Below are 115,343 nucleotides of genomic sequence, written 5' to 3' on the forward strand. Positions count from 1 at the left end.
GTCCGCGACCACGCCCACAGCCCCACGACCAGCGGCGTACGCGGTGGCCATGGCGCTCGCGGTCAGCCCCGCCCAGTCGTGGTCCTCGGCCGAGGGCAGTACCTCCACGACCGCGCGCGCCGGCTCACCACGCCCCACGGACGCCACGAACTCCAGGCCGCCCGTGTAGTGCTGCCAGCCGGGCGTCGCGGGCTCCACGGGAGACGAGGGCGCTCGGCCGGGCTCGGGGGCCGCGGTCGGGTCCGCATCGGCGGCGCCGTCGGAAGCGGGGCCCGCTGATAGGTCGGCCGGCACCGCGGCGTCGTCGTCCGCATTCACGACGCCCGTCTCGGAGGTCTCGGCGGCTTCGGGAGCCGCGAACTCCTTGTCCACCCGCGCGACCCGCGGGGCGATCGCGACCCGCAGGACGTCCGCGACCGTGCCCGCGCAGCGTTCGGCCACGGCCTGCGCGAGCTCGACGATCTCGGGGCGGGCCACCGGCAGAGGCGTGAGCACACGGCGGATGGGCAACAATCGGTCCTCGGGGACGTCCGTGTGGGCCACACGATCCACGACCCACCCGGACATCTTCCGGCCCGCGAAAACCACCGAGACCTTGGACCCCACGACCGCCTGGTCGTCGAGGGCAGCGGTCACGCGGTAGTCGAAGACCCGGTCCAGGTGCGGGACGTAGGCCTCGAGTAGGACCTTGGCCACGGGGTCGCGCGCCGCGCGACCCTCGGAGCCCAGGGCCTTTCGGGGCAAAGTACGCGGCTGGGCCGGGGGTGCGGCCTCCGGCAGACCCGCGAGCGCGAGCTGCTCACCGGACGTGTCCCGCTCGGGGGTGTCCCGGTCCGCGGGGACGGACCCCGCAGTCGCGGAGTCCGGGCGCGCGGTGCCCGCCGACTCCAGCCTGGGAGACTCCGGCATAGCGGGCTCCGTCCCGGCGGGGCCGGGGCTCACAGCCCCGCGGCGGAACGCAACTCCTGGACCCGGTCCGTGCGCTCCCACGTGAAGTCGGGGTCATGACGGCCGAAGTGACCGTGGGCGGCGGTCTTGGCGTAGATGGGGCGCTTGAGGTCCAGGTCCTCGATGATCGCCAACGGCCGCAGGTCGAACACCTCGGAGATCGCCTTCTCGATCCGCGCGGGGTCCACGGTCTCGGTGCCGAAGGTCTCCACATACAGGCCCACGGGACGGGCCTGACCGATCGCGTAGGCCACCTGGACCTCCGCACGGCGGGCCAGTCCGGCGGCCACGACGTTCTTGGCGACCCAGCGCATCGCGTACGCGGCGGAGCGGTCCACCTTGGAGGGGTCCTTGCCGGAGAACGCGCCGCCGCCGTGGCGGGCCATACCACCGTAGGTGTCCACGATGATCTTGCGTCCGGTCAACCCGGCGTCCCCCACGGGACCGCCGCGCACGAAGTTGCCCGCGGGGTTGACGATGATCTTGGTCGCGGACAGGTCCAGTCCGGAGTCCTCCAGGACGGGGCTGATCACGCTGGTCGTGAGATCGCGGGTGAGCTGGTCCAGGTCGTAGTTCTCCGCGTGCTGGGAGGAGACGACCACGGTGTCCACGGAGACGGGGGTGTGCCCGTCGTAACCCAGGGTCACCTGAGTCTTGCCGTCCGGGCGCAGACCGGGCAGCACCGCAGTCTTGCGCACCCGTGTGAGCTGCTCGGACAGCCGGTGCGCCAGCAGAATGGGGGCGGGCATGAGCGTGTCCGTCTCGTCCGAGGCGTACCCGAACATGATGCCCTGGTCCCCCGCGCCCTGGGCGTCCCGGGGGTCACGCGCGGCACCGGTGCGCTCCTCGAGGGACGTGAACACACCCTCGTAGATCTCGTTGGACTGCTCGCCCACGCTGATGGACACACCGCAGAACTCGCCGTCGAAACCGTGCACGGAGGAGTTGTACCCGATGTCCAGCAGGGTCTTGCGCACGATGTGGGGGATCTCCACATAAGCGTCCGTCTTGACCTCGCCCGCCACGTGCACGAGGCCCGTGGTGACCATGGTCTCCACGGCCACCGAGGAATTGGGATCCTCGGTTAGCAGAGCGTCCAGGATCGAGTCGGAGATCTGGTCACAGATCTTGTCCGGGTGCCCCTCGGTCACCGACTCGGACGTGAAGATTCTCAGGTGCTTGCTCGCTTCGTTCACGGGAGACCACATTACCCGTCGGTGCGGACGTCCTCGGCGATGCGCTGCACCACGAACCGCGCGACCTCGTCCTTGGTCCCGCGCGCCCCGCGGTCCTCGCTCGAGCGGGCCGAGAGCACGGTGACCTCGGTGTCGTCGCGACCGAAGACCTTGTCCGTGCCCACCTCGTTGAGCACGAGCAGGTCGCAGCCCTTGCGTTCGAGCTTGGCGCGGGCGAAGTCGAGCACCGAGTGCTCGGCGTCCCCGGTCTCGGCGGCGAAGCCCACGATCAGCTGCTCGAGAGAGCGCTCGGCACGCTGGGCCACGACGGCGCGCAGGATGTCCGGGTTGCGCACCAGCCGGATCACGGGGTCCGTGCCGTCCTCGGACTTCTTCATCTTGTGCTCGCCCACGGTGTCCGGGCGGTAGTCCGCCACGGCGGCGGCCATGATCACGACGTCGGCCTCGCGCGCGGCAGCCAGGGTCGCGTCCTGCAGCTCACGCGCCGAGGACACGCGCGTGATGTCGACGCCGCTCGGCAGCTCGGTCTCCACGTGCGCGGCGATCAGGTGCACGTGTGCGCCCGCGTCGCGCGCGGCACGGGCCAGGGCCACGCCCTGCTTGCCCGAGGACCGGTTGCCCAGGAAGCGCACGGGATCCAGGGCTTCGCGCGTCCCGCCCGCGGTGACCAGGACGCGGCGTCCGCGCAGAGCGTCGTCGCCGTCGGACGATGAGTGGGCGGAGCTGGAGGCGGGGTCCACGAGGGCGAGCGCGGCGTCGAAGATCTCCTGCGGCTCGGGTAACCGGCCCGGGCCGCTGTCCTTGCCCGTGAGCCGACCGCTGGCCGGGTCGAGGACCGTGTGGCCGTGCTCGCGCAACAGGGCCACGTTGCGCTGCGTGGCCGGGTTCTGCCACATCTCGGTGTGCATGGCCGGGGCCAGCAGCACGGGCGCGGCGGTCGCGAGCACCGTGGTGGTCAGCAGGTCGTCCGCGTGCCCGTGGGCCACCCGGGCCATGAGGTCCGCCGTGGCCGGGGCGATCACCACGAGGTCCGCGGCCTGGCCCTGGGCCACGTGGTTGACCGTGTCGATCCGGTCGAAGACCGACCCCGAGACGTGCTCGCCCGTGAGGGCCTCCCACGTGGGCGCACCCACGAACTGCAGGGCGGCCTCGGTGGGCATGGGCACCACGTGGTGGCCGGCCTCGGAGAACAACCGGGACAGCAGGGCGGCCTTGTATGCGGCGATGCCCCCGCCCACACCCAACACCACGCGCAACGGGGCGCGGGGCGGGGAGGGGACGGGGGCGTCGCGGCTGTGCGGGTCGGTCACTGCTCGGAGGACTCTGCGGAACCCTCGGCGGGGTCCTCGGTGTCCGCGGCCGGGATCTCCTCGGAGGTCTCCCCCAGCTGGACGCCGTCGGAGAAGACCGCGGTGCCGTCCTGCTCACCCTGGGCGAAGAAGTCGCCGGTGAACATGTCCGTGGCGGTGGACTCGTTGTTGACCATCTGGCCGTTGGGGGTGAACCCGGCGTGGTCCACGTGCACGGCCTCGATCAGGCCCTCGTCGACCTCGCGGAACGCGATGGACAAGGGCTTCTCGTTGAGCTGGGTGTCCACGAGCGGACCCACGTACTCGAACAGACCCTCGTGCAACTGCGAGTAGTAGGCGTTGATCTGGCGGGCTCGGCGGGCCCCGAAGATCACGAGTCCGTACTTGGAATCCGTCTTGTCGAGCAACCGATCGACGGGCGGGTTGACGATGCCTTCGTTGTTCGTGCTCACGTGTTTTATGACTCCTGTGGTGGACGGAAAAGGTGGTGCTACTGGCCGTGGGGGCTGCGCGGATCCGGGGCGGGTGACCGCCTCAACGGTGCGATGTGCTCGGCAACCCCATGAGGGCCACGAGTTCGGCGGCGGCGCGTTCCACCGTGTCGTTGACGACGGTGTGATCAAACTCTGATTGCGCCGCGAGTTCCAGTTTAGCCGTTTCCAGCCGACGCTGCTGTTGCTCGGGGGTCTCGGTGCCCCGGCCCACGAGCCGGTGCACCATTTCCTCCCAGCTCGGCGGGGCCAGGAACACGAACTGGGCGTCCGGCATGGCCTGGCGCACGCTGCGCGCTCCCTGCAGGTCGATCTCAAGCAGGACGCTGCGCCCGGCCGCGAGCGCTTCCTCCACTTTGTGGCGCGGTGTGCCGTACCGGTTGAGGTTGTGCACGACCGCCCATTCGAGCAGGTCGTGGCGATCGATCATGTCGTCGAACTCGGCGTCGCTGACGAAGAAGTAGTGCACGCCCTCCACCTCGCCGGGCCGCGGCGCACGCGTGGTGGCCGAGACGGACAACCACACCTGCGGGTAGTGGTCCCGGATATAGGTGGACACCGTTCCTTTGCCCACGGCCGTGGGGCCGGCCAGAACGGTCACGGTGGGTGTGGGACGCACGGATACCTCCGGGAGAAGACGGTGACGGGCGAGCGGTCAGCTCGCCCGTCACTGTATCAACCGCGGGTCCTAGTGGTTGCGCCCGGGATCGTGCGGATCGAGGACCAGGGTTCAGCGGTCCAGGTAGTCCACGAGCGCCTTGCGCTGGTGCTGACCCAGGCCACGCACCCGGCGGGTGGGTGCGATCCCGATCTGCTCCATGATCGCCGCCGAGCGCACCTTCCCGATCCCGGGGGTGGCCTCGAGCAGTTCGGTGACCTTGAGGCGGCTGACGGCTTCGTCCTCCTCGCCCCTGCGCAGCACTTGTGCCACGGTGATCGACCCGTCCCGCAGTCCCTTCTTAATCTCCGCCCGCGCGGTCCGCGCCGCCGTGGCTTTCTCGCGCGCGCGTGCGCGCTCTTCGTCCGTCAGTGGCCGCAATGCCATACCCAGCTCTCCTCCTCGTGTGACAGCGGCTCGGCCGAGCGCCTGATGGGGGGACGCACGCAAGCCGCCCCCCTGAAAGTACCGGACGCGTTTGCCCCCGTAAACACGATGAACGCCCCCTGACGTGGCCTTTCGAGCCGTCGCCGGGGGCGTTCTCGGAGGTCTCAGGAGAGGTGGAGGTGCGTGCGCAGCTCCTCGGTGCTGCGGTCGATGGCGTCCCGCAGCGCGGGGACGTCGGGACCGTGACGCAGCACACCTCGCGAGGAGTTCGCGAGCACTGTGGGCCTGACGTGCTCAAAGACCGTGGCCACGGCCGCGGCGTCCGCGCCCTGGGCACCGTAACCGGGGGCCAGGATCGGCCCGTTCAGAGTGCTCAGATCGATGTCCAGGGATGCCAGGGCCTCCCCCACGGTCGCCCCGATCACCGCTCCGCACGAGCCCAGGGTGGCCTCGGACGGTGACGTCACGATTTCATCACGATTGTTCCCGGCCCCCGTATTCGCTCCGGTGACACCGCGAACGGCCGCCGCGGTGGCGCCGTCCGACGGCGCCGTCGAACCTTTCGGGGACGACGACGCCGTGCCCGGCCGGGGCTGCGCCGTCGCGTTTTCCCGGGCGATCGCGGCCAGGACGGACCCGGCCACGGACCCGGTGCCGCCCACGTGCTGGACGGACGCGCCCTCCGGGTTGGAGGTCAGCGCGAGCACGAACGCCCCGCGCCCGGTCTCACGCGCGAGGTCCAGTGCCGGACGCAGGGACTCGAAGCCGAGGTAGGGACTCAGCGTCACGGCGTCGGCCGCGAGGGGCGAGTCGTCGGAGAGCCACGCGCTCGCGTAGGCCGCCATGGTGGAACCGATGTCCCCGCGCTTGGCGTCCGCGATGCTCAGCAGCCCGGCCTCGCGGGACTCCCGCAGGACGCGCTCAAGCACCGCGAAGCCCGCGGAACCGTACGCCTCGAACAGGGCAACCTGCGGTTTCACGGCCGCGCACCGCTCCGCTGCGGCTTCGAGGACGCCCAGCGCGAAGCGCTCGAGGCCCTGCGCCGTGGCGGGCAGATGCCACGCGTCCAGCAAGGAGGGGTGGGGGTCGATCCCCACGCACAGCGGACCCGCAACGGTCATCGCCCGTTCGAGGCGGGCCCCGAAGGGAACACGCTCGGACTCAGCCACGGGTGTTCCCCGCGGCGACCTGCTCCCGCAGCTTCTGCTCGTGCTCCTGCAGGGACGTCACGGACCACGAGTACTGCCGCTGCGCGGTGATCGCCTGCAGCGCGGCACCGAGCTCCGAGACCGTGGTCATGGTGGGCACACCCACGGACGTGGCCGCCGCACGGATCTGGTACCCGTCGCCGCGGGCCTGCTGACCGCCGGAGGGCGTGTTGAAGATCAGGTCGATCTTCCCGTCCGTGATCAGGTCCGCGACCGAGGGGGACCCGTCGTCGGCGTCGGCGATCTTGGCCACGACCGTGGACTCGATGCCGTTGCGCCGCAGCACCTGGGCCGTGCCGCCCGTGGAGACGATCTCGAAGCCCAGGTCCGCGAACATCTTCACGGGGATCACCGCGGAGCGCTTGTCCTTGTTGGCGACCGAGACGAACAACCGTCCGGACGTGGGCAGCGGCCCGCCCGCGGCGGCCTGCGCCTTGGCGAACGCAGTGTCGAAGTAACGGTCGATGCCCATGACCTCACCCGTGGAGCGCATCTCGGGGCCCAGCAGGGAGTCCACCACGGTGCCCTCCGGGGTGCGGAAGCGCGCGAACGGCAGCACGACCTCCTTGACCGCGGTGGGGGTCTGCTCGGGCAGGGTCGTGCCGTCGTAGTCCGCGGGGAGCATCCCCTGCTCGCGCAGCTCGGCCACGGTGCGCCCGGTGCCGATCAGCGCGGCGGCCTTGGCCATCTGCACGCCCGTGGCCTTGGACACGAACGGCACCGTGCGCGAGGCCCGCGGGTTGGCCTCGATCACGTAGAGCACATCCGAGGCGAGAGCGAACTGCAGGTTGATCAGACCCCTCACGCCCACGCCGCGCGCAATGGCTTCGGTGGCCTCGCGCACGCGGGAGATCACGTCCGGGCCCAGGGTGATGGGGGGCAGTACGCACGCGGAGTCACCGGAGTGGATCCCGGCCTCCTCGATGTGCTCCATGATCCCGCCCACGTAGCAGTCCTTGCCGTCGTAGAGCGCGTCCACGTCGATCTCGATCGCGTCCTCGAGGAACTTGTCGATCAGGGCCGGGCGGCTCGGGCTGACCTCGGTCGCGTTCTCGAGGTAGGACTTCAGGGACGCCTCGTCGTAGACGATCTCCATCCCGCGCCCACCGAGCACGTAGGACGGGCGCACCAGCACGGGGTAGCCGATCTCGTGGGCGATCCGGCTGGCCTGCTCGAAGGTGTGGGCCGTGCCGTTCTTGGGCTGGCGCAACCCCGCCTCAGTGAGCACGCGCGCGAACTCCCCGCGGTCCTCGGCCAGGTCGATCGCCTCGGGGGTCGTCCCGAGGATCGGCACGCCCGCGGCCTTGAGGTCCGCCGCGAGCTTGAGCGGGGTCTGACCGCCGAGCTGCACGAAGACACCGAGCAGCCCACCCGAGCGGCGCTCGGCCTCCACGACCTCCATGACGTCCTCGAACGTGAGCGGTTCGAAGTACAGCCTCGTGGAGATGTCGTAGTCGGTCGAAACGGTCTCCGGGTTGCAGTTGAGCATCACGGTCTCGTACCCGGCCTCGCGCAACACCATGGACGCGTGCACGCACGAGTAGTCGAATTCGATCCCCTGCCCGATCCGGTTGGGCCCGGAACCCAGGATCATGACCGAAGGCTTCTCGTGCGGGGCCACCTCCGTTTCGCGGTCGTAGCTCGAGTAGTGGTACGGGGTGAACGCCTCGAACTCGGCGGCGCACGTGTCCACGGTCTTGTAGACGGGGCGGATGTCCAGCGCGTGGCGCACCCCGCGCACCACCGATTCCTCGAGGTGGACCAGCTCACCGATCTGGGCGTCGGAGAAGCCGTGGCGCTTGGCCTCCCGCAGCGTGACCGGGCGCAGGTCCGGGTCCGCGCGCACCAGGTCCGCGGTCTCGTTGAGCAACTGGATCTGGTCCAGGAACCACGGGTCGATCGCCGTGGCCTCGAAGACCTGTTCCACGCTCGCACCCGCGAGAAGGGCCTGCTGCACGTTGCGCAACCGGTGGGTGGTGGTCTCGCGGCACGTCTCCACGAGCCGGGCCACCGTGTTGGGCCCGGGCTCCACGGCCGGGCGGGCGAAGCTGAAGGACGAACCCTTCTGCTCGAGCGAGCGCATGGCCTTCTGCAGCGCCTCGGTGAAGTTGCGCCCGATCGCCATGGCCTCGCCCACCGACTTCATGGTCGTAGTCAGCGTGGGGTCCGCGGCCGGGAACTTCTCGAACGCGAAGCGCGGGACCTTCACGACCACGTAGTCCAGGGTGGGCTCGAAGCTCGCGGGGGTCTTCTGCGTGATGTCGTTGGGGATCTCGTCGAGCGTGTACCCCAGGGACAGCTTGGTCGCGATCTTGGCGATCGGGAAGCCCGTGGCCTTGGACGCGAGCGCCGAGGAACGCGAGACGCGCGGGTTCATCTCGATGACCACGATCCGCCCGGTCGCGGGTTCCACCGCGAACTGGATGTTGCACCCGCCTGTGTCCACGCCCACTTCACGGATCACGGCGATCGCGATGTCACGCATGCGCTGGTACTCGCGGTCGGTCAGGGTCAGGGCCGGGGCCACGGTGATCGAATCGCCCGTGTGCACGCCTACCGGGTCCACGTTCTCGATCGAGCACACGACCACCACGTTGTCGTTGGCGTCGCGCATCATCTCGAGCTCGTACTCCTTCCACCCCAGGATGGACTCCTCGAGGAGCACCTCCGAGGTGGGTGAGTACTGGATCCCGGCGCCGGCGATGCGGTGCAGATCGGTCTCGTCGTACGCGAGACCCGAGCCCAGTCCGCCCATCGTGAAGGACGGGCGCACGACCATGGGGTAACCGAGCTTCTCGGCGGCGACGAGCGCCTCGTCCATGGAGTGCACGATGATGGAGCGCGCGGATTCCGCGCCGCAGCGTTCGACGACGCCCTTGAAGGCCTCGCGGTCCTCGCCCAGGTTGATCGCGTCCACGTCCGCGCCGATCAGCTCGACGTCGTACTTCTCGAGCACATCGTTGGCGTCCAGGGCCAGGGCCGTGTTCAGCGCGGTCTGCCCGCCCAGGGTGGGCAGCACGGCGTCGGGACGTTCCTTCGCGATGATCTTCTCGACCGTCTCCGGGGTGATGGGTTCCACGTAGGTGGCGTCCGCGAACTCGGGATCGGTCATGATCGTGGCCGGGTTGGAGTTGACCAGGATCACGCGCAGCCCCTCATCCTTGAGCACGCGCAGGGCCTGGGTCCCGGAGTAGTCGAACTCGGCGGCCTGCCCGATCACGATGGGACCGGAGCCGATCACCAGGACGCTGTTGAGGTCTTGCCTGCGGGGCATTACTTGTCTCCTGCTTCCGAATCGGGGCTCTGACCGGCCCGGTCCATCATGTCGATAAAGCGGTCGAAGAGGTAGGCGGAGTCGTGCGGACCCGCGGCGGCCTCGGGGTGGTACTGCACCGAGAACGCGGGGATGTCCTCGCAGCGCAGTCCTTCCACGACGTCGTCGTTGAGCCCCACGTGGGACACGCTGACCCGCCCGTAGCGTGACTCGGGCGCGGTCACGGGCTCCCCCACGGGCGCGTCCACCGCAAAGCCGTGGTTCTGGGAGGTGATCTCCACCGTGCCCGTGGCGAGGTCCATGACCGGCTGGTTGATCCCGCGGTGGCCGAACGTGAGCTTGTACGTCCCGAAGCCCAGCGCGCGGCCGAGCAGCTGGTTACCGAAGCAGATCCCGAAGAACGGGATGCCCTCGTCCAGCACGCGGCGCAGCAGGGCCACCTGCTCGTCCGCGGTGGCCGGGTCCCCCGGGCCGTTCGAGAAGAACACGCCGTCCGGGTGCAGCGCCTGCACCTGCTCAAAGCTCACGTCCGCGGGCACCACGTGCACACGTACCCCGCGTTCGGCCAGGCGCTGCGGGGTCATGGACTTGATCCCCAGGTCCACCGCGACCACCTCGTGGCGCACCGGGGCGTCCCAGCCGTGCTCGCGCGGCTCCACCACGTAGGTCTCGTCCGTGCTCACGTGCTCGGCGAGCGCGCGGCCCGCCATCCCCGGCTGCTCGGTGACCCGCTGCACGAGCTGGGCCACGGGCTCACCGGCCTGATCGCCGGAGAAGATCCCGGCGCGCATCGCACCCTTGTCGCGCAGGTGGCGGGTCAGCGCGCGGGTGTCCACGCCCTGGATCCCGGTGATGCCCTGTTCGGCGAGCTCGTCGTCCAGGCTGCGCTCGCTGCGCCAGTTGGAGGGCCGGCGGGCGGGGTCACGCACCACGAAGCCGTTGACCCAGATCTTGCGGGATTCCATGTCGTCCAGGTTCACGCCCGTGTTGCCGATGTGCGGGGCGGTCTGGATCACGATCTGCCCCGCGTACGAGGGGTCGGTCAGGGTCTCCTGGTAGCCGGTCATCCCGGTCGCGAAGACCGCTTCGCCGAAGGCCGTCCCGGGGGCACCCCAGGCGCGGCCCTCGAACACCGTGCCGTCCTCGAGGACCATGACGGCCGGTTCGATGCGTGGTGAGTTCATGGCGAACTCCTTTCGTTGAGCGTGCCGGGAGCGTGAGGGCTCCCGGGAATTCGGTTCTCAGGCGTCCAGCAGGGCCGACGCCGCGTCCTCCAGTTGCCGGGATCCCTCACCGGTGCGCGCGCGGAAGCCGGTGTCCACGCGGGTGTCCCCGAGGTCCCAGGTCAGCACCACGAGTCCGTCGCGTTCCACGAACTTGCCGACCATCCCGGACGCGGTGGACACCGCGCGCAGATCCGCCCGTGGAATGAACACGTCCGGGGCGCCCTGGCGGTTGAGGAACACACCGTCCGGGGCCACGATCGCCTCCGCGTTCGTGCGCACCCCCAGGTCATGCCCCGCGATACGTTCGAGCGGTTGGGCGGTGTAGGTGGTGACCACGTACATCCCGTCCACGCGCGCGGTGGCCCGCTGCAGCAGGTCCCGGGGCGCCTGGGCCGGCGCGGCCAAGCCCGCCTGGCGTCGCACCCGACCCCGCCAACCCCACCGGATCAGGGCGAAGAGCACCACGACGATCAGGATGGTCAACAGGGTGGGTACGAGCTTGTCCGACATGGGCGGCCTTTCGTGGGGGTGGTCAGCGGGTCAGCGGCGTGGCGGGTTCGCCGTTACGCACCACGGGGTGACCGCGGTAGAACGTGGCGCGCACACCGCCGGGCAGGGTCATCCCCCGGTACGGACTATTGCGGCCCTTGGACGCGTGGATCGTGGGATCCACGGGGGTCTGCCCGCTGGGGTCCCACAGCACGATGTTCGCGGTGGCCCCGGGGGCCAGTTCCTGGCCCTGGTCGGTCAGGCCCAGGATCCGGGCGGGGGTGCGGGACATGATCTGCGCCACGCGCTCCCACCCGATCAACCCGGTGTCCACGAGGGTCGACTGGACCACCGCGAGGGCGGTCTCCAGACCCGTCATACCGTGGGCCGCGCAGCTCCACTCGCATTCCTTGTCCTCCGCGGTGTGCGGGGCGTGGTCCGTGCCGATCACGTCGATCGTGCCCTCGGCCACGGCACGGCGCAGGGCCTGGACGTCGTCGTCCGTGCGCAGCGGCGGGTTGACCTTGTAGACGGGGTCGAAGGTGCGCACGAGTTCGTCGGTGAGCAACAGGTGGTGCGGGGTGACCTCCGCGGTCACGGCCACGCCGCGCTCCTTGGCCCAGCGCACGATGTCCACGGACCCCTTGGTGGAGAGGTGGCAGATGTGCAGGCGGGAGTCCACGTGCTGGGTCAGCAGCACGTCCCGGGCGATGATCGCCTCCTCGGCCACCGCGGGCCAGCCCGTGAGACCGAGGTCAGCGGAGACCGCGCCCTCGTTCATCTGGGCGCCCTCGGTCAGGCGCGGTTCCTGGGCGTGCTGGGCGATGATCCCCCCGAAGGACTTGACGTACTCGAGGGCCCGGCGCATCAGAACGGGGTCGTGGACGCACTTGCCGTCGTCGGAGAACATCCGTACACCCGCGCGGGACTCCGCCATCGCGCGGATCTCGGACAGCTGCGTGCCCCCGAGCCCCACCGTGACCGCGCCCACGGGGTGGACGTCGCACCACCCAGCGTCGCGGCCCAGCTGCCACACCTGCTCAACCACGCCGGCGGTGTCCGCCACGGGGTGGGAGTTGGCCATCGCGAACACCGCGGTGAACCCGCCGCGGGCCGCCGCACGCGTTCCGGTCTCCACGGTCTCCGCGTCCTCGTGACCCGGTTCGCGCAGGTGGGTGTGCATGTCCACGAGACCCGGAAGGGCCACGGCGCCGGCGGCGTCGATCACGTCCGTGCCCTCGGGCACGTCCAGGGTGCCCACGGGCCCCACGGCGGCGATCACCCCGTCCGTGAGCAACAGGTCCGCGGGCTCACCGCCCTCGGGGCGGGCGTTGCTGATCAGGTAGGAGCTCATGCGGGCCACCTCAGTTCTCGCTCGGGTACGGGGAGCTCTCGTCGCCGGAGAGCAATAGGAACAACACGGCCATCCGCACGGCCACACCGTTGGCCACCTGCTCCAACACGGTGGAGCGCGGGGAGTCGGCGGCCTCTGAGGAAATTTCCAGGCCGCGGTTCATGGGCCCGGGGTGCATGAACACCGTGGGCGCACCCATGTGCTCGAGGCGCTGCACGCGCTGGGATGTGAGCCCCCAGCCTCGCGTGTACTCGGCCTCGCTCGGGAAGAACGCGGCGTTCATGCGCTCACGCTGCAACCGCAGCATCATCACGGCGTCCGGCGCCTCGGCCAGCACGGCGTCCAGGTCGTAGCCGACCTCGCACGGCCAGTCGTCCATGGCCACGGGAACCAGGGTGGGCGGGGCCACGAGCGTGACGCGTGCGCCCAGGGTCGTGAGCAACCACACGTTGGAGCGGGCCACGCGGGAGTGCAGCACGTCCCCCACGATCACCACGTGCATTCCTTCGAGGTCCATCCCGGTGCTCGCCATGCCCGTGGCCCGCGAGCGCACGCGGCGCAGGGTCATGGCGTCGAGCAGGGCCTGGGTGGGGTGCGCGTGCTTGCCGTCCCCGGCGTTGATCACCGCGGCGTCGATCCACCCGGAGTCCGCGAGCTGCTGCGGGGCGCCGGAGGACGCGTGGCGGATCACCACGGCGTCCGCGCTCATGGCCATGAGCGTCTGTGCGGTGTCCTTGAGCGACTCGCCCTTGGACACCGAGGAGCCCTTGGCGGAGAAGTTGATCACGTCCGCGCTGAGCCGTTTGGCCGCGGTCTCGAAGGAGATCCGCGTGCGCGTGGAGTCCTCGAAGAACAGGTTGACCACGGTGCGCCCACGCAGGGCGGGCAGTTTCTTGACCGAGCGCGAGGACACGGCGGCCATCTGGTCCGCGGTGTCCAGGATCCGCACTGCCTCGGGGTAGCTCAGCTCGTTGGTCGTCAGCAGGTGCTTCATACGCGCGGCCCCTTCCCGGCGGTACCGGGGGCGCGGGCGACGTCATCGTCGGAGACCACCGGCGAGTCGATGATCACGCAGTCCTCGTGACCCCTCACGCGCGGCTGGGGATCGGACTCGCGCAGCAGCACGCGGACCTTCTCGTGGGAGGACGTGGGCAGGTTCTTGCCCACGTGATCCGCGCGGATGGGCAGCTCGCGGTGGCCACGGTCCACGAGCACGGCCAGGCGCACCGCGTTGGGGCGTCCCACGTCCACGAGGGCGTCCAGGGCCGCGCGGATCGTGCGCCCCGAGAACAGGACGTCGTCCACGAGCACCAGGGTGCGCCCGTCGATCCCGGAGTCCGGGATCACCGTGGGTTGCGGGGTGCGCGCGGGATGACGCCGCAGGTCGTCGCGGTACATCGTGATGTCGAGCTGACCCGTTCTCTGTTGCGCGTGGAAGTCGGGGTCGATCTGCTCGAGCTTGGCGGCCAACCGCTGGGCCAAGGGGTAGCCGCGACGGGCGATCCCCAGCAGCACGAGGCCCCGGGAGCCCTTGTTGGACTCGAGGATCTCGTGGGCGATCCGGGACAGGGCCCGGTCGATGTCGGGTGTCGAGAGAATTACGCGGGACGTCATGCTCCGCGGTGACTGCTCGGCGTGTTCGGGCACGCTCACGTGCCGCCTCCTTCCCCGCCTCACCGGACGGACTTAAAGGGTGCGATCCGTAGTCGAAGCTACCACACGAAAAACCCCGGCCCGTGGCGAGCACGGACCGGGGTGGGTTCAGTCGTCGAGCAGGGAGGGCTTGACCTTCTGCAGCCGCCCCAGCAGCCCGTTGACGAAGCGAGGCGAATCGTCCGTGGACAGCTGCCGGGCCACGGCCACCGCCTCCGCGACGGCCACGCCGTCCGGGATCTCCGAGTTGTACAGCAGCTCCCATGCCCCCACGCGCAGCACGTTGCGGTCCACCGCCGGCATCCGGTCCAGCTCCCAGCCCTGGGAGTAGGTCTCCAGGAACTCGTCGATGTCCTCGCGCCGGTCGTGGACGCCCTCGAGGATGTCCACCGTGTACGGGTTGATGGGCGAGGAGGAGTTCTCCCGCCGCCGCACCAAGGCGTCCCGGACGGATTCGTTACGTTGTTCGGCCTCGAACAGGATCTCGACGGCGCGGATCCGGGCCTTGCTCCGGGCGCCGCTCACTCGTTGACGCGTCCCAGGTAGTCACCGGTGCGAGTGTCGACCTTGACCTTGGTGCCCTGCTCGAGGAACAGCGGGACCTGGATCTGGTAGCCGGTCTCGACCGTGGCGGGCTTGGTGCCGCCCGTGGAGCGGTCACCCTGCAGACCCGGCTCGGTGTAGGTGATCTCGAGCACGACCGACGGCGGCATCTCGATGTACAGGGGCGCGCCCTCGTGCATGGCCACGGTCACGTTCTGGTTCTCGAGCATGAAGTTCGCGGCGTCCCCCACGACGGCGGCCGGCACCGTGATCTGGTCGTACGTGGAGTTGTCCATGAAGACGTAGTCCTCGCCGTCCTGGTACAGGTACTGGTACTCGCTGCGATCCACCGTGGCGGTCTCGATCTTGGCACCGGCATTGAACGTCTTGTCCACCACCTTGCCGCTGGTCACGTTGCGCAGCTTGGTGCGCACGAACGCGCCACCCTTCCCGGGCTTGACGTGCTGGAACTCGATGGTCTGCCAGAGGTTGCCGTCGAGCTTGAGGATGGTGCCGTTCTTGATGTCGTTGCTGGTTGCCACGGTGTCACTTTCTCGTCGGGAACGTCGCCGCACGGCGGCGGGGCGCGTGGAGCCGGACCAGTCTACCGCGTGCGCCCGCTCGCCGTGCCAGCCGAGCAGTGCTCAGGGGCGCGGACGACGGCGCTCGCCGTGCCGTCCGCGCGGGCTCACTCCGCGATCTCCTGGTAGCACGCGAAGAGGATCGCGGGGTCCGGGACCTCCATGATCCGCGGGGCGGCGATCCGGTCCAGCACCACGAAGCGCAACAGGTTGCCGCGGGTCTTCTTGTCCCGCTTCATGACCTCGAGCAACCGGGGCCACTGGTCCGCGCGATACGTCACGGGCAGCCCCAGGGACGTGAGGATCTCGCGGTGCTCGTTCACGACGTCGTCGGACAACGACCCGGCCGCGCGCCCGAGTTCCGCCGCGAAGACCATGCCCACCGACACCGCCGCGCCGTGGCGCCACTGGTAACGCTCGTTGTGCTCGATCGCGTGCCCCAGTGTGTGGCCGTAGTTAAGGTATTCGCGCCGCCCGGATTCCTTCAGGTCCGAGGAGACGACCTCGGCCTTGACCCGGATCCCGCGCTCGATCAGCTCGCGCACCACGGGCGACGCCGCGTCCCGCACCTCCTGCGGGTTCTCCCGGATCAGCTCGAGGATGCGCGGGTCCGCGATGAACCCGCACTTGACGACCTCAGCCATGCCCGTGAGCAGCTCGTTCTGCGGCAGGGTCTGCAGCGAGTCCAGATCGCACACGACCGCGGCCGGTGGGTGGAATGCTCCCACGAGGTTCTTGCCCTCCGCGGTGTTGATCCCGGTCTTCCCGCCCACGGCGGCGTCCACCATGCCCAGCAGCGTGGTGGGCAGGTGGATCACGCGCACCCCGCGCAACCACGTGGCGGCCACGAAACCGGCGAGGTCCGTCACGGCGCCGCCGCCCACGGAGACCACGGCGTCCGTGCGCGTGAAGTCCGACTGGCCCATGATCTGCCAGCAGAACGCCGCGACCTCCACGCGCTTGCCCTCCTCAGCGTCCGGGATCTCGGCCACGAAGCTCTGGATCCCGACGGCGGAGAGGTTCTGCTGCACCACGTCACCCGTGGCGCGCAGCGCGCGGGGGTGGATGATGAGCACCTTCTTGACGCGCTCGCCCAGCAGTTCGGGCACGCGGTCCAACAGGCCGTTGCCCACGAGGACGTCGTAGCGGTTGTCGGGACCGCCGTGGACGGGGATGCTGACGGGATCACTCATGCGGTGTGTTCCTTTCCGCGCGGCTGCGCGATCGGTTCGCCCAGCGCGAGGTAGAGCTCACGGGCGATCTGCGCCACGGTGCGCGGCGCGGCGCCGTCGAGCCGGATGGTCGCGAGGCGTTCGAAGGTCTCGCGGCGCTCGGCCATGATCTGGCTCCAGCGGGCCTCGGGATCCGGTTGGAGCATGGGGCGGGTCGTGTTGCCCTTGATCCGCGAACGGACGGTGTCCAGGTCCACCTCCAGGTATGCGACCGTGTGCCCGGCCAGCAGCGGCTGCACGAGCGGGGACATGGGTGCGCCCCCGCCCAGGGAAATCACGCACCCGGCAGTGTCGGGGTCGTCGAGCAACTCGGCGACGACCTGCGCCTCGATCCGGCGGAACTCGGCCTCCCCGCGGGCGCGGAACAACCGAGGGATGGGTCCGTAGCGGGACTCGATCACGCGATCGGTGTCCACGTGGGGCAACCCGTAGTGCTCCGCGAGGTGCTGTGCCACGTGGGACTTGCCCGCCGCCATGGGACCGATCAGCACCACGGGCAGGGCGGGGCGCGTCACGCCAGGTCCCCGCGCACCTCGTCCAGGGCGGCCAGCGCGGCGGGGTCCGCGAGCTCGGGGGACGTGCGCAGGTTGGCGGGGATCCTCGCGAGGTAGGCGTCCTTGTTGCGTACCGTCTCGGTGATCGAGTCGCCGCCGAACTTCTCGAGGGCGGCCTGGGCGAGCACGAGCGCGACCATGGCCTCGGCCACCACGCCGGCCGCGGGTACCGCACACACGTCCGAGCGTTGGTGGTGGGCGCGGGCGGGTTCACCCGTGGCTACGTCCACGGTGTGCAGCGAGCGCGGGACCGTGGCAATGGGCTTCATCGCGGCACGCACGCGCAACAGGTCACCGATCGACATGCCGCCCTCGATGCCGCCGGCGCGATTGGAGACCCGGTGCACGGTCCCGTCGGCAGCCAGCGTCTCGTCGTGGGCCGCGGAGCCCGGGCGCGCGGCGGTACGGAACCCGTCCCCGACCTCCACGCCCTTGATGGCCTGGATGCCCATCAGGGCCCCAGCCAGGCGCGCGTCCAGGCGTCGGTCCCAGTGCACGTACGAGCCGAGTCCCGGGGGCAGGCCCTCGGCGAGCACCTCGACGACGCCGCCCAGGGTTTCCCCCGCCTTGTGCGCCTCGTCCACCGCGGCCACCATGGCCTCGGAGGTCCCGGCGTCGAAGCAGCGCAGCGGGTCGGCATCCAGCGCGGCGACGTCGTCCGGGCCGGGCAGCGCGGCGCCCTCGGGCACCGACACTTCCGCGATCGCGGTCGTGTGGGACACGAGCCGCACCCCGAGGGCCGCGAGGACCTGGGAGGCCACGACACCGAGCGCCACGCGCGTGGCCGTCTCTCGGGCCGACGCCCGTTCGAGCACGGGGCGGGCCTCGGCGAAGTCGTACTTCTGCATGCCGGTGAGGTCCGCGTGACCGGGGCGCGGGCGGGTCAGGGGCGCGTTGCGGGCCCGGCCCTCGAGCACCGCGGGATCTACCGGGTCGGAGCTCATGACGTCCTGCCACTTGGGCCACTCCGTGTTGGCGATCTCGATCGCGACCGGCCCGCCCTGCGTGAGCCCGTGGCGGACCCCGCCCAGGATGCGCACACGGTCCTGTTCGAATTTCATGCGGGCGCCGCGGCCGTACCCGAGCCGGCGCCGGGCCAGCGCGTCCTGGATCATCCCGGTGGTCAGTTCCACACCGGCGGGGACACCTTCGATGATCCCCACGAGCGCCTCACCGTGTGATTCCCCGGCCGTGAGCCAACGCAACATCAAAACACTCCAGTTCTCGCCCGGGGTCCACGCCCCGCGGTCAATTCGTTTCGCTCGGTCGTGCGCCCCGGCCCGGGCGGCACGCGCGCCGGGTCACGGCGCGAGTCGTGTGGCCTGCGCGATGCGCACGCGCTGCGGGATGCCACGTTCGGGCCGTCCCACCGCGCGACACATGGCCGCGGTCACCCTGTCCTCGTGCGGTATCGCCGCGAGGGGATCGCCCTGCGTGAACCAGCGGACCTGATCCACGGCCTGGAAGATCAGCATATCGACACCGGGGGCGATCGCGCCCCCCGCGTCCTGCCATGCAGACGCCAGCCGTGAGGGCCACGGGTCGTACGCGGCGTCGAGCAGCACGCCGGACACCGACGGCGCCTGGGCGCGCCACTGCAACGCGAGCTCGTCCGCACCGCGCGGGGGCAGGGTCGCCACGACCACGTCCGCGGTGTGCAGTGCCTCGGCGGCGTACTCCCACGCCACGGTGCGCACCTCGGTGCCCACCGCCCGCGCCACGGCATCGAGGGTCCGAGCGCGCGAGGGTGTCCGCACGAAGACGTCCACCGTCTCGGCCCCGAGCCCGTGCAGGGCCGCGACGGCCGCGCTGGCGGTGGCCCCTCCGCCGAGCACGACGGCGCGCGGGGTCTCCGGGATCGCGCCGGCCGCGCTCACGGCGGACATGATGCCCATGACATCTGTGTTGTCCGCGACCACGCGTCCGTCGTCCTCGAACGTGAGTGTGTTGGCCACGCCGAGCGCCCGCACGAGCGGGGTGACCCGGTCGGCGTCTCGGGCGGCGAGGGGTTTCAGGGGCATGGTGACCGAGAACCCGCCCCAGTCCCCCGCAGCCCGGGCGTCCGCCCAGAAGGTGTCCCATTCGCCCACGGGCACGTCCCGGCGCGTGTAGTGCGCCGTGAGCCCCAGGGCCTCGTAGGCGGCCGCGTGCAGCACCGGGGACAGAGAGTGGCCCACGGGGTGCCCCAGCACTGCGGCCCGCACGGAGGATCGCGTCATCGCGCGCCCCTCAGGAGCACTTACCGGGGTTGTCCGAGCACCACTGCTGGTACTCCTGCACATAGCGCTGGTGCTCCTCGTACGTCTTGGAGAACTTGGTCTCACCGGTGTCGAGGTTCACCGTTACCCAGTAGTAGTAGTCGTTCTTCTCGGGGTTCGCCGCTGCGGCGATCGCGTCGTCGCTCGGGGACCCGATGGGACCCACGGGCAGGCCCGGGTTCGCGTACGTGTTGTACGGATTGGACTTGTCCCGCTTCTCCTCGTCAGTAAGGTGCACGGTGGTCTTGCCGAGCCCGTAGGTCACGGAGGCATCCGACTGGATGAAGCCGCTGGTCTCGCCGTTCGGGTTGTTGATCCGGTTCTCGATCGCCCCGGCGACGGAACGGTAGACCTGGGGCGTGCCCTCGAACTCCACGATGGAGCCGATCGTGAGCACCTCGAACCAGCGGTCCTCGGGGACGTTGTTCTTGGACAGCGTGTCCTTGGTGCGGTCCACCATTTCCTGCAGGATCTGCTCCGCGGTGGCGTCGAGCGGGAAGTGGTACTCCCCCGGGTGCAGCCAGCCCTCCAGGTCGGGGAAGCGGTCCGGGATGCCGAACTTGGCCTTGTCCGTGGCGAGCTTCTCGAACTCGGACTTGTCGATCCCGGTGGCCTGGCTCAGGGCCGCGAACGTGTCCCCCTTGCGCTGGGTCTTGGGGATGGCCGCATAGTGGGTGGCCTCCCCCCGTTCCATGAGAGCGTCGATGGCGGCGTCAGAGCTCATGCGGGTCTTGAGCTGGTACTCCCCGGGCTGGATGAACTGCTCTGGGTAGCGCTGCTGGAAGGTGGAGACGAAGTGGGAGGCGTTGGCCACGATGTCCTGCGTCTGCAGGTCCTGGGCGATCTGTCCCGTGGAACTGCCGTCCGCCACGGAGAACGTGACGTCCTGGTCCCCGGAACCGCGGTAGTCCTTGCGTTCGAACAGACCGAACGCGGACCCCAGGACGGCCACGACCACGACCAGAGCCGCGATGAACAGCGCGATCGCCGTGGCCAGGGACGCGCGCGAACGGACCTTGCGGCGCTGCCGCTGTTCCGGGGTCACGTCGTGGTGTTCGAAGGCCCCCGCCAGGCGGGATTCCCCCGCGTCGTTCGAAGAGGTCAGCACGTCACCGTCGGACCGGTGGCCCTGTCCGTCACCGGTGCCGGTCTCCCGCGGCTCTCTGCTCACGAATTCTCTCCGCTCACGAATTCTCTCCGTCCGCCGTTCATGGTGCACATGTGGGGTGCTGCGGGCCAGGATCACCGCCCGCACGGTCAACTCTAATCAGCAGCCCGGTCCGGGACGGGTTCGCCCGGTTCCGTACCGGTCCGCCGCCCCTGGTCCACCGCCGTCTGCAGGAACGTCACCGCGGCGGCCTGATCGACCCTGTCAATGTGATGACGTCGTGACACACCCGAGTCCGATAGCGACCGGTGCGCGCTCACCGTGGACAACCGCTCGTCCACCAGGCGCACCGCTGTGGTGCACCCCCGTGAGCCTAACCGACGAACCAGTGAGGCCGCGTAATCACGAGCCATCCGCGTCGAGGCATTCTCACCGCCGTCGAGGCTGCGCGGCAACCCCACGTAGACGGTCACCACGTCCCGTTCCTCGCACAACCGGGTGATGATCTTCACATCGAAGGCCTTACGGGGGTTGCTGTCCCGCCCGAGGGTGTCGTGCGGGGTCGCGAGCACGGCGTCGGGGTCGGTCAGGGCGATACCGACCCTGACCGTCCCCACGTCCACGCCCATGCGCACACCGCGTGCGAAGGGTTGCGGCATCAGCCCGCCGTGGCCAGGATCTGCTCGCGGATCCCGGCCAGCGCATCGGGGATGCGGGCCGGGTCGGAACCGCCGCCCTGGGCCACGTCCGGCTTTCCGCCCCCGCCACCACCGAGCGCGGTCGCTGCGGTGCGCACGAGCTGGCCCGCGGCCAGGCCGGCGTCGCGAGCGGCGTCGTTGACGGCGACGACGACGAGCGGGCGCCCGTTGGCGACACCGGTCACCGCGGCCACGGCGGCGTCGGATCCCAGACGGGCGCGCAGGTCGAGCGCGAGGGTGCGCAGGGCGTCCGCCGAGGCGATCTCACCGGCGTCGTGCAGGACGGCGCGCACGGAGCCCACGGTCTGCGCGTCGTGCGCGAGCTGGCCGGCCTGCGCCTGCAGCTGCTGCTGGCGCAGCCCCGCGAGCTGGCGCTCGGTCTCCTTGAGCTTCTCGAGCGTCGCGGCGAGGCGCTCGGGCAGTTCGGCGCTGGACTGGACCTTGAGCATGCCCGTGAGCTGGTTGACCAGGGTGCGCTCGGCGGCCAGGTGGTTGAACGAATTCAACCCCACGAGCGCCTCCACACGGCGGTTGCCCGAGCCCACGGACTGCTCCGAGACCAGGGACAGCGAGCCGAGCTGGGACGTGGAGCCCACGTGCGTGCCACCGCACAGTTCACGTGACCACGGGCCGTTCATCTCGACCACGCGCACCTCGTCCCCGTACTTCTCACCGAACAGGGACATCGCCCCGAGCTTTTTGGCCTCGGCGAGCGGCATCTCGCGGGTCACGACCTCGAAGTCGTCCCGGATCGCGGTGTTGGCGATCTGTTCGATCTCCTGCACCTGGGTCGGCGTGAGGGCCTCCCCGTGGGAGAAGTCGAAGCGCAGGTAACCCTCCTTGTTGAACGACCCGCGCTGGACGGCGTCGGGACCCAACACGTCGTGCAGCGCCGCGTGGATCACGTGCGTGCCCGAGTGGGCGGCCTCGCCGTCGTGACGGCGCCGCGAGTCCACGCGCGCGGTGACCTCGTCACCCGTGACGACCTGGCCCGCGGCCACGGTGACCCGGTGCACGGACAGTCCCTTGACGGGTTGCTGGACGTCCTCCACGATCAGGCGCAGCCCGTCCGCGGAGTCGATCACGCCGGTGTCGGCGGCCTGGCCACCGGACTCGGCGTAGAACGGCGTGGCCTCGAGTACGACCTCCACGCGCGCGCCCTCGCTCGCCGCGGGCACCGGGACGCCGTCGGCGAGGATCGCGCGCACGGTCGTGGGGGTCACGAGCTCGGTGTAGCCCGTGAACCGGCTGCCGTGGTCGTCCAACAGGCGGCGCAGTTCGGACAGGTCCGCCATGGCGCCCTTCTTGGCGCGCGCGTCCTGCTGGGCCCGCTCACGCTGCTCGGCCATGAGCTCACGGAAGGCCCGCTCGTCCACGGCCACGCCCGCCTCACCGGCCATCTCCAGGGTCAGGTCGATGGGGAAACCGAACGTGTCGTGCAGCGCGAACGCGTCCGCGCCGCTCAGGGCGCGCTTCTCGCCCTTGGCGAGCTCCACGGCGTGCTCGAGGCGGGTGGTGCCCGACTCGATGGTCTTGAGGAACGCGCGTTCCTCGGCATACGCGATCTTGGAGATCCGTTCGAAGTCATCCGCGACCACGGGGTAGACGCCCTTCATCGCGTCGCGAGAGCGCGGCAGCAGCACGGGCAGGCAAGGGTCCGTCACCCCGAGCAGGCGCATCGCGCGCACCGCGCGGCGCAACAAGCGGCGCAGGATGTACCCGCGGGCCTCGTTGCCCGGCGTGACACCGTCCGCGATCAGCATGAGCGAGGAGCGCACGTGGTCGGCGACGACGCGCATGCGGACGTCGTCCTCGTAGCCCTGCTCCCCCGGCTTCTCCGCGCCGCGATAGGCGCGACCGGACAGTTCGGCGGCGGCGTCGAGCACGGGGCGGACCTGGTCCGTCTCGTAGAAGTTCTCCACGCCCTGCAGCAGCATGGCCAGACGCTCCACGCCGAGACCGGTGTCGATGTTCTTCTGGGGCAGGTCCCCCAGGATCTCGTAGTCCTTGCCGTTGCCCTCGCCACGCTGGTACTGCATGAACACGAGGTTCCAGATCTCGATGAACCGCTCGTCGTCCACGGCCGGACCGCCGTCCTGGCCGTAGCGCGGGCCGCGGTCGTAGAAGATCTCGGAGTCGGGACCCGCGGGGCCCGGCTGGCCGGTGTCCCAGTAGTTCTCGTCCCGGCCCATGCGCTGGATCCGCTCGGCGGGCAACCCCACGGTGTCGTGCCACAGGTCGTAAGACTCCTGGTCCCCCTCGTACACGGTGACCCACAACCGCTCCGGGTCCAGCCCGAAGCCGCCGTCCTCGAGCGAGGAGGTCAGCAGCTCCCACGCCATGGGGATCGCGCCGGACTTGAAGTAGTCACCGAAGGAGAAGTTCCCGGCCATCTGGAAGAACGTGCCGTGCCGGGCGGTCTTGCCGACCTCGTCGATGTCGAGGGTGCGGATACACTTCTGCACCGAGGTGGCCCGCGAGTACGGGGGCGTCTCTTGGCCCAGGAAGTACGGGATGAACGGGACCATACCGGCAATGGTGAACATGGCTCCGGGCTGCTGCGACACCAGCGAGGCCGAGGGCACCACCTGGTGGCCCTTGCCCTCGAAGTAGCTTAGCCAGCGCTGTGTGATCTCATGGGAGAGCATTACCGGTCATTCCCTTCCGATGGGACGTGTGTGATGATCCGACCCCGGGGGTCGCCCGGTGCGGGGCCCGGTTCGTGGGCGGTGTCCGCCCGCCACGGGGCATCCGGCGGTGGTGCGGCGTGGTGCGGGGCGTCCGGGTGGTTCGCGGTGTGGTCCACGGGCGTGCGCACGCCGAACTTCTCGTGCAGCTCGGCCTCGCGTTCGTTCATCCCCGCGCGCACCCGGGCGGCGAAGTCCTGGAACCGCCGCGCGGCGGTGCGGAAGAGCTCCACGGCGCTCCCGCTCGCGCGGCGTTCGACGGCGCCCGCGGAGCCGTGGCGGGCCACCGCACCCTGGGTGCCGCTCTGCACCTGCCGCCCGATCGCCTCGCGTGCGGCGGGGTCGGAGGCCACGCGCGTGGCCGCTCCGCCCACCACGGCGCCCGCGGCGAGCAGTGCGAGTTTGGACCACAAACCCATGCTCAGCTCCTGGTGTCCGTGGGCCCGGTCGCACGGCCTGCGGCGTGCGGGTCCGTGGACCCGGTGGTCGTGCCGGTCGCCGCGCCACCGGGCGCGGCACCGGGCTCGGTATGGGGGCCGGGCCGGGTCTGGGCACCGGCCTGGGGGCTGAACGCGCGGCGCAGCCCGTGGGAGAAGGACGCGACCTTGATCAGCGGCTGCCCCACCGTGGAGGCCACGAGGGAGGACAGTGCGGAGACATTGGCGGAGGCGTCCGAGACGTTGGACGTGATCCCGTCCACCTTCTCGAGCTGGGTGTTGGTGGTGGCCACGGTACGCGTGACCTCGTCGATCAGCGGGGCGGTGCCGTCGTTGATGGAGCGGATGCTCAGGCGCAGCTCATCGAAGACACGACCTAGCTTGATGATGGGCACCGCGAGCAACCCCACGAGCACCGCGAAGACCAATGCCGCGAGCAATCCGGCGATATCCCCACCGTCCATGGGCGACCACAACTCCGTTCCTACTTCGAGATCAGGGTCGGACCCGCGCGCAAGACCGACCGAAGCGCAACTCTACCCAAGAACCCGGGTGCAACGGGGAATCCGGCGCCACCGGGCCCGGTGTGCCCGTGCGCCGTCGTCCCCGGGACGCGAACAGCCCGCAGCCGAGGGCCGCGGGCTGTTCGCCCGTCACCCGTGACACGGGCGACGGAGGGCACGGAGGATCAGACCATCCGTGCGTAGTACTCCACCACGAGCTGTTCCTCGCAGGTCACGGGGACCTCGGAACGCTGCGGCTTGCGCGTGAGCTTGGCCTGCAGACGGTCGATCGTGACGTCCAGGTAGGCCGGGGTGTCCGGGAGGACATCCTGGTTGGCGCCGGTCGCGGCGATCTGGAACGGGACCATCTTCTCGGAACGCGGGTGCACGTGGACCGTCTGGCCCGGGCGCACGCGGTACGAGGGGCGGTCCACGCGCTGACCGTCCACCATGATGTGGCGGTGCACCACGGCCTGGCGGGCGGCGGCCATCGTGCGGACGAAGCCGGCACGCAGGACAAGGGCGTCGAGACGGGTCTCGAGCAAGGCGATGAGGTTCTCACCGGTCTGACCCTCGACACGCTTGGCCTCGACGTACGCGCGGTGCATCTGCTTCTCGCGGATGTTGTACTGCGCGCGCAGCCGCTGCTTCTCCATCAGCCGGACCTTGTAGTCGGAATCCTGCTTGCGGCGGGCACGGCCGTGCTCACCGGGAGCGTACGGGCGGCGCTCGAAGTACTTCTCGGCCTTCGGCGTCAGCGGGATGCCGAGGGCACGGGACTTGCGCACCTGACGGCGCACACGAACACTGTTGGAGCTGTTGGACACAACTTGCCTTTCATGCGGTTCGACGGCGTACGGGATGGACCCGCGTTCCGTTCTGGGTGGTACTGGCCTCCGGCGCGGGAATCGGTTCCCACGGGAGAGGTGCGGATCAGCCGCAATCCGACGGACCTAGCGTCCGCCGGGCACGCGCGGGATCGTGAGGGTGCCACGGGTCCCGGGAGTGCGCCGACGAGACGTGCCAGCCAACCGTCCACTATAGCCGATTCAGTCCACGTCCTCGTTCACCCAGTCGAGCGACTTGGTCACGGCCTTGCCCCAGTTGCGGAACAGCTTCTCCTGCTGCTCACGGTCCCCCTGGGGGTCCCAGCGCTTCTCCTCGGCCCAGTTGCGGGAGATCTCCTCGAGGTCCGCCCAGAAGCCCACGGCGAGACCGGCCACGTACGCCGCACCCAGGGCCGTGGTCTCAGTGATCTTCGGCCGGATCACGGGCACACCCAGCTGATCCGCCTGGAACTGCATGAGCAGCTCGTTGGCCGTCATGCCACCGTCCACGCGCAGCTCCGTGAGGTCCTGCTTGGAGTCCTTGTTCATGGCCTCGACCACCTCACGGGACTGGTACGCGGTGGCCTCGAGCACGGCACGGGCGATGTGCTCCTTGCGCACGTAACGCGTGAGCCCCACCAGGGCGCCGCGGGCGTCCGGACGCCAGTGCGGTGCGAACAGACCCGAGAACGCGGGGACGAAGTACGCCCCGCCGTTGTCCTCGACCGCGCGCGCGAGCGGCTCGATCTCCTTGGCGTCCTGGATCAGCCCCAGGTTGTCCCGCACCCACTGCACGAGCGAACCCGTGACCGCGATGGAACCCTCCAGCGCGTAGACCGGCTTCTCGCCCTCGATCTGGTAGCACACGGTGGTGATCAATCCGTGCTCGGAACGCACCGGGGTCTCCCCCACGTTCATGAGCAGGAAACTGCCGGTGCCGTAGGTGTTCTTGCCCATGCCGGGTTCGAAACACGTCTGGCCGAACATGGCCGCCTGCTGGTCACCCAGGATGCCAGCGATCGGGACCTGCTTGAGGAACCCGCGGGCGCGGCCCTTGCCGTAGACCTCGCTGCTGCACCGGATCTCCGGGAGCATGGACATGGGCACGCCCACGGTCTCGCACAACTCCTCGTTCCATTCGAGGGTGTCGATGTTCATGAGCAGGGTCCGGGACGCGTTCGTTACGTCCGTGACGTGCACCCCGTCCTCGGAGCCGCCGGTCAAGTTCCACACGAGCCAGCTGTCGGTCGTACCGAAGAGCAGGTCCCCGGCCTCGGCGCGCTCACGGGCGCCCTCCACGTTGTCCAAGATCCACTTGACCTTGGGACCGGCGAAGTAGCTGGCCAGGGGCAGACCCGTGAGCTCGCGGAAGCGTTCCTCCCCGCCGTCCTTGGCGAGTTCGTCTACGATCTCCTGCGTGCGAGTGTCCTGCCACACGATCGCGTTATACACGGGTTTGCCTGTGTTTTTGTCCCACACCACAGTGGTCTCGCGCTGGTTGGTGATACCCACCGCGGCGAGATCGTCCTTGGTCAGCTCGGTCTCTGCGAGCGCATCCGCGACGCAACGGCGGGTGTTGCGCCAGATCTCCTGTGCGTCGTGTTCGACCCACCCGGCGCGAGGGAAGATCTGCTGGTGCTCGTACTGGCCCACACCCATGATGGTGCCGGAATGGTCGAAGACAATGGCGCGGGTGCTCGTGGTGCCCTGATCGATGGCCATCACGTACTGGGGATCACCAGAACCTGTGGTCCTGGTACCTCGGGCGGTCTTGGTGGTGTTTGATGTGCTCATGGTGCTCATTCCTTGGGTCGAGGGGCGGGAATCGATGGGGATGCGTTCAGAGGATCAGAAAGCCGCACCCGGGAACAACTGGAAGACACCGCCGGCGAGCAACGCGCCGAGGATGGGACCCACGATCGGGACCCACGCGTAGCCCCAGTCGCTACCACCCTTACCTCGGATCGGGAGGATCGCGTGGGCGACGCGAGGGCCCAGGTCACGCGCGGGGTTGATCGCGTAGCCGGTGGGGCCGCCGAGGCTCGCACCGATCCCGACCACGAGCAGCGCCACGGCCAGGGGGCCCAGGCCGGAGGGTGTCCCGCCGAACATGAGGATGACGAAGACCAGGACGAACGTGGCGATCACCTCGGTCAGCACGTTCCACCCCGCGGAGCGGATCTCCGGTCCGGTGGAAAACGTGCCCAGCTTGGCGGCCGGGTCCAGCGGCTCGTCGTAGTGCTGCTTGTACGCGATCCAGCAAACCACGGCACCCAGGAAGGCACCCAGGAACTCGGCGGCCAGGTAGACCACGGTCGACGCGGCGGTGATGGCCACCCCCGGCGCGTAGACATCGGCTCCGGAGGCCCAGATGCCGACCGTCACGGCGGGGTTCAGGTGGGCGCCCGATTGCCAGGCGACGTACACGCCGGCGAACACGGCGAGACCCCACCCGAAGCTGATGAGCAACCAGCCGCCGGCATTGCCCTTGGTCTTGCCCAGGAGGTGGTTGGCCACAACACCGACACCCAGAAGGGTCAGCAGTGCGGTGCCCAGGACTTCGGACCAGAACACCGTGCCCAGGGGCACCACTTCCGCCGCCTCCATGGGCAGCATCGCGTTCAAAGTGGTCATGGATTGACTCCTTGCAGTTCGTGTCGTTGGTGGCTGATTTGGATACACCGCCTCCCCATGGCGTGAGCCACCGGGAAGCGGTGTCGGCGGGAATGGGACGCCCGCCTACGTCACAGGGTGTTGAGCGAGGGGGCTGCGCTGCGCGCGGCCGCCGCGGAGGCGTCGTCCGTGGTCTGCGCGGCGGCGTCCTCGGCGGCGCACACGGCGCGGTAGGCCTGGATCTCCTGCTCCTTACGGGCGTCGTCCCAGCCCAGTTCGGCGGCGAGCAGATCGGCGACCTCCTCGACCGCGGCCAGACCGTGATCGGGCTGGTCGTAGGACATCCGGGTCCGGGTCTCGAAGACGTCCGAGACGTGCAGGACACCCTCGTGCCGCGCCGCCTGGACCACCTCGGCCCGCAGGTAGGCGGGCGCCGCCGCGAGCGGCCGGGCCAGATCCTCCTGCTCCGCCACGAGGTCCTCGATCTCCGTGATGGCCGATCCGTAGCGGTTCAACAGGTGGTCGACCATGTCGTCGCTCCAGCCGTGGCGTGCGCCGATCCGGTCCGCCTGCCGAGTCATGGGAACGTACCCGTTGGCACCGTGGAGCAGTGTCCGGTCGGTGACCGAGGGCAGGCTCTTGGCGCGCTCCTTGCCGAGCGCGAAGTCCACGGCGTCCTGGGCCATGACGCGGTAGGTGGTCAACTTGCCGCCGGCGATCGAGATCAGCCCCGGCGTCGCCTCCGCGACCGTGTGCTCGCGGGAGATCTTGGTGGACGCGGTTTCCGTGCCCTCCTTGACGCCCGGCTGCAGCAACGGCCGCAGACCCGCGTAGGTGCCCATGACGTCGTCCCGGGTCAGGGGCTCGTCCAGGACCACGTTCGCGTGTTCGAGTACGTAGTCGATGTCCGCGGCCGTGGCCACGGGGGCCGAGATGTCCTGCTCGTAGGGGGTGTCTGTGGTGCCGATGATCCAGTAGTGCTCCCACGGGATCACGAACAGCACCGATTTCTCGGTCTGCAGGATCAGGCCCACCTCACCGCGGATCCTGTCCCGGGGCACCACGATGTGGATGCCCTTGGATGCGAGCACCTTGAGGCCCCCGTCCGTGTGGGCCATGTCCTGGGTCTCCTCGGTCCACACGCCGGTGGCCGCGATGACCTTGCGGGCGCGGATCTCGTGCTGCGTGCCGGCCTCCAGGTCCGTGACGCGCGCGCCCACGACGGCGCCGTCGTCGTTCTTGAGGAGTTCCGTGACTCGCGTGCGGGTCGCGGCCAGGGCGCCGTAGCCCACGGCCGTGCGGATGAGCGTCAGCACCAGACGGGCATCGTCCACGCGACCGTCCCAGTACTTGACGGCGCCCACCATGACGCCCGGCTTGATGCTGGGGAACGCCTCCTTCACGCCGCGCTGCGAGAGCTGACGGTGGAAGGGCATGGACGCGACCTTGGAGCCCACGTGGGCCAGGGTGTCGTAGAGACCGACGCCCGCCGTCACGTACGGGCGCTCCCAGAACCGGTGCAGGATCGGGTAGAGGAAGGGGACGGGCTTCACCAGGTGGGGAGCCAGCGTGTAGAGCAGGCGCTCCCGTTCGTGCAGCGCCTCCGTGACGAGCTTGAAGTCGAACTGTTGCAGGTAGCGCAGGCCACCGTGGACCAGCTTGGACGACCAGCGGGACGTCCCTCCCGCCCAGTCCTGGGCCTCCACGATGCCGGTGCGCAGCCCTCGCGTGGCCGCGTCCAGCGCGATGCCGGCACCCGTGATGCCACCGCCGATCACCAGGACGTCCAACTCGGCCCCTTCGCTCATTTCACGGAGCGCGGCCTGACGGGTCTCGGAATTCAATTGGGTGGCAGTCACAGTATCTTCCTCACTCAATGTCGGTGTGGATGCGGTGTGGCCCGCAGTTCTTGCGGACCACGCTACGCACTGGGATGTGACGTACATCCCATTTCGTAGCCGTGCGCACTACCATGTCGCGCCGATGCACGTATGCTCAACCTATTTGCACATGTGTGCACGGGAGGTGAGGGGCGATGCACGACGATTCACTGCTCTACCAAGCCGCGGAACTGTACTTCGTGCAGGACATGACCATGGGTGCCGTGGCCGAGCGGCTGGGGGTCTCACGGTCCACGGTCTCGCGCATGCTGGCGGATGCGAAAGCCAGGGGCATCGTGACGATCACCCTGCGCCCACCCGACACACCCACGGACCGGCTGTCCCGTCGCATCCACGACACGTTCCGGGTCACGGCGCACATCGCGGGGACCCAGCGGGCGTCGCATAGCGGCCAACGACTCGACGCGGTCTCTCGCTACACCGCACAACTACTCGCGTCGTGGGTCCAGGACGGGACGTCCCTGGGGGTCGCGTGGGGCACCACGACCTCCGCGATCGCCTCTCACGTGCGCCACACCAACACCCAGGACGTCTCGGTGGTGCAGCTCAACGGGGCCGCCGGGCCGCGGACGGCCGGCACGGATACGTCCGCCCCACTGCTCTCGACGTTGGCGCAGGCCTTCAACGCCGAGCTGTACCCGTTCCCGACCCCCGCTTTCTTCGACTGGGAACAGACCCGGACGCTGCTCTGGCAGGAATCCTCGGTCCGCCGCATCCTCGCGGCCCGGGCCAGTGTTGACCTGGCGGTGTTCAGCGTGGGGGCCTTCCACGGCCCGGTGCTGTCCCAGGTCTACACGGAGGGTCACCTCAGCTCGTCCGAGCTGCGCAGTCTGAGCGCGCACCGCGTCGTCGGGGACATCTGCACCGTCTTCATCCGCGAGGACGGCAGTTACTCGGACATCGAGCTGAACCGGCGGGCCTCCGGACCCACCCCCGCGGATCTCGCCAGGATCCCCCGCCGTGTGTGCGTGGTGTCCGGGCGGCACAAGGTGCGCGGCATCGTGGGCGCGCTGCGGTCGGGGGCGGTGACGGACCTGGTGATCGACGACCTGACCGCCAAGGATGTGCTGGACCACGTGGACGGCGCGGGAGCACGGCCCTGACCACGCATCGTCGTAACCGCGCCCTACGGCCGGGTGTCGCCGCGCACGATGTCGCGCAACCGGATCACGCGCTGCGCCAGGTCCCGTTCGTGGCCGTACCCTGTGGGCCGGTAGTAGTCCTTCCCCACGAGCTCGTCCGGCGGGTACTGCTGGGTGGCCACCGCGTTGGGCGTGTCGTGGGCGTAGACATAACCCGCGCCGTGGCCGAGCTCGTTCGCGCCCGGGTAGTGCGAGTCCCGCAGGTGCGGGGGCACGGGCCCAGCACGTCCGGCGCGGACGTCCGCGATGGCCTCGTTGATGGCCAGGTACGCGGCGTTCGACTTGGGCGCGGTGGCCAGATGTGCGACGGCCTCGGCGAGCGGGATCCGCCCCTCGGGCATCCCGATTAACTGCACGGCCTGGGCGGCCGCGACCGCGGTCTGCAGCGCCGCGGGATCAGCGAGACCGATGTCCTCCGACGCGCTGATGATCAACCGGCGCGCGATGAACCGCGGGTCCTCCCCGGCCTCGATCATCCGGGCCAGGTAATGCATCGCGGCGTCCACGTCCGAGCCGCGGATCGATTTGATAAACGCGCTCACGACGTCGTAGTGCTGATCGCCCTGCTTGTCGTAGCGCACCGCCGCGCGGTTGACCGCCTCCTGCGCGTGCTCCAGCGTCACGGTCACGACCGATGCATCGGGGGTTTCGCCCGCTGCCCCGGGCTCGGCCGCGCCGTCGTCCGATACCTCGGCTCCCGAACCCTCCGTGCCCGGGCCCTCGGCCCCGGAACGCGCGGCGCCATCGGCGTCGTCGTCCAACGCCGCCGCGTGGGAGAGCGCGACCGCCGCAGCCGCCTCGAGAGACGTGAGCGCCTTGCGCGCGTCTCCCCCGGAGACGTCCAGCAGGTGCTCGCGCGCCTCCGGACTCAGGACGACGGCACCGTCCAGCCCGCGCGGGTCGGTCACCGCGCGGTCGAGCAACTCCCCGATGTCCGGGCGCTCGAGCGGTTGCAGGGTCAGCAGCAGGGAGCGCGAGAGCAGCGGTGCGATCACGGAGAACGAGGGGTTCTCGGTCGTGGCGGCCACGAGGACCACCCACCCGTTCTCGACCCCGGGCAACAGCGCGTCCTGCTGCGCCTTGGTGAACCGGTGGATCTCGTCGAGGAACAGCACCGTGGTGCGCCCGTGCAGGTCGCGCGCGGTCAGCGCCTCGTCCATGACGCGCCGCACGTCCTTGACCCCGGCTGTGACGGCGGACAGCTCCACGAAGGTGGTGTCGTGGCCGCGCGCGATCACGTGCGCGATCGTCGTCTTGCCCGTGCCCGGCGGGCCCCACAGGATGACCGACGACGCCGCGGTCGGTCCCGAGCGACCCGCGGTCAGTCCGCGCAGGGGCGAGCCGGTGCGCAACAGGTGCTTCTGGCCCACGACCTCGTCCAGGGTGCGGGGGCGCATGCGCACGGCGAGCGGTGCGCGGGAGCGCGCGCGGGACGGGGTCCGATCCCTCGCGTGGGCGGATGGGCCGGACCCGTCCTCGCTCAGGGGATCCGGGACGTCGAACAATGCATCGCTCACGTCCCGACCCTACTGCCAGCCTCGGACACGCACGGGCCGCCGCGGGTTCAGCCGCGACGCGGGCGCTGCAGCTCGTCGCTGTCCACCACGAGGGTCACGGGCCCGTCGTTGACGAGCGAGACCTCCATGTGCGCACCGAACTCCCCGGTTTCCACCGGCAGACCGCGCTCACGTAGCGCCGCCACGAAGGCGTCGAAGAGGGGTTCGCTCACGTCCCCGGGGGCGGCGCGGGACCACGACGGTCGGCGCCCCCTCCGCACGTCCCCGTACAGCGTGAACTGGCTGACCACGAGCACCGGGGCCGAGCGGTCCTCGCACGAGGTCTCTCCCGGCAGGATGCGCAGCCCGGCGATCTTGGCCGCGAGCTGCGCGGCGATCTCCGGGGTGTCCGAGTGGGTGACCCCCACGAGTGCGACGAGCCCGGGGCCGGTGATCTCGCCCGTGCCCCGTTCCCCCACGGTGACACTGGCCCGCGACGCCACCTGTAGCACGATTCTCATGACGCCAGTCCATCACACTCGCACCCCGGCACCGTCCCACGGATGACACGGCCCGTCCCATGGGGAAACGGGTTGCCCCGGGAGTGGAACCGGTCGTCCCGCGAGCGCGGCGGGTCACGCAACCGGACCGCGCACGAAGGCTGCGGGGCCACCGATTTCGGGGTGACATCCCGGGTCGGCGGCCCCGCAGCGCGTAGCGACGGTGTCACGTGTCGATGGCGTTACTTCGCGTCGCCGCCCTTGTCGGCGGAGGCTGCCTCGCGCGGCGCCTCGGCCTTCTTGGGCTCGGGCTTGGCGTCCACGCCGGCTTCCTTGCGCTGCTGCGCCGTGATGGGCGCAGGCGCGGCGGTCAGGGGGTCGTAGCCGTTGCCGGTCTTGGGGAACGCGATGACGTCCCGGATGGACTCGGTGCCCGCGAGCAGCGCGACCACGCGGTCCCAGCCGAAGGCGATGCCGCCGTGCGGGGGCGCGCCGAACTGGAAGGCGTCCAGCAGGAAGCCGAACTTCTCCCGGGCGTCTTCCTCGCTGAGCCCCATCACGCGGAACACGCGGTCCTGCACGTCCCGGCGGTGGATGCGGATGGAACCGCCGCCGATCTCGTTGCCGTTGCACACGATGTCGTACGCGTAGGCCAGCGCGGAGCCGGGGTCCGTGTCGAAGGTGTCCATGAACTCGGGCTTGGGGGACGTGAACGCGTGGTGCACGGCCGTCCACGCACCGGAGCCCACGGCAACGTCGCCGGACTCGACCGCCTCGGACGCGGGCTCGAACAGCGGCGCGTCCACGATCCACACGAAGGCCCAGTCATTCTCGTCGATCAGGCCCACGCGGTGGCCGATCTCCACGCGCGCGGCACCGAGCAGCGCGCGGGAGGTCTTGGCCCCGCCCGCGGCGAAGAACACGCAGTCGCCGGGCTTCGCGCCCACGGCCTCCGCGAGTCCGGCCTTCTCCTCCTCCGAGATGTTCTTGGCCACCGGCCCGGCGATCTCGCCGTCCTCCTTGAACAGCACGTAGGCGAGGCCCTTGGCGCCGCGCTGCTTGGCCCACTCCTGCCACGCGTCGAGCTGGCGGCGGGGCTGGGATGCACCGCCTGGCATGACCACGGCACCCACGTACGGGGCCTGGAACACGCGGAACGGGGTGTCCTTGAAGTACTCGGTGAGCTCCGTGAGCTTCAGGTCGAAGCGCAGGTCCGGCTTGTCGGAGCCGTAGTCGGCCATGGCCTGGGCGTAGGTCATGCGCGGGATGGGGGTCGAGACGTCCACGCCGATCAGAGCCCACAGGGACTTCACGATCTGCTCGCCCAGGGCGATGACATCGTCCTCCTCCACGAAGGAGGCCTCAACGTCCAGCTGGGTGAACTCGGGCTGGCGGTCCGCGCGGAAGTCCTCGTCCCGGTAGCAGCGGGCGATCTGGAAGTACTTCTCGATCCCGCCCACCTGCAGCAGCTGTTTGAACAGCTGCGGGGACTGCGGCAGCGCATACCAGGAGCCCGGGGACAGCCGTGCCGGCACCACGAAGTCACGCGCGCCCTCGGGAGTGGAACGGGTGAGGGTGGGGGTCTCCACCTCGGTGAAGCCCTGCTCGTGCAGCAGGGTGCGGGCCACCCGGTTGACCTCGGAACGCAGCCGCATGATGCGGGCGGGCTCCGGGCGGCGCAGGTCCAGGTAGCGGTACTTCAGGCGGGCTTCCTCGCCCACCTCCACGTGCTCGTCGATCTGGAACGGCAGGGGGGCCGCGGTGTTGAGCACGGTGAGCTCATCCACCATGACCTCGACCTCACCGGAGGGCAGGTTGGGGTTCTCGTTGCCCTCGGGGCGGCGCTCCACGGTGCCCGTGACCTGCAGGACGTACTCGTTGCGCAGCTGGTGGAACTGCTCCTCGTCACGCACCACGACCTGCGCCACGCCGGAGGCGTCACGCAGGTCCACGAACGCCACGCCGCCGTGGTCGCGGCGCCGGCCGACCCAGCCCGCCAGCGTGACGGTCTGTCCAATGTTCTCGACGGTCAACGTGCCGAGTTCATGCGTTCGCAACAAGTGCATTCACCTTTTCAATCAATGGGATGGTCGGGATCGCGGGCCGGCGGAGCGCGTCGCACCGAGTGCCCGCGGAGCCGCACCGGATCGGGCGCCCCGGAGCAGGGCGTGCTCCCGTCCCCGCGAGTCTACAAGCCGACGCCGCGAGCGCACGGCCGTCGCTCGCGGGCACGCCTCTCGGAGGACAGAGCCGGCGTCAGTCGTCCGTGGTGGCCGCGCGCAGCACCGTGGCGTGCAGGTCCTCGGCGGGCGGCTGCCACGATGCGGGGTCCGCGGCCACCTGCTCGCCCGAGCGGATGTCCTTGACCTCGTGGGTCGGGCTCCCGTCCTCGGCCACCGAGGAGAACCACACGAACGGGATGCCGCGGCGCTCGGCGTAGCGGATCTGCTTGCCGAACTTCTGAGCCGTGGCGGCCACCTCGGTCGCGATCCCGCGAGCGCGCAACTGCCCGGCGACGTCCTGCGCGGCGGACCACGATGCGTCGTCGTTCAGGGCCACGAGGACCGCGGAGGGCACCGAACGGGAGGCTTGGGCCATGGAGCGGGACAGAATCCGGGTGACCAACCGGGTCACACCGATCGACAGGCCCACACCGGGGTAAGTCTTCTTCCCGGAGGACGCGAGGGACTCGTAGCGACCACCCGAGCACACGGAACCGAGCTGTTCGTGACCCACGAGGACCGTTTCGTACACGGTGCCTGTGTAGTAGTCCAGACCGCGGGCGATGGACAGGTCCGCCACGACCTTGCCGGGGGCGCGGCGGGAGGCCTCCCCCACGACCTCGGCGAGTTCGTTCAGGCCTTCGTCCAGCAGGTTGTTGCTCACACCGAGTTCCCGCACGCGCTCCACGAAGGACGTGTCCTCGGTGCGGATCGCCGCGAGGGACAGCGCGGCCTCCGCCTGCTCGGGCGTGGCACCCACCGTGTCCTGGAGATTCCGGGAGACCTGCTCGGCGCCGATCTTTTCGAGTTTGTCGATCTCACGCAGCACCGCGGGGGCGTCAGTGAGACCCACACCGCGGTAGAAACCCTCGGCGAGCTTGCGGTTGTTGACCCGCAGCACGAACGGCGGGATGGGCAGCTCGGACAGCGCCTCGATCATCACGAGCGCGAGCTCCACGTCGTAGCGGAACGCGAGCGTGCCGTCCCCCACCACATCGATGTCCGCCTGGGTGAACTCGCGCGCCCGGCCCTCCTGGGGGCGCTCGCCGCGCCACACCTTCTGGATCTGGTAGCGGCGGAATGGGAACGTGAGGTAGCCACTGTTCTCCACGACGTAGCGGGCGAACGGCACGGTCAGGTCGAAGTGCAGCGCCAGCGCGTCCTCGCGCGAGGAGTCCTCGTCCTGTTGCAGCCGGGAGACCCCGTAGACCTCCTTGTCGATCTCACCCTTGCGCAGCAACTGCTCCACGGTCTCCACCGCGCGCGTCTCGATCGAGGAAAAGCCGTGGAGTTCGAAGGTCCTGCGCAGGGAGTCCAGCACGTGTTGCTCCACGATCCGTTCCTCCGGGAGCCATTCGGGGAAACCGGACAGAGACGTGGTGCGGGCCATGGGTGGGAACTCCTCGGTAGTGGGTCTCGGGCGGTCCGGGGCTCGGCCTGTGCGCCGTGGAAGCCCCGGGCGGCGAGGCGTCGTCGTACGAGCAACCCCCGGAACCGGGGCATGCGCGAACGCGGACGGTGTCAGCTGCCAGTCTAAGCCGCGCGGCTCGATAGGATGGCCGGTGTCCACCATGGGAAACCCCACCGCGACGCCCGCAGCTGCGGGCAGCGCCGGCGGGGTCGTGCAGAAAGAGTTGTAGCGGTGACAGAACGTCCTGAATCCGACGACCGCCGTCCCGTCCCGGGACCGGCCACCCACGCGGCGTCCGCGCCCAGGCCCGCGGCGCCGTCGACCCCCAAACCCACCCCGAACGCGGCGCCCGCGCCCGCACCGGCGGCGGCTCAGCCACGTCCCGCGGAGGGCACCCACGCCGCGCTCGCCCCGGCCGATTCCGTGGAACGCGCTCGGGCCTTCGGCCGCGCGGACGAGAACGGCACCGTGTATGTGAGCGTGCAGGGCACCGAGTACGCGTGCGGGCAGTTCCCGGACGCCACACCGGACGAGGCGCTCGCGTACTTCGCGCGCAAGTTCGACGACGCCGAGGCGCAGGTCGCACTGCTTGAACAGCGCATCGCCGCCAAGGCACCCGCCGGTGACATGCGCAAGACCGTGGACCACGTGCGCGAGCAGGTGGACGCGCACACCATGGTGGGCGATCTCACGGATCTCTCCACGCGCCTGGATACCCTCGAGGACGCGATCAAGGTGGCCCTGAACCGCGAACGCGAGGAGACCAAGGCCGCCAAGGCGCAGCAGCTCGCGCACCGCACCGCGATCGTGGAGGCCGCCGAGGAGGTCGCCGCGCAGGATCCCGCCAAGACGCAGTGGAAGCACTCGTCCGCGCGCATGGCGGAGCTGTTCTCGCAGTGGCAGGACCACCAGCGCTCTGGCGGACGCCTGTCCAAATCGGACGAGGACGCCCTGTGGAAGCGCTTCCGCAAGGCCCGCACCACGTTCGACCGGCACCGTAAGGCCTTCTTCTCGTCCCTGGACGAGACCAACGCCAAGGCCAAGCGCGTCAAGGAGGGTCTGATCAAGGAGGCCGAGGCGTTGTCCTCGTCCACCGAGTGGGGTGAGACCGCCGGGAAGTACCGAGAGCTCATGGACCGGTGGAAGGAGGCCCCGCGCGCGTCCCGCAAGGAGGACGACGCCTTGTGGGCCCGGTTCCGCGCCGCCCAGGACGCGTTCTTCTCCGCGCGCACCGCCGCGAACGAGCGGATCGACCAGGAATACGCGGGCAACCTCACGGTCAAGGAGCAGCTGCTCGCCGAGGCCAAGCAGATCCTGCCCGTCAAGGACCTCGACGCCGCCAAGAAGCAGCTCGCGTCCGTTCAGCAGCGCTGGGAGGAGGCCGGTAAGGTCCCACGCGCCCACATGCGCCGCGTGGAGAACGAACTGCGCGCCGTGGAGGACGCCGTGAAGAAGGCCGAGGACGACCGCTGGCGGCGCACCGACCCCGAGACCAAGGCGCGCTCCAACTCCATGCTGTCCCAGCTGGAGAACAAGATCGCCGATCAGCGCGCTGCCCTCGAGGCCGCCCGTGCGGGTGGCAACACCAAGAAGGCCGCGTCCCTCGAGAAGGACCTGGCCACGAGCGAGCAGTGGCTCGCCACGCTGCAGGCCTCGGCGTCCGAACTGCGCTGATTTTCTGCCGCTGACTGCAGGAACGCCCCCGTCCCCGGTGTGCCGGGACGGGGGCGTTCCACTGGTTCCTAAGGGTGGGGGCGTTCCTCGCCTCGGCGCGCGATGCGTACGGCACCGGCCCGCGCACCGTGGCGTGGGAGCGCGCCGCAGGTCTCGGTCCACGGGCGTTCTCCACAATCGGTGCGCTGCCCTGCCCTTCCGGTTCGCCGTGGGGTGGGATGGGTCCATGACCTCCGTGCTCACCGCTCGCGGCACCACCGCGCCCCTCGTCCTGCTCCCGGGCCACCCGTTCAGCCGCGCCGAACTGAGCGCGATGACCGAGGACGGTTTGTTGCGCCGCGAACTGCTCGACGCCTACGTACCTGCGACCACCGCCCCCACGCTCCAGTTAAGAGCCACGGTGGTGAGCAGGGTCGTGCCCGGGCACCTGCAACGGCGGGGTGTGCTGGGGCGGCTCGGAGCCGCGTGGTTCTACCGCTGCGCACCCGAGCCCTCGCCCGTGACGATCCTCGTGGACAAGTCCGCGCGCACAACCACCACGGTGCCGCCGGGCCTCGTGATCCACCAGACGGGGTTCGCGCCGCGGGACCTCGTGGTCCACCACGGCATCACACTGACCACTCCCCTGCGCACCGCCGTGGACCTCGCGATACACGTCACCGGCCCGGCCGGCGACGCCGCTCTGCTCGCCCTACTGAGCGCACCGCGCCTGCACTGCTCACCGCAGCATCTGCTCGCCGAACTCGAGGCCCTGGCAAAGCTGCCGGGGCGCCGGGTCGCGATCGCCCGCGTCCGCAAGCTCGCACGGGCGCTCGAGGCCGGACGCGCGGGCGGACCCGTCAAGAGTTGACCGGGCGGTGTCCCGAGGTGCGGTAGACGTCGTAGACGCCGTCGATCCGGCGCACCTGGTTGAGCACGTGGTCCAGGTAGCGGGTGTCCCCCATCTCGAACGAGAACCGGGAGATCGCCAACCGGGACCGCGAGGTGTGCACCTGGGCCGAGAGGATGTTCACGTGGTTCTCCGACAGCGCCTTGGTCACGTCGTAGAGCAGGGACTTGCGGTCGAGGGCCTCCACCTGGATCTCCACGAGGAACAGGGAGGACTGGGTGGGCGCCCACGAGACGTCCTTGATCCGGTCGTCGTCCTCCGGGATGACACGCATGTTGGCGCAGTCCTTGCGGTGCACTGAGATCCCGGACCCGCGCGTGACGAAACCCACGATCTCGTCCGGGGGCACCGGGGTGCAGCACCGGGCGATCTTGACGTAGACGTCCGAGGCCCCCTGCACGAGCACACCCGCGTCCAAGACGCCGGGGCGCACGGGGTGGGTCACCCGCGTGGTCTCGGCGAGGTCCTCCTCGGTGCCCTCGGCCCCGCCCAGGTGTTGCAACAACTTGTCGACGACCTGGTGGGCGCCCACGGCGTCCGAACCGATGGCTTCGTAGAGCGCCGCCACGTCGCCGCGGTTGAAGTCCTGGGCCACCGCGAGCAGCGCTTCGCTCGTGACCGTGCGCTGCAGCGGGAGGTGGTGTTTGCGCAGCGCCCGGGTGAGCTGGTCCTTGCCCCGCTCGATCGCTTCCTCGCGGCGTTCCTTGGAGAACCACTGCCGGATCTTGGTGCGCGCCCGCGGGGAGCCCACGAACTTGAGCCAGTCCTGGGACGGAGCGGCCTGTTCCGACTTGGACGTGAGGATCTCCACGCGGTCCCCGTGTTGCAGCCGGGAGGACAGCGGGGCGAGCTTGCCGTTGACGCGCGCGCCGATCGTGCGGTTGCCCACCTCGGTGTGCACCGCGTACGCGAAGTCCACCGGCGTGGACCCCGTGGGCAGGGCCATGACCTCGCCCTTGGGCGTGAACACGTACACCTCGGCGGTGTTGATCTGATAGCGCAGCGAGTCCAGGAAGTCCGAGGAGTCCTTGGCCTCCTCCTGCCACGACACCAGGGAGCTGAGCCAGTTCAGCTCACCCTCCTTGGCCTTGGGGGTCGCGGAATTCGCCTGGTTGACCTTGTCCTTGTACTTCCAGTGCGCGGCCACGCCGTACTCGGCGCGGCGGTGCATCTCGTGGGTGCGGATCTGGATCTCCACGGGACGCCCCGCGGGCCCGATCACCGTGGTGTGCAAGGACTGGTACATATTGAACTTCGGCATGGCGATGTAGTCCTTGAACCGCCCGGGCAGCGGCCGCCACTTGGCATGCAGCACGCCCAACGCCGCGTAGCATTCGCGCACGGAGTTCACGAGCACGCGCGCGGCCTGCAGATCGTGGATCTCGTCGAAGTCCTTACCCCGCACGATCATCTTCTGGTAGATCGAGTAGTAGTGCTTCGGCCGGCCCGTGATGGTGGCCTCGATGCCGGAGGCGTCCAGCGCCTCGGCGATCTGACCGCGGATCTCCGCGAGGTGACGCTCGCGCTCGGGGGTGCGTTCCCCCACCATGCGCACGATCTCCTCGTAGACCTTGGGGTGCAGGGCCGCGAAGGACAGGTCCTCGAGCTCCCACTTGATCGTGTTCATGCCCAGTCGGTGGGCCAGCGGCGCGAAGATCTCAAGGGTCTCGCGCGCCTTGCGCCCGGAGGACTCGGAGGACACGAAGCGCCACGTCCGGGCGTTGTGCAAACGGTCCGCGAGTTTGATGACCAACACGCGGATGTCCTTGGCCATGGCCACGATCATCTTGCGCACGGTCTCCGCCTGCGCGTTCTCCCCGTACTGGATCTTGTCCAGCTTGGTCACGCCGTCCACGAGCGCGGCGACCTCCTCGCCGAATTCCTCGCGCACCTGCTGGAGAGTGTAGGATGTGTCCTCCACGGTGTCGTGCAGTAGACCGGCCACGAGCGTGGCACCGGTCATCCCGAGTTCCGCGAGGATCGTGGTCACGGCCACCGGGTGGGTGATGTACGGGTCCCCGGACTTGCGCTTTTGTCCCTCGTGGTGGGTGTCCGCGACCGTGAAGGCCCGCTCCAGGACCGAGAGGTCCTCCTCGGGATGCGTGTTCTGCACCGTGCGCAGCAGGGGCACCAGGATGGGCGAGCTCGGGACCGATTCACCGCTGAGCACCGAGAGGGTCGAGCGGGTGCGTTCACTGCGCCCCGGGAAGACCGCCCGCCCGAACACGGGCCGAGAGGCGGGTAGGACGAAATGGGTGCCCCCGAAGTCACCGCGCGCGACACTCGGGCGAGCGGGCGGGGCGGCATTGGGACGGGACGCCTCTTGAGCGGAGGGCGCGTCGGAGGACGTGACCGCGGAGCCCACGGGTGCCTGGGCACCACCGTTCTCGGACTGGCTGGACATCATCCGGGGCCTCCTCATCGTCGCCGCGACCGCGGGAGGCCGGACATGAGCCCCCGCGGGCTGATGTCCCAGTCTAAGCCCGCGCCGACACGCCGCGGACAACGGTGCGGATGTGCCGCGGACACGGTACGGACGCGCCGCGGACGCAGTGCTCACGTGCTGCGGACGCGGTCCTGAGCGACGTCGCCGCCCGCACCGTTCGGTCACAGCGCTCGTGGCCGGTCACGCCATGCGCGACCGGCCACGAGTGCGAGGTGTCGCGTCAGACCTCGACGGGATCCGCGCTCACCGGAGGGGCCTCGCCCGTGCGGTGCTCGAGCACCCGGCGGGTCTGCTCCCGCACGCCGGCTTCGCGGTCGCGCAACCACGAGTACAGGGGCGCGGCCACGAACAGCGTGGCGAGAGTGCCCACGATGATGCCCACGAACAGCGACAGCGAGAGGTCCTTCAACGTTCCGGCCCCGAGCAGGTACGCACCGATGAACAGGATGGACCCCACGGGGAGGATGCCCACCACGGACGTGTTGATCGAGCGCACGAGGGTCTGGTTCACGGCCAGGTTGACCTGTTCCCCGAACGTGCGTTTCCTGCGTTCCTCCGGGGCGCTGCCGCCCACGAGCCCCGCGGTGTTCTCACGCACCTTGTCGAAGACCACCACGGAGTCGTAGAGCGAGTAGGACAGCACCGTGAGGAAGCCGATCACCGCGGAGGGGGTGATCTCGAAGCCCACCAGGGAGTACACACCCGCGGTGATGACGATCGTGAAGAGCATGGCCGCGATCGCGGCCACGGACATCTTCCACGTGCGGAAGTACAGCGCCATGAGTGCGAGCGCGAGCACCACGAAGATCACGAGCCCCCACAGGGCCTGTCGGGTGACACCCTGGCCCCACGTGGGTCCCACGAAGTTGGAGGTCACCTGGTCCTCGCCCACGCCGTAGGCGTCCTGCAACTTGTTCTTCAGGGTCAGGGTCTGGTCGTCGTCGAGCTGCTGGGTCTGCACCCGGACGGTGCCCGGGGCGATGTTCGTCACGGTCGCCTCGTGGGCACCGGGGGTCTCGGCGACCGCCCGCTCGCCCAGGGAGACGTCCGTGGTGGACACGTCCGAGACCGTGAACTCGGAGCCGCCCGTGAAGTCGATCCCCAGGTTGAACCCGCCCTTGATCACGGGGATCAGCACGGAGATCACTACGAGGGCCAGGCTCACGGCGAGCCACGGTCCCCGCTTCTGGACGAAGGGGTAGGACTTGCGCCCGCTGTGCAGGTCATTGCCGAAACGCGCGAGTCGGTTGCTCATCGCTGGGTCTCCTCGGAATCGGGACGGGCGGTGGCCGCGGTGGAGCCGACGGACGCGTTCCCGTGGGTTCCGGCGGTGGACGACGGCGCTGCGCTCGCCTGCTGTGCCGCGCGGCGTCGTCGTTCGGCGATCGTGAGACCGTCACCGTCCTCGGGGCTGCGCAGCCGGCCGGCGCCGCGGTAGAGCGGGACGGCGTCGAGCGCTTCGGGGTCCAGACCGGAGTGCCGCGCGCCGTTGCCGAAGTAGCGCGTGCGTGCGAGCAACACCATGATCGGGTGAGTGAACAGGAACACGACCAGCAGGTCCGCGATCGCGGTGAGACCGAGCGTGAACGCGAAGCCGCGCACATTGCCCACGGCCACGAAGTAGAGCACCACGGCGGCCAACAGGTTCACGGCCTTGGACGCGAGCACCGTCTGGCGCGCGCGTTGCCAGCCGTGGTCCACGGCGGCCGGGATCGTACGCCCGGCGCGGATCTCGTCACGGATGCGTTCGAAGTACACGATGAACGAGTCCGCGGTCTGACCGATCGCCACCACGAGACCCGCGACGCCGGCCAGGGACAGCCGGTAGTTCGCGCCCCACCCCAGTAGGGTGATGGCCAGGTAGGTCACGACACCGGCCACGACGAGTGAGGCGATGGTCACGAGACCCAACCAGCGGTACTGGAACAGCGAGTAGATGCACACGAGCGCCAGACCGATCAGCCCCGCGATGATGCCCATCCGCAACTGGTTACTGCCCAGGGTTGCGGAGATCTGCTGCTCGGAGTCGATCGAGAAGGACACCGGCAACGCACCGTATTTCAACTGCTCGGACAGGAACTTGGCCTCGTCCTCGGTGAAGTTGCCGGTGATCTGCGCACGACCGTCCGTGATCACGGCGTTCATGGTCGGCGCGGAGACCACGGAACCGTCCAGCACGATCGCGAACCGGTTGCGTGCACCGTTCTGTCCACCCTGGCCGAGTCCGTAGAGCCGTTCGGAAAGTTCCTTGAAGGTCTGCGTGCCCTCGTCATTGAACTGCAGGTTCACGGCGAACCCGCCCGTCGCGTGGCCCTGGGAGTTGGTCGCTTGTGCGTAGGACGCCGTGGCGATGTCCGTGCCGGGGATCTCGACGGGGCCCAGGATGAACTTGGCGTTGCTCAGCGGATCGCACGCCACGATCGCCTTGTCCTGCGGCTGGGAGGCGCGCTCCTCCTGGGGCCGCGGCGCGCTGCAGTCGAGCGCCTCGTACCTGGCGAAGAGATCCCGCGTGACCCACTTGGGGTCGGACGAGTTCTCGGGCTCACCCTCCGGTTGGGGGATCGACTTGGGGTCGGTGCGCTGGTTCTCCGGGGTGGCCGCGCCGGCGCCTGAGACGATCACGGGACGGAACGCCATCTGCGCGGAGGTCTGGATCAGCTCACGCGTTTCGGACGAGGGCACACCGGGCATCGACACCACGATGTTGCGCCCGGACTGCGTGGTGATCTCCGCCTCGGAGACACCCGCACCGTCCACGCGCTGGCGGATGATCTCGACCGCCTGGTCGAGCTGCTCCTGGGAGATGTCCTGACCGGAGTTTTCCCCCTGCAGCGTGGGCGAGAGCACCATCTGCGTGCCACCCTCGAGATCCAGCGCCAGTTTGGGCGCCCACCCGGTGCGGTCGGTCGTCACACCGTAGACGAGCACCCCGGCGAGGATCGCGATCACCGCTGCAAGGGCCACCAGCGCCTTGCGCGCCGCCGACGCCCCCGCCCCGGAGCGGGGGCGCCGCTTCGCGGTACCCGTCCCGTTCCGACCGGACGTGCCGTTCGCCGCTGCGGTCCCGTTCCCGGGGGTCCCCTCCGACGTGCTGGAGGCCTTGGTGCGCCGCCAACGGGACCCGCCACGCGATCCCGGGGTCTGCGCCTTCTTCTCTGCTGCCATTGGTGTCCTTCAACGTGTCCTCGACCGGGGCCGCGGCCCGGTCGACACATGAGAAACGGGCCGAGGTCCTCGGCCCGTGTCCCGGTGGGGGGGGGAATCAGGTAGTGGGGTTATCGCGATCGTCGCGGTCGCGGGCGTCGCGCCAGGTCCGGTGTGAGGCATCCGGGGCCGCCGCGCCCGGTGTGGTGCCGGGCTGGGTGGTGCCGCGCTGGGTAGTGCCCTGCTCGCCGGCGGCCGTGGAACCGTCCACGGGGTCGACCGGGTCCACGCTCTGCGCCGAACCGGCCGCCTCGGGGGTACCGGCCTGCACGGAGTCCGCCTCGACCACGCCGGGGGCGGCGGTGGCCGCGGACTCGGCGGGCAGCTCGTCCACCACGGTGGTCACGGTCTGGGAGTGCACCGTGACGAGCTGGCCCGGGGAGACCTCCAGGACTGCCTCGTTGTTCTCCCGGTCCATGTCCCGCAGGGTGCCGTAGAGACCGAAGCTCGTCATCACGCGCGTACCCGGCTCCATGGTGGCCTGCTTGGCCTTCATCTGGGCCTGGGCCTTCTTCTGTCGGCGCATGGGCAGCCACAGCAGCAGGACCATGACCACGAGCATCACGGGCAGGAACCATGCGGTTCCGGCGCCGCCACCGGCAGCGTCCTGGGTCTGAGCGAGGATGGTCACGAAGGATCCGTTCTGTCGAGGTGCACGTACAGCGCGACCGGGCACGACTGCGCAGGGGTGCGAAGGTCCCGGCCGATCCTCCCCAGCTTAGGGGATGGATCTGGTCACGTGCTGGACGGATCCTCCGAGTCCGGTTCGGTGGCGAGCGCGGTTTTCAGCGCCGGGTCCTTGAACGCAGCGTGCTCCGGGACGTCGAGTCCCAGGTGCTCCCACGCCGCGGCCATGGCGATCCGCCCGCGCGGGGTGCGACCGAGCAGGCCCTCGCGGACCAGGAATGGTTCCGCGACGGTCTCGACCGTCTCGGTCTCCTCCCCCACGGCGATCGCCAGGGTGGACAACCCCACAGGGCCGCCGTTGAACTTGTTCACCAGGGCCGAGAGCACGTTGCGGTCCAAGCGGTCCAGACCCCGGGCGTCCACCTCGTACATGTCGAGTGCGGATCCGGCGGCCCGCGCGTCGATGCGCTCCACGCCGTGCACGAGCGCCCAGTCCCGCACGCGCCGCAGCAGTCGGTTGGCGATACGAGGGGTGCCGCGTGAGCGCGATGCGACCTCCGTGAACGCCTCGCTCGTCATGGTGAGGTCGAGCAGCCCTGCCGAACGGCGCAGCACGAGCTCGAGTTCCTCGACGGAGTAGAACTCCAGGTGACCCGTGAAGCCGAACCGGTCGCGCAGTGGCCCGGGCAGCAGCCCCGCGCGGGTGGTGGCACCCACGAGCGTGAACGGGGGCAGGTCCAGTGGGATGGACGTGGCACCGGCGCCCTTGCCCACCACGATGTCCACGCGGAAGTCCTCCATGGCCATGTACAGCATTTCCTCCGCGGGCCGGGACATCCGGTGGATCTCGTCCAGGAACAGCACCTCCCCGTGGGTCAGGGAGGACAGGATGGCCGCGAGGTCACCGGCGTGCTGGATCGCGGGACCGGACGAGATCCGCAGGGGGACATCCAGCTCCTGCGCGATGATCATGGCCAGGGTCGTCTTGCCGAGGCCCGGGGGCCCGGACAGCAGCACGTGGTCCGCGGTGCGCCCGCGCAGCTTGGATGCCTCGAGCACGAGGGACAGCTGTGCCCGCACCCGTTTCTGCCCCACGAAGTCGTGCAGGGTCCCCGGACGCAGGGACGCCTCGAGCTGCTGGTCGTCGTAGTCGCCCTCGGCGCCCACGAGACGTTGTGGGCCCACCGATCCACGTTCCTCCACGGCCATGCTCACCGCCCCCTGGTCCGCGTGTGGGACGTAGCCTTGGCGGTGCCGAGCCAGGACAGCACGGCGCGCAGGATCTCGGCCACGTTGGCGGATTCCGCCAGTTCCGGCTGGGTCTCGAGGGCGTCGTCGATCCCGCGGGCCGCGTCCTTCTCGCTCCAGCCCAGACCCGTGAGAGCGTCCACGACCTGCTCACGCCACACCTGCATGCCGGGCTGTGCGCTCTGCTGCGGCGCGGGGTCCGGCAGGACGAGCTTGTCCGCAAGTTCCAGGACGATGCGCCGCGCGGACTTCGGTCCGATCCCGGGGACGGCCGTGAAGGCCTTGTCGTCGCCGGCGGCGATCGCGCGCCGGGCGTCGTCGGGCCCGAGGACAGAGACCGCGGCGAGCGCGGTGCGCGGGCCCACCCCGGAGACCCCGAGCATGACGGAGAAGATCTCCTTCTCGTCCGCCTGGGCGAAACCGAACAGCACCGGCGCCTCGTCCTTGCGGGCGATGTACGCGGTGTGCAGGTGCGCGGTGGCACCGACCCGCAGCCCGGCGAGCGTGCGGGGGCTCGCGTTGACCTCGATGCCGAAGCCCGAGACCTCCACCACGGCGAGCGTGGCCCCCACGAAGCGCACCTCACCGGTTATCGAGGCGATCACGGTGCCCCTCCCCTCCCACGGCCGCCGGCCGAGAACATCGGTGTGTCCGAACGCGCCGCGACCTAGGGGCAGGACGTGGTGCGCCGTTCGAACACGTGTACGACTTCCTGCTCGTCACTGTACCAAGCGCCGGGGACACCCAGAACGTGTGCTCCCGCTCGTGAGGCGGGCCCGCAGCGGGAGGCTCAGGACACCCGGCCGCGCCGCCCGCGGGTACCGGTCGCTGCGCCCGGCGCGCGGGACGCGGCCGTACCGGATGCGCGGGGCGCAGTGGCACCGGGGGCTCGCGACGCGGTCTCGGCGCGTCGCCACGCCTGCTGCGCCGGAGTCAGTGCGGCACCCCGGCGGGTCTGCATCGGGCGCGAACCCGAGTGGGTGGACGTGCGCTCGGCCGCGTTGACACCGGCCATCCCACCGCGCCACCCGTGGCACACGGCCAGGGCCAGGGCGTCGGCGGCGTCCGCGGGCCGCGGCGGGGCGTCCAGGCGCAGGATGCGCACGACCATGCGGTTCACCGATTCCTTGTCCGCGGAGCCGTCCCCGGTGACCGCGGCCTTGACCTCGGACGGGGTGTGCCACGCGACCGGGATGCCCCGCGCCGCGGCCGCGGCAATCACGACGCCCGTGGCCTGGGCCGTGCCCACGACCGTGGGAGCGTTGTTCTGCGCGAACACGCGTTCCACGGCCACGACGTCCGGGCGGAAGCGGTCCATGAGTTCCTCGGCGGCCCGCATGATCGACAGCACGCGGTGTTCGAGGGCCTCGTGCGCGCGCGTCCCGCTCACCTGGACGTGCACGAACGTCCCGGTGCGCTGCGCGGACATGTCCACCACGGCGAAACCGCACCTGGTGAGACCGGGGTCCACCGCGAGCACGCGCTGTTGGGACTGCCGGGCCACCACGGGACTCACGGAATTACTCGTCGTCCTCGAGCACGGCCATGACCTCGGCCGGGATGTTGGCGTTCGAGTAGACGTTCTGCACGTCGTCGAGCTCCTCGACCGCGTCCGCGAGCTTGAGGAACTTGCGGGCGCCCTCGGCGTCCAGGTCCACCTTCATGGTGGGGCGGAACTGGGGGTCGTCGTTGTTGTAATCGAGACCGGCCTCGTCCAGGGCGGTGCGGATCGCGGGCAGGTCGGTCGCCTCGCTGACCACCTCGAAGTCGTCGGACTCGTCGAGCACTTCCTCGGCGCCGGCGTCGAGCACGGCCATCAGGACGTCGTCCTCGGTGAGACCGTCCGTCTTGGCGACCTCCACCACGCCCTTGCGCTCGAACAGGTACGCCACGGAACCGGAGTCCGCCATGGTGCCGCCGTGGCGGGTCACGGCCACGCGCACCTCGGAGGCCGCGCGGTTCTTGTTGTCCGTGAGGCACTCGATGTACAGCGCGGTGCCTTGCGGGCCGCGGGCCTCATAGAGGATCTCGGTGTAGTCGATCGTCTCGCCCGTGAGCCCGGCGCCGCGCTTGATCGCGCGGTCGATGTTGTCGTTGGGCACCGAGTTCTTCTTGGCCTTGGAGACCGCGAGTTCGAGCGCGGGGTTACCCGAGGTGTCCGCGCCGCCCATGCGGGCCGCGACCTCGATCCCCTTGATGTACTTGGCGAACGCCTTGGCGCGCTTGGCGTCAATCGCCGCCTTCTTGTGCTTGGTCGTGGCCCACTTGGAGTGACCTGACATGAATGACCTCCTCGAAAGAATGCGTCCGGCCCCTGCGGACCGGACACGGATCGACCTCCATGATAACGAGCGCGGGGCGGGGCCCGTCAGCGCGGGCGCGACGCTGCGACGTCGCGGGCGCGCTGGGCGAGCGTGTCGTCGAGTTCCCCCTCCGGCAGGGTCTCGCCGCGCAGCTCGAGTGCCGCCGCGAGCAGGAAGTCCGCGACACGCGGGTTCTTGGGCAGCAGCGACCCATGCAGGTAGCTGCCCAGCACGTTCGCGGTGCGCGCACCCTCCGTGGCGTCCTGCCCGTTGTTGCCGGCCCCCGAGACGACACTCGCGAGAGGTTGTTGCCCGGCGCCCAGGTGGGTGAGCCCCGAGTGGTTCTCGTAGCCGACGATCGTGCCCAGGTCCGCGGACTCGGTCACGATGTTGCCGATCAGCCGTTCCGGACCGGCCACCGTCTCGAGGTCGAAGATCCCGATCCCGGACAGTGTCTCCCCGGCCCCCGTGCGGAAACTGTGCCCGAAGAGCTGGTAGAGCCCGCAGATCGCGAGCATGGGCACGCCTCGGGCCGCGGCCTCGTGCAGTCGCGGTGCCACCACGGCGAGGTCGTCGGCCACGCGGAACTGTCCCGAGTCCTGTCCTCCGCCGCCCACGAAGAGGTCGGCGTTCTCGGGCCACGGGTCGCCGGGGTTGTAGTCCACGATCTCGGTCTCGAGGCCGTGGCGTTCGGCGCGGCGCTTGAGCGTGAGTGTGTTGCCCCAGTCGCCGTAGATGTTCATGTCCCGGGGGTAGAGCTGCACGATGCGCAGCGCCCCGGCGGTGTCGTGTGCCACGGTGTCCTCCTAGATGGCCGCCACGTGCGTCATGTCGCCCAGGATCCTGCGCAGGGAGAGCATGGCCGTGTACGTGCAGAAGATTCTCATGGGGCGTTCCCCCGAGTCCGCAATGAACCGGCGTAACGCGTCCTCGAGGTCCGGTTCCACCGCGGCCACGCGCACGAGGTCGTAGTCCAGGCGCAGCGCCATGTCCCACGCGCGCACGCCCGAGACCATGTCCACGCCGCCGTCGCGCAGCGCGTCGAAGTCCACGTCCCACAGCCACGAGACGTCCCGGCCGTCCGCGTACTGGTCGTTGATCGCGATCATCGTGGCGTAGTCCTGCGCGGAGGCCGAGGCCAGGGAGAGCCGGAAGCCCGCGGGGTTCTTCACGAGCAGCAACTGCAGGGGCTTGTCCTGGACCGTGATGGTCTCCCCGCGACCGAACGCCGGGGTGACCTTCCCCAGTTCGGCCACGAGGGAGGGGACGTCCGCCGCGTCGCCAAGCACCTGCAGGCTCGTGGCGAGGGCGGCCGCGGCGTTGTACTGGTTGTAGACGCCGTACAGGTCCACCGTGGCGTCGTGCTTGCGCCCGCGCACGTCGAGTTCCACGCTGCGCGCGTTCACGGCCTCGAGCACGACGTGGGCGTCGGGCCGACGCGCGGACGGCACGTCCGAGTCCTGGGCGCCGGGGTCCACCTGTCGTAGCCCGTCACGCATGTCGTCGTCGGACGGGAACATGGGGCGCAGTGCGTCCGAGAGCCCGAACCAGCTCACGGCGGTGCCCTCGGTCACGTCCTGGGCGAGGCTCGCGATCCGAGGGTCCTCGCGGTTGAGCACGACCGTGCCCGTGGTGGCGCGCGCGACCTGGCTCAGCATCCGGCGCGTGGTGTCGATCTCCCCGAACCGGTCGAGCTGGTCCCGCATCACATTGAGCAACAGCGAGATCCGGGGCCGGACCTGCTTCACGAAGTGCACCGCGTGAGCCTCGTCCAGCTCGAGCACCGCGACGTCCGCCACGAGCCGACCGAACGCGTCCATCTCCGCGAGCAGGGACGCCGCGACACCGCGCACGAAGTTGGAGCCCGTGCGATTGGTGAACACGCGCAGTCCTTGTGAACGCAACAACTGGACGGTCATCTTGGTCGTGGTGGTCTTGCCGTTGGTGCCGCTGATCACCACCACGCCGAGTGGCAGCTTGGCGAGCTCCTCCGCGACGAACCCGGGGTGCAGTTTCTCCATGACCAGGCCGGGGAAGGCGGAGCCACCGCCGCGCAGGCTCGACGCCCAGCGCACCCCCTGGCCGAGGACACGTACGAGTGGTCTGGACATGGTCTCCATCCTAGTGAGCGAGCGGATTCGCCCGGCGGGGCGGTCCGGGGCCCGCGGGGGGTCAGTCCCGGGGCCACGCGCGGGCGATGTCCTCGCGCGTGGCCGCCAGGGTCTGGATGAGGGGTTTGGTGTGGGCGACGACGGGCATGAAGTTCGCGTCTCCCGTCCAGCGCGGGACCACGTGTTGGTGCAGGTGCTCGGACAGCGAACCGCCGGCAGCCTGGCCCAGGTTGAGTCCCACATTGAACGCCGCGGGGCTGGCGACGTCCCGGATCACGAGGACCACGGTGCGGGTCAGCGTGTTGAGCTCCCACAGTTCGTCGTCCGTGAGCTCCGTGAGCTCCGCCACGTGGCGGTACGGGCACACGAGCACGTGGCCCGGGTTGTACGGGAAGAGGTTGAGCACCGCGAAGCAGTGCTTCCCGCGGTGGACGATCAGCGCGTCCTCGTCCGAGCGGCCCGGCGCGGTGCAGAACGGGCAGCCCGGAGGCTGCTCCACGGACGTCTCCTCCCCGCGCACGTACGCCAACCGGTGCGGGGTCCACAGCCGTTGGAAACCGTCCGGGTCGCCGGGCAGTTCGAACTCGTCCCGGCTCACGCCCTCCCCGTCCGACGCCGCGGCGTCCGGGGCGCTCACGACTGTCCCGACGTCGCGTCACCCGCCGCGGTGTCGGCCGCGACGGCGCCGTTCCCGGCCGCCGGGGTGTCCTGCGCGGGCGCCGTGGGGTCCGCGTTCTGACGCCGATCGATGTGGCCCGTGATCAGTTCCACCGCGTCCTGCTGGGACACTCCGTTGTACTGCGAGCCATCGCGGAAGCGGAACGAGACGGTGCCGGCCTCGGCGTCGTCGCCCCCGGCGATCACGACGAACGGGATCTTGTCCTTGGAGGCCGTGCGGATCTTCTTGGGGAACCGGTCCGAGGACGTGTCCACCTCCACACGTACGCCGCGTTCGCGCAAGGCCTGAGCGAACTCGTCGAGGTAGTCGTCGAAGGCGTCCGCCACGGGGATCGCCCGGACCTGGGTGGGCGATAGCCACACCGGGAACGCCCCCGCGTAGTGCTCGGTGAGCACGCCCATGAACCGCTCCACGGACCCGAACAGGGCCCGGTGGATCATCACGGGCCGGCGCCGGGTGCCGTCCGACGCCTGGTACTCGAGGTCGAAGCGCTCGGGGAGGTTGAAGTCGAGCTGGATCGTGGACATCTGCCACGTGCGCCCGATCGCGTCCCGCGCCTGCACGGAGATCTTCGGACCGTAGAACGCCGCTCCCCCGGGATCCGGTACGAGCTGGAGCCCCGAGTCCTGGGCGACCTCCTGCAGGGTGCGGGTGGCCTCGTCCCAGATCTCGTCCGAACCCACGAATTTCTCCGGGTCCTTGGTGGACAGTTCCAGGTAGAAGTCGTCCAGACCGTAGTCCTTGAGCAGGGACAGCACGAAGTTCAGGGTGCTCGTGAGCTCGCCCTTCATCTGCTCACGCGTGCAGTAGATGTGGGCGTCGTCCTGCGTCATCCCACGCACACGCGTCAGACCGTGGATCACACCGGACTTCTCGTAGCGGTAGACCGCACCGAACTCGAACAACCGCAGCGGCAGTTCCCGGTAGGAACGGCCCCGGGAGCGGTAGATCAGGTTGTGCATGGGGCAGTTCATGGGCTTGAGGTAGTAGTCCTGGCCCGGTTTGGTCAGCTCACCCGTGGCCGGATCGCGCTCCTCGTCCACGTGCATGGGAGGGAACATCCCGTCCCGGTACCAGTCCAGGTGACCCGAGACCTCGTAGAGATGACCCTTGGTGATGTGGGGCGTGTAGACGAACTCGTACCCGGCCTGGGCATGGCGCTCGCGGGAGTAGTCCTCCATCTCCTTGCGGATGATCCCGCCCTTGGGGTGGAACACCGGCAGCCCGGAGCCCAGTTCGTCCGGGAAGGAGAACAGGTCCAGCTCCACACCCAGCTTGCGGTGGTCGCGGCGCTCGGCCTCTGCCAATCGTTCCTTGTACTCGCGCAGTTCGTCCTTGGTGGGCCATGCCGTGCCGTAGATCCGCTGCAGCTGCTTGTTCTTCTCGCTCCCGCGCCAGTACGCGGCGGCCGAACGCATCAGCGCGTAGCCGTTGCCGATGTGCTTGGTGTCCGGCAGGTGCGGGCCGCGGCACAGGTCCCGCCACACCACGTCCCCGCTCTTACGGTCCAGGTTGTCGTAGATCGTGAGGTCACCGGCGGCCACCTCCACCGAGGCACCCTCCGCGGACTCGTCCATGGCACCGGAGCCGGGACCGCCGGCCAGGTCGATGAGTTCGAGCTTGTACGGCTCGTCCGCCATCTCCGCCCGGGCATCGTCCTCGCTCACGCTGCGCCGGCGGAAGATCTGGTTCTTGTTCACGATCTTGAGCATCGACTTCTCGAGCTTCTTCAGATCGTCCGGGGTGAACGGCTCCTCGACGTCGAAGTCGAAGTAGAACCCGTCCGTGATGTAGGGCCCGATCCCCAGTTTCGCGTCCGGGCGCAGCTCCTGCACGGCCTGGGCCATCACGTGGGCCGTGGAGTGGCGCAGCACCTCGAGGCCCTCGGGGTCACCGATCAGCACGCGCTCCACGGTGTCCCCGTCCCGCAGCTCGATCGCGAGGTCCTTGAGCTCACCGTTGACGTGCGCCACCACGACGTCGCGCTGCTCGCTGTACAGCTCCGCGGCCGTGGTGCCCTGGTCCACGGTGCGTGACTCGCCGTCCACCGTCAACCGCAGGGAAGGGGCATCCGTCATGGTGTTTCTCCTCGTCAGATCTTGTGTGCGCCCGCCCGTACCGGGGGCGGGCCGTCGTGCAGGACTCGCGCGCTGGACGCGCCGACGACCTCATTGATGCTACCGCCCCGGCCCCGCCGCCACGAAGACGGGCACGACCCCGCTGCGGGGCCGCGTCCGTGCGGACCGCACCTCTCCTACCGAGCCGGCCGCCTCCACGACAGCGCGGTGCGCGGACGCGGGCGTGCCCCGGCGCGGTTGTACCCGGACATGGCTGTACCCCGGGCCGGAACCCGGGGTACAACCGTCAGTGCTCACACGGCGTCAGCCGCGCGCCGCGGATCAGCGGTGGGGAGCCTCGCCGTCACGGCCGAGGTCACCACGATCGACGTCGGTCTCGACATCGACCTGTTCCTTGCGGACGTCGGCCTCGACGCGCTGGGTCTCCTGGACGGTCTGCTTGTTCAGCCCGACCTCTTCCACGGCCACGGCTTCCTTCTGGACGACGGGACGCTCCTCGTGCAGGGTCACGTCCACCTCTTCCTCACCAATGGTGCCGTTGTCCACGCGAGCGTTCGTGTCGTTGATCGGCGTGCGCTCGACGGTGACCTCTTCGCGCTCGACGGGGACGTCCACGGTCTCGTGGTCGGTCACGACGTACTTGCGCAGGCGGGCGTGGCCGGCCTCGCGCTCCTGCGTGCCCACGTTGAGGCGCTCCTCGTGGCGGACCACGGAGGCCTCGTCACCGGCGGTCGCGGCGACATCGCGGCGGTCCTGGGCCACGGCGTCGCGGTCACGATCGGCAACATCGCGGTCGGTGACGCCGCGGTCGGCGGCGGCGGTGCCGGCGACACCCGCGGTACCAGCGGCAGCGGTGGTGCGATCACGATCGGTGCCCGCGGTACGGCCGTCATCGTAGTTCAGCTCGTAGTAGCGGTACAGCTCCTCTTCCTCGGCCGGGGAGAGGTGCTGGTCGGCGTCGACCTTCGGAGCGTCCTTGATGACGTCCTTGGTGTAGGGCAGGACCACACGGTCGCCGTCCTGACGAGCGCCCTTCACAGGAACGAAGTTCTCTTTGGCGCCGAACAGACCGGTGTTGACGGTCAGGAACGTCGGCTCGCCCGAGTTGTCGTCCAGGAAGACCTGCTCGACCTTGCCGATCTTGTCACCGTCGGAACCGTAGGCCGTGCTGGACAGAATTGCATTCACGTCGAACGTGGTCATCGCATAAACTCCTCAGTAAGTCTCTGCTGCCGGCGCACGGTTTGTGCGCCGTAGGCCGCCGCACCCGCAATGGGTGTGTGGTCTGGCTTCGTAACCCATATTACGACCCACATAGTGACGCGCCACTGATTTCCTGCACGTTTCTCTCACGGGGAAACCGGCGCGCCGTTGCCGCGGGAGCGTCGCGGCATGTGATTACCAGCGGCACTAGCGTGGGGCCTGCGGGATCACGTCGGTGTCGTAGGGCACAATGGGCTGGACCACGTGAGATGGATCCCCGGGCTCGCACCGGGGCATCCGAGAACCGATGACACCGGACGAGGACGGAGCCGTACCGTGTGGGACGCACTGGTCAACAATCCCTGGATCCTGTGGCTGATCGTGATGCTGGTGCTCGCAGCCATCGAGATGCTCACCCTGGACTTCCTCTTTCTCATGATGTCGCTCGCCGCCCTGGTCACCGCCGGCGTGAGCCTGGTCGTGGACAGTTTCACCGCGCAGGTGGTGATGTTCGCGCTGGTGTCGGTGCTGCTGATCTTCTTGATCCGCCCGATCGCCCTGCGACGTCTCAACAGGTCCACGCCCACGACCCGCTCCAACACCGATCGCCTCATCGGGCTGCGGTGCATGGCGCTGGAGCCCGTGAGCCAGCACAGCGGCCTGGTGCGCCTGGAGGGTGACATCTGGACCGCCCGCACCGCCACGGCCGCCGCCCTGCCCGAGGGTAGCACCGCCTACGTCCACCGCATCGAGGGGGCCACCGCGGTCGTCGCGGACGTGGCCCCGGTGCCCACGCACACCGACCCCGGGCGCGGCGTCCGACCCTGACCCCGGACGAGCGCCCCGGCGCACCGCCGAACCCCCACCGAAAGGACCCCATGTCCATCGTCATCGTCGTCCTGTTGGCCGTGGTGGTGCTCGCCGCGGTCATCACCCTTATCAAAGCGGTGCGGATCGTCCCGCAGTCGCGCGCGGGCATCGTGGAGCGACTGGGCAAGTACCAGTCCACCCTCAATCCCGGGCTGCACTTCCTCATCCCCTTCATCGACCGGTTGCTGCCCCTGATCGACCTGCGCGAACAGGTCGTGCCGTTCCCCGCCCAGTCCGTGATCACCGAGGACAACCTGGTCGTGGGCATCGACACCGTGGTCTACTTCCAGGTCACTGATCCCCGCGCCGCCACGTACGAGATCACCAATTACATCCAGGCCGTGGACGAGCTCACGAGCGCCACGCTGCGTAACGTGGTGGGTGGTTTGAACCTCGAGGAGACCTTGACCTCCCGCGACAAGATCAACGCGGAGCTGCGCGGCGTACTGGATTCCACGACCGGGCGCTGGGGCATCCGGATCTCCCGCGTGGACATCAAGGAGATCACTCCCCCGCCGTCCATCCAGGACTCCATGGAGAAGCAGATGCGCGCCGAGCGTGACCGCCGCGCCGCGATCCTCACCGCCGAGGGCGAGAAGCAGTCCCAGATCCTCACCGCCGAGGGTGAACGTCAGGCCGCCGTGCTCTCCGCGGAGGGTGACGCGAAGGCCGCGATCCTGCGCGCGGACGGTGAGGCGCAGGCCATCGCCAAGGTATTCGACTCGATCCACCGCGCCCGCCCCACCCAGAAGCTGTTGGCGTACCAGTACATCCAGACTCTGCCCAAGGTCGCCGAGGGCACGGCCAACAAGGTGTGGATGATCCCCGCCGAGCTGAGCACCGCGCTGCGCGGTGTGGGTTCCTACCTCAACCCCGGCGCGTCGGACGACCCCGAGGACGACGAGTACGAGGACGAGGCCCCCGCTGCACCGGACCTGCCGGAGAGCGCCCCCATCGTGGAGCACGAGACCGTCAAGGTCACCGAGAAGGACCTGGAACCGGACCTCACCTTGACGGACCCGAGCGAGTTCGAGATGCCGGATTCGCCCTACACGTCCCCGATCGCCCAGGAGGCCGCCGATCCCCACGTGGACGAGGTCAACCTGCCGGTCACGGACTCGGAACCCACGACCGCCGGCACCACCGGGACGGATGCCGAGTCCGGCTCGTTGCCCCGGCACGCCCGCCCGGAGGCCCCCGAGACCGATCCGGGGAATGAATCCCGCTGACTCCCCGTTACGCTGGGGAACGAAGAGTGGGCCCGCGAGGACGGGACGCCGGGTGTGAACGCACCGCAGCGTCGTCGTCGCGCGGCCCACGAGAACGTACGTCGGGAAGGATCGTCGCGTGAGTGATCGCAGCCTACGAGGGATGCGCCTGGGCTCCCAGTCCATGGAAACCGAGGCCGGGGTGGAGCCCGCGCCGCGTCAGCGCGTGGAATACCGCACCGCGGAGGGCGAGTCCGTGTCCGTGATGTTCGCGGCGGAGGCGGAGATCCCCCCGGTGTGGACCACCAAGACCGGCCAGGAAGCCATCCTGGTCAACGGTGAGAAGCCCGAGAACCCCAACGAGAAGCACCAGCGCTCCCACTGGGACATGCTCCTGGAGCGGCGCAGCATAGAGGAACTCGAGCAGACCCTCGAGCAGCGGCTGGCGTTCTACAAGGAGCAGCACGCTCTCTGATCCCTTCGCGCGGTCGATGATCGACCGCCGACACACCAACGGAACGACCCCCGCCCGATGGGCGGGGGTCGTTCCGTTGGACGAATAGTAGGTACGCGCGAGGCGATGCCGGCGCGGTGGCTCGAACCGACCCGCGAGCCGGCCGGGCACGGAGCAGCGGCCGGTCAGCGGCCCAGGCCCAGCTTCCCGGCGAGCGTGCGCGCACGGGCCGTGAGGCCCCACTTGGCCACGCTCGTGGCGGCCTCCACGGTGACGTCGTTGCTCATCTTGGACGCACCCTCCTCGCGTTCGACGAACGTGATGGGCACCTCCACGATCTTCAGCCCCAGGCGCTCGGCGCGCCACGCGAGGTCGATCTGGAAGCAGTAGCCGCGCGAGCGGACCGAGTCCAGGTCCAGGGCCCGTAGCGTGGTGTCCCGGTAGGCGCGGAAGCCACCCGTGATGTCGTGGATGGACGTGCCCAGCAGGACACGCGAGTAGATGTTGCCACCGCGCGAGATCAGCTGTCGCTGCAGCGGCCAGTTCTCGGTGCGCCCACCCGGGACGTAGCGCGAACCGATGGCCATGTCCGCGCCCTGCTCCACGGCGTCGAGCAGCAACGGCAACTGCTCGGGCTGGTGGGAGCAGTCCGCGTCCATCTCCACGAGGACGTCGTAGTCGCGCTCGAGACCCCACGCGAAACCGGCCAGGTACGCGGGCCCCAGGCCCTCCTTGGCGGGTCGGTGCAGGACGTGGATGTTGCCGTCCTGCTCGGCCATGGCATCGGCCATGTCACCGGTACCGTCCGGGCTGTTGTCGTCGGCGACCAGCACGTGGGCGTCCGGCACGGCGGCGCGCAGCCGCTTGATGACCGTGGGCAACGATTCACGTTCGTTGTACGTGGGGATGATGGTGAGAACTCGCACCGGGCGTCCTTTCATGCCGCTGGTAGCCGGGCACCCGAGCCCGGACAGACCACTGGGCGGGCCCATCCGCCTTCGGACCAGAGCGGCCCGAAGGGCGCGCGCTGTTTTCTAAGGACGGATGAACCCACCCGGCAGTAAGAACTCAGTCTAACGTCAGGGGCGATCAGGACCAAGATGAAAACGCGACGTCATGGGCGCGGTTCCGCGCCGCTCACGAGCGTCCCGGCCACCACGGTGGCCTCGCACCGCGGCAAGCGGGAATCGTCGAGCGCGGGCAGGACGGGCGTGCGCGCCCGCGGGTCCGTGCTCCACGACGCGCCCGTGCCCTGGGCCTGTTGCACCATGACGGATTCGGCGTCCCACACCGCGAGCGTGGCCTCCGCGCCCGGTGCGAGCTGCCCCGCGAGGGGTGTGCCCCCGCGGTGAGCGCGCCACACCCCGCGGGTCAGAGCCAGGAACGCAGCGCGCGCGGAGGTGCGCAGGTGCTCGTCGGGTGCCTCGAGGGCCGCCTTGACGGCGGTCCACGGATTGGGGTCGTCGGTCATGAGCGTCACGGGCACACCGGCACGGGACAGGTCCCGCAGCGGCGCCCGTCCGGGCACGCACGAGACGGTGATCGCCAGATCGGCCAGGCGTTCGCACTGGGCTTCGGACAACTGTTCGACGCCCACGATCCGGTGCCCCCGCGCATGGAACGCCCGGCCGCCGAGTTCCTCCGCGGCGGCGTCCGCGGCGTCCAGCAACGCGTCAACGCGGGGATCCCCCGACGACGACGATGCATCTTCCGTCGACGCCTCGTCCTCCCCCGCGGTCTTGTCCGGATCGTCCTCGGGGCGGTCGTTGCCGGAGGCGTCGCTCCCGGACAACTCGTTCCCGGACAGTCGGCTTCCGGACGGGTCGTCCCCGAACGAGCCACTCTTCGACGCGCCGTCCCCGGACGGGGGCAGAACGAGCACCGCTTGCAGCCCCACTCGCGTGCATACCACGAGGTGTTCCCGCGCGGCATCGGCCAGAGCAGCGGGATCACCGAACGCAGCGGCGTCGAGCCCCAGGGCGGGCGACGGCAGTGCCGAGGGGTCGAGCTCGTCGGTGTCCCGCGCGCGGCGCACCAGGATCGGCAGGGCATGCAGCCCGTCCGCGCGGACCTCCCGCGTCGCGGCGTCGAGCGCGTCGGGGTCCGAGCTCACCAGTTCCACGGCTCCGTAGCCGTGCTCGACGCGCGGAAGCTGCCCGGACCCGACCACTCGGTGGTGGGCGACGAACGCGGGGGTGACCACCGCGGCCCGCAGGTCTCCCGGGGTGACGTCCGCGCCGGCCATGGCCCGGGCGGCGTCGTCGGAACCGACCCACGCCACGGTCGCGCCGTCCAGGAGGATGGCGGTGGCGAACGGGTCAGCGGGCGAGTACACCGATCCGTTGATCCACACCCGCACGGCTTTTTGTTCTGACTTCACGTGATTCCCTCCGACCGGGCGTGCGGAACCCCCGCGCCCGGCATTGTCTTACTGGTCGAAGACGCTGTACTCGACGACGCCGCGGCGCACGGCTTCGATGGCCCGGTGCGCGGTCTCGCGCAGCTCGGGATCGAGCCCTTCCACGCCGCGCAACTGGTCCAGGACGTCCACGGTCTGTTTGGCCCAGCGCACGAAATCCCCCGCGGCCAGGTCGGTGCCGGTGAGCGTCCGGGTCAGAGTGGCGCCCCGGGCCCAGCGGTACATGGCGTCCGCGAGCCCCAGCTCGGGGGCGGCCGTGAGCGGCAATCGGTGCTCGGCCTCGCGCGCGGAGAGCACCGACCAGTTGTGGAGCAGGATCTGGACGGATTCCTCCATGTGGGCCGTGGGCATCTTGGGACGCGCGCCCTGGTCCTCGCGCCGGGGCTGGTAGACGAGTGCGGTCATGACACCGGCAAGTCCGGGGGCGTCCAGTCCGTCCAGGAAGCCGTCCCGCAAGCACAGTGCGAGGAGCAGGTCCCGCTCACCGTAGAGCCGGCGCAACTGTTCGCCCGCCGCGGTGGGCTGCAGGTGGCCGGATTCGTCCGGGCTGAGATACTCGAAGTGCGTGAGCACCGCGCACACGCGGTCGAAGGTCGCGGCGATGCTCCCGGTGCGCCCGGCGATCTGCTTACGCAGTGCCTGGGTGTCCTTCTCGAGCTTCCACGCGCGCTCCGCCCAGCGGGCGTGTTGTTCGCGGTCCGAACAACCATGACACGGGTGCGAACGCAACCGTCGGCGCAGGTCCTCGATCCGGTGATCGCGCGCGGAGGTCCCCCGGTCGAAGCGGATCGCGTGACCGCCCGAGCGGGTGCGCGCGGGACGGTGCTCGCGCAACGCGGCCCGCACGGTCGCGGCGAGGTCCTTGCGTTCCTGGGGGGACTTCCCCGAGAAGTGCTTGGGGATCCGGATCCGGGATTCGGGTTCCAGGGAACCGTCCAGGTCGTTGACACCCACCCGGCGCAGTTTGCCGTCCACCGTGAGAATGTGGGGGCGCGGGTCGAAGGGGTGCGCGTCCTCGCGCAGCACCACGGCCCACCCGGCGTTGCGGCCCTGAGGGATCTCGATCACGTCCCCGGGCAGCAGGTCCTGCAGGGCCACCGCGGCGTCGTTACGTTGACGCGCCGAGCGGGACTTGCTCGCGGACTTCTCCTCGGCCGTGAGCTCACGGCGGAGCGCAGCGTACTCGGTGAAGTCGCCCAGGTGGCACGTCATGGCGTCCCGGTAGCCCTCGAGGGTCTTCTCCTGGGAGCGCACCCGTTTGGCCAGGCCCACGACCGAGCGGTCCGCCTGGAACTGCGCGAACGAGGTCTCCAGGATGGACCGGGAGCGTTTGGCCCCGTAGCGCGCGATGAGGTTGGTGGACATGTTGTATGTGGGCCGGAAGCTCGAGTTCAGCGGGTACGTGCGCGTGGACGCGAGTCCCGCGACGGCCTGGGGGTTCATCCCGTCCCGCCACAGCACCACGGCGTGGCCCTCGACGTCGATCCCGCGCCGGCCCGCGCGCCCCGTGAGCTGGGTGTACTCCCCCGGGGTGATGTCCACGCGAGCCTCACCGTTGAACTTGTCGAGGCGTTCGAGCACCACGGAACGGGCCGGCATGTTGATCCCGAGCGCCAGGGTCTCCGTGGCGAACACGGCCTTGATGAGCCCCTCCGAGAACAGCTGCTCGACCACTTCCTTGAACACGGGCAGCATGCCCGCGTGGTGGGCGGAGATCCCCCGGATGAGGCCCTGGTACCAGTCCTCGTAGTTCAGCGCCGCGAGGTCCGCGGTGGACATGTGCGCGGTGGCCTCCGCCGCGAACGCGCGCAGGGTGCGCTGCTCCTGCGGCGTGGTGAGCCACAGGTCCGCGGCCACGCACTGTGCCACGGCGGCGTCGCACCCGGCGCGGGAGAAGATGAAGGTGATGGCGGGCAGCAGGGCCTCGGCGTCGAGCCGGCGCAACAGCTGGGGGCGGGAGATCCGCTCCTGCCGCCCGGTGCGGGGCTCCTGGTGGCGGCCGCCGTGACGACGGCGATTGCGGTGACCGGGTCCGCGCCCACCCGACCGACCCCCGCGGGGATGCTGGGCGCGGAACAACCGAAGCAGCTCGGGGTTGACCTCGGGTTCGTCCCGGTGTTTGTCCGAGTGGCGCTGCGCGGCCTCCTCGACCGTGGTGTCGTCCACGAACAGGTCCAGCAGCTGCGGCCCCACCTGGACGTGCTGCCACAGCGGGACCGGACGGTGTTCGGAGACCACCACGTCCGTGCTGCCGCGGACGTCATCGAGCCACGCACCGAATTCCTCGGCGTTGGAGACGGTCGCGGACAGGGACGCGAGCTGGACGTGCTCGGGCAGGTGGATGATGACCTCTTCCCACACCGCACCGCGGAAGCGGTCCGCGAGGTAGTGCACCTCGTCCATGATCACGAACCCCAGGTTCGCCAGGGTGGACGAGCCCGCGTAGAGCATGTTGCGCAGCACCTCGGTGGTCATCACGACCACGTCCGCTTCCGAGTTCACGGACGTATCACCCGTGAGCAGACCCACACGGTCCGAGCCCCAGCGGCGCGAGAACTCGTGGAACTTCTGATTGCTCAACGCCTTGATGGGCGTGGTGTAGAAGGCCTTCTTACCCCGGGTCAGTGCGAGGTGGATCGCGAACTCCCCCACCACGGTCTTTCCCGCGCCCGTGGGGGCGGCCACGAGCACTCCCCGGCCCTCCTCGAGAGCGCGGCACCCCTGCGTCTGGAACGGGTCCAGTTCGAAGTCCACGGTGTTCTCGAAGGCCGACAGCTCCGTGCTCACGTGGGCCGCGCGAGCCTTCGCGGCAATGTACCGTTCGGCGGGGGAAGACATGCTTCCACCCTACGCGGTGCCTCTGACACCCCGGGAATCGGGGCGGATCAGTCTTCGTGGGCGGTGCTGCCCATCGAGCGCAGCGCTTCCGCCGAGGTTCCCCGGTCCGCGTTCGCACCGGTCGCGGCGGCCTGCCGGGCCTGCTTCTTGGCACGACGCCGGTCCAGGTACAGACACAGCCCCACGGCCACGAAGAACAGCACCAGCAGCGGGATGGCCAGGTAGAGCATGGTCACGGGATCCGGACCCGGCGCGGCCATCGCGGCGATCACGAGCACGACCACCACCACAATCCGCCACGCCTTGAGCACGGTGCGCCCGGACAGCAGGCCCAGCACGTTGAGACCCACGAGCAGCACGGGGACCACGCACGAGATCCCGAAGGTCAGGATGAGCTGGAGGAAGAAGCGCAGGTAGATCCCGGCCTCCACGAAGTTCGCCCCGCCCTCGGGCGTGAACGCGGTGAGCGCGTAGACGGCCGCGGGCAGCGCGGTCACGGCCAGGGCGCACCCACCCAGGAACAAGGGGATCGCCGCCGCGAGGAAGGCCATGGCGTAGCGGCGTTCGTTCTTGTGCAGCGCCGGCGTGATGAACGCCCACAACTGGTACAGCCACACCGGCGACGCGAAGATCAGCCCGAGCACCACGGCGACCTCCACCATGATGTTGAAGGACCCGCCCACCGAGGAGTAGTTGATGGTCGCGGTGCGCCCGGACTCGGCCAGGCGCTGCAGCGGCTCGGTGATGTACTGCATGAACGGCTCGTACGCCATGAAGCCGAGCACCGCGCCCAGCACGGTGGCCACGGCGGACTTGATGAGGCGGTTACGCAGTTCCCGCAGGTGCTCCTTGAGCGCCATCTGGGCCTGCGGGTTGTGCCGCCGCGACGTGCTCTTGCGGCGTTCCCGGCGCTGTTGCCGAGTGGAACCGGGGGCCTTCCCGGAATCCGTGGTGGACATGGGTCCCTGTCCTCTCTGACGGGCCGTTCACCCGCATGCGACGGGGCCGAGCCGTGCGGCTCGGCCCCGCGCGGGTCCCGACGGACGATGCCGGGATCAGGCGGTGGGGCGCTGGTTCTGGTCCACGGTGGGCGCGGGCTGGCCCGGCTGCGGGGTGATCACGGTGGGCTGCTCGGCGGCCGGCTGTTGCACCGAGGGCTGCACCGTGGGCTGGGTGCTCGACTGCGCGGCGGTGGTGCCCGCGACGGGCTGGCCATCGGCGACCGGCTGGCCGTTGACGGTCACGTTCGGATCGTCGTCGCGCTTCATCTCCTTGACCTCGGACTTGAAGATGCGCAGGGACTGGCCCAGGCTACGAGCCATCCCGGGCAGCTTGGGGGCACCGAAGAGGAGCAGGATGACCACGAGGATCAAAACGAGGGTCAGGGGGCTGTCAAACAAGCGGCCCATGGCGGAGTCCTTTCTGTTCAGCCCGGCGCACGTCCGAATACCTCTGGGGCTGCCCCAGGGTGTCCCTGCGCTGCATCCTGCGGATGAGCCGAGCTGTTTGTCGTTGGTCCCGGCCGCTATGGTAGGCGGCGCGGGTCTCGTCCACCGGGGTGAACATGGCTGGCGAGGCGGGTGTGCGCAACGGCGTGGAGTGTCCCTGGGCAGCGGCGTTCCAGCGGGTGGCGAAATCGGTACCGCTTCGCTCGATCTCGTCCAGCGCGGGCAGCACCTGCGTGCGCACGACCCGGTAGAGCACCCACCCGATGAACGCGGCAGCACCCAGGACCAGAACGGTCCACAGCACGACCCACATCCACCACAGCATGGCCCCAGTATAGGCAGTCGACGGCTACGGACGCCCGGGGGTGGGTTCGGGACAGCTGCTGTTCAACCACTGTTCAACGGCGGCCACGGCCTCGGGCGGTGAGACCACGCCCACGTGTCCCGCATGCCGTGTGACCAGGGACGACAGTGCATCCAGTGTGGGGAAGTCCACCTCCGCGGCCACGTACTCGGGCAGTGGACGCGGCCCCCGCGCCGAGCGTGCGCGGGACCCGGGAATCGGCTGGGAGTTCGCCTCCCGGGGCGCGGCGTCGGATTCCTCCGTCTCCCCCGGTGCCGAAGGCACGGAGACCTCCACGAAGCGCTTGGCGTGGTAGTGCTCCACGATCCACCGCCCGCGCCGGTCGGTGACGACCACGGCCTGGACCGGACGACGCTTGGCCGGTTGGATGCTCGAACGCACCTCCGATTCCATGCGCGGGTGCACCTCGGCCTCACCCGCGTCCTCGCAGCCCACGATCCGGTCGGTGCGGAACGTGCGCGGCGCGTTGGCCTGCAGGCACCAGCCCCGCACGTACTGCTGCCCGTCCGAGAAGATCATCCGCACGGGGTCCACATGCCGCTCCGTGACCTCGTCCCGGGAGGCCACGAGGTACTGCAACCGCACGCGCCGGCCGTTCTTGATCGCGTCCCGCAGGCGGGTGACGAGCGCGCTGTCACGGGGCTCCGCGGCGGCGTCGGCGTCCGGTGCCGCAAGCGCGTCCGCGAGCGGCAGCGCGTCCGCGGCGGTCGCGACCTTCTGCATGGCCGAGCGCACGACCCTGCTGTCACCGCCCGGAACGGCCTGCAGGGTCTGCAACCCCATGAGCAGCGCGCTGGCCTCGGGGACGGTCAACCGCACGGGTTCGGACAGTTCCTGCGCGTTGCCCAGGTAGATGTGGCCGTCGTCCCAGGACGCGTCGATGAGCTGGTCTGGCATGTGCCCCGGGCGCCCGCACACGAACAGGGTCTGCAGGTCGTTGACGAGTTCCGCGTCCGTGATCCCGAAATGCCGGGCCGTCTCCTCGAGTTCCGCGCCCTGATGGGCGTAGACGTGGCGCACGATGTGTAGCAGCCGCGCGAGGTGCTGTTCGGTGCTGGCCTTGGCCGCGCCGTGACGGCGCTGCTTGCCCCAACGCACGTCCACGCCGGGCATCCGCGCCTGGAAGGCCCGCGCGTCACGGAGTCTGCGGGCCACGGCGTCGGCGACCGCGTTCTGGGTCGCGATGTCCTCGGCGGTCGGGGCGTCGTCGCTCGTCGAATCGGGTTCGGCCGACGGCCCGCCCTCGGCCGTCGGGGTGCTCCCGCCCAGTGCGGCGTCGCCCCGAATACCGGGCACGGGTTCGCGGGGCACCCGGGCGTCCGGGCCCGCCGCGCACACGTGTTCCGCCGCGGACTCGGTATCGTGCACCGCGAGCTGCACGGCGTCGTAGCCCTCGGGGGCCCGCCACGCGGGCGAGTCGGACGGCGCGGCAATGCGGCGCAGCAGCTGGCCCGCGCCCTGGCGGACATGGACCACCACGCACAGCTGCGGCGGCTGGCTGACCATGCGCGCGAGCTGACCGCCCATGGAAAAGTCCCGGGGCGGCTCGAACGTCTCGCGCGTGGTCTCCACCTCGGAGATGATGCGGGAGAGCCGGAACGTGCGCTGTGCACGCCGGTCCGTGTCCCAGCCCGCGAGGTACCAGGCCCCGTAGCGGGAGCCCACGCCCCACGGCTGCACCGTGCGCTGGGAGAATGCCCCGGTGCGGTCCACGTAGTCGAAGCGCACTGTGCGGTGCGCAAGCACTGCCGAGAGCAGCGGCTCGAAGGCGGGGTCCGCCACGGCCACGGTGGGCTGCAGGTCCCGGCCCGGCGCGGCCTCGCCGCTGAGCGCCGGTTCGAGCTTGTCGAGGGCGCGGCGTGCGAGCCGGTCCTGGGCAGCGTCGTTCCATGCGTCCGCCGCGACGGCGAGCACCGCGGACTCCTCCGCACTGAACCGCACCCGGGGCAGCCGGTACGAGCCCCGGGGCACGCGGTAGCGCGGGGTGAGCTGCGCGTCCGAGGCCCAGGGGTCGTCGTCAGGGATCTCCTCCACCGGGTACCCGAGTGAGCGCAGGTGCGCCTTGTCGCGCTCGAACATGCGCTCGAACGCGTCCTGGTTCCCGGCGCGGTCGTAACCGGGCACGATCCCGCGCAGCTGCTCACGGGTGTACCCGGACTCGCGGTCGAGCAGGGCGATCAGCAGGTTGAGGAGCCGCTCGGCGGACGCCGTGGTGGAACGGCGCGCCGAGGGCCCCGCGGAGGGCGCCATTCAGCGGACGTCGAGCAGGTCCACCACGAAGATCAGGGACTCGTCCGGGCCGATCACGGCGCCGGCGCCGCGCGAGCCGTACGCCAGCTCGGAGGGGATCTCCAGCCGACGCCGACCACCCACCTTCATGCCCAGCAGACCCTGGTCCCAGCCCTGGATGACCTGTCCCACGCCCACCGTGAAGCCCAGCGGCTCACCGCGGTTCCAGGAGGCGTCGAACTCCTCGCCCCCCGAGTACGTGACACCCACGTAGTGGCACGAGACCGTGTCCCCGACCTTCGCCTCCCGGCCGGTGCCCTGGATCTCGTCCACGATCCGCAGCTCGGTGGGAACCGGGTCCTGGGGGAAGTCGATCTCCGGCTTGGAACGATCAAGCTTGCGCTCTCCGAATGACACGGGCTCTACCTTTCGTCGTGGGCCCCCGGGCGGGGCCGTGCCGAGCACACAGTGTAGCCGTGTCTCACTTGCCGGACGCAGAGGACTCCGGGCTCGCGCTCGGTGCCGTGGACGCACCGGGAGTGGCGCTCGCCGAGGCCTGCGGGCTCGCGGTCTCCGTCTTCGGGGTAGGTGTGGTGCCGAGGATGTCCACCACGAACACGAGCGCGCCCGCGGGGTACTGGGAGTCCTTGCCGAGCTCCTTCTCCGTGCCGTAGGCCTTGTCGGTGGGGATCACCAGCTCCACGCGCGAGCCCACCTTCTGGCCCTTCAGACCCTCCTTCCAGCCGGCGATCACACCGTTGAGGGGGAAGGAGGCCGGGGTGCCCTTCTCGTAGGAGGAGTCGAAGGACTTCCCGTCCGCCCAGCGCACGCCCACATAGTTCGCGATCACGGTGTCCGACTCCTTGACGGTGTCACCGTCCCCCTCGATCAGCACGTCCGTCTTCAGCTCCTTGGGCTCGCTACCGGAGGGCTTGGCGATCGTGGGGGTGCCCTTGTCGTCCTGCGTAACGTTGGGCATGCCCTTGGAGGGGGTCTTCATCTTCTCGTTGAGCGAGGGCATGATCTTCTTGGTCACCTGGTAGACCTCCACCGAGGTGGAGTCGTCCCCCTCGGAGGCCGCGCCGCTGGTCTTGGGAGAGCTGTACGCGATGATCTCCCCCTCCTTGGCCTTCGTCAGGGCGTCGTACATCTGCGGCAGGGAGTCCTTGAGCTCGTCGTTGACGGTCAGCACCTGTCCGGCACCCTGACTGTAGGTGTCCCCCAGCGAGGAACCATCCGAGCCCTTGTACAGGGCCGCCTGCAGCATGATGCTGTCGCCGGCGTGGATCTCCTCACCGTCCCCTTCCTTCAGGACCTTCGTCTGCGCGTCGTCCACCTTCATTGGGGTCTTGAAGGACACCGACGGCGCGGTGCCCTGCGAGGGGTCTGCGGACAGTTCCACGGAGTCCCAGCCCGAGCCCCCGCCGCAGCCGGTCAGCAGCAGGGACAGGGCGAGCGCGGCGGTGCCGGCAGGGATGATCTTTCGCACGAGGGGGTGACCTTTCGTCATCGGGGTGCTGGCTCGGAGCCAATGTAGAGGACCCGCGTGGGCCGCGGCTGGGAGAGTCCCCGGAACACTGCGGGCGGGTGGGGTCAGGCGCGTCCGGAGGTGATCTCTGCGATCAGCTCCTCGACGTCCGGCTGGGTGGTGGCGAAGGGGTCCTTGCACATGACCGTGCTCTGCTGGTGCTCCCCGTTGAGCTTCAGGTGCACCCAGTCCACGGTGGTGCTGACCCCGGCGTCGTGGGCCGCGGCCACGAACCGCCCGCGCATCCGCGCCCGGGTGGGAGGGCCTTCGACGACGGCGCGCTCGACGTCCTGCGGGGCCACGAACGTCTCCACGGCACCGCGGCGCTCCAGCATATGGAAAAGTCCGTGGCGCACGGAGGTGTCGTGGTAAGCGAGGTCCAACTGCGCCATGCGGGGGTGGGACCAGTCCATCCCGTGGGCGCTCGCGTAGGAGTCCAGCAGCTTCTTCTTGATGGCCCAGTCCAGCTCGCGGTCCACCAGCGAGCTGTCCTGCTCCTCGACGGCGCGCAGCCCACGGTCCCACAGCCCGACGACCCAGTCGAGGCGGTCGTGGTGCGCGCCGTGGCGCTGCACGAACCGGGTGACTTCCTCAAGGTACTCGCGCTGCAGTTCGATCGCCGAGCGGTAGCCCCCCGCGGCCAGCTCCAGCGGTGCCAAACCGGTGAGGTCGTGGGAGACCTGCCGCAGGGCGGCAGCCGGGTCCGCGAGCGTGCGGTCCGGCAGGATCTGGCCCGCCTCGATCATGCGCAGCACCGCGTCCGTGATGCCGATCTTCAGCGCCGTGGTGGTCTGGGACATGGACGAGTCGCCCGTGATGACGTGCAGCCGGCGGTAGCGCTCGGCGTCCGCGTGCGGTTCGTCCCGGGTGTTGATCATGGGGCGGGAGCGGGTGGTGGCCGAGGACGACCCCTCCCACACGTGGTCCGCCCGCTGGGAGAACGAGTAGCCGGGGCGCCCGTCCCCCAGGGCCAGGGAGCCGAAGGGCGGCGGCCCGTCCGGGTGCACCCGACCCGCGCCCACGAGGATCTGCCGCGTCACCAGTAGCGGCAGCAGGTGCTGGACCAGCCGGGAGAACTCCGTGCGGCGGGCAATCATGTAGTTCTCGTGCGAGCCGAACGAGTTGCCGGCGGAGTCCGCGTTGTTCTTGAACAGGTGCACCGTGCCGCCCACGCCCTCGGCGTCCAGGCTCTCCTGCAGCTGAGCGCGCAGGTCGTCCACGATCCGTTCGCCGGCGGCGTCCTGGGCGACGACGTCGTGCAGGGTTGCGGCCTCGGCCGTCGCGTACTCGGGGTGGGAGCCCACGTCCAGGTACAGGCGCCCGCCGTTAGGCAGGAACACGTTGGAGGCCCGCCCCCACGCGAGCACCGGTGCGAACAGCCGCCGCGCCGTCTCGTCCGCACCCAGGGGACGGCCCTGCGGTGCGCTGTGGATCAGGCCGAACTCGGTCTCGATCCCGTAGATCCGCCGTTCCACGGTATTACTGGCCGCCCTTCTGCACGAAGCCCTTCACGAAGGCCTCCGCGTTGGTCTCGAGCACGCCGTCGATCTCCGCGAGCAGGTCGTCGGTGCCCTGGGTGTCCCGCTGGGCCTGTGCGGCGCCCGAGGCGGGCGGGGTCGCGGGGGCCGGGGCGTCCGGTTCCTCCTCGCGGCGGGATCCGGTGCGGAAGATGCGTTCCTGTGCCATGGTGTCCTCCTGTGGCTTCTCGAATGGGGTGTGCTGCGCCCGACCGGGTGGTTCAGCCGATGTCGCTGCCCGTGACGAGGGCGGGCCGGTTCGCGGCCACGCGCTCGATCCAGGTCTCGACGTCCGGGGCGTCGAACCAGTCCTCGCACGTGTCCCGGGTGAGGTCATGAGGTTCGGGCATCCTGACCCGAGCTCCCCGGCGGATCCCGGGGAACGTCACGGTCAGTGTGTCCCAGCCCACCGCGGCCATGTCCCGCGGGTACCGGGACACCGCGGTGCCCCGGAAGTACGCGCGGGTGTCGGTCGGCGGATGGTCCGCGGCCGCGGTGATCCGGTCGTGGTCCACGAGGGTGCGGATCCGTCCGGCGGCGGCGAGCTTGTGGTAGAGCCCCTTGTCGGGGCGCACGTCCGCGTACTGCAGGTCGATCGCCACGAGCCGGGGATCGTCCCACGCGAGACCGTCGCGTGTGCGGTACGCGGTGAGCAGCGCGTACTTGGCCGCCCAGTCCAACCGGTCGGACAAGCGTGCGGGGTCCTCGGCGAGGTCCGTGAGCACCTCGTCCCAGGTCTGCAGCACGTGGGCGGTGTCCTCGTCCAACCCGTTCGGGGCCAGCTCGGTCTCCAGCGCCAACGCTGCGCGGTAGTACTCGCGCTGCAGCTCCACCGCGGTCAACTCCCGACCGTTCGCGAGCGCCACCGTGGTGCGCAGGGACGGGTCGTGGCTGATGGCCTGCAGCGCGGCCACGGGATCCTCGAGCTCGAGGCGCGGCGCCCGGTCGTGTTCCACGAGGTTCAGCACCAGGGACGTGGTCCCGAACTTGAGCAGCGTGGCCACGTGGGAGAGGTTGGCGTCCCCGATGATCACGTGCAGGCGCCGGTAGCGGGTGTCGTCCGCGTGGGGTTCGTCCCGCGTGTTCACGATCGGGCGGTGGATCGTGGTCTCGAGCCCCACGGTGCGTTCGAAGAAGTCGGCGCGCTGACTCAGTTGGAACCCAGGACGTGAACCGTCCACCCCGAGGCCCACACGGCCTGCACCGCACATAATTTGCCGGGATGCGAAGAACGGCAGCAGGGCCGCGGTGATCCGCTCGAAGGGCACGGCGCGTTCCACGGTGTAGTTCTCGTGCGCGCCGTAGGACACCGACTTGTTGTCCGTGTTGTTCTTGTAGAGGTTCACCGGCGCGGCATCCGTCCCTGTGGAAACCTCCGCGAGGTACTCCACGGCGCGGGCAGCCACCACGTCCCCCGCGGCGTCCCACGTGAGCGCGTCCAGGGGCGTGGTGACCTCCGGGGACGAGTACTCCGGGTGGGAGTGGTCCACGTAGACCCGCGCGCCGTTGGGGATCACGGTGTTCATGATCACGCGGCGCCAGTCGAGGTCCTCCGTGTACATCGCGGATTCGCTGATCGCCTCCGCGGCGATCTCCTCCGCGGTGAGCACCGGCGCCTCATCGGTGAGCTGGCTCGGGTGGGCGTCCTCGCGGGCCACGGTGAACCCCCGGGCATCCGCGAGCGGGGTCTCGGAACCGTAGTCCCACCCTGTGCCGAGCGGGGCGTCCGGGGAACCGGGCTGCGCGGCGTCGTCGTCCGATGGCGTGGGCCCGGCCGAGCCCACGGACCGTTCCCCGCGTGCCGCCTCCTGTTCCCGAAGCCGTCGGGCGACCCACGCGGCGTACCCCGTGACCACGCGGGTCGAGAGCACCGTGGGGTTCGCACCCGGCTCACCCTGGGCCAGCACGCCGAACTCGGTCTCGCTGCCCATGATCCGCCGTACCGTCATGCCGCGCCCCCGTCCGGACGCTGCGTGCCGGAGACCCCGGGGCGGTCCACCGCGATCCGGACGTCCTGGATGGTGTCCGCGCGCCGACCGGTCAATCGGGCCCAGTCCTCCGGGTCCGCGGTGTTGGGCAGGTCCTGTTGTTCGTGGAACTCCTGGTTCACCGCGTCCACGAGGTGCTGCGAGGTGATCCCCCGCCGGCCCGTGGTCAACAGCGTCTTGATGGCCTGCTTCTTGGCGCGGTCCACCACGTTGCGGATCACCGCGCCGGACGCGTAGTCCGCGAAGTACAGGGTCTCCTGGCCGCCGTCGCGGTACGTGATCGTGAGGAACTCGGTGTCCGGGGTGCGCGCGTACATGCGCCCGATCGCGGCGTCCACGAGCTCCCGGGCGGCCTGCGCGCGGGAGCCGGCGCGAGCGACATCGTCCTCACGCAGGGGCAGGTCCTCGGTGACGTACAGCGAGAAGATCTCCCGCGCGCCCTGCTCGTCCGGGCGGTCGATGCGGATCTTCACGTCCAGGCGACCGGGGCGCAGCACCGCGGGATCGATCATGTCCTCGCGGTTGGTCGCGCCCACCACGATCACGTTGTCGAGCTGCTCCACGCCGTCGATCTCCGTGAGCAACTGCGGCACGATTGTGGTCTCCACGTCCGAGGACAGCCCCGAACCGCGCACGCGGAACAGCGAGTCCATCTCATCGAAGAACACCACAACGGGGATCCCGCGCGCCGCCTGCTCGCGCGCGTTCGCGAAGATCGAGCGAATCTGGCGCTCGGTCTCCCCCACGTACTTGTCGAGCAGCTCGGGGCCCTTGATATTGAGGAAGTAGCCCTCGGGCCGCGCGCGCCCGGCCTTGGCCGCGCTGCGCTCGGCGAGCGAGCGCGCAACAGCCTTGGCGATCAGCGTCTTGCCGTTGCCCGGGGGACCGTAGAGCAGGATGCCCTTGGGCGGGCGCAGACCGTGTTCGCGGTAGATGTCCGGGTGGACGTAGGGCAGTTCCACGGCGTCGCGGATCGCCTCGATCTGAGGCCCCAGCCCTCCGATGTCTGTATAGCGGACCTCCGGGACTTCCTCGAGCACGAGCTGTTCCACGTCCGTGCGTTCCACGGGTTCCAGGGCGAAGCCCGTGCGGTGGTCCACGGTCAGGGCGTCCCCGGGCTTGGGGCGCTCACGCCGCAACCGACCCGAGAGTAACAGCACGCGTTCCTCGTCCGAGCGGCCCACGGTGAGCACGCGGTCGTGGTCGATGACCTCCTTGACGGTGGCCACCTCCCCGGTGCGCTCGTAATCGAGCACCGCGATCACCACGTAGTGCTCGTTGAGCAGCACCCCCAGTCCGGGCTCGCACGCACTCAGCGACACGAGAGGGCTCAGGGCCACGCGCATCTTCCGTCCCGCGGAGAGCACGTCCACCGACGGGCCCGTGACCACGGGACCGTCCCCGGTGGCCTCCCCCAAGGGCTGGCGACCGTGGTTGACCTGCAGCACCACGGCGAACGTCGCGGGCGCCTCGGCCTCCGCCGCGAGGGTCTTCTTGAGCGTCACGATCTCCTGGCGGGACGCGTTGAGCAACCGCACCAGCTTCTCGTTCTGCGATCCCACCGCCGCGAGCTGCTTGTCCAGGTTGCGCTTCTGGTCCCGCAGCATGTTGATCTGGCGCTGGGTGATGTCCGCGGCCGAACGGCCCGCGGTGCCGCCCGATTCAGTCATCGCGCACCTGACCCTCGTCCGCGCGGGCCTGCTCGTCGATCTCCCGCTGGGCGCGCGCGGCGTGCTCGGCCAACGACGCCGCATCGCGGCCCGCGCGGCGCAGCTTGCGGTCCGAGACCACGCGCTCGCCCAGGGCCACGGGAGTCCACGCCTGCAGATCCTCTTCCGTGTACTCGCTCTTGGAAGCGCGCCGTTTCGGAGCCAACCTGGGTGCGCCGTCCACGAGTCGGCGGGACTGGATCAGGAACCCGGTGTGCGCGACCATGCGGTGGTCCGGGCGCACCGCGAGCCCCTCCACATGCCACCCGCGCACCATGGTCTCCGAGGCCTCGGGCTCGGTGAAGCGGCCGTCCGCGCGCATGGCCTCCGCCACGCGGGACAACTGCGGCACGGTGGCCACGTAGCAGATCACCACGCCGCCGGGCGCGAGGGTTGTGGCCACGGCGTCGAGGCACTCCCACGGGGCGAGCATGTCCAGGATCACGCGGTCCACGGACCCGGGCTCCTCCCGCGCGCCCAGTTCCTCCGCGAGGTCCCCGAGGCTCAGTTCCCACGCGGGGTGCGGGCCGCCGAACATGGTCTCGATGTTGCCCCGGGCGATCTCCGCGAACTCCTCCCGGCGCTCGAACGAGTGGACGTGGCCTTCGTCCCCCACCGCGCGCAGCAGGGAGATGGTCAGCGCGCCGGAACCGACCCCGGCCTCCACGACCCGGGCGCCCGGGAAGACGTCCGCCATGGTCACGATCTGCCCGGAGTCCTTGGGGTAGACCACCGCGGCTCCGCGGGGCATGGACAGCACGAAGTCCTTGAGCAGTGGCCGCAGCGCCTGGTACTGGATCCCCGAGGTGTTGGACACGACCGTGCCCTCGGGTTGGCCGATCAAGAGCTCATGTGCCAGCACCCCGCGATGGGTGTGGTGTTCCCCTCCGTCCACCAGGGTGATGGTGGTCATCTTCCCGGTCTCGTCCATGAGTTGGACGCGCTCGCCGGAGCGGAACGGGCCGCGCCGGTTGGCTGCTCCCCGCACGGTGGCGCCGGTGGGGTTCGGGTGGGATTCCTGCTGCTCGCTCATCTGCTCGCTCTCACGCGTGGTCGTCGTCGGGGCCGTCCGGCTCCGTAGGTACGCCCGCACCGCGGGCCGCCCCGAGCCATTCTCCCACCGTAGCCCCGATCGGATCACCACGCCCCGCGGCGATGGCCCCCACCGCGCTCATGGAGCGATCAGGCGCGCAGGGCCAAGCGTGCGAGGTCCTCGTGGTGCACCACGCCCGTGACGTGACCGGCGCCGTCCACGACGCACACCCAGGCGCGGCGCCCGGACTCCAGCACGCGGGCCAGTTCGCCGCCGGGGGTGCCCGGGTCCACGGTGGTATCCGCGGGGTGCCATTCGGCTACGTCCCCCACGGCGACGACGCCGCGGTGTGCCAGTGCCACCCGTTCGGCGAGCTCGGGGTCCAGCAGGCCCACGGCACCGCGGTCACGGACGACAACGTCCGGGGTCCATCCCCGGTAATCGTCCCCCGTGGCGGCCATGACGGTGGCGTCCACGAGGGCCAGGGGCGTAGTCGGGGAGAACTCCATCGCGGGACGCGCGACACCCCCGGCCCGCACGGCGTCGAGCACGCCCAGAACGCGTGCCTGGCGCAGCGCCTGCCCCGCGCCCATGAAGATGAACCCGGCCACGAGCAGCGTGATCACGAGCACCACCGGTTGGCGCCATACCTGCGCCCACAGCAACCACGCGACCGTGAGGATCGCGATCCCGCGCCCGCACCACGCGGCCACGGTCGTGCCCTTGGCCTCCGAGCGGGTCAGTGCCCACACGATCGCCTCCACCACGCGCCCGCCGTCGAGCGGCAGTCCGGGCAGCAGGTTGAACAACCCCAGGATCCAGTTGGCCAGGATCAGCAACTGGACGAGCGCCCACCCCGGGCCCGCGAGGCTGTCCGCGGTCACGAAGAGAACACCGGTGCCCAGCGCGGCGAGCACCACGTTGCTCAGCGGTCCGGCCAGGGACACGAGCGCGGTGGGCAGCGGCGTGGTGCGCACGCTGCCGAACGCCGTGTGCCCACCCATGAGGGTCAGCACGATCCGGGTCACTGGCCACCCGGCCGCGCGACCCGCGAGCGCGTGGGCGAGTTCGTGCACCAGCACGCTCAGGGCCAGGCCCACCGCGAAGCCCAGGGCCAGGAGTAGGTTGAGCCAGCCGAGCTCGGGGTACAACCGCCACAGCACGGGCCCGTACATCACCAGGGTCAGCCCCGCGATGAGGAACCACGAACGGTCCAGCAACAGCTCCACGCCCAGCAGCAGACCCAGCCGCACGCCGCGGGGTCGGGGGCCGGCGGGGGCCGGTGCGGCGCGGTCGTCGGACGGCTGGCGGAACCGGGGAAGGGGCATGCTGAACATGGTAGGTGCGCCCGCCGGTACCGCGCTGGGGATCGGCTCGTGGAACACCCGCATGGGCCGTACAGTGGGACGGTGACCACGTTGGACAATAATTCGGAGCAGCCCGGTATCGGACCTTTCGGGGTCGTGCGTGACGGTGCGGACCAGGAGACCGTCACGGTGCTCATCGCCGCGTTCGAGGGCTGGAACGACGCCGGCGACGCCGCCACGGACACCCTCAAGCTCATCCGCGAGCAGCTCAACGCGAAGGACGTGTTCGAGGTCGCCTCGGACGACTACTACGACTACCAGTACTCCCGTCCCGTGATCCGCCGGCCCCTGACCGGGGAGCAGAAACTGCACTGGCCCACCACGCGGTTGTCCAAGGCGTCGGTGCCCGGGACCAACCTGGACGTCGTGCTGCTGCACGGCTGGGAGCCGTCCTACCGGTGGCGCGCGTTCACCGCCGAACTGCTCGAGCAGGCCGCGGCCCTGGACGTGGACTTCGTGATCATGCTCGGCTCGCTGCTCGCGGACGTCCCCCACACCCGCCCGATCCCCGTGACCCTGACCTCGGACACCGAGGAGCTGCGCGAGGAACTGGACATCGATGCCCCCCAGTACGAGGGACCCACCGGGATCGTGGGGGTGCTCTCCCACATGGCCGCGCTCGCGGGCTTCCCCACGCTGAGCATGTGGGCCGCCGTCCCGCACTACGTGGCGCAGTCGCCCTCCCCCAAGGCGCAGCTCGCGCTCGCGCGCCGCCTCGAGGACCTGCTGGGCATGGCCCTGCCGCTCGAACCCGTGGTCGAGGACGCCGAGGCGTGGGAACGCGGCGTGGACGAGCTCGCCTCCGAGGATCCGGAGGTCGCGGACTACGTGCGCCAGCTCGAGGAGGCCAAGGACACCGTGGACCTCCCGGAGGCCACCGGGGACGCGATCGCCCGCGAGTTCGAGCGTTACCTGCGCCGCCGCGACGACCGCGGCTGACCGCGCGGGTCCGTCGGAGGCGGGGCGCTCAGAGTTCGATGCCGAGCAACGCCTCGACCGTGGCGCGCGCCAGCGCGGCGTCCTCGGCCGACGCCCCCGCACCACGCGCGGCGGCACCGCCCAGGTTGCGCGCGGCCCACGCGTCCACCGCGATCAGTGCCGCGGGAGCGTTGAGGTCCTGACCGAGGGCCGCGCGAACGGCCTCGAGCAGGGAGTCCGCCCCGGCCGTTTCAGGTTTGACGGCGGCCTCACGCCACGTGGCGAGGCGATGCTTCGCCTGCTCGAGCAGGTCGTCCGTCCAGAACCATTCCGTACGGTAGTGGTTGGCGAGGATCGCCAGGCGGATCGCGGCGGGATCCACTCCCTCCCGGCGCAAGGTCGAGACGAGCACCAGGTTGCCCTTGGACTTGGACATCTTCTCGCCGTCCAGCCCCACCATCGCGGTGTGGACGAAGTGCTCGGCCATGGGCTCACCGGACAGCGCGTACGAGTGGCCTGCGCCCATATCGTGGTGCGGGAACGCGAGGTCCGAGCCTCCGCCCTGCACGGTGAACGGCGCGGGCAGGTACTGCAGCGCGATGACGCTGCACTCGATGTGCCATCCGGGACGGCCCTCACCCAGTGACGCACCGTCCCAGAACGGTTCGCCCTCGCGCTTGACGCGCCACAACAGCGGGTCCAGCGGATCACGCTTGCCCGTGCGCTCGGGGTCGCCGCCGTGATCCGCGAAGAGGGGCAGCATGCGCTTCCGGTCCAGGCGACACGTGGAGCCGATCACCCATGCGTCGGGGTCGTCGGCGCGCAACCGCCCGGCGGCATCGAGGTCGAAGTAGACGTCCCCCGCGGGCTCCGAGCGCCCGTCCTGGCCGGTGCCCTCCGGGACGCGGTACGCGAGCCCGCGTTCCACGAGGCGTTCGACGGCGGGCACGATCCACTCGACGGCCTCGGTGGCCCCCACGTAGTGATCGGGGGCCAGCACGTTCAGGGCCGCCATGTCGGTACGGAACAACTCCGTCTGTTCCTCGGCGAGCTCGCGCCAGTCCACGCCGGTGTCGTTCGCCCGCTCGAGCAGGGGGTCGTCCACGTCGGTGACGTTCTGGACGTAGTCCACGGGGAAGCCGGCGTCCCGCCACACCCGGTTGAGCAGGTCGAAGTTCACGTACGTCGCGGCGTGGCCCATGTGCGTTGCGTCGTACGGGGTGATCCCGCACACGTACAGTCCCGCCTGGCCCTCACGCGGTTCCAGCCGTTCGAGCTCCCCCGTGCTTGTGTCGTGCACGAGGGGTGCGGGCGAGGTCCCGGGCAGTTGCGGAACCGGACGGCTGGACCAACGCTTCATGTTCACCTTCGCTTGGACGATTCTTGGACTCCCCCGAACGCAACGGGCGCACCGGGGCCGCTATTCCCTGGTGACCGCGAACGCGCACGTCACGGGTCGAGGGCGGTGCTGATCAGGCGCTGATGAGCCCCGTTCCGAGCATCACGAACAGCGCGGCACCCAGCAGGATGCGGTACCACACGAACAGGTTGTAACTGCGTTCCGAGATGTAGTGCATGAACCACCCGATGATCAGATAACCCACGCCGAACGCGATCAAGGTTGCCACCGCGGTCTGGCCCAGGGAGTAGACCCCGCCGGGTTCGGCGCCGCTGACCGCCTTGTACAGCTGGTACAGGCCGGAGGCGAACACCGCGGGAATGGCCAGCAGGAACGCGTAGCGTGCCGCGGCCGCGCGGGTGTAGCCCATGAGCAGACCCGCGGTGATCGTGCCACCCGAGCGGGAGACACCGGGCACCAGTGCCAGCGCCTGGGCGAAACCGAAGCCCACGGCGTGCTTGACGGTCAGGTCCTCCAGGTGACGTTCCTGCTTGCCCATGTAGTCCGCGATCGCCAGGAACAGACCGAAGACGATCAGCATGGTCGCGGTGATCCACAGCGAGCGGAACTGGGTCTCGATGTAGTCCTGCAGCAACAGACCGAGCACGGCGATGGGCAGTGAACCCAGGATGATGAACCACCCCATGCGGGCGTCCGGGTCCTTGCGGTCCACGCGGCCGCTCAACGACAGCGCCCACTTCTTGATGATGCGCACGATGTCCCGCCAGAAGAAGATGATCACGGCGGTCTCGGTGCCCAGCTGGGTGATCGCGGTGAAGGTGGCCCCGGGGTCCGCCCCGTTGGGCAGGAACTCGCCCACGATCCGCAAATGGGCGGAGGAGGATACCGGCAGGAATTCGGTCAGCCCCTGTACGAGGCCCAGGATTATCGCTTCGATCCAGTTCACGCGACAACTGTACGGCACCCCCTCTGAGGTGCTTCCCGGCCCGTCCTGGGAAGCCGCTGGACACGCACGAAGGCCCCCGCCCGCGGCGGAGGCCTTCGCAGCTCACGTGATCCGATCCCCCGGGTCAGCGCCCGGAACGGCGTCCGTTCGAGGAATCACGGTCCTCGTTCTCGTCGTCGTCATCGTCGTAGTCGTCCTCGTCGATGAGATCCTCGTCCATCATCTCGTTGTCCTCGAGAAGATCGTCGTCATCATCGTCGTCGTAGTCGAGGTCGTCGTCGGAGTCGTCCTCCTCGGCGAAGACGGTGAGCGGGGTGACCTCGTCGTAGGCATCGTAGAGGGCTTCCTCGTAGGCTTCGAAGGTGTTGGCGATGGCCAGGTAGGCTCCGTCCACCGTGGGATCGTCGTCCGAACGGCGGTTCGCCGCGGCGGCGAGGTGTTCTTCGAGGGCGTTGACGAGCGCTTGCAGCGCGGCGCGGGGATCGGTGCTCATGGTGTAGACGTTAGCCGTTATCGGAGCAGAATGGGAGCAATGAAAGAACAACGTCTGAAGCACAGTTCGGTATCCGGTCACCCCACCATGACCGGGCGCGACGACCGGTACGAGTACCTCTCGCTCACGGTGGCGCCGCGGGAGAAACCCGCCGAGGCACGCAGCCGGGTGCGGGAACACACCGAGTACGGCAAGTGGGAACTCATGCGCTCGGCGGTGCTCTACGGGGGCCAACGCCGCTATGTACTGCGTCGGCGGATCATGCGGGTGGACCGCACGTTCTGAGCCCGGGATCCGCTCAGGAGGAGACGGGTCCCAGCAGGGATTTCGCCGTGGCCGCGTGGACGGATTCCTCGTCCGAGGGGTGGTACATCCCCGCCAGCACGTCCCGGTAGAGCCGCTCGAGCTCGGAACCGCGCCGGTACTGCGCTCCCCCGGACGCCCGCAGCGCCAGGTCCACCACGGCGCGCGCGGCTTCCGTGGCCCGGTACTTGACCCCGGAGAACAGGATGAACCACCGCGGCCCGTGCGCCGGCTCCCGGTCCGAGCCCAGGGCGTCCACGTCCGCGCACAACTGCCGCAGTTGCAGTTCCACCCCGTCCCGTAGCACACCGGCCCCGGCCAAGTGCCGGCGGATGTCCGGGTCGTCCGAGTACGGGGCGTCCTTGGCCAGGGATCGCCTCGTGGTCGTGATCTCCACGGCCACGTCGATCGCGCGGTCGGCGATCCCCGTGTACACCGCCGCGAGCAACAGTTCGAAGCACCCGAAGATCCCCCACACCACGGGGTCCGGGTTGGGTGCGGCAGGGGTCCTGGTGAGCACGTCCTCGGTGCGCAGCAGCGCACCGTCCAGCACCGTGGTGCACGACTGCGAGGCCCGCATCCCGAGCGCGTCCCAGTCCTCGCGCACCGTGACCCCTCCCGCCGGGGACCCGTGGTCCTCCCGAGCGAGGAACCCGAAGACGAGGGGTGCGGCGTCGTCGTCCCCGGAGACCCGGGCGTGGACGAGCAGGCGCGTCCATCGCGGGGACAGGGACGTGAAGATCTTGGTGCCGTGCAGGCGCCAGCCCTCGGCCACGGGCTCGGCGCTCGTGGTCGCGTCGAAGAGGACGGAATCGTTGCCCGCCTCGGAGATCCCGAACGCGAAGACCTCCCCGGCCACGGCGTCGAGGAAGATCCGCTGCGCGCGATCGTCCCCGCGCAGATGGAGGGTGTGGCCGATCCCCACGATCACGTGGTGCATGTTGATCCCCAGCGCGGTGGCCGGTGCGGCCGTGGCGAGGCGGCGCTGCGCCTGCGCGGCCTGCTCGAGCGTGAAGCCCAGCCCGCCGAACTCGCGCGGGACGAGCATCCGCAGGTAGCCGATCTCGCGCAGCGCATCGAAGTCCTCGGCGAAGAACGCATTGTCGCGGTCGGTCGCGGCGGCGCGGTCCCTGATCTCGGCGAGCAGCTCGTCGGATAGCAGTTCGGTCACGGCGGTCATGGGGGCTCCTTCGGTGGTCGGGCCGGTGGAATGAGGCGGAACGCGGGGCGGGCCGGCGTCGCGCGGGTCCGGTCGCGTGGGGCGTGCACGAGGTCGCGAGGACTTGGCAGTACGACGCGGGGCCGACGTCGTTCGGGCCGGCGAGCGCGGGGGGGGGGGCTCAGTACGTGCGCAGCAAGCGGTCCAGCACACGCGAACCGAACTCGAGCGAGGCCACGGGCACGCGCTCGTCCACGCCGTGGAACATGCCCGTGAAGTCCAGTTCCGGAGGCAGCTGCAGCGGGACGAATCCGTAGCCGGTGATCCCGAGCGTGGCCAGGGACTTGTTGTCGGTGCCCGCGCCGAGCATGTAGGGCAGCACCACGGCGTCGGGGTCCTCGGCCTGCAGCGCGTCCACCATGGCGTCCACCACGTTGCCCGAGAACGGTACCTCCAGCCCGATGTCCTCGAACTCGGCCTCGAAGCGCACCTTGTCACCCGCGAGCTCCTGGAGCTTCTCCATCACCAGATCACGCTGATCCGGCAGGAACCGCACGTCCACGGTGCCTTGCGCGGTCCCGGGGATCACGTTCGTCTTGTATCCGCCGTCGAGCATCGTGGGGTTCGAGGTGTTCTGCAGGGTCGCCCCCACGAACCGGGCCACATCCCCCAGTTCGCGCAACAGCCGCTGCGGGTTCTCCGGATCGAACTCCACGCCGGTCAGCTCGGTGACCTCGTCCAGGAACGCGCGGGTGGTCTTGGTCAGTTCCACGGGCCACGTGTACTGCCCGATGTTCGCCATGGCGCGGGACAGGTGCGTCACGGCGTTGTCCTCGTGCAGCCCGGAGCCGTGCCCGGCCTGGCCTTGTGCGATGAGCTTCAACCACAGCAGGCCCTTCTCCGCGGTCTGCAGCAGGTAGGCCCGTTTGCCGCCGATGTTCGCGGAGAACCCGCCCACCTCGCTCAGTGCGTCCGTGACACCGTCGAAGACCTCGGGATGTTCGCTCACCATCCACTTGGAGCCGTAGCGCATCCCGGCTTCCTCGTCCGCGAAGAACCCGAAGACGATGTCCCGCTCGGGCACGGTTCCCGTGCGGCGCATGTGGCGCAGCACCGAGAGCATCATGGCGTCCATGTCCTTCATGTCCACCGCGCCGCGGCCCCAGATCATCCCGTCCCGCACCTCCCCCGCGAACGGGTCCAAGGACCAGTCCTGCGCCGCGGCGGGGACCACGTCCAGGTGGCCGTGCACGAGCAGCGCGTCCGCGCTCGGGTCCTTGCCCTCGATACGGGTGAACACGTTCGCGCGGCCCGGGGCGGACTCGAAGTACTGGGCCTCGAGGCCCACCTCGTGGATCAGCTCGGCCACGTACTCAGCCGCCGCACGCTCGCCCTTGGCCTCGCCACTCGCGTAGTTGCTCGTGTCGAAGCGGATCAACTCGCGGCAGATCCGGGCGGTCTCGCCCTCCGGTGTGGAATCGGTCTGGGGGTTCTCGGTCATGGTTCTCGCTCTCCTCACTAACGCCGGACGGTGGCCTCCGGGCTGCGGTCCCCGCGTGGGACGACGACGCCGCTCGCGCCCACCGCGGTGCCGTGGTCCGGGGCTCGGACGGGCCTGCCCCTCCACCGTAGTACGCCCGTGGAAACCGGGGTCTTCTCGGTTACCCTGAGGGGCAAGAACTACCGTGTGCACCGATGACCCATGGGAGGCCATGATGACTGGAACCATCACGCTGATCGCGCGGACCGAGCTGACCCCCCGGGAGCTCACGGCCACGAGCCGTTCCGTGACGGACGAGGACACCGCCGCGCTCGCCCGGTTGCTCCGGGAGGCCTACGGCTCCGGGACCGTGGGCACGCAGGAGGACGCGGAGACCACGGTCCGGGACGCGTTCCGGGGTGAGTTCGGCCCGTTCCTGCAGGAACAGTCGCAGGTGATCGAGGACGAGGACGGCAACCCCGTGGCCGCGGCCATCGTGCTCGAGCGCCGCGATGACCCGCACCTGCCGGACGTGCCGTACCTGTTCGAACTTTTCACGGCGTCCTCGCACCGCCGGCGCGGCTTGGCGGAGCAGCTCGTGCGCCAGGTCATGACGTCCCTGCACGAGAACGGCTACCACGAGGTGTGCGTGCGGATCCCGGAGGACAACTCCGCGGCGCTCGCGCTCTACCTCACGCTCGACTTCAACCGCTGGATCCCGGAGCAGGACGAACTCTGACGGTGCTGCGGCTGTTCGGGACGCAGCTGCCCGGAACCGAGCCGTCCAAGACCGACCCGCCTAGAACCGAACCGTTCTGAACCGGATGCAAGAGACCCGGACCGCCTGAGGCGACCCGGGTCTCTTGCTGCGGATGGATGCACTGCATGTCGTGGAACGGATCGGCGTCCGCCGAGCGCACCGGCGCCCCTCCGTGACGCGCCCGCGCCATCGTTCGACAGCGAGGGGCGAACCCGTCAGCGCAGCGTGAGCTCGTCGCTGCGCGGCGGGACCTGGGATGCGTCCGTGCGCGTGGCCCAACGCACCGTGATGTCCAGGACCCGCAGGTTCTCGGGATCGTTCGTGTCGGTCGCACCCGGGTGCTGTGCCGCGAGCGTCTGACCGGCCGGAGCGGCGTCGGCCCCTTCAAGGACCCTGGCCTCTCCCTCGAGCTGCACCTCGTGCGTGCCGTCGCGCATCACGACCATGGACACGCGCGGGTCGGACGTGATGTTGGAGAACTTCCGGGACTTGGTGTTGGTCCCGAAGACGATGTGTCCGTCGTCCGTGGCAGCCACGTGGACGTACGCGGATTCGGGATATCCCGTGCCGCTGTTGCTCGCGAGCACGCCGGCTCCGGCGGAGCGGACGAAGTCGATCAGCCAGCGCGTGTCATCGGTCAGGGTGTTGCCCAGTTCAACCATGTCTACCCCCGGTTATCGTCGGTGTGTGGTGCGTCGGTGCACCGTCTCCACCATAGGCAGAGGGCCGAGGTCTTGCAGTGCGGCGGGCCGCACCGAGGACATTCACCGGGGTTGTGACACGCCCCCGGCTGCGGTTACAGCAGGGTCTGCAGGGGTTCCACGAGGTACTCCCCCTGGGACTTCACCGACCCCACGTCCGTGCTCACGGCATGCATGCGCCACTGCGCGGCGACCTCCAACGCGCCGGCCATCGCGCGGTCCACCAGTTCCGGGGCGTGGTCCTTGTCCGGGGTGATCCATTCGCGCGCGAACGCTTCGGTCATGCCCATGGGCAACCGGTTGTGCAGGGCTCCCAGCGCGGCGAGGTGCGAGTTCTCGTCGTGCGCGTCCGGGGCCTCGCGCGTGAGGATCGAACACGAGAGCAACCACCGGCCCGCGTCGTCCTGCGCGTTCTTGCCCGGCCGGGTCTGCTCGGCGCGCGCGAGGTCCGCGGCGTCGTCGGGAACGTGCCACCACTCGTAGATCCCGGCGAACCAGATCGGGGAACCGTCCTCGGGGTGCACGAAGTACGGTTGCTTCTTCCCGCGCCCGGACTCCGGGGCCTTCCACTCGTAATAGCCGTCCGCGGGGATCGCGCAGCGCCGGGCTTTGACCGCGGCCCGGAAGGACGGTTTCTCGGTCACGGTCTCCGAGCGGGCGTTGAACATCTTGGACCCGATCGACAGCTCCTTGGCCCACGAGGGCACGAGGCCCCAGCGCGCGGCGTGGATCTCCGGGAGCAGCTGACCGTCCGGTGAGAGCCGCTCGAGCATGATCGGGACCGTGTGCGTGGGAGCCACGTTCCAGTTGGGTTCCACGCCCCCGGCAATCGAGTCGTCGACCTGCGCGTCGAAGGGCAGTGCGAGCTGGCCCGGGGTCCGGGCGATCACATAACGACCGCACATGGTGTTCTCCTCCCGTGACGGGTTGTCGGTCCTACCGCGATCCGCTCACGGGGCCGTACCCCATGTAGGACGAGTACCGGTCGTACACACTCATGAGCGCGGCCTCGACCTCGGTGACCGTGGTGCCCGGTCGGACGTCCGCGACGCACCCGGCGGTGGCCGGTTCCCACGACACACCCAGGCACGAATACACGTCCTCCAGGACGCTGCGCAACGGCTCGGCTACCTCGATCACGAGCACCGTGGAGAAGTACCACGCCCCGGCCACGACACGCTGCGCGGTACCGGCGAGTTTGACCGGTTGGTTCGGATCCGCCGCTGTACCCGGTGCGTGCACGCTGTACTCCCCCGCGCAGTACTCCCCCGGGATCTCTCCCACCTGGGCCGGGATCTCGAGTTCCTCGAGCGCTGCGACCACCATGTCCCCGAACAGGCGGTACCGGTCCTGGATACCCGTCTTAGGATCCGGATCCGGTTCCACGTGATCGATGACCAAGCAACCCCCGTGGTACGCGGCCGCACGGCCACCCACGCGGCGCACGAGCGGGGTGAACGCGGCGTCGAGCGCGGCCTGACGGGCCCGGGGGAACCCGGGGTTGAGTTCGTCGCGGCGACCGAAGGCCACCGTGGGCCGCGGTTGGTACACGCGCAGCACGGGTTCGGTGGCACCACCGCGCGCGGCATCGAGGATGGACAGGGCGCGGCGGTAGTCCTGTTCGGCGCCCAGGGACTCGCGCTGACGTATGAGTTTCATGCTGGCGCCAACTCTAGTGCAGCGGGGCCCGCTCGGACCCCGGACGCGGCGGCACGGGCGGGTCCGTTCCCCACAACTCCTCGCTCACCCGGCCGGACGTGGCACGCGTTAAGTCGACGACGTGTGGAGCATCACGCCGCGGAGGTGGTCAACCGCGCGGCCGGACGGGGCGGGGTGATGAGCGCAGTGGCCATGCGGCTCTCCTCGGCCGCGGTGACCGGACCGTGAGCGGCGGCAGCTACCATCGCGGTCTTGAGCACGTGGTGGTTCGCGAGCAGATCCGTGGAGTTGCCCAAGGAACGCAGCACCCGCCACGACATGGCCACACCGCCGCGTGAGACGTAGCGATTGACGTAGCGCACGGCGGCGTTCCAACGTTTGCGCTGGTCACGGGTGAGTTCCGCGCCCTCTTCCTGTTCCTGCAGCCACGCACGAGCACCCACGAACACGCGGGACACCAGTTCACGTTCGAACGGTTCCACCGTGCCGGCTCCGCGCATGAGCTGGTTGAGCGTGCCCAGCTCGGCGACCGAGAGCACTGATTTGACGGACGATTTTGCGCGCATCACGTTCAAGCCCCCTACGAAGATCTCCCGTGGCGAGTGCATGACTGTGCAGTTCTTCACGGTTGTCGATCGTGCCCCCACCAACCCGGCGTTCCCCCCGGAACGCCTGAGGGTTGGCGGGAAACCTCTCCCCTTGCGGCTCCAGCCTAGGAACAGCGGCCACGTGATGACAGCCGCACATTGGGGGACGCACCCCGCGCGCCACCCGCTCTTCATTCCACGGCCTTGTTTCCCGCACACTCCCACCCAACCCGCCCCCGCACCCCCCTTTGCCCCGCGGCGAGCGCACTGCACAACATCTGTGCTCCGATACGCACCGAAATCGGGGGTAAAAGGGGTCGTTTCGCGGCACAGATGTTCACCCACCACACTCCACGCCAGCCCCGCCCGCGTGTCACACGCCGCCCACCACGCCCGCGGATCGCCCACCCACCACGGCATGCGACGAGGCCCGGGCCCGCATACACCGCGCGGATCCGGGCCTCGGAACGCCCTCCGGGAGGGCGGGCGCTCAGTGACTCAGAAGTCCCAGTCCTCATCAAGTTCCCCGGAATCTTGCGGTTTTTCCGCGGCCAGGCCGGACTCGTGCCCTCTACGTGCCACTCCCCCGCGTCGAACGACCGCAGCAAAGCCGCACATTTCGGAATCCAAGTAGAACCGAGTATATAAGTTTAGGCGGGACGCGGTTATTTCGGAAGCGATTGAACCTACTTCACCTTGAAAGATCCGGTTGATTTCCGGTGTCTGTCGAACGCTGTGGCGAAGGGCAGTGAGCGCCCGCCTTGTGGAACCATCGCCACTAGCCGAGCTTATTCATCCATTTGCTGGAGCCTGACGGCGCCGTGATCCCCTGCGGCGGCGAGTCCGTCAATGATTCGGTGGTAGTGGCTCTGGACCTTACCGTCGATCGCGCCGACGCTACGAAGGTTAGTCAGCCATTCTTCAAGAAGCCAAAGGCGGTTCGCGATGAGGTCGAAGCGGCCGTCGATGATCGTCTCAATCCAGGTCAGCGCGACGGTCGTCTGCCATTCAGGGGTAGTGCCTTTGGCAAACTTAACAACTGCGTCGACAGCTTTAGCCTGCCCGCGCGCAATACGCAGCCAGCGGTCAGGAAGCTCGCCGAGGGCAGCCGGTTGAATCCAAGCCGCGCGGCATCTGGCCAACGTGCCGTCGATGTCTGGGTCTGCCGATCTTGGGCTGGGGGTAGGGAGCAAGGCCGCTACCATGTAGTCGTACCAGTGCCGTTGCGATGGAAGCTCGGTCCCATCCCCAATCGTGTCCAGAGCGATCCTGAGTGCCCAGGACCAGAAGTCCGCCAAATGTGCCCGAAGGCCCTCGTCGTAAGTGAATACCGTCGCGAACCCGTCGAAGAGGAGATGCAGGGCGTTCGAATCTGCTGCGAAGGTCTTGATGTACGACCCGACAATATCGCGGTCGCCATCCAGAGCGACCTTGATCATCCGACGAGCGATGGGCTCGTGCGTGATGTGTGCGTGCTGGTCATACCCTTCTTTCCACCAGTGCGCGAGGCCTCTACGGTGGGCGTCCCATAAGGGGGACCAGAGTGCGGCTATCTCTTTTTGAAGGCAAGGGACGTTGCGGGCGTCGATCATGCAGGCGAGCGGCATGCGTAGCCGATTGACCATTAGGTCGTTGTCGGAAACGAAGAGTAGCGACTCGTGGAATGGTGGCGACAACGGCTCATGCTCCCGCCGTTGTCGATCTCGATTCCATGATCCGAGCCGGCAGTCGATCAAGCCTGCCGTGCCTGCGGCCCACGCCGGGGCGTGCCGACGACAGGAGCTGGTATCTATGTCAAAATCGCACGGTGCACCCCAAACCGGAAGGGCGCCTTTGACGTAGTTTGCTCTTACCTCGTCGAAGACACTGGTCCCAAGGGATCGCAAGCAACTCTCGATCTGCTGCCGGTCCAGCTCCAGGTCGTCGAACGGCGCGAGAAGGAGTAGCGGCACAGACGCGGCCGCTGCTCTGTCTGCACCCATCGAGAACATCGAGCCGCTGTAGTCCATCCCGTCGACCTTGGGGTTCTCGCCAGCCCAGATGATGGCGCCCGCCGCCCACACGAGGTTAGACCGATCTAGGTTGACCAGACCCATGGCTTGACCGTGTACTGCGGCCGCCGCGACTGCAACCAAGGCGTTCTCAGGACTGTAGACATTCTTCGGGACTGTCTCCTCGTCGTTCATCCGCCGGGCGACGGCAAGGTCCTCCTCGAGGTACTCAACTGGCCAATTCCCAGGATCGTCGTTGTAACGCCCATAGCGATTCTGGAGCGCATACATCAAGTTGGTCGTCTGAAGCTCCTGGTTGCCGGGAGCGAGGATCTCTTCGATATCGGCAGGGCGTTCGAACTCGATCAGAACTCCGTCCTGAGTCGAGCTGGCGCGGTAATTGTTGAATCGGAATCCAGCGGCCCAGCCTTCGATCATGGCGATGTACTCCGCATCGCTTGCCGCGCCGGTAAGAGTTGCCCTGGCGTTGTCTACGAGGTGAGTCCCGACCTCGACGAGCCGGGCGAGACGCTTCTCATCACGGCTGACTCGCGCGTTGACCACCATTCCAGCCACGGTATGGTGCGGGGTATTCGATCGGCGGTCGAGGCCCGTGAGCTTATCTGCGTCCGGGTCACGCACATGAAAGTATTCGCCCACGACGCGGGATGTCTCGAGATGCCAAATCTCGGGGCGCTCAAGGAAGGCGTCAAGGAGATCACCAACTTGGTCGGGGTGTCTCGTGAGGAAACCGACGAGAAGCCCCGGCACGGCGAGGTTGTGGCAATCGTGCAGAAGCAGTTCGAGGATGGTTCGTGCCGGGATGTCTAAGCTCTCCAGCATGTGGTCGATGAATCGTTCAAGAGCAAGCAGTGCGCTCATGCACGGGTACGGCCCAACGCTCGATCCGCGATACCAGGCCCATACATGGCTGTCGCCGATGTAGCGACGCGTCCCGGTGCCAGGTACATCCAGCTCGATTCCGTCGGGCTCGGCGGCCTCCTTCGGCTCGTCGACGAAATCGTAGGTCTTCTCGACGCGCACTCTCGCCGCGTGGTCCAGCATTCGGTTGATGAAGCCAATTGCCTCACAGGGAATCGTGTTCAGCAACCTGAAGAAGGGGCCGTAGTACCAGGCAGCTCCCGGGATGCCGAAGCTGACGCCGAGTCCGTGCTTGAAGTCTCTAATGCCATCGTCAAGGCTGCCCCCGCGCCAGTGGTCGTCTGGGTCGGGCAGCTCGATGTAGTAAGCCTCCGCGAGATCCAGCAATAGCTTGGGCCGCTCTTGCGACATGCTCGCGACGACAGCGAACGACTCCACAGCCGCGTTGAGGTCTACCGGCCGGTGGCTACCAACCTGCCGCAGCCACGCCTCTACCTTGTCGTCGATATCTGTACCCAGACAGGCGAGGGCCTCTATGGCGAAGTCGTCGTAGGGCGGTGGGTCACTAGCGAGGATAGTGTCGCGGACTTTTTGGCGGAGAGGGTCGGGCTGCGGCATGACGGTCGCCATTCCGCGCAGCCAAGCCAAGACGAGATCGCGGACTACCTCGTGGACGGTCCGATGACCGAACTGCAGATCGCGCTCGATCTCTGGCTGTTCACAAAATGCAACCGCCACCAGGGGCGCGAGAGCGAACGCGTCGCCAATCGTCCCGTGGACATACCGCACCTCGGCGAGGCGAAGCAGAATGCCGAGGCCAGCTGAGCCATTATCGGTCAGGGTCCCCCACAGCTCGCGGAGCGCCGGTTCCGCATCCCCCAGAGTGAGCAAGGCCTCGTAGGGAACCTCCAGCCATCGATCACCCTCGGCTCTGGCAATCTCGCCCATCCGCGCTGAGAGATTGGCCCATGCATCGAGGCGGCTGGGGCCGAGCAGCGCGGCCTGGCACCCGAGGCGAGCGGCGCGGATGGACCAGCGCGGGGCCCCAGCAGACCTGAGAGCCTCCCACCCTTGGGTGATAAAAAGTCGGCACAGAGCGAAATCGCGAAACAGGTCAGTCGCGAACTCGTCCCCGCGGGCAATCGCGGGATTAATGGGTACCCGGAGGACTCCGTCGGAGCGCAACTCGGCGGTCCCGGTGCCGTGAAGAGGGCCAGCAGCGATGCCGAGGGTCTGCCCGGCGACACTCAGCGCGGCCTGATCGCGATCGTCCGGGGACGCCGCTCCTGGAGGGTGGATCTCATCGCGGCGAATGAGACTCCGCCATACGGTCGAATACACATCTGCCTCGCACAGCAGATCGTCAGGATCGAGAGCGGTGCCGGTCCGCAGAAGCGCATCGACCAGTCCTGGGCGTCCAAGGACCCAGCTGGCGCGCGCATCAAGGCTCAAGCGAGTTAGGACTGTGAACGCCTTTGGAAGAGCCTGACGCTCGTCGTTGGTCAGTGGCCCGACCGTGTGCTCGCCCGGTAAAAGGCTAGACCCCACGAGTTCGAGGGCTCGACTCATCTCCTCACCGACCTGGCGTGAACCGTCGGTACGTGCGACGCTGACCACTCCGAAGCCGGCCCGCAGGCCGGCTTCGGTGAGTGCACGGAATACGTGCGCCTTGCCTTCGAGAACGGACTCGGCGCCGTCCACGAGGAGAAGCCGTACCGATCCCACTGCCCCGCTTCCCATGATGTCATTGAGTGAGTGGCCACTCAGCTGAGCCTCGAGTTCCATCACGGTGACTGGGAGGTCACGCAGGCTGAGGCTGACGATGGCCGCGCCGTCTCTCTCCAGGGCCTCCGCGACGCGCAGGGACAAGGCCGACTTCCCCACGTCCGGATCGCCGGTGACCACTAGGGCGCCAGCGGACTCGCCCACGGACCGCATGGCGTCGACGAGCAGCGACCTTTCACCGGGGCGCTCAAGCTCGAGCGTCCGCTGGCCTGACCGAAGAGCCGGGCGAACAGATTCACGTAGTCGGGTTCCCAGCCGATCGAACAATCCCCAGGCGGATGCGAACGACGCAGACCTCGTCAGCGGGTAGTTGCTCAGCCTTTGTCGAACCAGCGCTTGGGTGAGCACGGCCCCCTGAGGCGCCCATTCACCGACAAGCTCCTCGAGACGAGAGAACAACGCATCCGCCACGCTTGGGGTGCCGTCGATGAGCACTCGCTGCAGCGCGCTGACCGCGGCCGTTCGGTCGGCACGATCCGTTCGCTCGAGACGAAGGTTGCGTGCACTGAAATGCGAGAGAAGCCGCCACGTTAGCTCCTCCGCGGTCAGCCTCTCGGCTGAGAGCAGGCCCTCCGATGCCCGCTCGACCAGTCCTTTCAAATGGTCATACCGACCACGAACGGCAGCATTGGTTCTTCCCGCTTGCGCCAAGCGAGCAACCAGGTCAGCCGAGGTCGGGAGCGCGCGGGCGAGCTCCGCCAATTCTGCGAGCTGGGTCACCGCGTTGGCATTGGTCGAGACCGCAAGCACGAGTTGCCACCTCCCCGAGCACACTTCGGTCCACTGATCCGTCACGATCGCCAAGAAATCTCGGACTAGGGGGACGGACGCATCGTCGCTCGCGGTCAGGAGCGGGCTTCTCCGCACGGCGATAGACGCTCGATGCCGCTGACCATGAGCGTCGCGGCCTTCGATAACGATGTCGTCAGCATTACTCAGGTCACTGGCCTGGAGCCGAATCGAGTCCACCCGTATGGCATCGCCGAGCTCCGGAACTGCGTCACCCGCGAGGAAACTAGCAATGAGGCAGGCAGCATACGAGTGCTCCAGACGGACGCCGCCCCCGCCCGTCGAGTACGGGCTTGACCCAGTCGAGGTTTCCCTGCCACCGGGTAAGGCTTCCTCCAACCATGCACTGATAGAAGGGTGCGAGACAGCGAGCTGCCACAGGGTTGCCCGTCCTGACTTCCGCGAGGTGGCGAACCCCGCTTCCGACAACGTGGCCAACGCGTCATTGGAAGTCGTTGGCGACACACCCAAGGCGGTCGCAACTTTACGGCCAGAAAGCGGGACGGTGCTCTCGGCGAGCACCGTCAAAGCGCCAAACTCAGTGTCACTAAGTGTCGCCTGTAGCGTCTCCTCCGCTGTTGCCATGGTCACATTTTACCGCCTATGTCCAACAACTCTGGAGATAACCGGCAAAGCGGACCCGAACACCGATGACAGGGGCTGATGCAAGTTCAGGTGACAGTTTCGGTTTCCTGGTTCAGGCCGCCAGATCCACGGTCTGGATCTGCAACGCTTCTTCGAACACGACCGGTGTCAGCCGGCCGAGCCCCCTTCTGCCTCCTCTGGTGATACGTGCCCTCGATCCATGACACGATCCGCAACCGCAGCTCCTGCCGAGTCCGCCATGGCCCGGCGTCGAGAACATCGTTCTGTAACAGCGAGAAGAAGCTTTCCATCGCCGCGTTGTCTCCGGCAGCCCCGACTCGGCCCATCGACCCCCGCAACCCGTGATGCTCCAAAGAGCGAAGGAATCCGCCCTGCGACCCGCGGTCACTGTTAACCCGAATTCAGGTTAACAGTGACCGCGGAAGCCACGTATACCTCCCAGGGATATGCGGACGTTGCGCGTTTGATGCGGGTTCGCTTGTCGGTGGGGCGGACCGGGGTGTGCTGGGAAAATGCCGTGGCGGAAGCGTTTTTCGTGTCGTTGAAGAACGAGATGTTCTATCATGGTCGGTTCGCCACCAGGGCTGGGGCCAGGCTGGCGGTGGCGGAGTATATCGAGGTGTTCTACAACCGGAAAGAGGCGTCACTCGGCATTGGGATACGATATCCCGGGTCAGGCGATGCACGCGTTCTTCTTCGACCGGACCGGAACCGACTCGTCAGTAGCCGACCGGGCTGCTTGAAGAAATAGTGTTCTCCTGTCGAAAAAACTTGACACAGTCCAGGTGTAGATGGGGTCTAAATCCGCCGGCTTCGAGCAGGCTGCGTGCGACGTAGTTCGTGAGGTTAAAGAAGCCGAGGGCCGTTCCTCGGAGGTGTTCGAGTCTCCCGTTGATCGCTTCGGTCGGTCCATTGCTGGTGCCGGGGCGGTCGAAGAACGCCAGGACGTCCGCCGCTCGCTGTTTGAGGGTGCGGCCGAGCTTGCGGATCTCGGTGAGCGCCGCGGGGACACCGCTAGTGATGCTGCCGATCACGGCGCGCATCATGGTCTTGCCTTTGGTCTTGTCGGGCTCTCGTGTCAGCTCGTGCGACCAGGCCCCCGGGAGAAAAACCGTTGCCCAACACGTGCTATCCAAAGCTTGCACTGAAGAACCTGGACGCGACTCGTTCCACTTCGGATTAAGACAGTTGAAACAGTCCTGGAGCAGAGTGGGGATCGATATCCCACTCCAATGCCATAAGGCGCGCCGCGCCCAGAGCGATGGTGAGTTCTGTCTGCTCACCCGCTGTAACCATCCGCAGCATCTGACTGGCGATGCCACCGCCAGTGGCGTCGCCGGACTCCTCATTCGTCAACTCCTCTTCGAGGGCGTCCAGAAACAAGACGATCTGCTCAATTACCGCGTCCGTTGGCGCTTGCTTGATGGCCCTCTTCGATCGAGCAAATCCCTGCTTCGCGTCTTTCAGAACCTGAACGACAGTGTCATGCGCTCGCTGTTGCTCACTGAGCGCCAAGACTCCTGACGCAACTTGAACCGAAGCGACCGTCGCGTCGAGCGCCTCAGTCAGGGGGATGTCGTGCGGGTCGGGAAGCTCGGTTGCCCAGGGTCCGAGCGCGCCTGTTGGTAGTAGAGAAGTGATCAGGGACATCGTGAGCGATTCGACGGGCTTCCCGTCACGTATCGGAAGGAGCACAAACTTCTCTCCGGGCAGTCCTGCCGTCTGGAGGGCAGCAACAATCTCTTCAAGCGCGTTTCCCCAGGTGACCAGCGACGGCACATCGAGCGCTATGAGCCGTTCGGGGACCAGTTGATATCGGTCACTCGTAGGCATGTGCACACGGAATTGCCAACCAATGCTCCTACCGACTTGTTCCAGCTCGGATTTCCGAGCTTGCAGCCTCCGTCTTGTAAGGGTTCGGGCAGCGTCGGCTGCTCTGCCGAGTGCGCCCTCACGCTTTCCGGCGCGGGCCGCACGCACGAGAGCCACATTTACAGATGAGTCTGCGGCAAGCGCGGCGACCGCAGCGAGGAGGCGATGCAGATCGGCTTCGAGCGATCTCAGGCTATCCGGGAATGTGTCGTAGCCCAGTAGGTGCCACGGCTCCTCCTGCGCAAGGTGGAGCGACTTTGCGATCACATGGTCGCTGAGGTGCGCCGCAAGCGCCGCAGGGTTGTCCAGTTTCATGAGTCGTGGGAATACATTGCCAGTGAGGTCTGTCACGAGGCCCGAGAGTGGGTCTACGGTCAAGGATGACACCCCTTGATCTCCGGTGACGTCAAGCGCTCGTGGACGTCCGTTGAGGCGCGGACCGATCTGGTTGGCGTCTTCGCCGAGAGTGTTTATCTGCTCCGCAAGCTGATTGGTGTCAATACCTCGTACATCTGCAGCAGTGAATGCGTTTCCGACTACGCGTGTGAGTCGAGAGGCAGCCTCGATGAGGGGAAGCGCGGCCGAGAGACGTTCTGTATCGGTGGCCCCGAGCACTGCGTTGGTGACTCGCATGCGTTCTTGGTTCCAGGCCACCGATAGTTCAGAGTGATCGTACTCTCGGCGGAGTGCAGTGGAACCGAATTGGTAATCGCTGATCTGGTAGTCGTGGCCCCCTGGGAGCAGCAACTTGACGTCGACGTGCGTGGTTCTGGGAAAGCATCGCAGAAGGAGTCGTCCAAGCTTGATCACTCGGTCGTGAGGGTCGCCATGAGTGGCATCGGAGACATGAAGAACGCGAGCGTAGGCGACCGCTTCGCCGCTAGATTCATCGATCCGGAGGTCGAGTATCCACGGATCGGCATTCCTGATCTTGGCCTCGATCTCGGGCTCTCCACCGCATGACTGAATGAGTGTCTGAGCAAGGTCGGGATTGAGAGAGTTCGCTGTCGCTAGGAAGTTTGCAAGCTGTGTGACCGATGCGCGTTGCATCGCATCGCCCAGAGGGCTGGAGTTCAGAAGCGCGGATTGAGATTCAACGGTGATGTCGACCGGGCTTTCCTGGTGCTCGAACAGAAGCTCATTCGCGAGGTCGAGGTCGTCTATTGCGACAAAGTCCTCGGCGAGTTGCCGAGCACCGATCGCTGCGATCAGCGCTGACCCGCGTGAAGATTCGGGCGATGCAGCCATGTCCGCGACGGCGCGGTTGAACTCCTCTGGAAAAAAGTCAGGAAGAACAGTGCCCGCAATGGCACAGAGTTGTGCGACAGGCTGATTTGCTGGAGGGATTCCATATCTTTCGGCTATCTCAGTCCATTTAACCGCCCGTTCGTAGAAGTCATAGAGGCGCAAGCCTCGCAGATAGGCGGCTAGCTTCTTGACATCGCCGGATTCGCGCAGCGCGGACTCGTGAATCAGCCGGTCCAGTTCTGGTTCGTCCCTGAGTGCATTGGGGACGAATCGCCTGACTTGTTCGGGAACGAGAAGGGCGAGGAGACGACTGAACGTGTGGTCAAGAGTTGGAGGCGGTTGGTCGTGGATGGCTTTGGAAATGGCGGTCGATCGCAATTGATGCACGCCGGAGATCGTTCCGTTGCGCTCGACCAACAGATGCTCTTCCGCCAAACGCGCGAGAGGCCCCCGAAGTTCGAGCTGAGTCACTCCGCAGGCTTCCGCAGCCTTGTCTACGGGTAGCGTGGCCGACCAGCGATCTGCGGTGGTAGAAAGGCTTAACAAGTCGAGTTCGATATTTCTTTGTTCAGCGATGCGACGGCGCACCTGGTCGCCGATCACAGCATCTATGCGTTCTCCACGCGTGAGCAAGTGGGTGAACTCAAGGGTGAGTCCCCCGGATTGTTCGAACGCCTCTCTCCAGTGAGGCGACTCTGTTGCCTTTCGTTCATGCAGACCGTCGAAGATCACCTCAGCGGCGTCTTCGTCCAGATCCACGGTGATGATGGCGCAGCCTGATAGGTCTCCAAGTGAGATGAGGTCTTCGTGCCGCGCAGTCGAGATCATGAACAGGCCCGGTGTCGCAGCCGCTTCCTCGCGTAGCTGAGACCATCCGCTGAACTGGCCTGCACCGGCTGCATCGATGAGGAGACCGATGGGGTTCGTGTCAGAAACCTGGTACGAACGACACAGCCTCAGCACCTCGGGAACGTCAAGGGAAGACAACCGGTTTACACGGAACCACAGGACGCCCGGGAGAGCATGCGGGATCGACCAAAGCAGAGCGCTCTTCCCGACGCCAGATGGTCCGGTCAAGATAACGGATGAGGTTTCTTGCACTCCGGTTACCGTTTCGCCGATGAGCTCGCTCCGCGGCACCACCAGACCCGCCGCAACATGGCCTGGTTGTGTCGCGACGCCCTCGTAAAAGCGGGCGTCGTGGAGTTCTTCGGTGAGCGACAAAGGCGAACAGAGGCCAAGAGTAATAGCTGCTTCGAGCGCATCGAGGTCAACCTGTTCAATGAAGTCCTGGCTCCGACGTATCAGCTCGTTCCGATCGAGAGAGTGCCTACCGGCGTAGCCGACTGGTGCGTTCAACCTGGCAGTCTCGGCTGTGATGGTGCGGAGCTCACGTGCCAGGTAGTCAAGGACCGACGGCCGCAACATTTCGAAAGCCGTTCCCAGCAACGTTCTGCTGTTCTCATCCAGATAAGACCAGGAGACTCCAAATACGACTGTGCGATCAAACAGCTCGTGAACATCACTCTCGCCAAGCCCGTGCTTCTTCGCCGCAGTAGCGATGCTGGCCCGCAGTCGCGAATCTTGTCCGAGCGATTTGCCAAGCGGTCTATCGAACTCTCCGAGTTCAGTTTCGCCTTCAATGCCTCGCTCAAACACAACGATGAGAGTGTACGAATCGTCGCCACGATTACGGTGTCGGAGCCAGGCGTCAACGACGTCGCCACTTGCCTTCCCCACGGGGAATGCTCCCAAGTGCTCGCCTCGCGACTTCACCTGAACATGCCGCGAGGCCTCGGACTCAATTGTGATGTCTTCGAGCCCCTCGGGAACGAGCGCTTCGGCTTGGAGATCACTAGCAATCAGCCGAGCAGCAAGCCAACCCGCGACCGTGTGCTGAAAATCGAAACCTCTGCTTGCCCAAGCGCCGCTTCTTGTTCCGCTCCACTCATCAATGAGGCGAGCCGAATCATCCTGCTCGGCGAGCACCGCCGGGACCGCTAAGGGAGCGACAGCGGGTGAGCGACGCAACTGCTGTCCTCGCTTGCCACGCTTCGACTTTTTCTTGGCCACCACACAATTCTCCCAGACGCCGCCGACATATACAGTGCGCTGCCACTCGTGTTCAGCGTCGGATGGATGCGCTCTCTTCGTGGGAAGACAACGTGCATCACACCACGCTCGCTGTCTCCTCCTGAGAGGTCAAGACCGAACGTGGGACTGCTGTACATCTGTGGGCGTTGATGAGTTGCTTCGGAAGACAGCCTCGAAGGATGGCGCTGTTCCTGAGCTTCTCAGCGGGTCCGCGGCACCGCCAAGCGGCGGTTCTTCATCACCCATTCAGCGCTGCGGGCTCCGCCATCAGCCCTTTGCCCAGGTCCCAGGAACCCCGCCGTACGTCCTATTCCTCGATGAGTCGAACAATGGGAGGTATGGCACCGCGAACATCCGCGTGATTCCGCGGTTTTCGACCGGCGTCTTCCCGCCACGCTATGACAGGTTGACGGGGCAAGGAGCCTCGTCGTGTCGAGAGGAACCTGTCATGGGATCACTGACGTACCTGTCCGTTATGGACAAGAACAAGCCCTCAGCAATAACACCCGTCAGAGCGTTGATATATGCGCGAGCGTCGCAGGACCGGCTCAAACTGATGCGGTCAATCGGTGATCAGGTCAGTGATTGCCGATCGTGGTGCCAACCACTGGGGTGGACGGTCGTCCGCGTCCTGAGAGACGCCGACCGCTCCGCTTCCGAGTGGCGGACTAAGGACCGAGGAGGTTTCCAGGAAGCCCTGCAACTCATCGAGTCAGGGAAGGTCGATGGTTTCGTCACCTGGGAGCCATCCAGAGCCGGCCGGGATCTCGAGATCTACCTCCAACTACGTGCCGCCTGCCAAGCAGCAGGAGTTCTCTACATGACGCAAGGCCGAGTCTCCGACTTCACTCGCTCCGACGACAGCTTCATGCTCGGATTCGAGTTCCTGCGAGCCGAAGCCGACGCACATACGATGCGCGAACGGCAGATCCGCACTGTACGCCTCCTGGCAGAGAAGGGACGCCCGCACGGGCGAATACCTTATGGTTATCGACGCGTTTACGACACGAACACAGGCCAACTCATCGGCCAAGAGCCGGATCCGCACACCGGCGAACTCGTAAGGCTGATGGCACGGCGGATTATCTCCGGTACACCAGTCAGAACGATCGCGAACGATCTTCAAGACCGGGGAGAGCCAACACCTCAAAAATCCCACGATGGGAAAATCACCTCAGCGTGGACATCGATGACGGTGAAGCAGATCATGCAGAACCCCACCATCGCGGGGAAACGCGTCTACCGCGGGGAGATCATCGGTGACGCCGCGTGGGAGCCGTTGATCTCCATCGAGGATTTCGCACGGGTCCAACGGCTCCTGTCCGATCCATCACGGCGAGTGCACGAGTCCGGGACGGTAACCCCGAAATCGTTGCTGTCACACATCGCGATATGTGATTGTTGCAGGCATCCGCTTCGTCGCGTCCTCGACAGACCCCACGGCGATGCCCCTCGAAAGGTGCGATACCAGTGCCGTTTCCGCGGCTGCTACAAGATATCCATCAGCGCAGCACCCGTCGAGGAGTACGTCGTCGACTACGTCCTCGCCTGGCTTTCGCGTCCTGCAAACGCCGCATTGCTGATCGGCGAAGACGACGAATGGGTCTCGCAGTCCGTCGGAGCACGCGAGCATCTCGCAAAACTGGAGGCGAGACTCCAGGAGGCAATAGACGGTTGCGCGAATGGCGATGTCAGTCTCGGACTGCTCAGCGGTATCGAGAAAAAGCTCGTCCCGATGATTGAGCGCGCGCGACACCAGTTGGCGTTGCCCATCGTTGACCGCGCGATCAGAGATCTCGTCAACGCCGAAGACATCTCCATCGCTTGGAATGGACTCGCATTCGCAGAACAGCGAAGGATCACCAAGGCTCTCTTCGGGGTGCGCATCACTCCGGCTCCCCGAAGGTCGGCAGGAGGGGCGTTTCAACACGAGCGCGTCGTGATCACCGCGCGAGCCGTAGGCGCTGGAACGGTGCAGGGATGACGCGGCTGTCTTCGAGCTGACACCGGCGTCAGTCACGGTGGGCGGGTCCTCCAGGACCCGCCCACCGCACGTCTCTCACCTCGTGGTCGGCATCTCGACGATGAGTCTCTGATCGAGCTCGTCGAGGTCGACCCGGACAAGACGTCCGGCCTTGTAGCCGTGGATCGTTCCGTCCGAGATCCTGCGGCGAAGTGTCTTGGTGGACACTCCGAATCTCGACGCAGCCTCCGCCAGTGATACAAGGTTTCGTGCCGTGGTATCGGCGCGACTCTGGTTTGTCATCGTGGTTCCTCTCCGTCAGCCAACGATTACTGATTCTCAGGTGCGTGCCACAGCCCCGTGCTGACTTGATGGCATGGCTCTAGGCGGCCCCGAGTGCGGTTTCCACGCGAGCGCTAAGACGATCGGCGAGTTCGCGATCACGGGTCATCGTGGAGTGCTGGTATCGCAGCACGACGCGCATGTCGGAGTGCCCGCCGCGTCGCATCAGCTCGGCCAATGTTGCGCCTTCCTGGGCGAAGATCGTCAAGCCGGTATGCCGCAGGTCGTGGAATCTGAATCTGTTCGGCACGCTATCCACTGCTTCGCGAGCCGCGCCCCAGATGTATCCCCACCGCGTGTGCGACAGCGGCACGCTCCCCCGCGTGCTGACCGGCACGACCGGCGCCTTAGCTTCTGACGCCACGTAGTCCTCCAGATGCTTCCTCAAGGGCTCCAGCATGATCCGTGGCACGCTCAGCGCCCTCTTCCCTGCCTCGCTCTTCGGTTCGGAAAAATCGCCTGTGTTCACGTTGAGTTGCCTGCGCACGTGCAGGGTCGCTCCCCCGTCCGGGTGCCATTCGATATCCCTGCGCTGTAGGCCCAGGCACTCACCGCGGCGCAGCTGGCACCAGGCGGCGAGCAGGATCGTGATCGCATACCGGTCCGGCGTCGCTTTGTACAGGGAATCGACCTGGGAAGGAGTGGCGACGTCTTCACTTTCGTCATGCTCGGCATCGTGACGCACCGATTCCTGCTTGGGGATCGAGACACTCGGCGCGGCCGGGATGATCCCGTCCCGGGCAGCCTGCCTGAGAATCATCATGAGCACGGTCAGGACCGGTCGTGTGATGCCGTTGAACTTCGACTTCGGGTTCAGTGGAGACGGTATCTGGTCCAGACGTGTGGTCATGACCTTGATCCGGTCGATGTCGATCTCGCGCACCGGGGTGTCGCCGAACTCCGGAATCAGGTAGCCGTCGACTTTGCTCGCATACGAGCGTACCGTTCCGGCCGCGCGTCGTTTGCCGGAACGGTTGGGTTCTGTGCGGATCATCTCGATCCAGCGCTTGGCGTAGGTCGTGAACCCGACCGAGCGTGTTTCGTCGGCGGCGGCAGCAGCGCGCCGCCGCCGCTTGGCGACGACCGCGGGTGGCTCCCACTCCCCTCTTGAGATCCTGGTGTGCATGCCGGCCAGCCAGGTGCGGGCGTCCGTCTTCGTGAGAAACGTCAAAGACTTGTCGTCCTCGGTTCGTGCCGTGTACATCCGGCCATCAGGGGCCGAGTAGCGGGCCTGCCATCGGCCCGAGGGCAGCTTACGGATCCGACCCCATCCCTCTCGCCTCGATGCAACCCTACCTGTCTTCTGAGTGGTGCTCATCGTGTCCTCCCCTGACCTCGAACGGATGTCAGGGAGCTCTCGTGCCCCTCATCGGAAGCACGTCGCAAAACCCCTGGTCAACAGGCTTTTTCTCGACATTCAGAGCGTGCTGAAAGGCACGAAGGGGCAAGACCCAAGGGGTGTGCCAGACCCAAATTTCTCCTGGCGATCCACCTTGCTCCCACCATGCAGGTGTGTGCGTGCCCCCGGTGTGCCCTACTGAATGGGTGTTGATGTTCATCGTCGTCCTCTCCTGTCGTGTTGGAGAGGGCACAAAAAAGCCCCGAACCTGCGAAAACTCGCAGATCCGGAGCCCTTGACTACCCCTGAGTGGTCAGGAGCGGACCAGGACTTCTAGAAGTCCCAGTCCTCATCCTCCGTGTTCACGGCCTTGCCGATCACGTAAGAGGAGCCGGAACCGGAGAAGAAGTCGTGGTTCTCATCCGCGTTCGGGGACAGCGAGGAGAGGATGGCCGGGGACACGTCCGTCATTTCCCGCGGGAACAGGGCCTCGTAGCCCAGATTGTTCAGTGCCTTGTTGGCGTTGTAGTGCAGGAACTTCTTGACGTCCTCGGTCCAGCCGACCGAGTCGTAGAGCGCCTCGGCGTAGGCCACCTCGTTGTCGTAGAGCTCGTCCAGCAGCTCGTACGTGTACGCCTTGAGCTCCTCCTGCCGCTCCGGGGTCTCCTGCAGCAGACCACGCTGGTACTTGTAGCCGATGTAATACCCGTGCACGGCCTCGTCGCGAATGATCAACCGGATCAGGTCCGCGGTGTTGGTCAGCTTGGCGTGCGAAGAGAAGTACATGGGCAGGTAGAACCCGGAGTAGAACAGGAAGGACTCCAGCAAGGTGGAGGCCACCTTCTTTTTCAGCGGGTCGTCACCCTTGTAGTACGTCAGCACGATGTCGGCCTTGCGCTGCAGGTGCTCGTTCTCGCGCGACCAGCGGAACGCCTCGTCGATCTGCTTCATGGACGACAGCGTGGAGAAGATGGACGAGTAGGACTTCGCATGCACGGATTCCATGAACGCGATGTTCGTGTACACGGCTTCCTCGTGCAGGGTCTTGGCGTCCGGGATCAAGGAGACCGCACCCACGGTGCCCTGGATGGTGTCCAGCAGGGTCAGGCCCGTGAACACCTTCATGGTGAGGTCCTGCTCCTCGGCCGTGAGCGTCTTCCACGACTGGACGTCGTTGGACAGCGGGACCTTCTCGGGGAGCCAGAAATTGGACGTCAGACGGTCCCAGACTTCGGTGTCCTTCTCGTCCTGGACGCGATTCCAGTTGATGGCCTCCGCCGGGTGGCGGAGCAGTTCGACCTTCTCGGTGGTCATGGCGCGCACTGGCTCCTTCGTGGATGGGGGTTCCCGCCCCGCTGGATGACGCCGACGGCGCTCGGCGGGCGAGCGCTGCACACCGGTTCTCGCGGGGTCGGCTGGCGCGCGGGACGACTTCCCAGGGTACTCCACTTCAGGCGGGAACGGACCGGGCTCGGCACTTCGGTCGGGAACGGACCGGACGCGATGCCGCCCGCCCGATTTCGGACGGGAACGAACGGGGCCCGATTCCTTCCACCCCGGACCCATCGCGTCATGTTCCCTCAGGGTGAACCCCGTGTCGGGGTCCTTCCGTATGTGACGGAAGCCGTGCAGGATGAACGTACCGACCCGACACTGGGCTGGTTCACCTACCGGAAGGACACAGATCATGCCGGATCTCGGAGGACTCGCGGACAAGGCCAAGGACGCCGCCGGAAACCACCAGGACAAGGTCGACCAGGGCATCGACAAGGCGGGCGACGCCGTGGACGAGAAGACCGGTCACAAGTTCGAGGGCCAGGTCGATCAAGGCCAGGACGCCGCGCGCGATCGGCTCAGCGGCAACGATTGATCTGCACCGCCGCGTGAGAACGGGGTCCCTTCCGATCGGAAGGGACCCCGTTCTCACGTCGGCTCGAGGGTGCGCCCCACGGGCTCGAGGGCTCCTCTCACGGACCGGTCACCCGCGCGGGGACGACGCCGCGGCGTCGCCACCGCTCTCGCGGGTCTCAGGCCTCGTCCGCCTCCCGGGCGAGTGCCGTGAGTCGGGAGACCGCTCGGTAGTACTTCTTCTGGTAGCCGCCGGCCATCATCTCCTCCGTGAAGACGCGGTCGAACGGCACGCCCGTGGAGAGGATGGGCAGGTCCCGGTCGTACAACCGGTCCGCGAGCACCACGAACCGCAGCGCTACCGCTTGCTGGTCGATCGTGCGCACCCCGCGCCACGCGATCGCGTCCAGGCCCTCGATCAGCGCACGGTAGCGCGAGGGGTGCACGCGGGAAAGGTGTTCCACGAGCGCGTCGAAGTCGTCGATCGCCACACGCCGACCCGCGAAGTGCTGTTCGACGGCGGCGTCGAGCGCGGCGTCGTCGGGCAGGGGCGACGGCGCGTTCGGCAGTCCGCGGTGACGGTAGTCCTCGCCGTCGATGCGCACGACCTCGAACTGGGAGGACAGCACCTGGATCTCACGCTGGAAGTCCTGCGCCGCGAACCGGCCTTCGCCCAGGGAACCGGGCAAGGTATTGGACGTGGCCGCGAGCTTGACGCCCGCGTCCGCGAGTTCGCGCATGAGCCGGGACATCAGCACGGTGTCCCCGGGGTCGTCGAGCTCGAACTCGTCGATGCACACGAGGGTGTATTCCTTCAGGGCGTCCACGGTGCGGCGGAACGTGAGCGCACCCACCAGGTTGGTGTACTCCACGAACGTGCCGAACGCCTTGGGCCCGGGCACGGCGTGCCACAGGGACGCGAGCAGGTGGGTCTTGCCCACGCCGAACCCGCCGTCCAGGTAGATCCCCTGCGCCGCGCCGGAACTCTTCCGCCCGCCGAAGAGTTTGGAGAAGAACCCGCCACCGGAGGCGCCGCCCCCGGACGCGCCCGCCGCGAAGGTCTTGAGCTTCTCGACCGCCTGTGCCTGCGAGGGCTGGGACGGATCCGGGCGGTACGTGTCGAACGACACCTCCCCGAAGCGTTCGGACGGGGTGAAACCGGCCAGCAGTTCATCGGCCGAGACGCGTGGATCGCGCTCCACGAGGTGTTCGATCTGAGTGCTCACGTGACAGGGCCTCCCGACCGGTTCCGGATCGCGCGCCGCGGCGGGCGCGCACCGGGACCGGTCCTGCGGTAAACGGACAGTACGTGGGACGCGCCGGGCGTCCCGTTCTCCCCCGATGCTACCGGTCAGCCCGTGGTGAACACGGCGACCGCGTATGACGGCGCACGCGGGCCGGCATGCGCCGGGTGCGCGCGCACCACTACGCTGGAGAACGAGACGCGCACGGCACGTGCGTGCGCAGCGCCCACGACAGCACAAGGACAAGGACAAGGAGAAGTCTCATGGCTGTAGAAGCAGAGCAGAACGACGCGTTCGCGCAGTACGCGCACCCGGAACGTCTGGTGTCCACGCAGTGGGTGGCCGATCACGTCGGCACGCCCGGCGTCGTCGTCGTCGAATCGGACGAGGACGTCCTGCTGTACGAGACCGGGCACATCCCCGGGGCCGTCAAGGTGGACTGGCACACGGACCTCAACGAACCGGACACCCGCGACTACGTGAACGGGGAGCAGTTCGCCGAGGTGATGTCCCGCAAGGGGATCTCCCGCGACGACACTGTGGTGATCTACGGCGACAAGTCCAACTGGTGGGCCGCCTACGCCCTGTGGGTCTTCACGCTGTTCGGTCACCGGGACGTGCGCCTGATGAACGGCGGGCGCGACAAGTGGATCGCCGAGGGCCGCGAACTGACCACGGACGCGACCCCCGTGACCCCCACCGAGTACCCCGCGGTGGAGCGGGACGACTCCGTGATCCGCGCGTACCGCGAGGACGTGCTGGCCGCGCTGGGCACCACTCCCCTGATCGACGTGCGCTCCCCCCAGGAGTACACGGGCGAGCGCACCCACATGCCCGACTACCCGCAGGAGGGCACGCTGCGCGGCGGACACATCCCCACCGCGGCGTCCGTGCCGTGGGCCCGGGCCGCCGCCGAGGACGGGACGTTCAAGTCCCGCGAGGACCTCGACGCCATCTACCGCGACGAGGTCGGGCTCGGGCAGGACGACGACGTGATCGCGTACTGCCGCATCGGCGAGCGTTCCTCGCACACGTGGTTCGTGCTGACCCACCTGCTGGGCTTCGACAACGTGCGCAACTACGACGGGTCCTGGACCGAGTGGGGCAACGCCGTACGCGTGCCCGTGGCGCAGGGTGAGGAACGCGGCGAGGCCCCCGGGGCCGCGCGGTGAGCACCCAGGACCTGCCCGAACAGTTGCGGGAGCTGGTGACCGAGTTCCACGAGGTCCCGGAACCCGACAAGCTGCAGTTGCTGCTCGAGTTCTCCCGTTCGCTGCCCGCGCTGCCCGCGCGGCTCGGCGAGCACCCGGAGGAACTCGAGCAGGTCACCGAGTGTCAGTCACCGTTGTTCCTGACCGTGGAACTGGACGGGTCCGGTGCGGACGCACCGGTCGCCCTGTTCTTCTCCGCGCCGGCGGAAGCGCCCACCACGCGCGGTTTCGCGTCCATCCTGCACGAGGGGCTCAACGGCCTGCCGGCGTCCCAGGTGTTGGACGTGCCCGACGACCTGCCGGAACGCTTCGGGCTGACCAAGCTGGTGTCCCCGCTGCGCATGCGCGGGATGTCCGCGATGCTCGGTCGGATCAAACGCCAGATCCACGCCCGGCTCGGCGAGTGAGCGCCGCGGGCAACCAGTCACGGATGGCCCGCTCGTAGCGTTTGCGGTCGATGTTCCATTCCTTGGTGTGCCGGGCCCCGGAGAACCCCACGAAGTCCACGTAGGGACTGCGATTGGCGAGTTCCACGGACCCGGCCACCGGGACCACCTCGTCGTCCGTGGAGTGAAGGATCAGGGTGGGCGTAGTGATGTCCTCCCAGCGGGAGAGCCAGTCCAGGGCATGCAGGTCCAGGGGCGCGGCCAGCCCGGTGATCCGCGGGCCCATCCGGTGGGAGATCAGGTCCGCCGCCATGCGACCCACGCGCCGCGGGATGCGGTGGATCCGGGTCTGGTGAGCCAATAGCTCATACCAGTCCACGACCGGCCCCGTGAGCACCAGCGCTCGGATCCGGTCGCGGTACTCGGTCAGTTCGGTCGTGCGCAACACGATGGCCCCGCCCATGGACCACCCGAACAGCACGATGTCCGACGCTCCGTGGTCCAGCGCATAGCCGATCCCCGCCTGGATGTCCTCCCATTCGGTGAACCCCAGCCCGTAGCGCTGATCCGGGGTGGAGGGTGCCTCCTGGTCGTTGCGGTAGGACAAGATGAGGGAGTGCAACCCCAGTTCGTGGGCCACCCTGGCCCCGCGGATGCATTCCGGGCGCTGGGCGCCGCGGCCGTGCACCATGACCGCCCACGTGCCGGTGTGGTGTGCGGTGGCCGTGTCCCCGTCCGCGGGGATGACCCACGCGGGCGCGGGCCCCAGCGGTGTCTCCACGTGGATCTTGCCGTAGGCCAACCCGGCGTCCGACGGTCGCGCGTACACGGTCCCGGTCTACCACCCGCGCTTGCCCACCGCGAGTTCCCCGCGGTACACGCGCTCCACGAGCCGCGTGACGGTGCCCCCGGTCTGGCGCACGATGAAGCCGATCCGCGCGAGGCCGCGACCGTCGTCGAACCGTAGGGCGTACGTCCCGGCGACCCGGGTGTCCGGGTTCGCGGGCAACGTGATCAGTTCCTGTCCCGAGTTGGGGTCCTTCTCGAGCTTGAGCACTTGGACGTTGCCGGGCCGGGTGGACGGGGTGACCACGTGGCGCGCGACGAGCGCCGCCAGACCTCCCGACAACGCGAACGTCGCCGACGCCGCTCCGATACTCGCGGCGGCGCCCACCACTGCGCCGCGGCGCCACGAGCGCGCGTTCGAATCCTGCCCGGGGGTGATCAGGGTAGTCATGTCGTCATTCTGACACGCGCCGATCACGGGGACCTGGATGGCGGGCCGGTCACCGCAGGCACCCCGAATACACGGCGCGCGCGAGCGTCGAACGGCGGCTACGCGACGTCGTACGGGCATAACCGGCGCGAACGCGTGGTTGGACAGGGAGGAAGTCACATGACGACGAGAAGGAGGCGCCCCGTGACCACGGAGCCGAACCACGAGACGAGCGCCCGCACCGGCGGAGCCCTGAGCCCGGAGGCCGCCGCGGCGCGCACGGACGCGCAGTGGCGTGAACGACTGAACCCGCTCGAGTACCAGGTGCTGCGCCAGGCCGGGACCGAACGCCCCTTCACGGGCGAGTACGTGGACACCACCACGCAGGGCGTGTACGAGTGTCGCGCGTGCGGGGCCGAGCTGTTCCGCTCGGACACGAAGTTTTCGTCCCACTGCGGGTGGCCGTCCTTCTTCGCGCCGCTCGCGGAGGACCGGGTGCGCTACATCGAGGACACAACCATGGGGATGAAGCGCGTGGAGGTGCGCTGCGCGAACTGCGACTCGCACATGGGCCACGTGTTCGAGGGCGAGGGGTACGACACTCCCACGGATCTGCGCTATTGCATGAACTCGGTGTCCCTGCGTCTGGTTCCCGCGACGCAGGACTGAAGCGTCGATCCGACCCACCCCAGAGCGACGCACGGCGATACGCACGAGCGACACGATGTCAAACGCGCGGTGAAGGATAACGGTGTGGTTACTGTGACCTTGTGGGAGCGGTAACCGAGCTGAACAGCACTCCGGACGTGTTTCGCGCAGTCGTGCAAGCCCTGGAGACTGCCCGCTTCCGCCCGGAGATCGCACTGCGCCGTATCGTCCCCCCGCACGGACTTGCTCCGCACGCGATCTCCTTCGCCGCGGAAGTCGTCCGGGGTCCCCATCGGCGCAACACCGCACCCGACCGGCCCCGCACCGCGGACGACGCACCGGCGGCCGGGCGTTTCGTGGTGTTGTACGACGAGTCCTGCCCGCAGCCCTGGGAAGGTCCCTTCCGGATCGTGAGCTGGTTCCGGTCCCGCACGGACACCGCCATGGGCCGGGACGACCTGCTAACCGACGTCGGTTGGTCCTGGCTCACGGACACGCTCACCCAGCACGGTGCGCAGTTCACCGCCGAGGGCGGTACAGCCTCCCGCACGGTGGAGCGCCACTTCGGCAGCCTGACCGAACATGCAGACTCCGCCCAGGTGGAGGTGCGGGCGTCCTGGACCCCGGTGCCCCACATCGGCCCGCCGCACTGGGCCCTGACCCACCTGGGTGCGTGGGCCCAGGTGTTGTGCACCGCCGCCGGTCTGCCACCCCATCACGAGGGCGTCACCTACCTGTAACCAGCCCCGTCATCCGTCCCGTCCGGCGGTGCGGATCACCCGCACCGCCGCCGATCCACCCTCCGAGGAACATCCCATCAACAGCAACGCCAAGGACCCCAGGCCCCCTCGAGCTCCGGAGCCACCCGAGATCGTGGTCCCCGGCTTCGAGCATCTGCACATTCCCGCGACCGTGCATCTCAACGGCCCCGCAGAGGGGCTCCCCCGCGTGGTGGACACCGCCCGCGGCCTCACGCGCGCCGCGGAGCAACTGGCCGCGGCCACGGGTCCCGTGGCGATCGACACCGAACGCGCCTCGGGGTTCCGCTACGGGCAGCGCGCGTTCCTCGTACAGTTGCGCCGCGAGGGCGCGGGCACGATCCTGATCGATCCCGAGGCCGTGGGGTCCCTGGCGGTCGTGAACGAGGCCCTGCGCGACGTCGAGTGGGTGCTGCATGCGGCCACGCAGGACATGCCCTGCCTCGCCGAACTGGACATGCACCCGGACCGGCTCTTCGACACCGAACTGGGCGGTCGGTTGCTCGGGCTGCGCAAGGTGGGCCTCGCCTCCATGACGGAGGAGCTGCTGGGATTCACGCTGTCCAAGGAGCACTCGGCGGTGGACTGGTCCCAGCGCCCGCTGCCCGTGGACTGGCTCAACTACGCCGCACTGGACGTCGAAGTGCTCGTGCAGCTGCGCTGGGCCACGGAGGATCGCCTGGTCCAGGCGGGCAAGCTCGACTGGGCGCTCGAAGAATTCGACCACATCCGCACCCTGCCCCCGCCCGCACCGCGCCAGGATCCGTGGCGGCGCACCCACGGCGTGGGCAACGTCCGTGGCCGGCGCAAGCTGACCGCGGTGCGCAATCTGTGGCAGGCGCGGGAGTCGCTCGCGCGGCACAAGGACCTCGCGCCCACACGGTTGCTCCCGGACTCGGCGATCGTGGCGGCCGCCAACGCGATGCCCCGCACCGTGCCGCAGCTCATGGCCACCCCGGGCTTCCACGGTCGCCTGGCCTCGCGCGAGGCCACCCGGTGGCTCACCGCGGTCCAGGACGCCCGCAACACCGAGGAGCCCGTCCCCGCCACGATCCCCTCCAACGCCCTCCCGCCGGTCAAGGGCTGGGATGCCAAGCGCCCGGAGGCAGCGGCGCGGCTCAAGGTCCTCAAACCCGCCGTGGCGGAACTCGCCGAGCACCTGGAGTTACCCACCGAGAACCTCCTGACGCCCGAACTATTGCGCCGGTTCTGCTGGCAGCCCCCGCGTTCCACCGCCGACGACGCCGTGGCCGCCCGGCTGCGCGAGCTCGGCGCCCGCTCGTGGCAGGTCGAGCACGTGACGCCCGTGATCGGGGCCGCGTGGCGTGAACTGCGCTCGCGGCGTCGGGCGGAGAAGACCACTGAGGGGCACGAGTAGATCGAGGGCGCGGAACCGGCCGTGCACCGGACCGCTCCGGCCACGACACGACAGTGGCCGTGCACCCACGAAGGTGCACGGCCGTTGTCACGCGGCGGCGCGGTCACATGACCCGTGCCGCCCGTCGCATCAGTTCTTCATGTCCTTGGCGTCCGGACCCGGGTGCGCGGGCTTCATGTCCACCTCGTCCTCGGTCACGGCGGGCTCGGGCAGCTCGGCGCCCGAATGGTTCGCGGGCGTACCGGAATCCTGACCGCCCTGAGAGGCCTTCTGCTTCACGGCCTCGGCACCGCCCTGCGCCTTGTCCTTAACGGACGCGGCACCCTGGGCGGCCTTGTCCTTGACGGCGGCCGCGCCCTCGGAGGCCTTGGCGCCCACGGTGCCGGCGGCCTTCTGCGCGCCCTCGGCGAGCTTCTCGCCCACCACGGGGACCTCGGACTTGACCCAGTCCGTACCCTCGGAGACCTTGGCCTGGACCTTGGGGTCGTTCCAGGTGTTCAGCGCGCTCTCGCGCAGGGACTCGTAGCTCTTGCGACCGGACGCGGAGCCGACCACGAAGCCAATTCCGAAACCGGCGACGAATGCAAGACGTTTGATCATGGTGCCTTCCTTCCTGTACCGCGGACCGGGATCCACCCGTCCGCTCCTGGTCCCATCGTACTGAGGAAACACCCCGCCCCCGCGCCCCACGCCGCGCCGTGACCGGTCCTAGGATTGAAGCCACCGCGTCGAAAGGATCGCACCGCCATGACCGTCCCACCCCTGCCCGAGGACCCCGCCGCCCGGACCAAGACCCCCTCCCCCGCGTTGTTCACGCGCCGACGCGCCGTGGGTGCCGCCGGGATCGCCACTGTGGGCGCGGTCGGGTTGAGCGCGTGCGGTTCGGGCGGCGGATCGGACGACGACGCCGCGGCCACCCCCACCGCGCCGGCCACCCCCGTGGACGTGGCCGCCGCCGCGGACATCCCCGTGGGGTCGGGGGTCAAGGTGGACTCCGGTGGTGTGCAGGCCGTGGTGGGACAGCCCACCGAGGGCACGTTCACCGCGTTCTCTCCCGTGTGCCCGCACGAGGGGTGCATCGTCAATCCCGCCAACCGGCAGTACGTGTGCCCGTGCCACAGCTCGGCGTTCGACATGGCCACGGGCGAGGTCAAGGGCGGGCCCGCACCCAGGGGACTCACTGAGTACCCGGTCACGGTGCGCAACGGGCGCGTCATCGTGGGCTGAACCGCGCGGGTCCGTTCGCCACGCACCGCAGCCGTCCGGCGGCAAACGGTCCGTGGAGCAGCGTCCCCGGATCCGCATTCGTGGATCAGCGCTGGTGGTTCAGCGTTCGTCGCGCGGTTGCTCCCCGGAGCGCGGCACGGTGAGCTGCGCGGCGTCTTCGGCCACGGGGCGCGCGTACGGGACCTTGGTGCCCAGGACGGACGCGAGCGTGTCCTGGGCGATGCGCTGGGCGGTCAACCCCGTGTGCTGCAGGATCTGCTCGCGGCTCGCGTGCTCGAGGAACTCGGTGGGTAACCCCACCTCGTTGAGCGCGGTGTCCACGCCCTGGGCGCGCATCTCCTGGCGGATGAGCGAACCGATGCCCCCGGCGCGCACACCGTCCTCGATCACCACCACGATCCGGTGCGTCGCTGCCTGCTCCACGACCGCCTGCGGCACGGGCAGCACCCAGCGGGGGTCCACCACGGTGGAGGAGACACCGTGGGCGGCGAGACGTTCGGAGACGTCCAGCGCGGTGACGCACATGGCGCCCACGCCCACGATCAGCACGTCGCGGTGATCCACGCCCTTGCCGGAGGCCTCGCCGTTGCGGGCGAGGACGTCCACCCCGCCGCTCAGTCGCTCGAGGGCGGGCAGCGGCGCACCCACCGCGCCCTTGGGGTAGCGCACCACGGTGGGTGCGTCGGAGACGGCAACCGCCTCGCGCAGCTCCTCGACCATGGTGGCCTCGTCCCGCGGGGCCGCGAGGTGCAGCCCCGGCACGATCTGCAACAGTGCGAGGTCCCACATCCCGTGGTGGCTCGGCCCGTCCGGGCCGGTGACGCCCGCGCGGTCCAGCACGACCGTGACGCCCGCGTGATGCAGGGCCACGTCCATGAGCAGCTGGTCGAAGCCGCGGTTGAGGAACGTCGCGTACAGGCCCACGACCGGGTGCAGCCCGCTGAACGCCATGCCCGCGGCCATGGTCAGCGCGTGCTGTTCGGCGATCCCCACGTCCACGACGCGCTGCGGGTGTGCCATCTGCATCTTCTGCAGTCCCATGGGGATCAACATGGCGCCGGTGATGCCCACGATGTCCTCGCGCTCATCCGCGATCGCGGCGATCTCGTCGCGGAAGACGTGCGTCCACGAGCGGGCCGAGGCGGTGCTCGTGGGTTTGCCCGTGGTGGGGTCGATCACGGGCACGGAGTGGAACTGGTCGTTCGCGTCCAGGCGGGCGGGCAAGTAGCCGTGGCCCTTCTCGGTGATGGCGTGGACGATGACCGGGCCACCGAAGTTGCGGGCATTCGTGAGCGCTTGTTCCATCGCGGCGAGGTCATGGCCGTCCACCGGACCCACGTACTTCATGCCGAGGTCCTCGAAGATCCCCTGCTGGACCACCACGTCCTTGATACCCTGCTTCATCCCGTGCAGACCGCGGTACACGGCCTGGCCCAGGTGGCCCGAGGACGTCAGCAGGCGCTTAGCCTTCGCGAGGGTCTGCTCGTAGCGGCGGTCCGTGCGCACGGCGTCCACGCCCTGCTGCACGCTGGCCTGCAGCTCGCGCAGGTGGTTCGCGAACCCGCCCACGGTGGGCGCATAGGAGCGGCCGTTGTCGTTGACCACGATCACGACTTTGCGGTCCCGGTCCGAGGCGATGTTGTTCACGGCCTCCCACGCCATGCCACCGGTCAGGGCCCCGTCCCCGATCACCGCGACGGTGTGCCGGTCGTCCTGGCCCGTGAGCGCGTAACCGCGCGAGATCCCGTCCGCCCAAGACAGGGACGACGACGCGTGGGAGGACTCCACGATGTCGTGTTCGGACTCCGCGCGGGACGGGTAGCCCGCGAGGCCACCCTCCTGGCGCAGGGTGTCGAAGTCCTGGCGACCCGTGACGAGCTTGTGCACGTAGGACTGGTGCCCGGTGTCGAAGACGATCGAGTCCTGGGGCGAGTCGAACACGCGGTGCACCGCGAGGGTAAGCTCCACGACACCCAGGTTCGGCCCCAGGTGACCCCCGGTCGCGGAGACGTGGGTGATCAGGAAGGAACGAATCTCGGCGGCCAACTGCTCCATGGCCGCGGCGTCCAGCCCCCGTAGGTCTTCGGGTCCCTCGATGGTCTCCAGAAGCGTCATAGCCTGCTCTCCGTGGATGTCTCGTCCTCTTCGGGCCCGCACCGGACGGGTGCTCGTCCGGCGGGGGGATCATGATGCGCCCGAATGCTCCGTCCGATCTTACTCGCCCTGGCCGGGGCCCCGTCCCGTCGCATGGCCTGGGCCACGGCGATCGGCGCCCGCAACGCCGTCGGCCGGTGCCCCCCCGAGAGGGGATCACCGGCCGACGGTACGATCCGAGGACCTATTACTTGGCGATCTGACGCAGCACGTACTGCAGGATGCCGCCGTTGCGGTAGTAATCGGCCTCACCCGGGGTGTCGATGCGCAGCACGGCGTCGAACTCCACGGTGGAACCGTCTTCCTTGGTGGCCGTGACCTTCAGGGTCTTGGGGGTCTGGCCGTCGTTGAGCGCGGTGACCCCTTCGATCGAGAACGTCTCGGTGCCGTCCAACCCCAGGGAGTCCGCGGACTCGCCCTCGGGGAACTGCAGGGGCAGCACGCCCATGCCGATCAGGTTGGAACGGTGGATGCGCTCGTAGGACTGCGCGATGACCGCGCGCACACCCAGCAGGGACGTGCCCTTGGCCGCCCAGTCACGCGAGGAACCGGAGCCGTACTCCTTGCCGCCCAGCACCACCAGGGGAACACCGGCCTCCTGGTAGTTCATCGCGGCGTCGTACACGGCGGCCTGCGGGCCACCCTCCTGAGTGAAGTCGCGGGTGAAACCGCCCTCCACGCCGTCAAGCAACTGGTTCTTGATGCGGATGTTCGCGAACGTACCGCGGATCATGACCTCGTGGTTACCACGGCGGGAACCGTAGGAGTTGAAGTCCTTGCGCTGCACGCCGTGCTCCGTGAGGTACTTGCCCGCGGGCGTGTCGCTCTTGAACGAACCGGCCGGGGAGATGTGGTCCGTGGTTACGGAATCGCCCAGCTTGAGCAGCACGCGCGCACCCTCGATGTCCTCCACCGGAGTGGTCTCCATGGTCATGCCCTCGAAGTACGGTGGCTTGCGCACGTAGGTGGACTCGGGGTCCCACTCGAACACGTCACCCGTGGGGGTGTCCAGGTTCTGCCAACGCTCGTCACCGTCGAAGATGGTGCCGTACTCGCGGTCGAACATATCGGTGTCGATCGAGGCATCGATGATCTTCTGGACCTCGGTGGGGTCCGGCCAGATGTCCTTGAGGAACACGTCCTGACCGTTCGAGTCCTGGCCCAAAGGCTCGTTCTCGAAGTCAAAGTCCATGGTCCCGGCCAGCGCGTACGCGATGACCAGCGGCGGGGACGCGAGGTAGTTCATCTTCACGTCCGGGTTGATTCGGCCCTCGAAGTTGCGGTTACCGGAGAGCACCGAGGTCACGGCGAGGTCGTTTTCCTGCACGGCCTGGGAGATCTCGGGCTCCAGAGGACCGGAGTTGCCGATGCACGTGGTGCAGCCGTAACCCACGATGTAGAAGCCGAGCTCCTCGAGCGCCGGGACCAGACCGGACTTCTCGTAGTACTCGGTGACCACGCGCGAACCCGGGGCGATCGAGGTCTTGACCCACGGCTTGGCCTTGAGGCCCTTCTCCGTGGCGTTGCGCGCGAGCACGGCCGCGGCCATCATCACCGAGGGGTTGGACGTGTTGGTGCAGGACGTGATCGAGGCGATCGACACGGCACCGTGGTCCAGCTCGAAGTGACGGCCGTCCTCCATGGAGACCTCCACT

97 protein-coding genes and 3 pseudogenes (2 of these 100 only partly in view) are annotated in these 115,343 nt (G+C 68.6%); 18 read left to right on the forward strand and 82 right to left on the reverse strand.

What is annotated here, in order from left to right; translation table 11 throughout:
• From HBK84_RS06965 to HBK84_RS07100, 28 genes are all read right to left on the reverse strand, one after another.
• On the reverse strand, window positions 1–909 hold the 5' end (the start) of the coding sequence (locus HBK84_RS06965; RefSeq protein ID WP_305047365.1) for a primosomal protein N'. The gene continues 1,464 nt to the left of window position 1, outside the view; only the first 909 of its 2,373 coding nucleotides appear in the window; the start codon lies at window positions 907–909; its stop codon lies off the left edge, out of view.
• Between the two features lie 29 nt (window positions 910–938).
• Window positions 939–2,144: a methionine adenosyltransferase gene (gene metK / locus HBK84_RS06970; protein ID WP_143470041.1), complete on the reverse strand. Its 1,206-nt coding sequence runs from the start codon at window positions 2,142–2,144 to the stop codon at window positions 939–941.
• Between the two features lie 11 nt (window positions 2,145–2,155).
• Window positions 2,156–3,454: a bifunctional phosphopantothenoylcysteine decarboxylase/phosphopantothenate--cysteine ligase CoaBC gene (coaBC, locus tag HBK84_RS06975; protein ID WP_240918830.1), complete on the reverse strand. Its 1,299-nt coding sequence runs from the start codon at window positions 3,452–3,454 to the stop codon at window positions 2,156–2,158.
• Complete coding sequence (gene rpoZ, locus HBK84_RS06980) at window positions 3,451–3,906, reverse strand: DNA-directed RNA polymerase subunit omega (RefSeq protein WP_167318527.1); 456 nt, start codon at window positions 3,904–3,906, stop codon at window positions 3,451–3,453. The genes coaBC and rpoZ overlap by 4 nt, the downstream gene beginning before the upstream one ends.
• Before the next feature lie 82 nt (window positions 3,907–3,988).
• A complete protein-coding gene (gene gmk, locus HBK84_RS06985) occupies window positions 3,989–4,564 on the reverse strand; it encodes a guanylate kinase (protein ID WP_064845874.1) in 576 nt (191 codons plus the stop codon).
• 111 nt (window positions 4,565–4,675) lie between these two features.
• Entirely contained in the window at window positions 4,676–4,990 is a 315-nt protein-coding gene (mihF, locus tag HBK84_RS06990) for an integration host factor, actinobacterial type (protein ID WP_035961833.1), read from the reverse strand.
• Between the two features lie 164 nt (window positions 4,991–5,154).
• The gene (gene pyrF, locus HBK84_RS06995) at window positions 5,155–6,111 is read right to left on the reverse strand and encodes an orotidine-5'-phosphate decarboxylase (protein ID WP_206069217.1); all 957 of its coding nucleotides are present in this window, start codon (window positions 6,109–6,111) and stop codon (window positions 5,155–5,157) included.
• A gap of 40 nt (window positions 6,112–6,151) precedes the next feature.
• Window positions 6,152–9,472: a carbamoyl-phosphate synthase large subunit gene (gene carB / locus HBK84_RS07000; protein WP_167318529.1), complete on the reverse strand. Its 3,321-nt coding sequence runs from the start codon at window positions 9,470–9,472 to the stop codon at window positions 6,152–6,154.
• Window positions 9,472–10,656 (reverse strand): glutamine-hydrolyzing carbamoyl-phosphate synthase small subunit, encoded by a 1,185-nt coding sequence (carA, locus tag HBK84_RS07005; protein WP_167318530.1) that lies wholly within the window; start codon window positions 10,654–10,656, stop codon window positions 9,472–9,474. Before carA ends, carB begins: the two co-directional genes overlap by 1 nt.
• A 57-nt stretch (window positions 10,657–10,713) precedes the next feature.
• On the reverse strand, window positions 10,714–11,208 hold the full coding sequence (locus tag HBK84_RS07010; protein WP_064845878.1) for a hypothetical protein: 495 nt from the start codon (window positions 11,206–11,208) through the stop codon (window positions 10,714–10,716).
• 22 nt (window positions 11,209–11,230) lie between these two features.
• Window positions 11,231–12,541, reverse strand: a complete 1,311-nt coding sequence (locus HBK84_RS07015; RefSeq protein ID WP_167318531.1) for a dihydroorotase — start codon at window positions 12,539–12,541, stop codon at window positions 11,231–11,233.
• 10 nt (window positions 12,542–12,551) lie between these two features.
• Entirely contained in the window at window positions 12,552–13,535 is a 984-nt protein-coding gene (locus HBK84_RS07020; protein WP_064845879.1) for an aspartate carbamoyltransferase catalytic subunit, read from the reverse strand.
• Window positions 13,532–14,194 (reverse strand): bifunctional pyr operon transcriptional regulator/uracil phosphoribosyltransferase PyrR, encoded by a 663-nt coding sequence (gene pyrR / locus HBK84_RS07025; protein WP_167318532.1) that lies wholly within the window; start codon window positions 14,192–14,194, stop codon window positions 13,532–13,534. Before pyrR ends, HBK84_RS07020 begins: the two co-directional genes overlap by 4 nt.
• Before the next feature lie 108 nt (window positions 14,195–14,302).
• Window positions 14,303–14,719: a transcription antitermination factor NusB gene (nusB, locus tag HBK84_RS07030; RefSeq protein ID WP_064845881.1), complete on the reverse strand. Its 417-nt coding sequence runs from the start codon at window positions 14,717–14,719 to the stop codon at window positions 14,303–14,305.
• Window positions 14,716–15,279, reverse strand: a complete 564-nt coding sequence (efp, locus tag HBK84_RS07035; RefSeq protein ID WP_064845882.1) for an elongation factor P — start codon at window positions 15,277–15,279, stop codon at window positions 14,716–14,718. The genes nusB and efp overlap by 4 nt, the downstream gene beginning before the upstream one ends.
• A gap of 146 nt (window positions 15,280–15,425) precedes the next feature.
• Window positions 15,426–16,511: a 3-dehydroquinate synthase gene (gene aroB, locus HBK84_RS07040; protein WP_167318533.1), complete on the reverse strand. Its 1,086-nt coding sequence runs from the start codon at window positions 16,509–16,511 to the stop codon at window positions 15,426–15,428.
• Window positions 16,508–17,065, reverse strand: a complete 558-nt coding sequence (locus HBK84_RS07045) for a shikimate kinase (protein ID WP_131332979.1) — start codon at window positions 17,063–17,065, stop codon at window positions 16,508–16,510. The genes aroB and HBK84_RS07045 overlap by 4 nt, the downstream gene beginning before the upstream one ends.
• Window positions 17,062–18,312 carry a chorismate synthase gene (gene aroC, locus HBK84_RS07050; RefSeq protein WP_064845885.1) on the reverse strand — a complete coding sequence of 417 codons (1,251 nt, stop codon included), beginning with the start codon at window positions 18,310–18,312 and terminating at the stop codon, window positions 17,062–17,064. The genes HBK84_RS07045 and aroC overlap by 4 nt, the downstream gene beginning before the upstream one ends.
• A gap of 93 nt (window positions 18,313–18,405) precedes the next feature.
• A complete protein-coding gene (locus HBK84_RS07055) occupies window positions 18,406–19,323 on the reverse strand; it encodes a shikimate dehydrogenase (protein WP_167318534.1) in 918 nt (305 codons plus the stop codon).
• Window positions 19,324–19,333: 10 nt separating this feature from the next.
• Window positions 19,334–20,533, reverse strand: a complete 1,200-nt coding sequence (gene mltG, locus HBK84_RS07060; RefSeq protein WP_167318535.1) for an endolytic transglycosylase MltG — start codon at window positions 20,531–20,533, stop codon at window positions 19,334–19,336.
• 92 nt (window positions 20,534–20,625) lie between these two features.
• The gene (gene ruvX, locus HBK84_RS07065) at window positions 20,626–21,129 is read right to left on the reverse strand and encodes a Holliday junction resolvase RuvX (RefSeq protein WP_167318536.1); all 504 of its coding nucleotides are present in this window, start codon (window positions 21,127–21,129) and stop codon (window positions 20,626–20,628) included.
• On the reverse strand, window positions 21,129–23,816 hold the full coding sequence (alaS, locus tag HBK84_RS07070) for an alanine--tRNA ligase (RefSeq protein ID WP_167318537.1): 2,688 nt from the start codon (window positions 23,814–23,816) through the stop codon (window positions 21,129–21,131). The genes ruvX and alaS overlap by 1 nt, the downstream gene beginning before the upstream one ends.
• Window positions 23,816–24,274: a hypothetical protein gene (locus HBK84_RS07075; RefSeq protein WP_035961714.1), complete on the reverse strand. Its 459-nt coding sequence runs from the start codon at window positions 24,272–24,274 to the stop codon at window positions 23,816–23,818. Before HBK84_RS07075 ends, alaS begins: the two co-directional genes overlap by 1 nt.
• A gap of 2 nt (window positions 24,275–24,276) precedes the next feature.
• Window positions 24,277–24,756, reverse strand: coding sequence for a DUF948 domain-containing protein (locus HBK84_RS07080; protein WP_085106009.1), 480 nt, complete (start codon window positions 24,754–24,756; stop codon window positions 24,277–24,279).
• A gap of 224 nt (window positions 24,757–24,980) precedes the next feature.
• Window positions 24,981–25,622 (reverse strand): 30S ribosomal protein S4, encoded by a 642-nt coding sequence (rpsD, locus tag HBK84_RS07085; RefSeq protein WP_035961694.1) that lies wholly within the window; start codon window positions 25,620–25,622, stop codon window positions 24,981–24,983.
• Between the two features lie 222 nt (window positions 25,623–25,844).
• Window positions 25,845–27,416, reverse strand: a complete 1,572-nt coding sequence (gene glpK, locus HBK84_RS07090; protein WP_167318538.1) for a glycerol kinase GlpK — start codon at window positions 27,414–27,416, stop codon at window positions 25,845–25,847.
• Between the two features lie 54 nt (window positions 27,417–27,470).
• Window positions 27,471–28,205 (reverse strand): MIP/aquaporin family protein, encoded by a 735-nt coding sequence (locus HBK84_RS07095; RefSeq protein ID WP_064845912.1) that lies wholly within the window; start codon window positions 28,203–28,205, stop codon window positions 27,471–27,473.
• A gap of 161 nt (window positions 28,206–28,366) precedes the next feature.
• Window positions 28,367–30,094 carry a glycerol-3-phosphate dehydrogenase/oxidase gene (locus HBK84_RS07100; protein WP_370520510.1) on the reverse strand — a complete coding sequence of 576 codons (1,728 nt, stop codon included), beginning with the start codon at window positions 30,092–30,094 and terminating at the stop codon, window positions 28,367–28,369.
• A gap of 176 nt (window positions 30,095–30,270) precedes the next feature.
• On the opposite strand from HBK84_RS07100, the gene HBK84_RS07105 reads away from it, so the two are divergent.
• Window positions 30,271–31,239 (forward strand): sugar-binding transcriptional regulator, encoded by a 969-nt coding sequence (locus HBK84_RS07105; RefSeq protein ID WP_035961666.1) that lies wholly within the window; start codon window positions 30,271–30,273, stop codon window positions 31,237–31,239.
• 23 nt (window positions 31,240–31,262) lie between these two features.
• Here the strand turns inward: HBK84_RS07105 and HBK84_RS07110 are convergent, their stop codons facing one another.
• The 4 genes from HBK84_RS07110 to hisS all read right to left on the reverse strand — a co-directional run bounded on the left by HBK84_RS07110 (window position 31,263) and on the right by hisS (window position 36,886).
• Complete coding sequence (locus HBK84_RS07110; RefSeq protein WP_240918833.1) at window positions 31,263–32,795, reverse strand: replication-associated recombination protein A; 1,533 nt, start codon at window positions 32,793–32,795, stop codon at window positions 31,263–31,265.
• A gap of 47 nt (window positions 32,796–32,842) precedes the next feature.
• The gene (gene dtd / locus HBK84_RS07115; protein ID WP_098055907.1) at window positions 32,843–33,295 is read right to left on the reverse strand and encodes a D-aminoacyl-tRNA deacylase; all 453 of its coding nucleotides are present in this window, start codon (window positions 33,293–33,295) and stop codon (window positions 32,843–32,845) included.
• A gap of 221 nt (window positions 33,296–33,516) precedes the next feature.
• Window positions 33,517–35,334, reverse strand: a complete 1,818-nt coding sequence (aspS, locus tag HBK84_RS07120; protein ID WP_064845913.1) for an aspartate--tRNA ligase — start codon at window positions 35,332–35,334, stop codon at window positions 33,517–33,519.
• Window positions 35,335–35,530: 196 nt separating this feature from the next.
• Window positions 35,531–36,886 (reverse strand): histidine--tRNA ligase, encoded by a 1,356-nt coding sequence (hisS, locus tag HBK84_RS07125; RefSeq protein ID WP_064845898.1) that lies wholly within the window; start codon window positions 36,884–36,886, stop codon window positions 35,531–35,533.
• Between the two features lie 252 nt (window positions 36,887–37,138).
• Between hisS and HBK84_RS07130 the strand changes: the two genes are divergently transcribed.
• Both HBK84_RS07130 and HBK84_RS07135 read left to right on the forward strand, forming a co-directional pair.
• Window positions 37,139–38,581, forward strand: coding sequence for a DUF349 domain-containing protein (locus tag HBK84_RS07130; protein WP_240918835.1), 1,443 nt, complete (start codon window positions 37,139–37,141; stop codon window positions 38,579–38,581).
• A gap of 226 nt (window positions 38,582–38,807) precedes the next feature.
• A complete protein-coding gene (locus HBK84_RS07135) occupies window positions 38,808–39,431 on the forward strand; it encodes a type IV toxin-antitoxin system AbiEi family antitoxin (protein WP_085106003.1) in 624 nt (207 codons plus the stop codon).
• Here the strand turns inward: HBK84_RS07135 and HBK84_RS07140 are convergent.
• The 13 genes from HBK84_RS07140 to HBK84_RS07200 form a co-directional block, all read right to left on the reverse strand.
• Complete coding sequence (locus tag HBK84_RS07140) at window positions 39,421–41,874, reverse strand: bifunctional (p)ppGpp synthetase/guanosine-3',5'-bis(diphosphate) 3'-pyrophosphohydrolase (RefSeq protein ID WP_144997002.1); 2,454 nt, start codon at window positions 41,872–41,874, stop codon at window positions 39,421–39,423. The two genes, HBK84_RS07135 and HBK84_RS07140, sit on opposite strands and share 11 nt — an antisense overlap.
• Window positions 41,875–42,136: 262 nt before the next feature.
• Entirely contained in the window at window positions 42,137–43,171 is a 1,035-nt protein-coding gene (secF, locus tag HBK84_RS07145; RefSeq protein WP_167318539.1) for a protein translocase subunit SecF, read from the reverse strand.
• Window positions 43,168–45,081, reverse strand: a complete 1,914-nt coding sequence (secD, locus tag HBK84_RS07150; protein WP_186317129.1) for a protein translocase subunit SecD — start codon at window positions 45,079–45,081, stop codon at window positions 43,168–43,170. The genes secF and secD overlap by 4 nt, the downstream gene beginning before the upstream one ends.
• A 97-nt stretch (window positions 45,082–45,178) precedes the next feature.
• Window positions 45,179–45,751 (reverse strand): preprotein translocase subunit YajC, encoded by a 573-nt coding sequence (gene yajC / locus HBK84_RS07155; RefSeq protein ID WP_240918836.1) that lies wholly within the window; start codon window positions 45,749–45,751, stop codon window positions 45,179–45,181.
• Between the two features lie 104 nt (window positions 45,752–45,855).
• The gene (ruvB, locus tag HBK84_RS07160; protein WP_064845904.1) at window positions 45,856–46,956 is read right to left on the reverse strand and encodes a Holliday junction branch migration DNA helicase RuvB; all 1,101 of its coding nucleotides are present in this window, start codon (window positions 46,954–46,956) and stop codon (window positions 45,856–45,858) included.
• 2 nt (window positions 46,957–46,958) lie between these two features.
• On the reverse strand, window positions 46,959–47,600 hold the full coding sequence (gene ruvA, locus HBK84_RS07165) for a Holliday junction branch migration protein RuvA (protein WP_064845905.1): 642 nt from the start codon (window positions 47,598–47,600) through the stop codon (window positions 46,959–46,961).
• A gap of 185 nt (window positions 47,601–47,785) precedes the next feature.
• Window positions 47,786–48,511, reverse strand: coding sequence for a crossover junction endodeoxyribonuclease RuvC (ruvC, locus tag HBK84_RS07170; protein WP_240918839.1), 726 nt, complete (start codon window positions 48,509–48,511; stop codon window positions 47,786–47,788).
• A 4-nt stretch (window positions 48,512–48,515) separates the two neighbouring features.
• Complete coding sequence (locus HBK84_RS07175) at window positions 48,516–49,277, reverse strand: YebC/PmpR family DNA-binding transcriptional regulator (protein WP_167318540.1); 762 nt, start codon at window positions 49,275–49,277, stop codon at window positions 48,516–48,518.
• A gap of 86 nt (window positions 49,278–49,363) precedes the next feature.
• The gene (locus HBK84_RS07180) at window positions 49,364–50,095 is read right to left on the reverse strand and encodes a type 1 glutamine amidotransferase (RefSeq protein ID WP_167318541.1); all 732 of its coding nucleotides are present in this window, start codon (window positions 50,093–50,095) and stop codon (window positions 49,364–49,366) included.
• A gap of 9 nt (window positions 50,096–50,104) precedes the next feature.
• Window positions 50,105–51,418, reverse strand: a complete 1,314-nt coding sequence (locus HBK84_RS07185) for a Mur ligase family protein (protein WP_167318542.1) — start codon at window positions 51,416–51,418, stop codon at window positions 50,105–50,107.
• 52 nt (window positions 51,419–51,470) lie between these two features.
• The gene (locus HBK84_RS07190; RefSeq protein ID WP_085105996.1) at window positions 51,471–52,046 is read right to left on the reverse strand and encodes an HIT domain-containing protein; all 576 of its coding nucleotides are present in this window, start codon (window positions 52,044–52,046) and stop codon (window positions 51,471–51,473) included.
• Window positions 52,043–54,166, reverse strand: coding sequence for a threonine--tRNA ligase (thrS, locus tag HBK84_RS07195; protein ID WP_167318543.1), 2,124 nt, complete (start codon window positions 54,164–54,166; stop codon window positions 52,043–52,045). The genes HBK84_RS07190 and thrS overlap by 4 nt, the downstream gene beginning before the upstream one ends.
• Before the next feature lie 321 nt (window positions 54,167–54,487).
• Window positions 54,488–55,369 (reverse strand): DUF2382 domain-containing protein, encoded by an 882-nt coding sequence (locus tag HBK84_RS07200; protein ID WP_167318544.1) that lies wholly within the window; start codon window positions 55,367–55,369, stop codon window positions 54,488–54,490.
• 336 nt (window positions 55,370–55,705) lie between these two features.
• Between HBK84_RS07200 and HBK84_RS07205 the strand changes: the two genes are divergently transcribed.
• The 3 genes from HBK84_RS07205 to HBK84_RS07215 all read left to right on the forward strand — a co-directional run bounded on the left by HBK84_RS07205 (window position 55,706) and on the right by HBK84_RS07215 (window position 57,922).
• Window positions 55,706–56,197, forward strand: coding sequence for an NfeD family protein (locus tag HBK84_RS07205; protein ID WP_085105993.1), 492 nt, complete (start codon window positions 55,706–55,708; stop codon window positions 56,195–56,197).
• Window positions 56,198–56,247: 50 nt separating this feature from the next.
• Window positions 56,248–57,468 carry an SPFH domain-containing protein gene (locus HBK84_RS07210; RefSeq protein ID WP_085105992.1) on the forward strand — a complete coding sequence of 407 codons (1,221 nt, stop codon included), beginning with the start codon at window positions 56,248–56,250 and terminating at the stop codon, window positions 57,466–57,468.
• 118 nt (window positions 57,469–57,586) lie between these two features.
• A complete protein-coding gene (locus tag HBK84_RS07215; RefSeq protein WP_085105991.1) occupies window positions 57,587–57,922 on the forward strand; it encodes an RNA polymerase-binding protein RbpA in 336 nt (111 codons plus the stop codon).
• A 164-nt stretch (window positions 57,923–58,086) separates the two neighbouring features.
• Here HBK84_RS07215 and HBK84_RS07220 read toward each other — a convergent pair whose 3' ends face one another.
• From HBK84_RS07220 to HBK84_RS07290, 15 genes are all read right to left on the reverse strand, one after another.
• The gene (locus HBK84_RS07220) at window positions 58,087–58,827 is read right to left on the reverse strand and encodes a polyprenol monophosphomannose synthase (RefSeq protein ID WP_064846996.1); all 741 of its coding nucleotides are present in this window, start codon (window positions 58,825–58,827) and stop codon (window positions 58,087–58,089) included.
• Between the two features lie 188 nt (window positions 58,828–59,015).
• Complete coding sequence (locus HBK84_RS07225; RefSeq protein ID WP_167318545.1) at window positions 59,016–60,281, reverse strand: hypothetical protein; 1,266 nt, start codon at window positions 60,279–60,281, stop codon at window positions 59,016–59,018.
• A gap of 48 nt (window positions 60,282–60,329) precedes the next feature.
• Window positions 60,330–63,158 carry an RNA helicase gene (locus tag HBK84_RS07230; RefSeq protein WP_064846994.1) on the reverse strand — a complete coding sequence of 943 codons (2,829 nt, stop codon included), beginning with the start codon at window positions 63,156–63,158 and terminating at the stop codon, window positions 60,330–60,332.
• A gap of 47 nt (window positions 63,159–63,205) precedes the next feature.
• A complete protein-coding gene (gene tatC / locus HBK84_RS07235) occupies window positions 63,206–64,018 on the reverse strand; it encodes a twin-arginine translocase subunit TatC (RefSeq protein WP_167319162.1) in 813 nt (270 codons plus the stop codon).
• A gap of 195 nt (window positions 64,019–64,213) precedes the next feature.
• Entirely contained in the window at window positions 64,214–64,567 is a 354-nt protein-coding gene (gene tatA / locus HBK84_RS07240; RefSeq protein ID WP_064846993.1) for a Sec-independent protein translocase subunit TatA, read from the reverse strand.
• Window positions 64,551–64,931: a hypothetical protein gene (locus HBK84_RS07245; protein WP_167318546.1), complete on the reverse strand. Its 381-nt coding sequence runs from the start codon at window positions 64,929–64,931 to the stop codon at window positions 64,551–64,553. The genes tatA and HBK84_RS07245 overlap by 17 nt, the downstream gene beginning before the upstream one ends.
• A gap of 24 nt (window positions 64,932–64,955) precedes the next feature.
• Window positions 64,956–67,220, reverse strand: coding sequence for a WYL domain-containing protein (locus HBK84_RS07250; protein WP_167318547.1), 2,265 nt, complete (start codon window positions 67,218–67,220; stop codon window positions 64,956–64,958).
• Window positions 67,221–67,616 (reverse strand): FKBP-type peptidyl-prolyl cis-trans isomerase, encoded by a 396-nt coding sequence (locus tag HBK84_RS07255; RefSeq protein WP_144996777.1) that lies wholly within the window; start codon window positions 67,614–67,616, stop codon window positions 67,221–67,223.
• A gap of 64 nt (window positions 67,617–67,680) precedes the next feature.
• Window positions 67,681–68,688 (reverse strand): FKBP-type peptidyl-prolyl cis-trans isomerase, encoded by a 1,008-nt coding sequence (locus HBK84_RS07260; protein WP_206069137.1) that lies wholly within the window; start codon window positions 68,686–68,688, stop codon window positions 67,681–67,683.
• A gap of 104 nt (window positions 68,689–68,792) precedes the next feature.
• Window positions 68,793–70,202 (reverse strand): Pup--protein ligase, encoded by a 1,410-nt coding sequence (gene pafA / locus HBK84_RS07265; RefSeq protein WP_144996781.1) that lies wholly within the window; start codon window positions 70,200–70,202, stop codon window positions 68,793–68,795.
• A gap of 4 nt (window positions 70,203–70,206) precedes the next feature.
• The gene (locus HBK84_RS07270) at window positions 70,207–70,413 is read right to left on the reverse strand and encodes a ubiquitin-like protein Pup (protein ID WP_098055493.1); all 207 of its coding nucleotides are present in this window, start codon (window positions 70,411–70,413) and stop codon (window positions 70,207–70,209) included.
• Window positions 70,414–70,465: 52 nt separating this feature from the next.
• Window positions 70,466–72,193 carry a depupylase/deamidase Dop gene (dop, locus tag HBK84_RS07275; protein ID WP_167318548.1) on the reverse strand — a complete coding sequence of 576 codons (1,728 nt, stop codon included), beginning with the start codon at window positions 72,191–72,193 and terminating at the stop codon, window positions 70,466–70,468.
• Window positions 72,190–73,902, reverse strand: coding sequence for a proteasome ATPase (gene arc, locus HBK84_RS07280; protein ID WP_064846986.1), 1,713 nt, complete (start codon window positions 73,900–73,902; stop codon window positions 72,190–72,192). The genes dop and arc overlap by 4 nt, the downstream gene beginning before the upstream one ends.
• Window positions 73,895–74,974: a tRNA (adenine-N1)-methyltransferase gene (locus HBK84_RS07285; RefSeq protein ID WP_064846985.1), complete on the reverse strand. Its 1,080-nt coding sequence runs from the start codon at window positions 74,972–74,974 to the stop codon at window positions 73,895–73,897. Before HBK84_RS07285 ends, arc begins: the two co-directional genes overlap by 8 nt.
• A gap of 149 nt (window positions 74,975–75,123) precedes the next feature.
• The gene (locus HBK84_RS07290; RefSeq protein WP_240918840.1) at window positions 75,124–76,302 is read right to left on the reverse strand and encodes a site-2 protease family protein; all 1,179 of its coding nucleotides are present in this window, start codon (window positions 76,300–76,302) and stop codon (window positions 75,124–75,126) included.
• 81 nt (window positions 76,303–76,383) lie between these two features.
• Between HBK84_RS07290 and HBK84_RS07295 the strand changes: the two genes are divergently transcribed.
• Window positions 76,384–77,280 carry a PAC2 family protein gene (locus tag HBK84_RS07295; RefSeq protein ID WP_064846984.1) on the forward strand — a complete coding sequence of 299 codons (897 nt, stop codon included), beginning with the start codon at window positions 76,384–76,386 and terminating at the stop codon, window positions 77,278–77,280.
• Between the two features lie 28 nt (window positions 77,281–77,308).
• On the opposite strand, the gene mshC is transcribed toward HBK84_RS07295, so the two are convergent.
• The 3 genes from mshC to HBK84_RS07310 form a co-directional block, all read right to left on the reverse strand.
• On the reverse strand, window positions 77,309–78,619 hold the full coding sequence (gene mshC / locus HBK84_RS07300) for a cysteine--1-D-myo-inosityl 2-amino-2-deoxy-alpha-D-glucopyranoside ligase (RefSeq protein ID WP_167318549.1): 1,311 nt from the start codon (window positions 78,617–78,619) through the stop codon (window positions 77,309–77,311).
• 112 nt (window positions 78,620–78,731) lie between these two features.
• Window positions 78,732–79,565, reverse strand: a complete 834-nt coding sequence (locus HBK84_RS07305) for an undecaprenyl-diphosphate phosphatase (RefSeq protein ID WP_035961521.1) — start codon at window positions 79,563–79,565, stop codon at window positions 78,732–78,734.
• A gap of 124 nt (window positions 79,566–79,689) precedes the next feature.
• Window positions 79,690–80,058: a primosomal protein gene (locus HBK84_RS07310; RefSeq protein WP_167318550.1), complete on the reverse strand. Its 369-nt coding sequence runs from the start codon at window positions 80,056–80,058 to the stop codon at window positions 79,690–79,692.
• An 87-nt stretch (window positions 80,059–80,145) separates the two neighbouring features.
• On the opposite strand from HBK84_RS07310, the gene HBK84_RS07315 reads away from it, so the two are divergent.
• On the forward strand, window positions 80,146–80,343 hold the full coding sequence (locus HBK84_RS07315) for a DUF5703 family protein (RefSeq protein ID WP_094067061.1): 198 nt from the start codon (window positions 80,146–80,148) through the stop codon (window positions 80,341–80,343).
• A gap of 13 nt (window positions 80,344–80,356) precedes the next feature.
• Here HBK84_RS07315 and HBK84_RS07320 read toward each other — a convergent pair whose 3' ends face one another.
• Together HBK84_RS07320 and HBK84_RS07325 are read right to left on the reverse strand one after the other, a co-directional pair.
• Complete coding sequence (locus HBK84_RS07320; RefSeq protein ID WP_167318551.1) at window positions 80,357–81,541, reverse strand: acyl-CoA dehydrogenase family protein; 1,185 nt, start codon at window positions 81,539–81,541, stop codon at window positions 80,357–80,359.
• Between the two features lie 160 nt (window positions 81,542–81,701).
• Entirely contained in the window at window positions 81,702–83,021 is a 1,320-nt protein-coding gene (locus HBK84_RS07325) for a M20/M25/M40 family metallo-hydrolase (protein WP_144996796.1), read from the reverse strand.
• A 211-nt stretch (window positions 83,022–83,232) separates the two neighbouring features.
• On the opposite strand from HBK84_RS07325, the gene HBK84_RS07330 reads away from it, so the two are divergent.
• Entirely contained in the window at window positions 83,233–83,739 is a 507-nt protein-coding gene (locus HBK84_RS07330; RefSeq protein ID WP_231885618.1) for a GNAT family N-acetyltransferase, read from the forward strand.
• A 236-nt stretch (window positions 83,740–83,975) separates the two neighbouring features.
• On the opposite strand, the gene HBK84_RS07335 is transcribed toward HBK84_RS07330, so the two are convergent.
• From HBK84_RS07335 to HBK84_RS12845, 6 genes and pseudogenes are all read right to left on the reverse strand, one after another.
• Window positions 83,976–84,422, reverse strand: coding sequence for a pyridoxamine 5'-phosphate oxidase family protein (locus HBK84_RS07335; RefSeq protein WP_098055514.1), 447 nt, complete (start codon window positions 84,420–84,422; stop codon window positions 83,976–83,978).
• A gap of 134 nt (window positions 84,423–84,556) precedes the next feature.
• Window positions 84,557–85,366 (reverse strand): SOS response-associated peptidase, encoded by an 810-nt coding sequence (locus HBK84_RS07340; protein ID WP_144931819.1) that lies wholly within the window; start codon window positions 85,364–85,366, stop codon window positions 84,557–84,559.
• A 31-nt stretch (window positions 85,367–85,397) separates the two neighbouring features.
• Complete coding sequence (locus HBK84_RS07345) at window positions 85,398–86,120, reverse strand: lipoate--protein ligase family protein (protein ID WP_144931818.1); 723 nt, start codon at window positions 86,118–86,120, stop codon at window positions 85,398–85,400.
• A 131-nt stretch (window positions 86,121–86,251) separates the two neighbouring features.
• A complete protein-coding gene (locus HBK84_RS07350) occupies window positions 86,252–86,686 on the reverse strand; it encodes a hypothetical protein (protein ID WP_207387829.1) in 435 nt (144 codons plus the stop codon).
• Window positions 86,687–87,495: 809 nt separating this feature from the next.
• Window positions 87,496–92,739: a hypothetical protein gene (locus HBK84_RS07355; protein WP_167318552.1), complete on the reverse strand. Its 5,244-nt coding sequence runs from the start codon at window positions 92,737–92,739 to the stop codon at window positions 87,496–87,498.
• A 112-nt stretch (window positions 92,740–92,851) separates the two neighbouring features.
• Window positions 92,852–93,155 (reverse strand): annotated as a pseudogene (locus tag HBK84_RS12845) (integrase core domain-containing protein); the annotation flags it as partial.
• 13 nt (window positions 93,156–93,168) lie between these two features.
• Here HBK84_RS12845 and HBK84_RS07360 point away from each other — a divergent pair.
• A pseudogene (locus tag HBK84_RS07360) lies at window positions 93,169–93,503 on the forward strand (IS3 family transposase); the annotation flags it as partial.
• Here the strand turns inward: HBK84_RS07360 and HBK84_RS07365 are convergent.
• Both HBK84_RS07365 and HBK84_RS07370 read right to left on the reverse strand, forming a co-directional pair.
• Window positions 93,480–93,836, reverse strand: a pseudogene (locus tag HBK84_RS07365) (transposase); the annotation flags it as partial. The pseudogenes HBK84_RS07360 and HBK84_RS07365 sit on opposite strands and share 24 nt — an antisense overlap.
• 103 nt (window positions 93,837–93,939) lie before the next feature.
• Window positions 93,940–97,953: an ATP-binding protein gene (locus tag HBK84_RS07370; protein WP_167318554.1), complete on the reverse strand. Its 4,014-nt coding sequence runs from the start codon at window positions 97,951–97,953 to the stop codon at window positions 93,940–93,942.
• Window positions 97,954–98,422: 469 nt separating this feature from the next.
• On the opposite strand from HBK84_RS07370, the gene HBK84_RS07375 reads away from it, so the two are divergent.
• Window positions 98,423–99,958 (forward strand): recombinase family protein, encoded by a 1,536-nt coding sequence (locus HBK84_RS07375; RefSeq protein WP_167318555.1) that lies wholly within the window; start codon window positions 98,423–98,425, stop codon window positions 99,956–99,958.
• Window positions 99,959–100,033: 75 nt separating this feature from the next.
• Here HBK84_RS07375 and HBK84_RS07380 read toward each other — a convergent pair whose 3' ends face one another.
• From HBK84_RS07380 to nrdF, 3 genes are all read right to left on the reverse strand, one after another.
• Window positions 100,034–100,240: a helix-turn-helix domain-containing protein gene (locus HBK84_RS07380; protein WP_167318556.1), complete on the reverse strand. Its 207-nt coding sequence runs from the start codon at window positions 100,238–100,240 to the stop codon at window positions 100,034–100,036.
• Between the two features lie 79 nt (window positions 100,241–100,319).
• Window positions 100,320–101,483, reverse strand: coding sequence for a tyrosine-type recombinase/integrase (locus HBK84_RS07385; protein WP_240918851.1), 1,164 nt, complete (start codon window positions 101,481–101,483; stop codon window positions 100,320–100,322).
• A 468-nt stretch (window positions 101,484–101,951) separates the two neighbouring features.
• Complete coding sequence (gene nrdF / locus HBK84_RS07390) at window positions 101,952–102,932, reverse strand: class 1b ribonucleoside-diphosphate reductase subunit beta (protein ID WP_085105975.1); 981 nt, start codon at window positions 102,930–102,932, stop codon at window positions 101,952–101,954.
• 373 nt (window positions 102,933–103,305) lie between these two features.
• Between nrdF and HBK84_RS07395 the strand changes: the two genes are divergently transcribed.
• Entirely contained in the window at window positions 103,306–103,488 is a 183-nt protein-coding gene (locus HBK84_RS07395) for an antitoxin (protein WP_167318558.1), read from the forward strand.
• Window positions 103,489–103,645: 157 nt separating this feature from the next.
• Here HBK84_RS07395 and zapE read toward each other — a convergent pair whose 3' ends face one another.
• Window positions 103,646–104,692 (reverse strand): cell division protein ZapE, encoded by a 1,047-nt coding sequence (gene zapE / locus HBK84_RS07400; protein ID WP_167318559.1) that lies wholly within the window; start codon window positions 104,690–104,692, stop codon window positions 103,646–103,648.
• A gap of 281 nt (window positions 104,693–104,973) precedes the next feature.
• Here zapE and HBK84_RS07405 point away from each other — a divergent pair, with 281 nt between their 5' ends.
• Window positions 104,974–105,882 (forward strand): sulfurtransferase, encoded by a 909-nt coding sequence (locus HBK84_RS07405; RefSeq protein ID WP_085105973.1) that lies wholly within the window; start codon window positions 104,974–104,976, stop codon window positions 105,880–105,882.
• The gene (locus HBK84_RS07410) at window positions 105,879–106,328 is read left to right on the forward strand and encodes a SufE family protein (protein WP_085105972.1); all 450 of its coding nucleotides are present in this window, start codon (window positions 105,879–105,881) and stop codon (window positions 106,326–106,328) included. Before HBK84_RS07405 ends, HBK84_RS07410 begins: the two co-directional genes overlap by 4 nt.
• Here HBK84_RS07410 and HBK84_RS07415 read toward each other — a convergent pair.
• A complete protein-coding gene (locus HBK84_RS07415; protein ID WP_240918858.1) occupies window positions 106,294–107,136 on the reverse strand; it encodes a S9 family peptidase in 843 nt (280 codons plus the stop codon). The genes HBK84_RS07410 and HBK84_RS07415 overlap by 35 nt on opposite strands.
• Window positions 107,137–107,145: 9 nt before the next feature.
• Complete coding sequence (locus HBK84_RS12850) at window positions 107,146–107,544, reverse strand: hypothetical protein (protein WP_240918860.1); 399 nt, start codon at window positions 107,542–107,544, stop codon at window positions 107,146–107,148.
• A gap of 231 nt (window positions 107,545–107,775) precedes the next feature.
• On the opposite strand from HBK84_RS12850, the gene msrB reads away from it, so the two are divergent.
• The 3 genes from msrB to HBK84_RS07430 all read left to right on the forward strand — a co-directional run bounded on the left by msrB (window position 107,776) and on the right by HBK84_RS07430 (window position 110,307).
• On the forward strand, window positions 107,776–108,192 hold the full coding sequence (msrB, locus tag HBK84_RS07420; RefSeq protein ID WP_270259014.1) for a peptide-methionine (R)-S-oxide reductase MsrB: 417 nt from the start codon (window positions 107,776–107,778) through the stop codon (window positions 108,190–108,192).
• Window positions 108,193–108,293: 101 nt separating this feature from the next.
• A complete protein-coding gene (locus HBK84_RS07425) occupies window positions 108,294–108,911 on the forward strand; it encodes a DUF3000 domain-containing protein (RefSeq protein WP_167318561.1) in 618 nt (205 codons plus the stop codon).
• A gap of 133 nt (window positions 108,912–109,044) precedes the next feature.
• Complete coding sequence (locus HBK84_RS07430) at window positions 109,045–110,307, forward strand: HRDC domain-containing protein (protein WP_064846789.1); 1,263 nt, start codon at window positions 109,045–109,047, stop codon at window positions 110,305–110,307.
• A gap of 129 nt (window positions 110,308–110,436) precedes the next feature.
• Here HBK84_RS07430 and HBK84_RS07435 read toward each other — a convergent pair whose 3' ends face one another.
• A complete protein-coding gene (locus HBK84_RS07435) occupies window positions 110,437–110,907 on the reverse strand; it encodes a hypothetical protein (RefSeq protein WP_064846779.1) in 471 nt (156 codons plus the stop codon).
• 147 nt (window positions 110,908–111,054) lie between these two features.
• Between HBK84_RS07435 and HBK84_RS07440 the strand changes: the two genes are divergently transcribed.
• The gene (locus HBK84_RS07440) at window positions 111,055–111,534 is read left to right on the forward strand and encodes a Rieske (2Fe-2S) protein (RefSeq protein ID WP_085105968.1); all 480 of its coding nucleotides are present in this window, start codon (window positions 111,055–111,057) and stop codon (window positions 111,532–111,534) included.
• Between the two features lie 99 nt (window positions 111,535–111,633).
• Here HBK84_RS07440 and dxs read toward each other — a convergent pair whose 3' ends face one another.
• Window positions 111,634–113,649, reverse strand: a complete 2,016-nt coding sequence (dxs, locus tag HBK84_RS07445) for a 1-deoxy-D-xylulose-5-phosphate synthase (protein WP_085105967.1) — start codon at window positions 113,647–113,649, stop codon at window positions 111,634–111,636.
• Between the two features lie 226 nt (window positions 113,650–113,875).
• A protein-coding gene (gene acnA, locus HBK84_RS07450) for an aconitate hydratase AcnA (protein ID WP_167318562.1) crosses the window boundary here: on the reverse strand, window positions 113,876–115,343 show its 3' portion. The gene runs 1,340 nt beyond the window's last position; 1,468 of the gene's 2,808 nt are visible here — the last part of the coding sequence; the start codon falls outside the window, past its right edge; it ends in the stop codon at window positions 113,876–113,878.

The sequence above is a fragment of the Kocuria sp. KD4 genome (assembly GCF_011769905.1).
In the GTDB taxonomy this organism is placed as follows: domain Bacteria; phylum Actinomycetota; class Actinomycetes; order Actinomycetales; family Micrococcaceae; genus Kocuria; species Kocuria marina.

What these genes read in the sequence shown, in the direction of transcription:
- HBK84_RS07315 (WP_094067061.1), top strand. Translation starts at nt 80,146, where the DNA reads ATGACCGGGCGCGACGACCGGTACGAGTACCTCTCGCTCACGGTGGCG.
- dxs (WP_085105967.1), bottom strand. Translation starts at nt 113,649, where the DNA reads ATGACGCTTCTGGAGACCATCGAGGGACCCGAAGACCTACGGGGGCTG.
- HBK84_RS07375 (WP_167318555.1), top strand. Translation starts at nt 98,423, where the DNA reads ATGGGATCACTGACGTACCTGTCCGTTATGGACAAGAACAAGCCCTCA.
- aroB (WP_167318533.1), bottom strand. Translation starts at nt 16,511, where the DNA reads ATGAGTGATCCCGTCAGCATCCCCGTCCACGGCGGTCCCGACAACCGC.
- carA (WP_167318530.1), bottom strand. Translation starts at nt 10,656, where the DNA reads ATGAACTCACCACGCATCGAACCGGCCGTCATGGTCCTCGAGGACGGC.
- HBK84_RS07200 (WP_167318544.1), bottom strand. Translation starts at nt 55,369, where the DNA reads ATGACCACGTTCGACGTGAATGCAATTCTGTCCAGCACGGCCTACGGT.
- tatA (WP_064846993.1), bottom strand. Translation starts at nt 64,567, where the DNA reads ATGGGCCGCTTGTTTGACAGCCCCCTGACCCTCGTTTTGATCCTCGTG.
- HBK84_RS07105 (WP_035961666.1), top strand. Translation starts at nt 30,271, where the DNA reads ATGCACGACGATTCACTGCTCTACCAAGCCGCGGAACTGTACTTCGTG.
- HBK84_RS07310 (WP_167318550.1), bottom strand. Translation starts at nt 80,058, where the DNA reads ATGAGCACCGATCCCCGCGCCGCGCTGCAAGCGCTCGTCAACGCCCTC.
- carB (WP_167318529.1), bottom strand. Translation starts at nt 9,472, where the DNA reads ATGCCCCGCAGGCAAGACCTCAACAGCGTCCTGGTGATCGGCTCCGGT.
- HBK84_RS07245 (WP_167318546.1), bottom strand. Translation starts at nt 64,931, where the DNA reads ATGCTGTGGTGGATGTGGGTCGTGCTGTGGACCGTTCTGGTCCTGGGT.
- HBK84_RS07210 (WP_085105992.1), top strand. Translation starts at nt 56,248, where the DNA reads ATGTCCATCGTCATCGTCGTCCTGTTGGCCGTGGTGGTGCTCGCCGCG.
- HBK84_RS07435 (WP_064846779.1), bottom strand. Translation starts at nt 110,907, where the DNA reads ATGATCAAACGTCTTGCATTCGTCGCCGGTTTCGGAATTGGCTTCGTG.
- thrS (WP_167318543.1), bottom strand. Translation starts at nt 54,166, where the DNA reads ATGACGGATGCCCCTTCCCTGCGGTTGACGGTGGACGGCGAGTCACGC.
- HBK84_RS12850 (WP_240918860.1), bottom strand. Translation starts at nt 107,544, where the DNA reads ATGACTACCCTGATCACCCCCGGGCAGGATTCGAACGCGCGCTCGTGG.
- tatC (WP_167319162.1), bottom strand. Translation starts at nt 64,018, where the DNA reads ATGGCGCTCAAGGAGCACCTGCGGGAACTGCGTAACCGCCTCATCAAG.
- HBK84_RS07350 (WP_207387829.1), bottom strand. Translation starts at nt 86,686, where the DNA reads ATGCGCGCAAAATCGTCCGTCAAATCAGTGCTCTCGGTCGCCGAGCTG.
- HBK84_RS07020 (WP_064845879.1), bottom strand. Translation starts at nt 13,535, where the DNA reads ATGAAGCACCTGCTGACGACCAACGAGCTGAGCTACCCCGAGGCAGTG.
- HBK84_RS07380 (WP_167318556.1), bottom strand. Translation starts at nt 100,240, where the DNA reads ATGACAAACCAGAGTCGCGCCGATACCACGGCACGAAACCTTGTATCA.
- HBK84_RS07140 (WP_144997002.1), bottom strand. Translation starts at nt 41,874, where the DNA reads ATGTCCAGCCAGTCCGAGAACGGTGGTGCCCAGGCACCCGTGGGCTCC.
- HBK84_RS07285 (WP_064846985.1), bottom strand. Translation starts at nt 74,974, where the DNA reads ATGAGCGAGCAGCAGGAATCCCACCCGAACCCCACCGGCGCCACCGTG.
- HBK84_RS07055 (WP_167318534.1), bottom strand. Translation starts at nt 19,323, where the DNA reads ATGACGCGATCCTCCGTGCGGGCCGCAGTGCTGGGGCACCCCGTGGGC.
- HBK84_RS07345 (WP_144931818.1), bottom strand. Translation starts at nt 86,120, where the DNA reads ATGAAACTCATACGTCAGCGCGAGTCCCTGGGCGCCGAACAGGACTAC.
- nrdF (WP_085105975.1), bottom strand. Translation starts at nt 102,932, where the DNA reads ATGACCACCGAGAAGGTCGAACTGCTCCGCCACCCGGCGGAGGCCATC.
- mshC (WP_167318549.1), bottom strand. Translation starts at nt 78,619, where the DNA reads ATGAAGCGTTGGTCCAGCCGTCCGGTTCCGCAACTGCCCGGGACCTCG.
- secF (WP_167318539.1), bottom strand. Translation starts at nt 43,171, where the DNA reads ATGAGCAACCGACTCGCGCGTTTCGGCAATGACCTGCACAGCGGGCGC.
- HBK84_RS07330 (WP_231885618.1), top strand. Translation starts at nt 83,233, where the DNA reads ATGATGACTGGAACCATCACGCTGATCGCGCGGACCGAGCTGACCCCC.
- HBK84_RS07385 (WP_240918851.1), bottom strand. Translation starts at nt 101,483, where the DNA reads ATGTACACGGCACGAACCGAGGACGACAAGTCTTTGACGTTTCTCACG.
- secD (WP_186317129.1), bottom strand. Translation starts at nt 45,081, where the DNA reads ATGGCAGCAGAGAAGAAGGCGCAGACCCCGGGATCGCGTGGCGGGTCC.
- alaS (WP_167318537.1), bottom strand. Translation starts at nt 23,816, where the DNA reads ATGCTCTCCCATGAGATCACACAGCGCTGGCTAAGCTACTTCGAGGGC.
- HBK84_RS07075 (WP_035961714.1), bottom strand. Translation starts at nt 24,274, where the DNA reads ATGGGTTTGTGGTCCAAACTCGCACTGCTCGCCGCGGGCGCCGTGGTG.
- HBK84_RS07405 (WP_085105973.1), top strand. Translation starts at nt 104,974, where the DNA reads ATGGCTGTAGAAGCAGAGCAGAACGACGCGTTCGCGCAGTACGCGCAC.
- HBK84_RS07320 (WP_167318551.1), bottom strand. Translation starts at nt 81,541, where the DNA reads ATGACCGCCGTGACCGAACTGCTATCCGACGAGCTGCTCGCCGAGATC.
- hisS (WP_064845898.1), bottom strand. Translation starts at nt 36,886, where the DNA reads ATGGCCCGCACCACGTCTCTGTCCGGTTTCCCCGAATGGCTCCCGGAG.
- HBK84_RS07015 (WP_167318531.1), bottom strand. Translation starts at nt 12,541, where the DNA reads ATGAGCTCCTACCTGATCAGCAACGCCCGCCCCGAGGGCGGTGAGCCC.
- ruvB (WP_064845904.1), bottom strand. Translation starts at nt 46,956, where the DNA reads ATGGCCGTGGAGGAACGTGGATCGGTGGGCCCACAACGTCTCGTGGGC.
- pyrF (WP_206069217.1), bottom strand. Translation starts at nt 6,111, where the DNA reads ATGACCGTTGCGGGTCCGCTGTGCGTGGGGATCGACCCCCACCCCTCC.
- ruvX (WP_167318536.1), bottom strand. Translation starts at nt 21,129, where the DNA reads ATGCCGCAACCCTTCGCACGCGGTGTGCGCATGGGCGTGGACGTGGGG.
- HBK84_RS07340 (WP_144931819.1), bottom strand. Translation starts at nt 85,366, where the DNA reads ATGTGCGGTCGTTATGTGATCGCCCGGACCCCGGGCCAGCTCGCACTG.
- glpK (WP_167318538.1), bottom strand. Translation starts at nt 27,416, where the DNA reads ATGAGCACATCAAACACCACCAAGACCGCCCGAGGTACCAGGACCACA.
- HBK84_RS07135 (WP_085106003.1), top strand. Translation starts at nt 38,808, where the DNA reads ATGACCTCCGTGCTCACCGCTCGCGGCACCACCGCGCCCCTCGTCCTG.
- HBK84_RS07335 (WP_098055514.1), bottom strand. Translation starts at nt 84,422, where the DNA reads ATGGTTGAACTGGGCAACACCCTGACCGATGACACGCGCTGGCTGATC.
- aroC (WP_064845885.1), bottom strand. Translation starts at nt 18,312, where the DNA reads ATGTTGCGTTGGCTCACGGCCGGGGAATCACACGGTGAGGCGCTCGTG.
- HBK84_RS07010 (WP_064845878.1), bottom strand. Translation starts at nt 11,208, where the DNA reads ATGTCGGACAAGCTCGTACCCACCCTGTTGACCATCCTGATCGTCGTG.
- mihF (WP_035961833.1), bottom strand. Translation starts at nt 4,990, where the DNA reads ATGGCATTGCGGCCACTGACGGACGAAGAGCGCGCACGCGCGCGCGAG.
- HBK84_RS07395 (WP_167318558.1), top strand. Translation starts at nt 103,306, where the DNA reads ATGCCGGATCTCGGAGGACTCGCGGACAAGGCCAAGGACGCCGCCGGA.
- HBK84_RS07440 (WP_085105968.1), top strand. Translation starts at nt 111,055, where the DNA reads ATGACCGTCCCACCCCTGCCCGAGGACCCCGCCGCCCGGACCAAGACC.
- arc (WP_064846986.1), bottom strand. Translation starts at nt 73,902, where the DNA reads ATGACTGAATCGGGCGGCACCGCGGGCCGTTCGGCCGCGGACATCACC.
- HBK84_RS07250 (WP_167318547.1), bottom strand. Translation starts at nt 67,220, where the DNA reads ATGGCGCCCTCCGCGGGGCCCTCGGCGCGCCGTTCCACCACGGCGTCC.
- HBK84_RS07185 (WP_167318542.1), bottom strand. Translation starts at nt 51,418, where the DNA reads ATGGAGACCATGTCCAGACCACTCGTACGTGTCCTCGGCCAGGGGGTG.
- HBK84_RS07175 (WP_167318540.1), bottom strand. Translation starts at nt 49,277, where the DNA reads ATGTCAGGTCACTCCAAGTGGGCCACGACCAAGCACAAGAAGGCGGCG.
- HBK84_RS07355 (WP_167318552.1), bottom strand. Translation starts at nt 92,739, where the DNA reads ATGGCAACAGCGGAGGAGACGCTACAGGCGACACTTAGTGACACTGAG.
- dtd (WP_098055907.1), bottom strand. Translation starts at nt 33,295, where the DNA reads ATGAGAATCGTGCTACAGGTGGCGTCGCGGGCCAGTGTCACCGTGGGG.
- HBK84_RS07080 (WP_085106009.1), bottom strand. Translation starts at nt 24,756, where the DNA reads ATGGACGGTGGGGATATCGCCGGATTGCTCGCGGCATTGGTCTTCGCG.
- dop (WP_167318548.1), bottom strand. Translation starts at nt 72,193, where the DNA reads ATGACGGTACGGCGGATCATGGGCAGCGAGACCGAGTTCGGCGTGCTG.
- HBK84_RS07325 (WP_144996796.1), bottom strand. Translation starts at nt 83,021, where the DNA reads ATGACCGAGAACCCCCAGACCGATTCCACACCGGAGGGCGAGACCGCC.
- HBK84_RS07230 (WP_064846994.1), bottom strand. Translation starts at nt 63,158, where the DNA reads ATGTCTTCCCCCGCCGAACGGTACATTGCCGCGAAGGCTCGCGCGGCC.
- HBK84_RS07270 (WP_098055493.1), bottom strand. Translation starts at nt 70,413, where the DNA reads ATGGCACAGGAACGCATCTTCCGCACCGGATCCCGCCGCGAGGAGGAA.
- HBK84_RS07290 (WP_240918840.1), bottom strand. Translation starts at nt 76,302, where the DNA reads ATGCCCCTTCCCCGGTTCCGCCAGCCGTCCGACGACCGCGCCGCACCG.